Origin of the sequence: Streptomyces nymphaeiformis (assembly GCF_014203895.1) — a bacterium.
In the GTDB taxonomy this organism is placed as follows: Bacteria; Actinomycetota; Actinomycetes; order Streptomycetales; family Streptomycetaceae; genus Streptomyces; species Streptomyces nymphaeiformis.
Genome location: NZ_JACHJY010000004.1, coordinates 389,758 through 502,822, shown reverse-complemented (window position 1 = coordinate 502,822; position 113,065 = coordinate 389,758). Strand labels below are relative to the sequence as shown.

General features: G+C 71.0%; 104 protein-coding genes and 3 tRNA genes (1 of these 107 cut by a window edge). 61 read left to right on the top strand and 46 right to left on the bottom strand.

Going from position 1 to position 113,065, the window contains the following annotated elements; translation table 11 throughout:
• From GGE06_RS16450 to GGE06_RS16440, 3 genes are all read left to right on the top strand, one after another.
• Window positions 1-382 carry the final stretch of a cystathionine gamma-lyase gene (locus tag GGE06_RS16450; protein ID WP_116159954.1) on the top strand. It extends 758 nt beyond the left edge of the window, so 382 of the gene's 1,140 nt are visible here — the last part of the coding sequence; its start codon lies off the left edge, out of view; it ends in the stop codon at window positions 380-382.
• Between the two features lie 217 nt (window positions 383-599).
• Complete coding sequence (locus GGE06_RS16445) at window positions 600-1,496, top strand: LysR family transcriptional regulator (protein WP_116159955.1); 897 nt, start codon at window positions 600-602, stop codon at window positions 1,494-1,496.
• A gap of 35 nt (window positions 1,497-1,531) precedes the next feature.
• A complete protein-coding gene (locus tag GGE06_RS16440; protein ID WP_116159956.1) occupies window positions 1,532-2,011 on the top strand; it encodes an NUDIX domain-containing protein in 480 nt (159 codons plus the stop codon).
• On the opposite strand, the gene GGE06_RS16435 is transcribed toward GGE06_RS16440, so the two are convergent.
• Together GGE06_RS16435 and GGE06_RS16430 are read right to left on the bottom strand one after the other, a co-directional pair.
• Window positions 2,008-3,195: a globin domain-containing protein gene (locus GGE06_RS16435; RefSeq protein WP_184931239.1), complete on the bottom strand. Its 1,188-nt coding sequence runs from the start codon at window positions 3,193-3,195 to the stop codon at window positions 2,008-2,010. The two genes, GGE06_RS16440 and GGE06_RS16435, sit on opposite strands and share 4 nt — an antisense overlap.
• 108 nt (window positions 3,196-3,303) lie before the next feature.
• Window positions 3,304-3,966, bottom strand: coding sequence for an HAD family hydrolase (locus tag GGE06_RS16430; protein ID WP_184931135.1), 663 nt, complete (start codon window positions 3,964-3,966; stop codon window positions 3,304-3,306).
• A 47-nt stretch (window positions 3,967-4,013) separates the two neighbouring features.
• Between GGE06_RS16430 and GGE06_RS16425 the strand changes: the two genes are divergently transcribed.
• The 3 genes from GGE06_RS16425 (at window position 4,014) to GGE06_RS16415 (ending at window position 5,924) form a co-directional block, all read left to right on the top strand.
• Window positions 4,014-4,877, top strand: coding sequence for a GNAT family N-acetyltransferase (locus GGE06_RS16425; RefSeq protein WP_116159958.1), 864 nt, complete (start codon window positions 4,014-4,016; stop codon window positions 4,875-4,877).
• 88 nt (window positions 4,878-4,965) lie between these two features.
• Window positions 4,966-5,424: a MarR family winged helix-turn-helix transcriptional regulator gene (locus GGE06_RS16420; RefSeq protein WP_116159959.1), complete on the top strand. Its 459-nt coding sequence runs from the start codon at window positions 4,966-4,968 to the stop codon at window positions 5,422-5,424.
• 47 nt (window positions 5,425-5,471) lie between these two features.
• Entirely contained in the window at window positions 5,472-5,924 is a 453-nt protein-coding gene (locus GGE06_RS16415) for a GNAT family N-acetyltransferase (RefSeq protein ID WP_116159960.1), read from the top strand.
• Between the two features lie 61 nt (window positions 5,925-5,985).
• Here GGE06_RS16415 and GGE06_RS16410 read toward each other — a convergent pair whose 3' ends face one another.
• From GGE06_RS16410 to dnaB, 4 genes are all read right to left on the bottom strand, one after another.
• On the bottom strand, window positions 5,986-7,368 hold the full coding sequence (locus tag GGE06_RS16410) for a serine hydrolase domain-containing protein (RefSeq protein ID WP_116159961.1): 1,383 nt from the start codon (window positions 7,366-7,368) through the stop codon (window positions 5,986-5,988).
• 59 nt (window positions 7,369-7,427) lie between these two features.
• Window positions 7,428-8,264 carry an alpha/beta fold hydrolase gene (locus GGE06_RS16405; protein ID WP_116159962.1) on the bottom strand — a complete coding sequence of 279 codons (837 nt, stop codon included), beginning with the start codon at window positions 8,262-8,264 and terminating at the stop codon, window positions 7,428-7,430.
• Window positions 8,261-8,854 carry a TetR/AcrR family transcriptional regulator gene (locus GGE06_RS16400; protein WP_184931134.1) on the bottom strand — a complete coding sequence of 198 codons (594 nt, stop codon included), beginning with the start codon at window positions 8,852-8,854 and terminating at the stop codon, window positions 8,261-8,263. Before GGE06_RS16400 ends, GGE06_RS16405 begins: the two co-directional genes overlap by 4 nt.
• Before the next feature lie 64 nt (window positions 8,855-8,918).
• Entirely contained in the window at window positions 8,919-10,400 is a 1,482-nt protein-coding gene (gene dnaB, locus GGE06_RS16395) for a replicative DNA helicase (RefSeq protein WP_116159964.1), read from the bottom strand.
• A gap of 425 nt (window positions 10,401-10,825) precedes the next feature.
• Between dnaB and GGE06_RS16390 the strand changes: the two genes are divergently transcribed.
• A complete protein-coding gene (locus tag GGE06_RS16390) occupies window positions 10,826-12,175 on the top strand; it encodes an MATE family efflux transporter (protein ID WP_184931133.1) in 1,350 nt (449 codons plus the stop codon).
• A 106-nt stretch (window positions 12,176-12,281) separates the two neighbouring features.
• Here the strand turns inward: GGE06_RS16390 and rplI are convergent, their stop codons facing one another.
• The 4 genes from rplI to rpsF form a co-directional block, all read right to left on the bottom strand.
• Complete coding sequence (rplI, locus tag GGE06_RS16385) at window positions 12,282-12,728, bottom strand: 50S ribosomal protein L9 (RefSeq protein ID WP_053640001.1); 447 nt, start codon at window positions 12,726-12,728, stop codon at window positions 12,282-12,284.
• 18 nt (window positions 12,729-12,746) lie between these two features.
• Window positions 12,747-12,983 carry a 30S ribosomal protein S18 gene (gene rpsR / locus GGE06_RS16380; RefSeq protein ID WP_005315025.1) on the bottom strand — a complete coding sequence of 79 codons (237 nt, stop codon included), beginning with the start codon at window positions 12,981-12,983 and terminating at the stop codon, window positions 12,747-12,749.
• A gap of 58 nt (window positions 12,984-13,041) precedes the next feature.
• Window positions 13,042-13,632: a single-stranded DNA-binding protein gene (locus tag GGE06_RS16375; protein WP_184931132.1), complete on the bottom strand. Its 591-nt coding sequence runs from the start codon at window positions 13,630-13,632 to the stop codon at window positions 13,042-13,044.
• A 75-nt stretch (window positions 13,633-13,707) separates the two neighbouring features.
• Complete coding sequence (gene rpsF, locus GGE06_RS16370; RefSeq protein ID WP_007383258.1) at window positions 13,708-13,998, bottom strand: 30S ribosomal protein S6; 291 nt, start codon at window positions 13,996-13,998, stop codon at window positions 13,708-13,710.
• A 283-nt stretch (window positions 13,999-14,281) separates the two neighbouring features.
• On the opposite strand from rpsF, the gene GGE06_RS16365 reads away from it, so the two are divergent.
• The 3 genes from GGE06_RS16365 (at window position 14,282) to GGE06_RS16355 (ending at window position 16,957) form a co-directional block, all read left to right on the top strand.
• Entirely contained in the window at window positions 14,282-14,596 is a 315-nt protein-coding gene (locus GGE06_RS16365; protein ID WP_116159967.1) for a hypothetical protein, read from the top strand.
• Between the two features lie 118 nt (window positions 14,597-14,714).
• Entirely contained in the window at window positions 14,715-15,833 is a 1,119-nt protein-coding gene (locus GGE06_RS16360; RefSeq protein ID WP_086823884.1) for a lipid II:glycine glycyltransferase FemX, read from the top strand.
• Window positions 15,834-15,925: 92 nt separating this feature from the next.
• The gene (locus GGE06_RS16355) at window positions 15,926-16,957 is read left to right on the top strand and encodes an alanine racemase (protein WP_184931131.1); all 1,032 of its coding nucleotides are present in this window, start codon (window positions 15,926-15,928) and stop codon (window positions 16,955-16,957) included.
• A 60-nt stretch (window positions 16,958-17,017) separates the two neighbouring features.
• Here the strand turns inward: GGE06_RS16355 and GGE06_RS16350 are convergent, their stop codons facing one another.
• A complete protein-coding gene (locus GGE06_RS16350) occupies window positions 17,018-18,523 on the bottom strand; it encodes a glycosyltransferase family 87 protein (RefSeq protein WP_116159969.1) in 1,506 nt (501 codons plus the stop codon).
• 126 nt (window positions 18,524-18,649) lie between these two features.
• A complete protein-coding gene (locus GGE06_RS16345; RefSeq protein ID WP_184931130.1) occupies window positions 18,650-21,403 on the bottom strand; it encodes a transglycosylase domain-containing protein in 2,754 nt (917 codons plus the stop codon).
• Between the two features lie 374 nt (window positions 21,404-21,777).
• Here GGE06_RS16345 and GGE06_RS16340 point away from each other — a divergent pair, with 374 nt between their 5' ends.
• The 3 genes from GGE06_RS16340 to GGE06_RS16330 all read left to right on the top strand — a co-directional run bounded on the left by GGE06_RS16340 (window position 21,778) and on the right by GGE06_RS16330 (window position 24,924).
• Window positions 21,778-22,458 carry a PadR family transcriptional regulator gene (locus GGE06_RS16340; protein WP_184931129.1) on the top strand — a complete coding sequence of 227 codons (681 nt, stop codon included), beginning with the start codon at window positions 21,778-21,780 and terminating at the stop codon, window positions 22,456-22,458.
• A gap of 48 nt (window positions 22,459-22,506) precedes the next feature.
• Entirely contained in the window at window positions 22,507-23,589 is a 1,083-nt protein-coding gene (locus GGE06_RS16335) for an inositol-3-phosphate synthase (RefSeq protein ID WP_116159972.1), read from the top strand.
• A 75-nt stretch (window positions 23,590-23,664) separates the two neighbouring features.
• A complete protein-coding gene (locus GGE06_RS16330; RefSeq protein WP_184931128.1) occupies window positions 23,665-24,924 on the top strand; it encodes an MFS transporter in 1,260 nt (419 codons plus the stop codon).
• Window positions 24,925-25,011: 87 nt separating this feature from the next.
• Here the strand turns inward: GGE06_RS16330 and GGE06_RS16325 are convergent, their stop codons facing one another.
• Window positions 25,012-26,454: a CCA tRNA nucleotidyltransferase gene (locus tag GGE06_RS16325; protein WP_116159974.1), complete on the bottom strand. Its 1,443-nt coding sequence runs from the start codon at window positions 26,452-26,454 to the stop codon at window positions 25,012-25,014.
• A gap of 198 nt (window positions 26,455-26,652) precedes the next feature.
• Here GGE06_RS16325 and GGE06_RS16320 point away from each other — a divergent pair, with 198 nt between their 5' ends.
• The 7 genes from GGE06_RS16320 (at window position 26,653) to trxA (ending at window position 36,423) form a co-directional block, all read left to right on the top strand.
• Window positions 26,653-29,013 carry a DUF6049 family protein gene (locus GGE06_RS16320; protein ID WP_184931127.1) on the top strand — a complete coding sequence of 787 codons (2,361 nt, stop codon included), beginning with the start codon at window positions 26,653-26,655 and terminating at the stop codon, window positions 29,011-29,013.
• Between the two features lie 43 nt (window positions 29,014-29,056).
• Window positions 29,057-31,300 carry a murein biosynthesis integral membrane protein MurJ gene (gene murJ / locus GGE06_RS16315; RefSeq protein WP_184931126.1) on the top strand — a complete coding sequence of 748 codons (2,244 nt, stop codon included), beginning with the start codon at window positions 29,057-29,059 and terminating at the stop codon, window positions 31,298-31,300.
• Window positions 31,301-31,418: 118 nt separating this feature from the next.
• Window positions 31,419-33,143: a protein kinase family protein gene (locus GGE06_RS16310; RefSeq protein ID WP_116159977.1), complete on the top strand. Its 1,725-nt coding sequence runs from the start codon at window positions 31,419-31,421 to the stop codon at window positions 33,141-33,143.
• Window positions 33,144-33,251: 108 nt separating this feature from the next.
• Entirely contained in the window at window positions 33,252-33,962 is a 711-nt protein-coding gene (gene sigM / locus GGE06_RS16305) for an RNA polymerase sigma factor SigM (protein ID WP_116159978.1), read from the top strand.
• A complete protein-coding gene (locus GGE06_RS16300; protein WP_184931125.1) occupies window positions 33,959-34,933 on the top strand; it encodes an RsmA family anti-sigma factor in 975 nt (324 codons plus the stop codon). Before sigM ends, GGE06_RS16300 begins: the two co-directional genes overlap by 4 nt.
• Window positions 34,934-35,070: 137 nt before the next feature.
• Window positions 35,071-36,036 carry a thioredoxin-disulfide reductase gene (gene trxB, locus GGE06_RS16295; RefSeq protein WP_116159980.1) on the top strand — a complete coding sequence of 322 codons (966 nt, stop codon included), beginning with the start codon at window positions 35,071-35,073 and terminating at the stop codon, window positions 36,034-36,036.
• 45 nt (window positions 36,037-36,081) lie between these two features.
• Window positions 36,082-36,423, top strand: coding sequence for a thioredoxin (gene trxA, locus GGE06_RS16290; protein WP_116159981.1), 342 nt, complete (start codon window positions 36,082-36,084; stop codon window positions 36,421-36,423).
• A 114-nt stretch (window positions 36,424-36,537) separates the two neighbouring features.
• Here the strand turns inward: trxA and GGE06_RS16285 are convergent, their stop codons facing one another.
• The 9 genes from GGE06_RS16285 to rpmH form a co-directional block, all read right to left on the bottom strand.
• On the bottom strand, window positions 36,538-37,155 hold the full coding sequence (locus GGE06_RS16285; RefSeq protein ID WP_116159982.1) for a GNAT family N-acetyltransferase: 618 nt from the start codon (window positions 37,153-37,155) through the stop codon (window positions 36,538-36,540).
• 155 nt (window positions 37,156-37,310) lie between these two features.
• On the bottom strand, window positions 37,311-38,339 hold the full coding sequence (locus GGE06_RS16280; RefSeq protein ID WP_116159983.1) for a ParB/RepB/Spo0J family partition protein: 1,029 nt from the start codon (window positions 38,337-38,339) through the stop codon (window positions 37,311-37,313).
• Window positions 38,336-39,412: a ParA family protein gene (locus tag GGE06_RS16275; protein ID WP_184931124.1), complete on the bottom strand. Its 1,077-nt coding sequence runs from the start codon at window positions 39,410-39,412 to the stop codon at window positions 38,336-38,338. The genes GGE06_RS16280 and GGE06_RS16275 overlap by 4 nt, the downstream gene beginning before the upstream one ends.
• A gap of 236 nt (window positions 39,413-39,648) precedes the next feature.
• Window positions 39,649-40,398, bottom strand: a complete 750-nt coding sequence (gene rsmG, locus GGE06_RS16270; protein ID WP_116159985.1) for a 16S rRNA (guanine(527)-N(7))-methyltransferase RsmG — start codon at window positions 40,396-40,398, stop codon at window positions 39,649-39,651.
• Window positions 40,399-40,492: 94 nt separating this feature from the next.
• Complete coding sequence (locus GGE06_RS16265) at window positions 40,493-41,005, bottom strand: Jag family protein (RefSeq protein WP_030685783.1); 513 nt, start codon at window positions 41,003-41,005, stop codon at window positions 40,493-40,495.
• 29 nt (window positions 41,006-41,034) lie between these two features.
• Window positions 41,035-42,357 carry a membrane protein insertase YidC gene (yidC, locus tag GGE06_RS16260; RefSeq protein ID WP_116159986.1) on the bottom strand — a complete coding sequence of 441 codons (1,323 nt, stop codon included), beginning with the start codon at window positions 42,355-42,357 and terminating at the stop codon, window positions 41,035-41,037.
• A gap of 3 nt (window positions 42,358-42,360) precedes the next feature.
• The gene (gene yidD / locus GGE06_RS16255) at window positions 42,361-42,687 is read right to left on the bottom strand and encodes a membrane protein insertion efficiency factor YidD (RefSeq protein WP_116159987.1); all 327 of its coding nucleotides are present in this window, start codon (window positions 42,685-42,687) and stop codon (window positions 42,361-42,363) included.
• The gene (gene rnpA / locus GGE06_RS16250) at window positions 42,684-43,055 is read right to left on the bottom strand and encodes a ribonuclease P protein component (RefSeq protein WP_116159988.1); all 372 of its coding nucleotides are present in this window, start codon (window positions 43,053-43,055) and stop codon (window positions 42,684-42,686) included. The genes yidD and rnpA overlap by 4 nt, the downstream gene beginning before the upstream one ends.
• A 21-nt stretch (window positions 43,056-43,076) precedes the next feature.
• Window positions 43,077-43,214, bottom strand: coding sequence for a 50S ribosomal protein L34 (gene rpmH, locus GGE06_RS16245; protein ID WP_015659252.1), 138 nt, complete (start codon window positions 43,212-43,214; stop codon window positions 43,077-43,079).
• 398 nt (window positions 43,215-43,612) lie between these two features.
• On the opposite strand from rpmH, the gene dnaA reads away from it, so the two are divergent.
• The 11 genes from dnaA (at window position 43,613) to GGE06_RS16190 (ending at window position 57,825) form a co-directional block, all read left to right on the top strand.
• A complete protein-coding gene (gene dnaA, locus GGE06_RS16240) occupies window positions 43,613-45,409 on the top strand; it encodes a chromosomal replication initiator protein DnaA (RefSeq protein ID WP_116159989.1) in 1,797 nt (598 codons plus the stop codon).
• A gap of 828 nt (window positions 45,410-46,237) precedes the next feature.
• Complete coding sequence (gene dnaN / locus GGE06_RS16235) at window positions 46,238-47,368, top strand: DNA polymerase III subunit beta (protein WP_041130169.1); 1,131 nt, start codon at window positions 46,238-46,240, stop codon at window positions 47,366-47,368.
• Window positions 47,369-47,478: 110 nt separating this feature from the next.
• A complete protein-coding gene (gene gnd / locus GGE06_RS16230) occupies window positions 47,479-48,357 on the top strand; it encodes a phosphogluconate dehydrogenase (NAD(+)-dependent, decarboxylating) (RefSeq protein ID WP_116159990.1) in 879 nt (292 codons plus the stop codon).
• Between the two features lie 59 nt (window positions 48,358-48,416).
• Complete coding sequence (gene recF, locus GGE06_RS16225; RefSeq protein WP_184931123.1) at window positions 48,417-49,538, top strand: DNA replication/repair protein RecF; 1,122 nt, start codon at window positions 48,417-48,419, stop codon at window positions 49,536-49,538.
• Window positions 49,535-50,089 (top strand): DciA family protein, encoded by a 555-nt coding sequence (locus GGE06_RS16220; protein WP_116159992.1) that lies wholly within the window; start codon window positions 49,535-49,537, stop codon window positions 50,087-50,089. The genes recF and GGE06_RS16220 overlap by 4 nt, the downstream gene beginning before the upstream one ends.
• 416 nt (window positions 50,090-50,505) lie before the next feature.
• Window positions 50,506-52,533 carry a DNA topoisomerase (ATP-hydrolyzing) subunit B gene (gene gyrB, locus GGE06_RS16215; protein WP_116159993.1) on the top strand — a complete coding sequence of 676 codons (2,028 nt, stop codon included), beginning with the start codon at window positions 50,506-50,508 and terminating at the stop codon, window positions 52,531-52,533.
• A gap of 41 nt (window positions 52,534-52,574) precedes the next feature.
• Window positions 52,575-55,175 (top strand): DNA gyrase subunit A, encoded by a 2,601-nt coding sequence (gyrA, locus tag GGE06_RS16210; protein WP_184931122.1) that lies wholly within the window; start codon window positions 52,575-52,577, stop codon window positions 55,173-55,175.
• A 106-nt stretch (window positions 55,176-55,281) separates the two neighbouring features.
• Window positions 55,282-55,857, top strand: a complete 576-nt coding sequence (locus GGE06_RS16205; RefSeq protein WP_184931121.1) for a DUF3566 domain-containing protein — start codon at window positions 55,282-55,284, stop codon at window positions 55,855-55,857.
• A gap of 102 nt (window positions 55,858-55,959) precedes the next feature.
• Window positions 55,960-56,033: transfer RNA gene (locus GGE06_RS16200), tRNA-Ile, on the top strand.
• A gap of 159 nt (window positions 56,034-56,192) precedes the next feature.
• Window positions 56,193-56,327 carry a DLW-39 family protein gene (locus tag GGE06_RS42030; protein ID WP_003958712.1) on the top strand — a complete coding sequence of 45 codons (135 nt, stop codon included), beginning with the start codon at window positions 56,193-56,195 and terminating at the stop codon, window positions 56,325-56,327.
• Window positions 56,328-56,466: 139 nt separating this feature from the next.
• Entirely contained in the window at window positions 56,467-57,825 is a 1,359-nt protein-coding gene (locus GGE06_RS16190; RefSeq protein WP_312883156.1) for a hypothetical protein, read from the top strand.
• Window positions 57,826-57,829: 4 nt separating this feature from the next.
• Here the strand turns inward: GGE06_RS16190 and GGE06_RS16185 are convergent, their stop codons facing one another.
• Together GGE06_RS16185 and GGE06_RS16180 are read right to left on the bottom strand one after the other, a co-directional pair.
• On the bottom strand, window positions 57,830-59,104 hold the full coding sequence (locus GGE06_RS16185) for a serine/threonine-protein kinase (protein ID WP_184931120.1): 1,275 nt from the start codon (window positions 59,102-59,104) through the stop codon (window positions 57,830-57,832).
• A gap of 64 nt (window positions 59,105-59,168) precedes the next feature.
• Entirely contained in the window at window positions 59,169-59,717 is a 549-nt protein-coding gene (locus GGE06_RS16180; protein WP_116159997.1) for a helix-turn-helix domain-containing protein, read from the bottom strand.
• Window positions 59,718-59,847: 130 nt separating this feature from the next.
• On the opposite strand from GGE06_RS16180, the gene GGE06_RS16175 reads away from it, so the two are divergent.
• From GGE06_RS16175 to GGE06_RS16165, 3 genes are all read left to right on the top strand, one after another.
• Window positions 59,848-59,920: transfer RNA gene (locus GGE06_RS16175), tRNA-Ala, on the top strand.
• Window positions 59,921-60,441: 521 nt separating this feature from the next.
• Window positions 60,442-61,557, top strand: coding sequence for an acyltransferase family protein (locus GGE06_RS16170; protein ID WP_147321083.1), 1,116 nt, complete (start codon window positions 60,442-60,444; stop codon window positions 61,555-61,557).
• A 156-nt stretch (window positions 61,558-61,713) separates the two neighbouring features.
• Complete coding sequence (locus tag GGE06_RS16165) at window positions 61,714-62,091, top strand: DUF6344 domain-containing protein (protein ID WP_116159999.1); 378 nt, start codon at window positions 61,714-61,716, stop codon at window positions 62,089-62,091.
• Window positions 62,092-62,375: 284 nt separating this feature from the next.
• Here GGE06_RS16165 and GGE06_RS16160 read toward each other — a convergent pair whose 3' ends face one another.
• Window positions 62,376-63,065 carry a DUF5324 family protein gene (locus tag GGE06_RS16160; protein WP_116160000.1) on the bottom strand — a complete coding sequence of 230 codons (690 nt, stop codon included), beginning with the start codon at window positions 63,063-63,065 and terminating at the stop codon, window positions 62,376-62,378.
• 172 nt (window positions 63,066-63,237) lie between these two features.
• On the opposite strand from GGE06_RS16160, the gene GGE06_RS16155 reads away from it, so the two are divergent.
• Both GGE06_RS16155 and GGE06_RS16150 read left to right on the top strand, forming a co-directional pair.
• Entirely contained in the window at window positions 63,238-63,765 is a 528-nt protein-coding gene (locus GGE06_RS16155; RefSeq protein WP_116160001.1) for a peptidylprolyl isomerase, read from the top strand.
• Between the two features lie 22 nt (window positions 63,766-63,787).
• Window positions 63,788-64,651, top strand: a complete 864-nt coding sequence (locus tag GGE06_RS16150) for a rhomboid family intramembrane serine protease (RefSeq protein WP_116160002.1) — start codon at window positions 63,788-63,790, stop codon at window positions 64,649-64,651.
• A 370-nt stretch (window positions 64,652-65,021) separates the two neighbouring features.
• On the opposite strand, the gene crgA is transcribed toward GGE06_RS16150, so the two are convergent.
• Entirely contained in the window at window positions 65,022-65,276 is a 255-nt protein-coding gene (gene crgA / locus GGE06_RS16145) for a cell division protein CrgA (protein WP_056565215.1), read from the bottom strand.
• A gap of 140 nt (window positions 65,277-65,416) precedes the next feature.
• On the opposite strand from crgA, the gene GGE06_RS16140 reads away from it, so the two are divergent.
• The 6 genes from GGE06_RS16140 (at window position 65,417) to GGE06_RS16115 (ending at window position 69,835) form a co-directional block, all read left to right on the top strand.
• The gene (locus GGE06_RS16140; protein ID WP_116160003.1) at window positions 65,417-66,184 is read left to right on the top strand and encodes a DUF881 domain-containing protein; all 768 of its coding nucleotides are present in this window, start codon (window positions 65,417-65,419) and stop codon (window positions 66,182-66,184) included.
• Between the two features lie 15 nt (window positions 66,185-66,199).
• The gene (locus GGE06_RS16135; protein ID WP_184931119.1) at window positions 66,200-66,865 is read left to right on the top strand and encodes a class E sortase; all 666 of its coding nucleotides are present in this window, start codon (window positions 66,200-66,202) and stop codon (window positions 66,863-66,865) included.
• A 64-nt stretch (window positions 66,866-66,929) separates the two neighbouring features.
• Window positions 66,930-67,091, top strand: a complete 162-nt coding sequence (locus GGE06_RS16130) for a hypothetical protein (RefSeq protein WP_030206689.1) — start codon at window positions 66,930-66,932, stop codon at window positions 67,089-67,091.
• A complete protein-coding gene (locus tag GGE06_RS16125; protein ID WP_116160005.1) occupies window positions 67,088-67,726 on the top strand; it encodes an aminodeoxychorismate/anthranilate synthase component II in 639 nt (212 codons plus the stop codon). The genes GGE06_RS16130 and GGE06_RS16125 overlap by 4 nt, the downstream gene beginning before the upstream one ends.
• A gap of 77 nt (window positions 67,727-67,803) precedes the next feature.
• Window positions 67,804-69,108, top strand: a complete 1,305-nt coding sequence (locus tag GGE06_RS43735) for a class E sortase (RefSeq protein ID WP_376773550.1) — start codon at window positions 67,804-67,806, stop codon at window positions 69,106-69,108.
• 37 nt (window positions 69,109-69,145) lie between these two features.
• A complete protein-coding gene (locus tag GGE06_RS16115) occupies window positions 69,146-69,835 on the top strand; it encodes a class E sortase (RefSeq protein WP_116160007.1) in 690 nt (229 codons plus the stop codon).
• A 69-nt stretch (window positions 69,836-69,904) separates the two neighbouring features.
• Here the strand turns inward: GGE06_RS16115 and pknB are convergent, their stop codons facing one another.
• The 6 genes from pknB to GGE06_RS16085 all read right to left on the bottom strand — a co-directional run bounded on the left by pknB (window position 69,905) and on the right by GGE06_RS16085 (window position 78,060).
• Window positions 69,905-71,923, bottom strand: coding sequence for a Stk1 family PASTA domain-containing Ser/Thr kinase (gene pknB, locus GGE06_RS16110; RefSeq protein WP_116160008.1), 2,019 nt, complete (start codon window positions 71,921-71,923; stop codon window positions 69,905-69,907).
• Window positions 71,924-72,079: 156 nt separating this feature from the next.
• On the bottom strand, window positions 72,080-73,546 hold the full coding sequence (locus tag GGE06_RS16105; RefSeq protein WP_116160009.1) for a peptidoglycan D,D-transpeptidase FtsI family protein: 1,467 nt from the start codon (window positions 73,544-73,546) through the stop codon (window positions 72,080-72,082).
• A complete protein-coding gene (locus GGE06_RS16100; RefSeq protein ID WP_116160010.1) occupies window positions 73,543-74,985 on the bottom strand; it encodes an FtsW/RodA/SpoVE family cell cycle protein in 1,443 nt (480 codons plus the stop codon). The genes GGE06_RS16105 and GGE06_RS16100 overlap by 4 nt, the downstream gene beginning before the upstream one ends.
• Window positions 74,986-75,011: 26 nt before the next feature.
• Entirely contained in the window at window positions 75,012-76,502 is a 1,491-nt protein-coding gene (locus GGE06_RS16095; protein WP_116160011.1) for a Stp1/IreP family PP2C-type Ser/Thr phosphatase, read from the bottom strand.
• Window positions 76,503-76,673: 171 nt separating this feature from the next.
• On the bottom strand, window positions 76,674-77,192 hold the full coding sequence (locus GGE06_RS16090; protein WP_116160012.1) for an FHA domain-containing protein FhaB/FipA: 519 nt from the start codon (window positions 77,190-77,192) through the stop codon (window positions 76,674-76,676).
• Window positions 77,193-77,202: 10 nt separating this feature from the next.
• Window positions 77,203-78,060 carry an FHA domain-containing protein gene (locus GGE06_RS16085; RefSeq protein ID WP_116160013.1) on the bottom strand — a complete coding sequence of 286 codons (858 nt, stop codon included), beginning with the start codon at window positions 78,058-78,060 and terminating at the stop codon, window positions 77,203-77,205.
• A gap of 458 nt (window positions 78,061-78,518) precedes the next feature.
• Between GGE06_RS16085 and GGE06_RS16080 the strand changes: the two genes are divergently transcribed.
• The 3 genes from GGE06_RS16080 to GGE06_RS16070 all read left to right on the top strand — a co-directional run bounded on the left by GGE06_RS16080 (window position 78,519) and on the right by GGE06_RS16070 (window position 81,248).
• A tRNA-Leu gene (locus GGE06_RS16080) sits at window positions 78,519-78,605 on the top strand.
• A gap of 168 nt (window positions 78,606-78,773) precedes the next feature.
• Complete coding sequence (locus tag GGE06_RS16075; RefSeq protein ID WP_376773558.1) at window positions 78,774-80,552, top strand: sensor histidine kinase; 1,779 nt, start codon at window positions 78,774-78,776, stop codon at window positions 80,550-80,552.
• Between the two features lie 36 nt (window positions 80,553-80,588).
• Entirely contained in the window at window positions 80,589-81,248 is a 660-nt protein-coding gene (locus GGE06_RS16070; protein WP_116160014.1) for a response regulator transcription factor, read from the top strand.
• Window positions 81,249-81,310: 62 nt separating this feature from the next.
• Here the strand turns inward: GGE06_RS16070 and GGE06_RS16065 are convergent, their stop codons facing one another.
• Entirely contained in the window at window positions 81,311-81,781 is a 471-nt protein-coding gene (locus tag GGE06_RS16065; RefSeq protein ID WP_184931118.1) for a MarR family winged helix-turn-helix transcriptional regulator, read from the bottom strand.
• 103 nt (window positions 81,782-81,884) lie between these two features.
• Here GGE06_RS16065 and GGE06_RS16060 point away from each other — a divergent pair, with 103 nt between their 5' ends.
• The 4 genes from GGE06_RS16060 to GGE06_RS16045 all read left to right on the top strand — a co-directional run bounded on the left by GGE06_RS16060 (window position 81,885) and on the right by GGE06_RS16045 (window position 86,184).
• Window positions 81,885-82,961 carry an ABC-2 transporter permease gene (locus GGE06_RS16060; protein WP_376773549.1) on the top strand — a complete coding sequence of 359 codons (1,077 nt, stop codon included), beginning with the start codon at window positions 81,885-81,887 and terminating at the stop codon, window positions 82,959-82,961.
• 142 nt (window positions 82,962-83,103) lie between these two features.
• On the top strand, window positions 83,104-84,564 hold the full coding sequence (locus GGE06_RS16055; RefSeq protein ID WP_116160017.1) for a DUF2252 domain-containing protein: 1,461 nt from the start codon (window positions 83,104-83,106) through the stop codon (window positions 84,562-84,564).
• 410 nt (window positions 84,565-84,974) lie between these two features.
• The gene (locus GGE06_RS16050) at window positions 84,975-85,784 is read left to right on the top strand and encodes a hypothetical protein (protein WP_184931237.1); all 810 of its coding nucleotides are present in this window, start codon (window positions 84,975-84,977) and stop codon (window positions 85,782-85,784) included.
• 55 nt (window positions 85,785-85,839) lie between these two features.
• On the top strand, window positions 85,840-86,184 hold the full coding sequence (locus GGE06_RS16045) for a rhodanese-like domain-containing protein (RefSeq protein ID WP_116160018.1): 345 nt from the start codon (window positions 85,840-85,842) through the stop codon (window positions 86,182-86,184).
• A gap of 23 nt (window positions 86,185-86,207) precedes the next feature.
• On the opposite strand, the gene GGE06_RS16040 is transcribed toward GGE06_RS16045, so the two are convergent.
• The 6 genes from GGE06_RS16040 to paaA all read right to left on the bottom strand — a co-directional run bounded on the left by GGE06_RS16040 (window position 86,208) and on the right by paaA (window position 91,057).
• The gene (locus GGE06_RS16040) at window positions 86,208-87,341 is read right to left on the bottom strand and encodes an acyl-CoA dehydrogenase family protein (protein WP_184931116.1); all 1,134 of its coding nucleotides are present in this window, start codon (window positions 87,339-87,341) and stop codon (window positions 86,208-86,210) included.
• Between the two features lie 110 nt (window positions 87,342-87,451).
• Window positions 87,452-88,540 carry a 2Fe-2S iron-sulfur cluster-binding protein gene (locus GGE06_RS16035; protein WP_184931115.1) on the bottom strand — a complete coding sequence of 363 codons (1,089 nt, stop codon included), beginning with the start codon at window positions 88,538-88,540 and terminating at the stop codon, window positions 87,452-87,454.
• Complete coding sequence (gene paaD, locus GGE06_RS16030) at window positions 88,541-89,038, bottom strand: 1,2-phenylacetyl-CoA epoxidase subunit PaaD (RefSeq protein WP_184931114.1); 498 nt, start codon at window positions 89,036-89,038, stop codon at window positions 88,541-88,543.
• Window positions 89,032-89,760, bottom strand: a complete 729-nt coding sequence (paaC, locus tag GGE06_RS16025; RefSeq protein WP_184931113.1) for a 1,2-phenylacetyl-CoA epoxidase subunit PaaC — start codon at window positions 89,758-89,760, stop codon at window positions 89,032-89,034. The genes paaD and paaC overlap by 7 nt, the downstream gene beginning before the upstream one ends.
• Window positions 89,757-90,044: a 1,2-phenylacetyl-CoA epoxidase subunit PaaB gene (gene paaB / locus GGE06_RS16020; RefSeq protein ID WP_116160023.1), complete on the bottom strand. Its 288-nt coding sequence runs from the start codon at window positions 90,042-90,044 to the stop codon at window positions 89,757-89,759. Before paaB ends, paaC begins: the two co-directional genes overlap by 4 nt.
• On the bottom strand, window positions 90,041-91,057 hold the full coding sequence (gene paaA / locus GGE06_RS16015) for a 1,2-phenylacetyl-CoA epoxidase subunit PaaA (RefSeq protein ID WP_116160024.1): 1,017 nt from the start codon (window positions 91,055-91,057) through the stop codon (window positions 90,041-90,043). Before paaA ends, paaB begins: the two co-directional genes overlap by 4 nt.
• A 382-nt stretch (window positions 91,058-91,439) precedes the next feature.
• Between paaA and GGE06_RS16010 the strand changes: the two genes are divergently transcribed.
• Genes GGE06_RS16010 through GGE06_RS16000 form a run of 3 tightly spaced genes read left to right on the top strand, consistent with a single transcriptional unit; the run spans window position 91,440 to window position 94,032 of the window.
• Window positions 91,440-92,111, top strand: coding sequence for a DUF5819 family protein (locus GGE06_RS16010; RefSeq protein ID WP_312883154.1), 672 nt, complete (start codon window positions 91,440-91,442; stop codon window positions 92,109-92,111).
• Complete coding sequence (locus GGE06_RS16005; RefSeq protein ID WP_184931112.1) at window positions 92,108-93,373, top strand: HTTM domain-containing protein; 1,266 nt, start codon at window positions 92,108-92,110, stop codon at window positions 93,371-93,373. The genes GGE06_RS16010 and GGE06_RS16005 overlap by 4 nt, the downstream gene beginning before the upstream one ends.
• A complete protein-coding gene (locus GGE06_RS16000) occupies window positions 93,370-94,032 on the top strand; it encodes a TrmH family RNA methyltransferase (RefSeq protein WP_116160026.1) in 663 nt (220 codons plus the stop codon). The genes GGE06_RS16005 and GGE06_RS16000 overlap by 4 nt, the downstream gene beginning before the upstream one ends.
• A 40-nt stretch (window positions 94,033-94,072) precedes the next feature.
• Here the strand turns inward: GGE06_RS16000 and paaN are convergent, their stop codons facing one another.
• Window positions 94,073-95,770, bottom strand: coding sequence for a phenylacetic acid degradation protein PaaN (gene paaN, locus GGE06_RS15995; protein ID WP_116160027.1), 1,698 nt, complete (start codon window positions 95,768-95,770; stop codon window positions 94,073-94,075).
• A gap of 124 nt (window positions 95,771-95,894) precedes the next feature.
• On the opposite strand from paaN, the gene GGE06_RS15990 reads away from it, so the two are divergent.
• Both GGE06_RS15990 and GGE06_RS15985 read left to right on the top strand, forming a co-directional pair.
• A complete protein-coding gene (locus GGE06_RS15990) occupies window positions 95,895-97,481 on the top strand; it encodes a 3-hydroxyacyl-CoA dehydrogenase (protein ID WP_116160028.1) in 1,587 nt (528 codons plus the stop codon).
• Window positions 97,478-98,068 carry a TetR/AcrR family transcriptional regulator gene (locus GGE06_RS15985; protein ID WP_116160029.1) on the top strand — a complete coding sequence of 197 codons (591 nt, stop codon included), beginning with the start codon at window positions 97,478-97,480 and terminating at the stop codon, window positions 98,066-98,068. The genes GGE06_RS15990 and GGE06_RS15985 overlap by 4 nt, the downstream gene beginning before the upstream one ends.
• 240 nt (window positions 98,069-98,308) lie before the next feature.
• On the opposite strand, the gene GGE06_RS15980 is transcribed toward GGE06_RS15985, so the two are convergent.
• Complete coding sequence (locus tag GGE06_RS15980) at window positions 98,309-98,848, bottom strand: Lrp/AsnC family transcriptional regulator (protein WP_116160030.1); 540 nt, start codon at window positions 98,846-98,848, stop codon at window positions 98,309-98,311.
• 177 nt (window positions 98,849-99,025) lie between these two features.
• Here GGE06_RS15980 and pdhA point away from each other — a divergent pair, with 177 nt between their 5' ends.
• The 7 genes from pdhA to GGE06_RS15945 all read left to right on the top strand — a co-directional run bounded on the left by pdhA (window position 99,026) and on the right by GGE06_RS15945 (window position 107,054).
• Entirely contained in the window at window positions 99,026-100,186 is a 1,161-nt protein-coding gene (gene pdhA / locus GGE06_RS15975; protein ID WP_116160031.1) for a pyruvate dehydrogenase (acetyl-transferring) E1 component subunit alpha, read from the top strand.
• Complete coding sequence (locus GGE06_RS15970; protein ID WP_116160032.1) at window positions 100,186-101,232, top strand: alpha-ketoacid dehydrogenase subunit beta; 1,047 nt, start codon at window positions 100,186-100,188, stop codon at window positions 101,230-101,232. The genes pdhA and GGE06_RS15970 overlap by 1 nt, the downstream gene beginning before the upstream one ends.
• Complete coding sequence (locus GGE06_RS15965; protein ID WP_184931111.1) at window positions 101,232-102,632, top strand: dihydrolipoamide acetyltransferase family protein; 1,401 nt, start codon at window positions 101,232-101,234, stop codon at window positions 102,630-102,632. Before GGE06_RS15970 ends, GGE06_RS15965 begins: the two co-directional genes overlap by 1 nt.
• Before the next feature lie 134 nt (window positions 102,633-102,766).
• Window positions 102,767-103,651 (top strand): NTP transferase domain-containing protein, encoded by an 885-nt coding sequence (locus GGE06_RS15960; protein WP_116160034.1) that lies wholly within the window; start codon window positions 102,767-102,769, stop codon window positions 103,649-103,651.
• A gap of 11 nt (window positions 103,652-103,662) precedes the next feature.
• Window positions 103,663-104,946 (top strand): molybdopterin molybdotransferase MoeA, encoded by a 1,284-nt coding sequence (locus GGE06_RS15955; protein WP_184931110.1) that lies wholly within the window; start codon window positions 103,663-103,665, stop codon window positions 104,944-104,946.
• The gene (locus tag GGE06_RS15950; protein ID WP_184931109.1) at window positions 104,943-106,028 is read left to right on the top strand and encodes a potassium channel family protein; all 1,086 of its coding nucleotides are present in this window, start codon (window positions 104,943-104,945) and stop codon (window positions 106,026-106,028) included. The genes GGE06_RS15955 and GGE06_RS15950 overlap by 4 nt, the downstream gene beginning before the upstream one ends.
• A 39-nt stretch (window positions 106,029-106,067) precedes the next feature.
• Window positions 106,068-107,054, top strand: a complete 987-nt coding sequence (locus tag GGE06_RS15945; protein WP_184931108.1) for an NAD(P)H-quinone oxidoreductase — start codon at window positions 106,068-106,070, stop codon at window positions 107,052-107,054.
• 119 nt (window positions 107,055-107,173) lie between these two features.
• Here the strand turns inward: GGE06_RS15945 and GGE06_RS15940 are convergent, their stop codons facing one another.
• From GGE06_RS15940 to GGE06_RS43420, 5 genes are all read right to left on the bottom strand, one after another.
• Window positions 107,174-107,719 carry a bacterial proteasome activator family protein gene (locus tag GGE06_RS15940; protein WP_116160038.1) on the bottom strand — a complete coding sequence of 182 codons (546 nt, stop codon included), beginning with the start codon at window positions 107,717-107,719 and terminating at the stop codon, window positions 107,174-107,176.
• Between the two features lie 97 nt (window positions 107,720-107,816).
• Window positions 107,817-110,684, bottom strand: coding sequence for an FtsX-like permease family protein (locus GGE06_RS15935; RefSeq protein ID WP_184931107.1), 2,868 nt, complete (start codon window positions 110,682-110,684; stop codon window positions 107,817-107,819).
• On the bottom strand, window positions 110,681-111,415 hold the full coding sequence (locus tag GGE06_RS15930; protein WP_116160040.1) for an ABC transporter ATP-binding protein: 735 nt from the start codon (window positions 111,413-111,415) through the stop codon (window positions 110,681-110,683). Before GGE06_RS15930 ends, GGE06_RS15935 begins: the two co-directional genes overlap by 4 nt.
• Window positions 111,416-111,493: 78 nt before the next feature.
• Window positions 111,494-112,147: a PadR family transcriptional regulator gene (locus GGE06_RS15925; protein ID WP_116160041.1), complete on the bottom strand. Its 654-nt coding sequence runs from the start codon at window positions 112,145-112,147 to the stop codon at window positions 111,494-111,496.
• Between the two features lie 85 nt (window positions 112,148-112,232).
• Complete coding sequence (locus GGE06_RS43420) at window positions 112,233-113,060, bottom strand: hypothetical protein (protein ID WP_184931247.1); 828 nt, start codon at window positions 113,058-113,060, stop codon at window positions 112,233-112,235.
• Between the last annotated feature and the right edge of the window lie 5 nt (window positions 113,061-113,065).

The window sequence follows — 113,065 nt, the reverse complement described above, 5'->3', positions numbered from 1 at the left end:
GCGGATCGACCGGCAGTGCTCCACCGCCCTCGCCCTCGCGCGGACGCTCGCCGAGCGCGCGGACGTCACCGGACTGCGCTACCCCGGACTGCCCGACGACCCCTCGCACGAGGTGGCCGCCCGGCAGATGCGGCGCTTCGGCCCGGTGGTCTCCTTCGAACTGGCGGACCGGAAGCGGGCCGAGCGGTTCCTGGAGGAGCTGCGGCTCGTCGACGACGCCACCAGTTTCGGCGGCGTGCGCTCCACGGCGGAGCGGCGCGGGCGCTGGGGCGGGGACGCGGTCGCGGAGGGCTTCATCCGCTTCTCCGTCGGAGCCGAGGACCCGGAGGACCTGATCGCCGACGTGCTGCGCGCCCTCGACGAGGCCGGGGGCGCGGGCTGATCACACGGACGAGGGCGCTCCGAACCTCCCCCCTCGTGGCTCGGAACGCCCTCGGTTCCACGCGCGGAGACCGCCTGAACAAGGCTAGTTGACTGTGCGTCAGTGTCCAATCACGGTAGCGACAGCGGCCTATCGACTTATTTATAGTTGGACGGTCCTGAGGCGCAGTCAGCCGACCGCCTGAGTCGAACGGCCGCACGGCCGGGAGGGGGCGGACATGGATCTGGCCCTGCTGCGCACGTTCGTCACGGTGCACCGGGCCGGCTCCTTCACCCGCGCCGCCGCGCTCCTCGGCCTCTCCCAGCCCGCCGTCACCAGCCAGATCCGCACCCTGGAACGACAGCTGGGGCGGCCGCTGTTCCTCAGACAGGCGCGCGGAGTCACCCCGACCACCATCGGCGACGAACTCGCCCACCGCGCGGCGCCCCATCTGGACGCCCTCGTGGAGATCGCCGAGACCGGCCTCGACGAGCGGAGCGGGGTCCGGACCCTCCATCTCGCCGGTCCCCCGGAGTTCACCGCGCTCCGCGCGCTGCCCGCCCTCACCCCCCTGGTCGGCCAGGGACTCGCCGTCCGGGCCTCCTTCCTCGGCAACACGGAGGAGGTCCTCGACGGGCTCGCCGCCGGCCACCACGATCTGGCCATCACGACCGCCCGCCCGCGCGGCGGCCTGCTCGTCTCCACACCGCTCTGCGACGAGGAGCACGTCCTGGTCGCGGCCCCGCGCTGGGCCGCCCGGCTCTCCCCCGACGTGCTCCTGAGCAAGGGCGCGGTGCTCCTGGAGCAGCTGCCGGTGGTCGAGGTCCACGAGTCGCTGCCCTTCGTCTCCCGCTACTGGGCGAGCGTCTTCGAGACCAAACCGGCGGCGGCCGCCACCGTCATCGCCCCCGACCTGCGGGCCGTGCGGGACTCCGCCGCCGCCGGCGCCGGGCTCGCCGTCCTGCCGCGCTACCTGTGCGAGGACGCCCTGCGGCAGGGGCGCCTCGTGACGCTGCTCGACCCCCCGGTCCCCCCGCTCCGGACCTACTTCCTGGTCGCCCGTACCGGGACGCTCGGTCTGTCGCCCCTCGCCCGGGCCCATGGGGAGCTGCTGCGCGCGGCCGGGGACTGGTGAGTTTCAGGACACCTCGGACGGGCCATTTTCTTCCCATGACCGAACGGCCCGTGATCAAGCGCACCGCACGCGCCATCCTGCTCGACGGGGACGACCTGATCCTCATCAAGCGGACCAAGCCCGGGATGGATCCCTACTGGCTCACGCCCGGCGGCGGCGTGGAGCCCACCGACGCCACCGTCGTCGAGGCCCTGCACCGCGAGGTGCTCGAAGAACTCGGCGCCAAGATCACCGATGTGGTGCCCTGCTTCGTCGACACCGTCGAGCACATCGTCGACGGCGGGGTCTCCGGGGTGAAGGTCCAGCACTTCTTCGTGTGCCGGCTCGGCTCCATGGACCCCTCCCTGCGGCACGGCCCCGAGATCGAGGAACCCGTCGGCGAGTACGAGATCGTCCGGGTGCCCTTCAGCCGGGTCGGCATCGCCGCCGTGCACCTCGTCCCGCTGTCCCTGCGCCACTACCTCGACGGCAACATCGAGGGCGTCCGCGCGATGCACGCCCCCGACCTGGGCTAGCCCGCCGCGGGGGTGAGCTCCGCGAGGAAGTCGTGGCGGATGCGGTCCGAGGGCACCCCCGCTCCGCGCAGGGCGTCGACCCCCTGGCGGACCATGTCGAGCGGGCCCGAGAGATAGGCGTCCCGCTCGTTCCACGGGCCGTAGCGGCAGACGGCGTCCGGGAGCCTCCCCTGTTCCTCGGTGACGGGGTGGACGGAGAGCCACGGGAAGGTCTTCTGGAGCCGCAGCATCGTGTCGATGTCGTAGAGGTCGTGACCGCTGCGCGCCCCGTAGAAGACGTCGACCGGGCGCCGGTCCCCGTGCTCGGCGACGTCCTCGACCAGCGCCTTGATCGGCGCTATCCCGGTGCCTCCGCCCATGCAGAGCAGGCCGGTGTCCGTGGAGTGGTCGACCGTCATGGAGCCGGCCGGCGGGCCGAGCCGCAGCACGTCCCCGGGGCGGGCCCGGTGGACCAGCGCGTTGGACACCCAGCCGGCCGGGACCGCCTTGACGTGCAGCGAGAGCAGTCCGTCCGGCCGGGGTGCCGAGGCGAAGGAGTAGTGGCGCCAGATCCGGGGCCACCACGGGGTCTCGAGGGTCGTGTACTGCCCGGCGAGGAACGGGTACGGCTGGTCGGGCCGGAGCGTGACGACGGCGATGTCCGGGGTGCGCAGATCGTGCGAGACCACCTCGGCCTGCCACCAGGCGGGCTCCGTCCGCTCGTTCTCCGCGGCCGCGTCGATCATGATCTGGGAGATCGTCGTGTACGTGCGGACCCAGGCCGCCTCGGTCTCCTCGTCCCAGCTCTTCTCCGCGTACCGCACGAGGGCGCCGATGAGGGCCTCGCCGACGGCCGGATAGTGGGCCGCCTGGGTCCCGTACTTCCGGTGCCCCCTGCCGAGGTTCTCCAGGTACGCGGTGAGGACCGGGGTGTCGTCCAGGTGCTCGGCCGCCGTGAGGAGGGCCTTCAGGAGCCGGTCCCGCTGGGTGTCCATGGCCGCGGGGAACATCTCGCGAAGCCCGGGGTGCCGGGTGAAGAGCAGCGCGTAGAAGTACGAGGTCACTCGGTCGGCGACCGGTGCGATCTCCACCAGGGTGCGTCGGACGAGCACCGCGTCGGCGGAAGGTCCCTGGGATATGGGGGGTTCCTTCCCGCCCGCCGCCGGGGAGTCCCGCTCGTCCGTCGTGGTGGTCGGAGCATCCATCATGTGCCTCGCCTCGTGCTGGCCGGCTTCCGTGACCGCAGCATGACGCTTCCGACCGACGCTTCGGACCGAAAGTGGCGTTCTCGGGCCATAGGCCCGGGTTTCTGGCTAGGCTGCGCTGTTTCGGACCAGCGCGTAGGCCTCGCGCAGGTCCCCTCCGGAGTAGCTGTGGCGGGAGAGCCCGGCGAGATGGTGGTCCGCGTTCACGGCCACGGTCTCCGGCACGATCGCGAAGAGCTCCGCATCGGACATCGAGTCCCCGTACGCGACACAGTCGACCGGGTCCACCCCGTACCCCGCGCAGAGCTCCCTCGCGATCCGCACCTTCGCGTGCGCGTCGAGGATGCCCGGCCGGTGGATCGGCTCGGTGAAGGGGACCGCCGGCCAGAGCGAGCCGTGCGTGGAGTCGACGCCCCAGTGGAGAAGCCGCTCGACGAAGAAGTCGGGCGAGAGGGAGATGACCGCGCAGCGGTCTCCCCGGGCCCGGATGTCCGCCCAGACCTCACGGATGCCCGCCAGCCAGGGCGCCCCTTCGAAGGCCGCCGCGACCTGCTCCGGGGTGAGCGCGGACCACAGCGCATGGGCCTGGACGGCGAACTCGTCGGGCGTGAGTCCCTGCAGGAACCCCTCCTCCAGGGCAGCGATCTCGTCCACCAGGTCCAGCTGCCGGGAGATCTCCACCGCGGCGGCCGACCCCCTGATCAGGGTGCCGTCGAGGTCGAAGAGGTGCAGGCGTCGTGTTCGGGGGCTTCGGGGTTTCACGTGAAACACCGTAAAGCGGTGGACGGAAGATCACCGTGTCGTTCAGCCTGAAAGGCATGCCGACTTCCCCCTCCCCCCTCGCACAGCTCCCGATCCGACGGCTCACCTCGGCGGACCTCCTCTCCTGCGCCGACCTCTCCGAGAACCGGGGATGGCCCCGCGAGGAGCACAAGTGGGGCCTGCTGCTCACTGCCGGCACCGGCTACGGCATCGACGACCCCGACGGCCCCGGCCTCGCCGCCGGCTGCGTGGTCACCCCGTACGGCCCGGACCTCGCCGCGATCGGCATGGTGCTCGTCGCCGAGCGGTACGCACGCCAGGGCGTGGGACGCCGGCTCATGCAGCACGTCCTGGCGGAGGCCGGGGACGCCCCGCTCACCCTGTACGCCACGGCGAACGGGCAGCCCCTCTACGAGCAGCTCGGCTTCACCGAGACGAGCCGCGCCGCGATGGTGCGCGGGCGCTTCACCTTCACGGCGCCCGCCCCGGACGTTCCGGTCCGTCCGGCGACGGCCGAGGACCTCCCGGCGGTCCTGCGCCTGGACCACGAGGTCTTCGGCCTCGACCGCACCGCCCTCATCGCCAGGCTCCCCGCGTTCGCGGACCACCTCAGGGTCGCGGAAGAGGACGGCGAGATCACCGGCTTCGCGGCCGCCTGGCCCAACATGGACACCCATGTCATCGGCCCCCTGATCGCCCGGGACCCCGGCACGGCGAAGGCGCTGATCGCCTCCCTGGCCGCCGCCACCGACCGGCCGCTGCGCACCGACATCGATGTGCGGCACGGCTCCCTGCTGAGCTGGGTGAAGGAGAACGGCATCGACACGATCACCACCACGTCGCTGATGATCCGCTCCCTTCCCGACCTCCCCGGCGACTGGCGCCGCCGCTTCGCTCCCCTGACGGTCGCCGCAGGATAGGTTTACTTGCAGACGCGCATTATTGCGTCGATTCGTCTACCCTGGATCGAGAGCCACATCGGCGCCGAGGAGACACCGAGGAGAGCACATGACCGCGACGGACCCCGCACTCACCGCGCTCGCCCAGCGCTGGTGCGCCCTCTCCCTGCTGCACGGCAGGATCGAGTCCCACATCGAGCGCGCCCTGGAGTCCGGTCATGGTCTGAGCGTGCGGGAGTACTCGCTGCTCGACGTCCTCAGCCGCCAGCACAGCGGCCCCGGCGGCCACCTCCAGATGAAGCAGGTCGCCGACGCCGTCGTGCTCAGCCAGAGCGCCACCACCCGGCTGGTCACCCGCCTCGAGGACCGTGGCCTGCTCACCCGGTACCTCTGCACCACCGACCGGCGCGGCATCTACACCGACGTCACCGAGGCAGGCCAGAAGCTCCTCGAAGAGGCCCGCCCCACCAACGACAGCGCACTGCGCGAGGCCCTCGACGAAGCCGCGAAGAACCCGGAGCTGGCCCCCCTGGTCCAGGTCATGGAGGGCGTGGGCGCGCCCGTATGAGCCATGACGCCGGGGCGGGGGACCGTCCCGGCGCTACGCTGCGGGGCATGAGCGATCTTGAGATACGGCCCGCCACCGCGGACGACCTCCCGGCCATCGTCGCGATGCTCGCCGACGACCCCCTCGGCGCACAGCGCGAGTCCCCCGACGACCTCGCCCCGTACCTGACCGCCTTCGAGCGACTCGCGAACGACCCGCACCAGCACGTCGTCGTGGCCGTCCGCGAGGACAAGGTCGTCGGCACCCTCCAGCTGACGGTCATCCCGGGACTCTCCCGCCGGGGCACCACCCGCTCGATCATCGAGGGCGTCCGCGTCCACGCCGACGAGCGCGGCAGCGGCCTCGGGACGCAGCTCATCGAATGGGCCGTCGCCGAGTCCGGACGCCAGGGCTGCCGACTCGTCCAGCTGACCTCCGACGTCACCCGCACCGATGCCCACCGCTTCTACGAGCGCCTGGGCTTCGAGGCCTCCCACGTGGGCTTCAAGAAGACCCTCTGAGGCCGCGTTTCACGTGAAACCGCACGGTTGCACGGTTTCACGTGAAACAGCACCGCACGGCTCAGAGACCGCGCCAGCCGGCCTCGTCCACACCGCCCGGAACCGCGTCGCCCGGTGCGTACGGCTCCCGGGTGAAGACGAACGAGCCGAGGTCGAGATGGCTCACGCTGCCGTCGGCACGCTTCACCGCCCTGAGCGTCTCCCCCGCGTAGTAGCCGTTCAGCCCGACCCAGCCGCCCTCGGGCAGCGCCCGGAAGCGGGCCCGTCGGCCGGCGCCCCGCAGCGGTTCCAGCACCACGCTCCGCTCGGGACCGAGCCGGAGCCCGTAGGCATACGTCCCCCAGTACCAGGGCCCCGTGAGGGACAGCAGCTCCTCGTCGACCTCGGCCTCGGGAAGGGGCCGCCACGGCTCCGGGAGCCTCGGCTCCGCCTCCGCCACGATCCGTACGAGATCGGCGGCCACGAGCGACGTCAGCGGGCCCGAGGTGGCGTTGGAGAGGGCGATCCCCGCGAGGCCGTCCTCCACGCTCACCCAGAGGCAGGCGACGAAGCCCGGAAGGGAGCCGGTGTGGCCGATCAGGGTGCGGCCGTCCTTGCGCAGCAACTGGAGACCGAGCCCGTAGCCCCCCTCCCAGTCGCCTTCCCCGGCGGGGGAGGCCGGGGCGCGCATCTCCTCCACGGACGCCGTGGCCAGCACCCGCTCGTCCCCCGCCGAGAGGAAGGCGGCGAACCGGGCGAGGTCGGCGGCCGTCGACCAGAGTTGACCGGCCGGTGCCATCAGACCGAGGTCCTGGGACGGCTCGGGCATCATGACGTCGGCCCAGGGATGCACCGCCCAGCCGCCCGCGTGCGGGGCGACGGGATCGAGCGTCGTCCGGCTCATCCCCAACGGCTCCAGGATCTCTCGCCGCAGCGCCTCCTCCCAGGACATCCCCCGGACCGCCTCGACCAGTGAACCGAGCAGCGTGTAGCCGGGGTTGGAGTAGTGGTGCCGACGCCCCGGCGACTGAAGGAAGGGCTGCTCCCCCAGGACGTCCGAGAGCTCCGGCCGCAGCTCGGCGGAGGACCGCTCCCACCACGCGCCGGGCGTCTCGGCCGCGAGACCTCCGGTGTGGCCCAGGAGTTGAGCGATCGTCACCTCACCGGCGCCGGTTCCCTTCAGGTGCCTCTCCAGCGGGTCGTCGAGCCCGAGCAGGCCCTCGTCCCGGAGCCGCATCACCAGGACGGCGGTGAACACCTTGGTGAGGGAGCCGATCCTGAACTGGGTGTCGGCGTCCGGCGCGTGGCCGTCCACACAGCTGCGCGAGCCGCTCCAGACCAACGCGCCGTCACGGACCACCGCCCCGACGAAGGACGGCGTCCGCCCTTCGGTCTGGGCGACCGCGACGCGGTGCAGCAGAGCCCGCTCGGTACCGGGAAGCAAGGCTTCGAAAGATGTCGTCATGGAACCCATCCAACGCCATGCCGGCCGCGGAACCTCCCCGCTGCGGGGCGCCTGGGGCTTCAGACGCGGAGGGCCTTCCGCAGGTGCTCCCCGAACTCGGCCGGGTGCGTGGTCAGTCCGGTGTGCCCGCCGGGGAAGTGCCGGAGTTCCGTGCCGAGACGTTCGGCCAGGAAAGCGGCCGGACGGTAGGGCAGCTCGCCGCGCGAGTCCTCGCCGCAGGCGAGCACGAGCCGGTCGGACAGCGCCTCGAGCCGCCGGAGGTCCGGCGCGTAGGACATGAAGCCGGGCACGATCCGCCCGACGAAGTACGGCAGGTTCGCCATCGTCTGCTCGGCCCGCGCCGCCGCCTGGGGCGGAAGCTTGATCTCGGCCTTGGGCTCCGGGGCGTCGCCGTCCTTCTTCAGCCCCTCGGCGAACACGGTCATCGCCGGCATGAGCCCCTGCGTGCGGAAGGTCTCCTTCACGCGCGCGATGAGCGCGCGATGTTCGGCAGCGTCCGGAAGGACCTCCACCAGCGGCGGCTCGTGCGCCACGACCCGGGCGACCCGTTCGGGACGGGCGGTGAGCAGGTGGACCGCGACGATCGCGCCCGAGCTGGCGCCGAACACCCGGGCGGGCTCACCCGGCGACAGCAGTTCCAGCATCCGGAACGCGTCGTCGGCGTGCTCGGCCACGCGCTGCTCGGCCTCGGGGTCGTCCAGCGTGCTCCGGGACATGCCGCGCGGGTCGTAGGTCGCGACGGTGTACGCGGAGGCCAGGTCGTCGGCGATGTCGTCGAAGGAGGCCGCGCCGCCCGTCCCGCCGGGGATCAGCAGCAGGAGCGGGCCTTCGCCGCGCACTTCGTAGTGCAGGGTCGCACCGTTCACGCGCAGGCTGCCGGTGGTCCGGGCGGTCATGAGGAAGCTCCTTCTCGTGACGGGGGCCAGTGCTCCAGGAGGGCGTGCAGGGCGTCGAGGGCGCGGGTCCAGGACTGTTGCGGCGAACGCTCGTGCCCGAATCCGCCTGCCGCCTCCAGCGCGACGAATCCGTGGAAGGTGCTGCGCAGCAGCCGGACGGCGTCGGTCAGGTCCGGTTCGGTCAGTCCGTAGCCGCGCAGCATCCCGTAGGTCAGCTCGACCGCGCGCCGTGGTCCGGGCGCCTTGGCGGCGAGCTCGGGATCGATCTGGATCGGGGTCTGCGTCGCCGTGTAGCGGCCCGGATGCCGGTGGGCGTACTCCCGCCAGGCGTCGGCGAAGGCGACCAACGCGTCCTTGCCCGCTCGCCCGGCGGTCGCCTCGGCGATGAGGACGGTCTTCTCGTCCGCCGCGAGCAGCGCGATCCGACCGCGCAGATCCTCCAGGTTGCGGACGTGCGAGTAGAGGCTCGCGTCCTTCACGCCCAGCCGGCGCGCCACCTGCGACATGGTCACCCGGTCGAGCCCGACCTCGTCCGCCAGCTCGGCGCCCGCGATCGTCACCCGCTCCGCCGTCAGCCCGGCCCGCGCCATGCACCCTCCCCAGATCCTAGAGTCCCTAGTTTTAGCCTAGGGGCCCTAGGAAGACAAGGAGGTATCAGGTCTGCGCCATGTCCACGAAGCGTGAGTAGTGGCCCTGGAAGGCCACGGTGATCGTGGCCGTCGGGCCGTTACGGTGCTTGCCCACGATGATGTCCGCCTCGCCCGCGCGCGGGGACTCCTTCTCGTAGGCGTCCTCACGGTGCAGCAGGATGACCATGTCGGCGTCCTGCTCGATCGAGCCGGACTCACGGAGGTCGGAGACCATCGGCTTCTTGTCGGTGCGCTGCTCGGGACCACGGTTCAGCTGGGACAGCGCGATCACCGGCAGTTCCAGCTCCTTGGCGAGGAGCTTCAGGTTTCGCGACATGTCGGAGACCTCTTGCTGACGGCTCTCCTGCCGCTTGGAACCGCCCGACTGCATGAGCTGCAGGTAGTCGATGATGACGAGCTTGAGGCCGTTGCGCTGCTTGAGCCGGCGGCACTTCGCGCGGATCTCCATCATCGACAGGTTCGGGGAGTCGTCGATGTACAGCGGGGCCTGCGAGACGTCCGGCATCCGGCGGGCGAGACGCGTCCAGTCCTCGTCGGTCATCGTGCCGGAGCGCATGTGGTGGAGCGCCACCCGGGCCTCGGCCGAGAGGAGGCGCATCGCGATCTCGTTGCGGCCCATTTCGAGGGAGAAGATGACGCTGGGCAGGTTGTGCTTGATGGATGCCGCCCGGGCGAAGTCCAGGGCGAGCGTCGACTTACCCATGGCGGGACGGGCCGCGATGATGATCATCTGGCCGGGGTGCAGGCCGTTGGTGAGCGAGTCGAGGTCGGTGAAGCCGGTGGGCACACCGGTCATCTCGCCGCTGCGGGAGCCGATCGCCTCGATCTCGTCGAGCGCCCCCTCCATGATGTCGCCGAGCGGCAGGTAGTCCTCAGTGGTGCGCTGCTCGGTGACCGCGTAGATCTCGGCCTGGGCCGAGTTCACGATCTCGTCGACGTCCCCGTCGGCCGCGTAGCCCATCTGCGTGATCTTGGTGCCCGCCTCCACGAGCCGGCGCAGGACCGCGCGCTCGTGGACGATCTCCGCGTAGTACGAGGCGTTGGCCGCGGTCGGGACCGACTGGACCAGGGTGTGGAGGTAGGAGGCGCCGCCGACGCGGGTGATCTCGCCGCGCTTGGTGAGCTCGGCGCCGACGGTGATCGGGTCGGCCGGCTCGCCCTTGGCGTAGAGGTCGAGGATCGCCGCGTACACGGTCTCGTGGGCGGGCTTGTAGAAGTCGTTGCCCTTGATGATCTCCACGACGTCCGCGATGGCGTCCTTGGAGAGCAGCATGCCGCCGAGGACGGACTGCTCGGCGTCGAGGTCCTGCGGGGGGACGCGCTCGAAGCCGGAGAGGCCGCCGTCCCAGGGACCCTCGGAGCCCCGCTCGTGCTGGTCGTCGCGGCCGCGGCCCCGGCCGCGGCCTTCGCCTCGGGTACGGGTGGGCAGCCGGTCGCTCGGTCCGCTGTCGGCCCAGGGGTCGTCCATGGGCTCGGGAACGCTCACCAAGCCACCTCCTCCCGTCCGCTCCGCGGACCTCGCCGTGCCACTACTTTCCTACGCCACGGCCTTGATCAACGAGTGGCTTCGCGACCGCTGCTGGCGCGTCGGGCGCCGGACCACGGTAGGCCCGCGGGAGGCGTCAGCCAATCTGGTTATCCACAGGCCTTGTGGATGAAGGCCCAGATGCTGTGGAGAACTCCCCGGATCCTGTGCACGGAGCGGGGGACAGCCATGTGGACAAACTCATAACACCCCCCTCCCCACCCCACTGACCTGCACGTTTCCCATCCACGGGCTGTGGGGGAGAAAAAGTTCTGCCCCCGGACCAAGATCAGAACAAACGGCCCACACCCGAAGTCCCGCACCAGCGGAAAGTAAGGACCACTAACACATTGCATCTCTTACCTGTGGAAGATTAGATTGAGCCCATGACTGAGCCCACGACTCAGGCCCCCGTGACCTCCAAGGCCGTCCGTCGACAACACGACCGCGAGATCGTCTCCCTCGCCCTGCCGGCCTTCGGCGCCCTCGTCGCGGAGCCGCTGTTCCTCATGGTCGACAGCGCCATCGTCGGCCACCTCGGCACACCTCAGCTCGCGGGCCTCGCGATCGCCGCGGCACTGCTCTCCACCGCCGTCAGCGTCTTCGTCTTCCTCGCCTACGCCACCACGGCCGCCGTCGCCCGGCGCATGGGCGCGGGCGACCTCCCGGCCGCCATCCGGCAGGGCATGGACGGCATCTGGCTCGCGCTCCTCCTCGGCGCCGTCGTCGTCGTGCTGACCCTGCCCACGGCACCCTGGGTCGTCGACCTCTTCGGGGGCTCGGACACCGCCTCCCCGTACGCCGTCACCTACCTCAGGATCTCCAGCCTCGGGATCCCCGCCATGCTGGTGGTCCTGGCCGCCACCGGCGTCCTGCGCGGCCTCCAGGACACCCGTACACCGCTCTACGTGGCCATCGCCGGCTTCGCGGCCAACGGCGCGCTCAACGCCGGCCTGGTCTACGGCGCCGGTCTGGGCATCGCCGGCTCCGCCTGGGGCACGGTCATCGCCCAGTACGGCATGGCCGTCTCCTACCTCGTCGTGGTCGTACGCGGCGCCCGGCGGCACGGCGCCTCCCTCCGCCCCGACCCGGCCGGCATACGTGCCTCCGCCCAGGCCGGCGTCCCCCTCCTGGTCCGTACGCTCTCGCTGCGCGCCGTCCTGATGATCGCCACGGCCGTCGCCGCCCACCTCGGGGACGCCGAGGTCGCCGCCCACCAGATCATCCTGTCCCTGTGGAGCCTGATGGCCTTCGCGCTCGACGCGATCGCCATCGCCGGCCAGGCCATCATCGGCCGCTACCTCGGGGCGGACGACGCCGACGGGGCACGACAGGTCTGCCGCCGCATGGTCCAGTGGGGCGTCGTCTCCGGGGTGGTGCTCGGCGCGCTGCTCATCGCCGCCCGGCCCCTGTTCATCCCGCTCTTCACCAGCGACGCCTCCGTGCAGGACACCCTGCTGCCGGCCCTGCTCGTGGTGGCGGTCTCCCAGCCGATCTCCGGCGTGGTCTTCGTCCTCGACGGGGTCCTGATGGGCGCGGGGGACGGCCCCTATCTGGCCTGGGCGATGCTGCTCACGCTCGTCGTCTTCGCCCCGGTGGCGCTCCTGGTCCCGACGCTGGGCGGCGGGCTGACGGCGCTCTGGTGGGCGATGACCCTGATGATGACGGTCCGGATGGGAACCCTCTGGTTCCGCATGCGCTCCGGCCGCTGGATCGTCACGGGCGCCACGCGCTGAGATACCGCCCGTTTCACGTGAAACAGCGGGAAGGAACAGCGGAAGGGCCGCACCCCGAGGGGTACGGCCCTTCCTCACTGCTGAGCGCAGACTGCCAAGGGCAGCGTTACGCGGCGACGACCTCGACGCCGAGCTTCGCGGCAACCTCGGGGTGCAGACGCACGGAGACCTGGTGCGAGCCCAGGGTCTTGATCGGCGAACCGAGCTCGACGCGACGCTTGTCGACGTCGGGGCCACCCGCGGTCTTGATCGCCGAGGCGATGTCGGCCGGGGTCACGGAGCCGAAGAGACGGCCGGCGTCGCCGGAGCGGACGGCCAGACGGACCTTCGTGCCCTCGAGCTGAGCCTTGATCTCGTTGGCCTGCTCGATGGTCGCGATCTCGTGGATCTTGCGGGCGCGGCGGATCTGCGCCACGTCCTTCTCGCCACCCTTGGTCCAGCGGATCGCGAAACCGCGCGGGACCAGGTAGTTGCGAGCGTAGCCGTCCTTGACGTCGACGACGTCGCCAGCGGCACCGAGGCCGGACACCTCGTGGGTCAGGATGATCTTCATTAGTCGGTCACCCTTTCCTTATCGCGCGGTGGACGTGTAGGGCAGCAGCGCCATCTCACGGCTGTTCTTGACGGCCGTGGCGACGTCACGCTGGTGCTGCGTGCAGTTGCCGGTCACGCGGCGGGCACGGATCTTGCCGCGGTCGGAAATGAACTTCCGCAGCATGTTCGTGTCCTTGTAGTCCACGTACGCGGTCTTGTCCTTGCAGAAAGCGCAGACCTTCTTCTTAGGCTTGCGCACAGGCGGCTTCGCCATGGTGTTTCTCCTGTGTGATCAAGAAGTGTGGGTACGAGCTGCTTCGAGGGCGCGTGCCCTAGAAGGGGGGCTCGTCCGAGTAGCCGCCGCCGCTGGAGTTTCCACCCCAGCCGCCACCGCCGCCGCCCTGCTGGCCGCCGCCGGAGGGGCCGCCGGTCGCCCACGGGTCGTCGGCGGGAGCACCGCCGCCACCCTGCTGGCCACCGCCGCCGGAGTTTCCACCCCAGCCGCCACCGCCGCCGCCCTGCTGGCCGCCGCCGCCGTATCCACCCTGGCCGCCGCGACCGGTGGTCTTGGTGACCTTGGCCGTGGCGTTCTTGAGGCTGGGGCCGACTTCCTCGACGTCCAGCTCGTAGACCGTGCGCTTGACGCCCTCACGGTCCTCGTAGGACCGCTGCTTCAGCCGGCCCTGCACGACGACGCGCATGCCTCGCTGGAGCGATTCCGCGACGTTCTCCGCCGCCTGACGCCAGACCGAGCAGGTCAGGAACAGGCTCTCGCCGTCCTTCCACTCATTGGTCTGACGGTCGAAGGTGCGGGGGGTGGACGCGATACGGAACTTCGCGACCGCCGCACCGGACGGGGTGAAGCGCAGCTCGGGGTCGTCGACAAGATTGCCGACGACCGTGATGACGGTCTCGCCTGCCATGGGGGAACCTCTCGGCGGGTTTGCTTCTGGCTGCTTTGCTGCTACTCGAACCCGATGACCTCTGAGCTAGAAAGCTCAGTGGGTCTCGGGACGGAGGACCTTGGTCCGGAGGACCGACTCGTTCAGGTTGAGCTGGCGGTCGAGCTCCTTGACGACCGCAGGCTCGGCCTGCAGGTCGATGACCGAGTAGATGCCCTCGGGCTTCTTCTTGATCTCGTACGAGAGACGACGACGGCCCCAGGTGTCGACCTTCTCGACCTTTCCGTTGCCCTCACGGACGACGGAGAGGAAGTTCTCGATCAGGGGGGCGACAGCGCGCTCCTCCAGATCGGGGTCGAGGATGACCATCACCTCGTAGTGACGCATGTGGAACCCACCTCCTTTGGACTCAGCGGCCACGGTCGTTCCGTGGCAGGAGGGTCGTGATGCGTGAACGACGGTATCCACCGCCACTGACAGTCCCCTCGCGAGCGAGGAGCGCTGTCGGGGATCCCGGAGGGACCTGGGCAGACACCGGCGCAGCTGTACAGAGTACCCGCACATCGGCTTGCGGTTGAAATTCTCCGGGAAGGGGACGCAATCTGTACACAACGGATGTCGGCGGCGCTACGATGCGCCGCCTTCCCGCAGCCACGCCAGGAGGTGCCTCATGGCACAGGCAATGCGACCCGACCCCGGCCACTCCCTGTTCGCGACCGACGGCAAACCCCACCCGCTCCAGGACACCCTGATGGCTGTCACGCTGGTGATGGGGATCATCTCGTTCACCACCGCGCAGTTCTACAACCTGCACCTGCTGAGTTCCTGGACGGGCCTGATCGGCATCCTGACCGGCGCGTACGGGCAGTTCATCTCGGTGACGACCCGCGAGCGCTTCCTGCTGATCCTCGGGCTCGGCGCCTCGGCGTTCGGCTTCTACCTCGGGATGGCCCACGGCGGCCTCTTCGGCGGCGTCATCAGCTGAGCCCGGCGGCACGTCGGGCACACACACCCATTCGGGGCGCTCCAAGGTCACAGTAGGCTTCGGCGCGAGAGCCGGAGCCCCTGACCGATGGGGACACACCTGCCGAGGAGCGCCCCGCATGAGCCTGACCCTGAGGACCATCAGCCGTGAGCAGCATCTGGCATTCATCCAGAGCCAGCCCGCGGCGAGCCACTGCCAGGTCCCGGCGTGGGCTGACGTGAAGACCGAGTGGCGTTCGGAGAACCTCGGCTGGTTCGACAAGTCCGGCGAGCTCGTCGGCGCCGGTCTGGTGCTCTACCGCCAGCTCCCGAAGATCAAGCGCTACCTGGCCTACCTGCCCGAGGGCCCGGTCATCAACTGGTACGCGCCCAACCTCGACGACTGGCTGCAGCCGATGCTGGCGCACCTCAAGCACCAGGGCGCCTTCTCGGTGAAGATGGGCCCGCCGGTGGTCATCCGCCGCTGGGACTCGACCGCCATCAAGGCCGGCATCCAGGACCCGGACGTCAAGCGCCTCAAGGACGTCGAGGCCACCCACATCGAGCCGCGCGCCTTCGAAGTCGCGGACCGGCTGCGGAAGATGGGCTGGCAGCAGGGCGAGGACGGCGGCGCCGGCTTCGGCGACGTGCAGCCCCGCTACGTCTTCCAGGTCCCGCTCGCGAACCGCTCGCTCGACGACGTCCTCAAGGGCTTCAACCAGCTGTGGCGCCGCAACATCAAGAAGGCCGAGAAGGCCGGCGTCGAGGTCGTCCAGGGCGGCTACGAGGACCTGGCCGAATGGCAGCGGCTGTACGAGATCACGGCCGTCCGCGACCACTTCCGGCCGCGCCCGCTCTCGTACTTCCAGCGCATGTGGACCGTCCTCAACAACGAGGACCCCAACCGCATGCGGCTCTACTTCGCCCGCCACAACGGGGTGAACCTCTCCGCCGCGACCATGCTCGTCGTCGGCGGGCACGTCTGGTACTCCTACGGCGCCTCCGACAACATCGGCCGCGAGGTCCGGCCCTCGAACGCGATGCAGTGGCGGATGCTGCGCGACGCGTACGCCATGGGCGCGACCGTCTACGACCTCCGGGGCATCTCCGACTCGCTCGACGAGACCGACCACCTCTTCGGCCTCATCCAGTTCAAGGTGGGCACGGGCGGCGAGGCCGTCGAGTACGTCGGCGAGTGGGACTTCCCGCTGAACAAGCTGCTGCACAAGGCGCTCGACATCTACATGTCGCGCCGCTGACCCTTCCGTAGGCTTCGTCGTCCTATCCGTAGGCTTCGTAGTCGTACACACCTTTGATCCACCTCTGCCACCAGAAAGGTTCCGGGCCGGCCATGGCGCTCTCCCTCTACGTCGACACCGCTCGCTGGCGGGCGCACCAGAAGACCGTCATCGACCAGTTCCCCGGTCTCATTCCGGTGTGCAAGGGCAACGGCTACGGCTTCGGACACGAGCGGCTCGCCGACGAGGCGGCCCGGTTCGGCGCCGACATGCTCGCCGTGGGCACCACGTACGAAGCCGCGAAGATCAAGGACTGGTTCGGTGGCGACCTGCTGGTCCTCACCCCCTTCCGCCGGGGCGAGGAACCTGTTCCGCTGCCCGACCGGGTGATCCGTTCCGTGTCGTCCGTGGACGGCGTCCACGCCCTGGTGGGCGCCCGGGTCGTGATCGAGTGCATGAGCTCGATGAAGCGGCACGGCGTGCGCGAGGAGGAGCTCCAGCAGCTCCACGCCGCCATCGAGGACGTCCGCCTGGAGGGCTTCGCCCTGCACCTGCCGCTCGACCGTCCGGACGGCACGGACGCGGTCGAGGAGGTCATCGCCTGGATGGACCGGCTGCGGGCCGCCCGGCTGCCGCTGCACACCATGTTCGTGAGCCACCTGCGGGCCGAGGAGCAGGCCCGGCTCCAGCAGCAGTTCCCGCAGACCCGCTTCCGCGCCCGGATCGGCACCCGGCTGTGGCTGGGCGACCACGAGGCCACGGAGTACCGGGGCGCCGTCCTCGACGTGACCCGGGTCGCCAAGGGCGACCGGTTCGGCTACCGCCAGCAGAAGGCCGCGTCGGACGGCTGGCTGGTCGTCGTCGCCGGCGGCACCTCCCACGGCGTGGGCCTCGAGGCCCCGAAGGCGATGCACGGCGTCATGCCGCGCGCCAAGGGCGTCGCCCGTGCGGGCCTCGCCACCGTCAACCGGAACCTCTCGCCCTTCGTCTGGGCCGGGAAGCAGCGCTGGTTCGCCGAGCCGCCGCACATGCAGGTGTCGATCCTGTTCGTGCCGGCCGACGCCCAGGAGCCCCGGGTCGGCGACGAGCTCGTGGCGCATCTGCGCCACACCACGACGCAGTTCGACCGCCTCGTCGAGCGCTGAGCCGACCGGCCTCAGCGAATCGCCCCCGTGAGCTGTGCTCACGGGGGCGATTCGCTGTGCCTACTCGGGTGCTCCCCAGGGGTCGTCGGCGGTGCCCCAGCGCACCCGCTGCCCCTCCTCCACGGCCGGGGCGGCGTGCCGGGCCGGACGGGCCGCCCTGCCCGCCACGACGACGTCCTCCGCGCCGTCCAGGACGCCGCCCGAGGGGTCGTCCGCGCCGTCCTGCCGGACCGGGTCCTTCTCGGGCGCCAGGATGTCGCGTACGACCATCGCGCACAGGTACAGCGTGCCGAGCAGGTGCAGGACGATCGCGAACTGGTAGCCGTCGACCGGGAGGCCCTGCTTGTTGCTGCTGGTCGTGTAGGCGAGGTACATCCAGATGCCGACGAAGTACATGACCTCGCAGGCCTGCCAGACCAGGAAGTCGCGCCAGCGCGGCCGGGCGAGCGCGGCCAGCGGGACCAGCCACAGGACGTACTGCGGCGAGTAGACCTTGTTCGTCAGCACGAACGCGGCGACGACCAGGAAGGCCAGCTGGACGAAACGCGGCCTGCGCGGCGCGGTGAACGCCAGGTACGCGAGCCCCGCGACCGCCACCGCCATCAGCAGCAGCGCGTACAGGTTGGCCCGGCCCGGCGTGATCGCGTCACCCGTCCGCTGGGTCACGAGCAGCCAGATCGAACCGAAGTCGACGTTCCGGTCCCGGCTGAAGAGGTAGAACTGCTTCCACCCCTCCGGCGCGAGCAGCATCACGGGCAGGTTCACGACCAGCCAGGAGCACACGAAGCCGAGCACCGCGGTCCCGTACGCCCGCCACTTCCCGGCCCGCCAACAGAGCAGCAGCAACGGGCAGAGGAGCAGTATCGGGTAGAACTTGGCCGCGGTGGCCAGGCCGAGCAGGATCCCGAAGGCCAGCGGCCGGCTCCGCGACCACATCAGGACGGCGGCGGCCGTCAGCGCGACGGCCAGTATGTCCCAGTTGATCGTGGCGGTGAGCGCGACCGAGGGCGCGAGGGCGACCAGCAGACCGTCCCAGGGGCGCGTGCGGTGCGTCCGGGCCACACAGACCGCCAGGACGGCCGCGCACACCATCAGCAGACCCGCGTTGACCAGCCAGTACGCCTGCTCCTGCTGGTTCAGCTCGCCCCCGCCGGGCGTCAGCCAGGCCGCGACCTCCATGAAGAGCCCGGTCAGGACGGGGTACTCGAGGAACGGTATGTCGCCGCCCAGCCGGTCGAAGTACGGGATCAGGCCCTCCGCGAAGCCCCGCCCGGCGAACAGGTGCGGGATGTCCGAGTAGCAGGCGTGGGTGTACTGGGAGGTCGTGCCCCGGAACCAGGCCCAGTTGTAGCAGGGCAGCTTCTGCACCATGCCGAGGGCGAACATGCCGATGGCCACGAGCGCGATCACCCGCACCGGCGTCAGCTGCCCGGTGGAGGCCGCCGCCCGGCGCCCGTAGGGGCCGCCGATCAGCTCGCTGCCCGCTGCGGCCACCTTGTCCCGGTGGGTGGGGATGACCGTCTGCGAGCGGTCCCGCGGCGCGCTCGACTTCTGGAGGCTCGGCATGGGGGACATCCTGCCGTACGGATCCGGGAAAACGGCGAGGGCCGCCGCGGCCGTTCCGTACGGAAGGTACGGAGCGGACGCGGCGGCCCTCAGGACGTGCCCGGTTCTCCCTCAGGAGGGAGCGGATCAGGGGAAGGTCCCGCCCGGTTTGCCGTTCCCTCCTCCGCCGCCACTGGAGCTGTCCGTCGGCGAGTCGGTCGGCGTCGGCTCGGTGGTGGGCGGTGTGGTCGTGGGCTGCCCGGTGTTGCCACCCGTGCCGCCCGTGTTGTTGCAGTTCCAGTCCCAGATGTCACAGGTCGTCTTGCCGGGCTTCGGCGTCCTCGTCGGCTTCCCGGGGGGAGTCGTCGTCGGGGTCGCCGGGGGAGTCGTCGTCGGGGTCGCCGACTCGGTGGGCGTCTCGGTGGCCGTCGGGGTCGGCGTCGGGCTCGGAGCACCGCCGCCGTAGACGGGCTTGGCGCCTTCCAGCTTCTCCGGCTTGGGGAAGTCCACGACCGGCATGTCCTTCACGGCATCCGTCATGTACTCCCTCCAGATCTGCGAGGGGAACGACGAACCGTGGATCGTCGGCTGGTCACCCGTGCCGTACATCTTCTCGAACTTGCGACCCTGCTTCGTCTCGTCGTCGTCGAAGCGGTACATGTCGATCGCGGTCGCCAGCTGCTTCGTGTAGCCGACGAACCAGGCCGACATGTTGTCGTCGGTCGTACCGGTCTTGCCGGCCACCGCGCGGCCCGGGATGCGCGCCTTGCGACCGGTACCCCGGTCGTCGTCCACGACGGACCGCAGCACGTCGGTGACGTTGTTGGCGATGGCCGGGCTGAAGGCCGTCTTGGGCTTGGCCTCGTGCTTGTTGATGACGACGCCGCTGCGCTTGACCGTCTCGACGGAGTACGGGTCGTTCTGCTCGCCCTCGTTGGCGAAGGTGGCGTACGCGCCGGCCATGCGAATGGCGCTCGGGCTGGAGACACCGAGGGAGAAGGAGGGGAACTCACCCTTGACCAGGGACTCCTCACGGAGGCCGGCCCTCTCGGCCGCGTCACGGACCTTGTCGATGCCGACGTCCATGCCGAGCTGCACGTACGGGGAGTTGGCCGACTTCATCATGGCGTAGCGCAGCGAGATGGGGCCGTAGCTGGCGTCCTCATCGTTGCTCTGCTTCCACTCGTTGCCCTTGTCGTCGAGCCAGATGTCCCCGTTGTACTTACGGATCGTCAGGTCGTCCTTGCCGTTGTAGAGGCTCTTGTCCGGGTCGACGATCGTGCGCTCGGAGGCATCCTGGACCGGCCCACTGTTCTTGTCCCGGACGCCGTCCTTCATCGCGGCCGCGAGCACGAAGGGCTTGAACGTCGAACCGACCTGGGCACCGGTGCTGTCCGCGTTGCTCCGGAAGTGCTTGGTGGCGTCGACGCCACCGTAGAGAGCGACGATCTTCCCGGTCGCCGTGTCGACCGAAGCGCCGCCGAACTGAACGTGCGTGTCCGTCTTCGGGCGCTTCTTCGGGTCGATGTTGTCCTTGATCTTCTTGCTGATCACGGCCGCCATCTTGTCCACCTTCTCCTTCTCGAAGGTGGTGTAGATCTCGTAGCCGCCGCGCTGCAGCTGCTGTTCGGTGATCCCGAACTGGTTCTGCATGTTCACGTTGGCGGTGGAGACCAGGTAGCCGATCTGACCGCTCAGGTTGGCGCTCTTCCGGGGCGGCTGGACCTTGGGGAAGGTGGTGTACTTCGCCCGCTCCTCGGCCGAGATGTGCCCGTCCTTCTGCATCTCGTCGAGGATCCACTTCCACCGCTCGGTGGCACGCTTGGTGTTCGCTTCGCGCGTGGCCCTGGGGTCGATCTCGGGGTAGCCGGCGGGGTCGTAGTACGTCGCACCCTTCAGCACCGCGGCGAGCAGCGCCGACTCGCTGGCGTTGAGCTTGCCGACGTCCTTGTTGAAGTAGGCGCGGGCCGCCGCCTGGATGCCGTACGCACCACGCCCGTAGTACGAGGTGTTCAGGTAGCCGGCCATGATCTGGTCCTTGCCGACGTCGTTGCCCACCTTCATGGAGATGAAGAGTTCCTTCACCTTCCGGGTGATGGTCTGCGACTGGTCGTCAAGGCGGTTGTTCTTCACGTACTGCTGGGTGATCGTCGAACCACCCTGGGTCTCGCCACCCTTGGCCATGTTCCACACGGCGCGGGCGATGCCCATGGGGTCGACGCCGGAGTCTTCCCAGAAGGTCTTGTTCTCCGCCGAGATCACGGCGTTCTGCATCGACTTCGGGATCTCGGCGAACGGGACGATCTGACGGTTGGTGCCACTGCCCGTCGCGACCATGCGGGAGCCGTCGGCCCAGTAGTAGATGTTGTTCTGCGACTTCGCGGTGTCGGCCTCCTTGGGGATCTCCACCCGCGAGTACGCGATCGTCGCAGCACCCATCAGGCTCGCGACGAAGAACAGGAACGTGCCCGTCACGAGCTTCCACGACGGCATCCAGCGACGCCAGCCGTACTTGTTGTGGCGCGGGTAGTCGATCAGCCGCTTCTTGCCCGGCTGGCGACCGCCGGAGCCCCGCCCGGGGCCGCTGCCGCGACCACCGCCGCCACCGCCGCCACCGCGCCGTCCCCCACCGGGACCGCCGGGGCCGCCGGGGCCGGAATCGGCACCCCGGCGGCGGCTGCCGCGCTGGGCGGCCCGCCGTGCCTCGGCGCGCCCTCCGTAGGGACGCTGCTCCTCTCCATAGGAGGAGGGAGGTCCGTACGAGGCCGAAGGGGCCTCCGTACCGACGTCATGGGCCGGGGCCGACCTGCGGCCCATCGGCTGCTGGGCAGCGCGCCGTGCCGCCGCGCGACCGCCCGTCGGCGGCTGCTGCGGCGGCATTTTGCGACGATGCTCGCTCATCGAACGACTACTCCTCGGGCAGGCGCGTACGCCTGGAAGCGGCAGTTGAGTTCCGGTCCCCCCGAAATGCGCACGCGGGAACCCCATCGGAGATCCCCCCGTAGCGCAGCCGGTCACCCGCAGCACTGACGCCCCAGGGCATCGCTCGGTTCCCGGTGGTCTGCATGCCGCACAGACTACGCACGGCCAAATCCCCCCTAGAGCCGGAGTTCACCCCAAATCAGGCAAGTCGATCGCTGTGAATTGACGATGTGACGCCGGTCACGGTGGGTCCACTTGTCGAGACAGGGAGGCCGTTCTATCGTGCTGATGTATCGAGTCGATACATCAGTGCGGCATAAGGGCCCCGAAGGCGGCGGAGGAGGAGGCGACGGATGAGCAGACGCTCCGGCATCCTCGAGTTCGCCGTTCTCGGCCTGCTGCGCGAGGCCCCCATGCACGGGTACGAGCTGCGGAAGCGCCTCAACACCTCGCTGGGCGTCTTCCGGGCCTTCAGCTACGGAACGCTGTATCCCTGCCTCAAGACGCTGGTCGCCAACGGCTGGTTGATCGAGGAGCCGGGCAGCGCCCCCGAGGAGGCCCTCGCCGCTTCACTCGCAGGACGCCGGGCCAAGATCGTCTACCGGTTGACCCCGGCAGGTAAGGAGCACTTCGAGGAGCTCCTCTCCCACACCGGCCCCGACGCCTGGGAGGACGAGCACTTCGCGGCGCGCTTCGCCTTCTTCGGTCAGACCGAGCGCGAGGTGCGGATGCGCGTGCTCGAGGGCCGCCGCAGTCGGCTGGAGGAGCGCCTGGAGAAGATGCGCGCCTCCCTGGTCCGGACCCGAGAGCGCCTGGACGACTACACGCTTGAGCTGCAGCGCCACGGTATGGAGTCCGTGGAGCGCGAAGTGCGCTGGCTGAACGAGCTCATCGAGAGCGAGCGGGCAGGGCGGGATCAGCGATCCGGCCCCGACGCCCCCGCTCAGCACGACAACGATTCTGGAGAGACGGGCGGCCTGCCCCGGCACGGGGGCAGTACCCGGCCGGATCCGTCCGACGACACCGCCAAGTGAAACCCTGCGCACAGCAGGGCTTCCACGATCACACAGGGAGCAACCGGAATGGGTTCGGTTCGCGTAGCCATCGTCGGCGTGGGCAACTGCGCCGCCTCGCTGGTGCAGGGCGTCGAGTACTACAAGGACGCCGACCCGGCGGCCAAGGTCCCCGGCCTGATGCACGTCCAGTTCGGCGAGTACCACGTCGGTGACGTCGAGTTCGTCGCCGCCTTCGACGTCGACGCGAAGAAGGTCGGCCTCGACCTCTCCGACGCCATCGGCGCCAGCGAGAACAACACCATCAAGATCTGCGACGTCCCGAACAAGGGCGTCACGGTCCAGCGCGGTCACACGCTCGACGGTCTCGGCAAGTACTACCGCCTGACCATCGAGGAGTCCGCCGAGGAGCCCGTCGACGTCGTCCAGATCCTCAAGGACCGCCAGGTCGACGTCCTCGTCTGCTACCTGCCCGTCGGTTCCGAGGACGCGGCGAAGTTCTACGCCCAGTGCGCCATCGACGCCAAGGTCGCCTTCGTCAACGCCCTCCCGGTCTTCATCGCCGGCACCAAGGAGTGGGCTGACAAGTTCACCGAGGCCGGTGTCCCGATCGTCGGCGACGACATCAAGTCGCAGGTCGGCGCGACCATCACGCACCGCGTGATGGCGAAGCTGTTCGAGGACCGCGGTGTCCGTCTTGAGCGCACCATGCAGCTCAACGTCGGCGGCAACATGGACTTCAAGAACATGCTGGAGCGCGACCGCCTGGAGTCCAAGAAGATCTCCAAGACCCAGGCCGTCACCTCGCAGATCCCGGACCGCGAGCTGGGCGAGAAGAACGTCCACATCGGCCCCTCGGACTACGTGGCCTGGCTGGACGACCGCAAGTGGGCGTACGTCCGCCTCGAGGGCCGTGCCTTCGGCGACGTCCCGCTGAACCTGGAGTACAAGCTCGAGGTCTGGGACTCCCCGAACTCGGCGGGTGTCATCATCGACGCCCTGCGCGCCGCGAAGATCGCCAAGGACCGCGGCATCGGCGGCCCGATCCTCTCCGCGTCCTCCTACTTCATGAAGTCCCCGCCGGTGCAGTACTTCGACGACGAGGCCCTGGCCAACGTCGAGAAGTTCATCAAGGGTGAGGTCGAGCGCTAAAGCTCGTCACGCTTGTCGATCGAGGGTCCCCGAGGCACTGCCCGGGGGCCCTCTTCGTATGTGAGTCTTGCTGCCATGTCCGTCGTACGTGATCTGCGCGTACTCCTGCGCCTGCGGAACTTCCGCCGCCTGCTCGCCGTCCGGCTGCTCTCCCAGTGCGCCGACGGCGTCTACCAGGTGGCCCTGGCCACGTACGTCGTCTTCTCCCCCGAGAAACAGACCTCGCCCGGCGCGATCGCCTCCGCCATGGCGGTGCTCCTGCTCCCGTACTCACTCGTCGGGCCCTTCGCCGGAGTACTCCTCGACCGCTGGCAGCGCCGCCAGGTCTTCCTGTACGGGAACCTCCTGCGCGCCCTCCTCGCCTGCGGGACCGCCGCGCTCGTCCTCGCCTCCGTACCGGACTGGCTCTTCTACGCCTCCGCCCTCTCCGTCACCGCTGTCAACCGCTTCGTCCTGGCAGGGCTGTCGGCCTCCCTGCCGCGCGTCGTCGACGAGGAGCGGCTCGTCATCGCCAACTCCCTCTCACCCACCGCCGGCACCCTCGCCGCGACCGTCGGCGGCGGTCTCGCGTTCGGTGTCCGACTCCTCGCCGACAACTCCGACGCGGCCGTCGTGGCCTTCGGCGCCGTCCTCTATCTCTGCGCCGCCCTCGCCTCGCTGCGGATGTCCCGGGAACTCCTCGGCCCCGATGCCGACATCGCACCGCAGCCCCTCGCCTCGGCCCTGAAGTCGACGGCCCAGGGCCTCGTCGCGGGACTGCGGCACCTCGGCGAGCGGCGCCCCGCCGCCCGGGCGCTCACCGTGGTGGCCCTCATGCGCTTCTGCTACGGCGCCCTGCTCGTCACCGTGCTCATGCTCGCCCGGTACGCGTGGAGCTCCACGGACTCCGAGGGCCTCGGTCTGCTCGGGATCGCCGTCGCCGCGTCGGGCGCCGGTTTCTTCGCCGCCGCCGTCGTCTCCCCCTGGGCGATCGGGCGGTTCGGACCCTTCGGCTGGATGGCCCTGTGCGCGACCGCGGCGGCCGTCCTCGTGCCGGCACTCTGCCTGCCCTTCACCCCGCCCCCCTTCCTCGTCGCGGCATTCGCCCTCGGGCTCATCACCCAGGGGGCCAAGATCGCGACGGACACGGTGGTCCAGACGACCGTGGACGACTCCTACCGGGGCAGGGTCTTCTCGCTCTACGACGTGCTGTTCAACGTCGCCTTCGTGGGTGCGGCGGGGGTGGCGGCCCTGATGCTGCCGCCCGACGGCCGGTCGCCCCTTCTGGTCGTGCTGGTGGCCCTGATCTACGCGGCGCTCGCCGTGGCCCTGCGCCGGGAACGCCGGACGGGGTGATGTTTCACGTGAAACACCACCCCGTCCGCGAGTCGGTCGGGACCGTGTTTCACGTGAAACATCGGCCCTTCCGGGCGCCGTCCCGGCTCAGTCGCGCGCTGCCCACCACTCCTTGAGCGCGGCGACGGCCTGGTCGTGCTCCATCGGGCCGTTCTCCAGCCGCAGCTCGAGCAGGAACTTGTACGCCTGCCCGATGGCCGGCCCGGGCCCGATGCCCAGGATCTCCTGGATCTGGTTGCCGTCGAGGTCGGGACGGATCGAGTCCAGCTCCTCCTGCTCCTGGAGCTGGGCGATCCGCGCCTCGAGACCGTCGTAGGTCCGGGAGAGCGCTGCCGCCTTGCGCTTGTTACGCGTGGTGCAGTCCGAGCGGGTCAGCTTGTGCAGGCGCGAGAGCAGCGGCCCTCCGTCGCGGACGTAACGACGCACCGCCGAGTCGGTCCACTCGCCGCTTCCGTAGCCGTGGAAGCGCAGGTGCAGCTCCACGAGACGCGAGACGTCCTTGATCATCTCGTTGGAGTACTTCAGCGCGGTCATGCGCTTCTTGGTCATCTTCGCGCCGACCACCTCGTGGTGGTGGAAGGAGACCCGGCCGTCCTTCTCGAAGCGGCGGGTGCGCGGCTTGCCGATGTCGTGGAGCAGGGCCGCCAGCCGCAGCACCAGATCGGGCCCGTCCTCCTCCAGGTCGATCGCCTGCTCGAGGACGGTCAGGGAGTGCTCGTAGACGTCCTTGTGCCGGTGGTGCTCGTCGCTCTCCAGACGCAGGGCCGGAAGCTCGGGCAGCACGTGCTCGGCGAGACCCGTGTCCACGAGGAGCCCGAGGCCCTTGCGGGGGTTCGCCGAGAGCAGCAGCTTGTTGAACTCCTCGCGGACGCGCTCGGCGGAGACGATCTCGATCCGGCCCGACATCTCCTTCATGGCCGTCACGACCTCGGGGGCGACCTCGAAGTCCAGCTGTGCGGCGAACCGCGCGGCCCGCATCATGCGCAGGGGGTCGTCGGAGAAGGACTCCTCCGGCGTACCCGGCGTGCGCAGGACCCGGGCGGACAGGTCCTCAAGGCCGCCGTACGGGTCGATGAACTCCTTCTCGGGGAGGGCCACGGCCATGGCGTTGACGGTGAAGTCACGCCGGACGAGGTCCTCGTCGATGGAGTCGCCGTAGGAGACCTCGGGCTTCCGGGAGGTCCGGTCGTACGCCTCGGAGCGGTACGTGGTGACCTCGATCTGGTAGCCGTCCTTCTGAGAGCCGACGGTGCCGAAGGCGATGCCGACCTCCCACACCGCGTCGGCCCACGGGCGGACGATCTTCAGTACGTCCTCGGGGCGGGCGTCGGTGGTGAAGTCCAGGTCGTTGCCGAGCCGGCCGAGCAACGCGTCCCGCACCGAGCCGCCGACCAGCGCGAGGCTGAACCCGGCCTCCTGGAAACGGCGGGCGAGGTCGTCGGCGACAGGGGACACACGCAGCAGTTCGCTGACCGCGCGGCGTTGCACCTGGCTCAGTGCAGTCGGGGTGTCTTCGTTGGCGTTCGGCACAACAGAAAAGGGTACGTGCCCCGGCTCACCACGGCGTCCTCGATTTCCGCCCGGACGCCCGGCGGGCAGCGGTCGAAGATCGCCTGGAGCAGTCCCCGGCACTTGCCCCCGGCGTGCCTCGTTACCATGCCTGGACACAGCAACCGGGAACCACCGATACCACTGGCACCACAGACAACGACGAGGACGGGCGAACGCGTGGCCGAGGCGGCAGACATCCAGGGAACCAGTCCCTCACCTGCCCGCCGATGGCTGCGGCGCACGATCACCGTCGCCTTCGGGGCGCCGCTCCTCGCAGGCCTGCTCCACGGCCCGGTCGCCGCCGCTCCCGCGACCGCCGAGGACGCCGGCGGCTCCAGGACGGTCGATGTGTCACTCGACACGCTGGCCCCGAGCACTCCCGTCGAGGGCGACACCGTCACGATCACCGGCACGGTGACCAACCGCGGCAAGAAGACCGTCACCGACGCGACCGTGAACCTGCGCGTCGGACCGAGGATGACGAGCCGCAGCGAGATCGACCAGGTCACGGGGCGCACCGGCTTCCGGAACGACAGCGACCCCGCTCCCCTCGACGGCGCCCCCACCGTCAAGATCCCCCGGCTCGGCGCCGGCCTCAGCAGCGACTTCTCGCTGTCCGTCCCCGTCTCCGAGCTCGGCCTCGACGAGGAGGGCGTCTACCAGCTGGGCGTCTCCCTCACCGGGCAGACCTCCGACCGGCAGTACGACCGGGTGCTCGGCATCGAGCGGACCTTCCTGCCGTACCAGCCCGAGGCCGCCGAGAAGAAGACCCAGCTCGCCTACCTCTGGCCGCTGATCTCCTCGGCGCACGTCTCCGCGCAGACGGCCACGGACGACCAGCAGACCCCGGTCTTCCAGGACGACGACCTCGCGGACGAGCTGCGTCCGGGCGGGCGCCTGGACCAGCTGGTCTCGCTGGGCAAGGACCTTCCGGTCACCTGGGTGGTCGACCCGGACCTGCTGGCCTCCGTCGACGCCATGGCGAACGGCTACCGCGTCAAGGACGGCGACCGGGACGTCCCCGGCAGGAACCAGGCTCTCGCCGAGCGGTGGCTGGACTCGCTGGAGAAGGCGGTCCAGGGGCACAAGGTCGTCGCCCTGCCCTTCGCCGACCCCGACCTGGCCTCGCTCGCCCACCGGGGCAAGGACGTCCCCGGCTCCCTCGGACACCTCCAGTCGGCGACCTCCCTGGCCGGCATGACGGTCGAGACCGTCCTCCACGTGCAGGCGTCCACCGACTTCGCCTGGCCCGTCGACGGAGCCGTGGACCCCGCCATCGCGGCGGTCGCCACCTCGGCCGGCGCCGACAAGGTGATCGCCCGCAGCGACAGCGTCCGCGACGACCTCCCGTACACCGCCACGGCCGCCCGCCCCCTCGGCAACGGCAGCACCACGGCCGTGGTGAGCGACGCGCTCCTGTCCACCGCCTTCGAAGGGGACATGGTCCGCGCGGAGAACTCCACGCTCGCGGTCCAGGAGTTCCTGGCCCAGTCCCTCGCGGTCACCCTGGAGCAGCCGGAGGACCAGCGGAGCATCGTGGTCGCCCCGCAGCGGATGCCGACCGCGGCCCAGGCCCAGGCCATGGCGACCGCCCTGGAGGGCCTCTCCGGGCGGCGCTGGACCCAGCCGAGCGACCTCCTCGCGGCCGCCGCCGCCAAGCCGGACCCGGACGCCTCCACCACGGTGCCGAGCAGCTCCCGCTACCCGAAGAAGCTGCGCGACCGCGAGCTTCCGGTCCAGGCCTTCCGCGACATGAAGACCACCCGGGACGAGCTGGACGACTTCAAGGTCATCCTGACCCAGCCGGAACGCGTCGTGACGCCGTTCGGCAACGCGATCGACCGCGAGATGTCGACCTCCTGGCGCGGTGAGGCCCGGGCCGCCGCGATCTACCGGAACGGCGTTCTGGACTACCTCCAGACCCTCACCAAGGGCGTCCAGCTCGTCGACAAGTCGGACCTCACGCTCTCCGGCCGCAGCGCGACGATCCCCGTGACCGTCCAGAACAAGCTGCTCCAGGACGTGGACCATCTGGTGCTGCGCCTCACCTCCGCCAACAAGAACCGGCTCGAGCTGGACGGCGACGGGTATCAGGAGCTCCCGGTGAAGGTCGGCGGCGGACACAGCCAGTCGGTGAAGTTCACCGCCTCGGCGAACGTCAACGGCCAGGTGCCGATGACGGCCCAGCTCTACACCCAGGACGGCACCCCGTACGGGCAGCCGATGAACTTCACCGTGAAGGTCTCCGAGATCACTCCCACGGTGATGCTCGTGATCGCCGGCGGTGTGCTCCTGCTCGTCCTCGCCGGTGTGCGCATGTACAGCCAGCGCAAGCGGGTGGCCGCCCGGAACGCCGAGGCCGAGGCGGCCGAGGCGGCGGAGAACGCCGAGGACGAGGCCGCTTCCGAGCCCGGCCCGGACGGGTCCGGCGAGCAGGAGGCACACGGGGACGAACCCGGGCAGCCGAGTGACCCGACACCGGACACCGGGCCCGAAAGCAACGACCCGTCGGGCCCGGGTGAGAAAGTGGACCGTTGAGCGATGTCGTGGCCGGTCGGCCGGGGACGATGAGGTGGGGCAGATGAACGCGCCGTACGACGGTGACCGCGGCCAGGGCGCGGGCGGCCCGGCGCCGTCCGGTGGGACGCCCGTGACGCCTCCCGGTGCCGGCCACCCGCCGGTGCCGCCCCCGCACCAGGGCGCCTCTGCCCCGCAGGGACAGGACCCCTACGCGCAGGGGCAGGACCCCTACGCGCAGAACCCGTATGCCCAGGACCCGTACGTCCAGGACGCCTACGCCCACGACCCGTACCAGGCGCAGGACATGGCCGCGCAGGACCCGGTGACCGAGGCGCTGTACGACCGCGCCGCGCACCCGCCGCCCCCGCCCGGCACCTACCAGGACCCGCACGCGCTCTACCAGCAGCCCGCCGCGCCGCAGCACGCCCCCGACCCCCGGGTGTGGGCACAGACCCCGGCGCCCGAGCCGGACGGCCCCTCGCGCCACCTGCCGTACGGCGACGACGCGCGCACGGTCCAGTTCACCGGGGTCGACGACCTGGTGACCCGGGCCGGCGAGGAGACGCCCGAGCCGGACGCGTTCGCGCACCTCTACCGGGACCAGCAGGCGCCCGGCCAGGTGCCCCAGCCCGCCCCGGAGCCGGACCCGCTGCCCGCGCCCGCCCCGAAGAAGTCCGGCCGTGCCTCCGGGCTGCTCAAGTCGAGCGCGGTGATGGCGGCCGGCACCCTGGTGTCCCGGCTGACCGGCTTCGTCCGCAGCCTGGTGATCACCGGCGCGCTGGGCGCGGCCCTGCTCGGTGACACCTTCACGATCGCCTACACCCTGCCGACGATGATCTACATCCTCACCGTCGGCGGCGGCCTCAACTCGGTGTTCGTCCCCCAGCTCGTCCGCTCGATGAAGAACGACGAGGACGGCGGCGAGGCCTACGCCAACCGCCTGCTCACCCTCGTCATGGTGGCGCTCGGCCTCATCGTGGCCCTGGCCGTCTTCGCGGCGCCGCTGCTGATCCGGCTGATGTCGAACACCATCGCCGACGACGCCGCGGCCAACAGCGTGGCCGTGACCTTCGCCCGCTACTGCCTGCCCACGATCTTCTTCATGGGCGTGCACGTGGTGATGGGCCAGATCCTCAACGCCCGCGGCAAGTTCGGCGCGATGATGTGGACCCCGGTCCTCAACAACATCGTCATGATCGTCACCTTCGGCCTGTTCATCTGGGTCTACGGCACCTCCGCCGAGTCCCACATGGGCGTGCAGACCATCCCGGACGAGGGCATCCGCCTGCTCGGCATCGGCACCCTGCTCGGCCTCGTGGTCCAGGCGCTCGCGATGATCCCGTACCTGCGCGAGACGGGCTTCCGCTTCCGTCCCCGCTTCGACTGGAAGGGCCACGGGCTCGGCAAGACGGTCAAGCTGGCCAAGTGGACCGTGCTCTTCGTCCTCGCCAACCAGGCGGGCGTCCTGGTCGTCACCCAGCTCGCCACCGCCGCCGGTGAGGAGTCCGGGAAGAACGGTGCCGGCTTCCTCGCCTACTCCAACGCCCAGCTGATCTGGGGCATGCCGCAGGCCATCATCACGGTCTCCGTCATGGCCGCGCTGCTGCCGCGGATCTCCCGCGCCGCCCACGACGACGACCCCGGCGCCGTCCGGGACGACATCTCGCAGGGCCTGCGGAACTCGGCCGTCGCGATCGTCCCGGTCGCCTTCGCCTTCCTGGCGCTCGGCGTCCCGATGTGCACCCTGCTCTACGCCTCCAGCGGCATCGAGGCCGCCCAGGGCATGGGCTTCATCCTGATGGCCTTCGGCCTCGGCCTGATCCCGTACTCCGTCCAGTACGTCGTGCTCCGCGGCTTCTACGCCTACGAGGACACCCGGACGCCGTTCTACAACACGGTGATCGTCGCCGCCGTCAACGCGGCCGCCTCGGCGATCTGTTACGTCGTCCTGCCCGCCCAGTGGGCGGTCGTCGGCATGGCCGCCTCGTACGGCCTCGCCTACGCCGTCGGCGTCGGCATCGCCTGGCGCCGGCTCAGCAAGCGTCTGGGCGGCGACCTGGACGGCACCCATGTGCTGCGGACCTACGCGCGGCTCTGCATGGCCTCCGTGCCCGCCGCGATCGTCGCCGGCGTCGTCGGTTTCGGCCTGTTGAAGCTGCTCGGCGAGGGCGCCCTCGGCTCGCTCGTCGCCCTCCTGGTCGGCGGGGCGGCGCTCCTCGGCGTCTTCTTCGTCGCGGCGAAGCGCATGCGGATCGCGGAGCTGAACACCCTGGTCGGTATGGTCCGCGGACGCCTGGGACGCTGAACCGGGCGGTGCCGCACAACCATCGGCGGGGGCCGTGTGTCGTGCATAGCGCCGGACTGTGGGCACAATTGGCTTGGCTGTTGGATGTGGCGCAACGGATGGGGAGGCAGGAACGACGGTGGCGGAACGTAGCACGGCTGCCGTCGACGTGGCCGACAACAGCGGTGACGACCCGCTGACCGCCAAGGCGGACACGGCCGCGACCGACGGGGTGGCGGAAGAGCAGAAGACGGCGGAGAAGACCGCCCAGGCCACGGAGAACAAGGCGGTCGAACGACAGAGCGGCGAACAGCCCTCCATCTCGGCACCCGAACTGCACAGCGGCCACAAGCTGGCCAGACGCTACCGGCTGGAGGAGTGCGTCACCCGTCTGGACGGGTTCAGCAGCTGGCGTGCCGTCGACGAGAAGCTGCGCCGCGCGGTCGGGGTCCACCTGCTGCCGGCCGACCACCCCAGAGCCCGGTCGGTCCTTGCAGCGGCCCGCTCCTCGGCCCTCCTCGGCGACCCCCGGTTCGTCCAGGTCCTCGACGCCGTCGAGGAGAACGACCTCGTGTACGTCGTGCACGAGTGGCTGCCGGACTCCACCGAGCTGACCGCGCTGCTCGCGGCCGGCCCCCTGGAGCCCCACGACGCCTACCAGCTCGTCAGTCAGGTCTCCCAGGCCATGGCCGCGGCGCACCGCGAGGGCCTCGCCCACCTCCGGCTCACGCCGAGCGCCGTGCTGCGCAGCTCCACGGGCCAGTACCGGATCCGCGGCCTGGCCGTGAACGCCGCCCTGCGCGGCATCACCGCCGAGCGTCCGCAGCGCACCGACACCGAGGCCATCGGCGCCCTGCTGTACGCCGCGCTCACCCAGCGCTGGCCGTACGACAGCGACGCCTACGGGCTGTCCGGGCTTCCCAAGGGCGTCGGACTGCTGCCACCGGACCAGGTCCGCGCCGGCGTCCACCGGGGCCTCTCCGAGATCGCCATGCGCGCGCTCGCCAACGACGGGGCCACCGCCTCGCGTCAGGAGCCGCCCTGCACCACTCCGGACGAGCTGGCCAAGGCCGTGGCGGCGATGCCCCGCGTCAAGCCGCCGGAGCCGGAGTTCACCGCCCCGCCCGAGTACCAGCACACGACGTACCAGCAGGGCACCTACGGACGCCCCCAGCCGCGTCCCCAGGTCACCCAGCCGGTCGTCGTCCCGCCGGCCCCGCTGGAGAGCCGCACGGGCAAGGCGCTGAAGTGGGCCGTCTCGGCCCTGCTGATCGCCGCCCTGGGCCTCGGCAGCTGGCAGATCGCGGACCGGCTGCTCGCGCCCGACGGCAAGAACCCCGAGACGCCGGTCACCTCGCCGACCGTCGACGAGAAGCCCGCACCGCCGAAGCCGCTGACCATCGCAGGGGCCGAGGAGTACGCGCCGGACGGCAGGGCGCAGGACGCGAGCGAGGTCGCCAACACGTACGACAGCGACGCCTCCACGTACTGGCGCACCAGGACCTTCCAGGAGGGTCCCGTCCTCGCTCCGTACAAGAAGGGCGTCGGCATCGTCTACGACCTGGGCAGCGAGCAGAACGTGACCGCGGCCTCCATAGCGCTCCGCTACGGCGGCCCGCAGACCGCGATCACCCTGTACGCGACGGACTCGCTGAGCCCCTCGGGCTCCGTCGACTCGATGAAGCGGATCGCCGCCGTCGAGACCTCGGACTCGACGGCGAAGCCGGAGACGAAGACACCGGTCAAGACGCGCTACGTGCTCCTCTGGCTGACGGCCGCGCCGTACGCGAGCGGTGACCAGTACTTCGGGCCCGGCTACAAGCAGGCCATCACGAACGTGTCCTTCCAGGGGACCGCGGAGTAGACACCACCTCGCCCCACCGATGAGCGCCGAGCCCAGCTCGGCGCTCATTTACTTCCGGGCACGGAGCGGATTGAATGCCTGCACGGCTGCCGAGCGAGGAGGGGAATCGTGGCGCCTCCGGCTGACGACCCCCGGACGGCGACGGACGAGGAACTCCTCGCCCGCCATGTCGCAGGGGACCCCGACGCCTTCGGTGAGCTCGTGCGGCGGCACCGCGACCGGCTGTGGGCGGTGGCCCTGCGGACGCTGGGGGACCGCGAGGAGGCCGCTGACGCCGTCCAGGACGCCCTGATCTCCGCCTTCCGGGCGGCAGGCACCTTCCGCGGCCAGTCGGCCGTCACGACCTGGCTCCACCGCATCACCGTGAACGCCTGTCTCGACCGTGCCCGCAAGACCGCCTCCCGCAGGACCGCCCCCGTCGACGACACCGACCGCTTCGAGCAGCTCCTCGACCCCCATGAGTCGGCCGAGGCCCCCGTGGAGCGCCAGGACCTCCACCGCCAGCTGCTCGCCGCACTCGCCTCGATCCCCGAGGACCAGCGCGCCGCCCTCGTCCTGGTCGACATGCAGGGATACCCGGTCGCCGAGGCGGCCCGTATCCTCGGCGTCCCCACCGGGACCGTGAAGAGCCGCTGCGCGCGCGGGCGGGCACGCCTCCTTCCGATGGTCACTCATCTGCGCGCCGACACCGTGGGTAACGAGGCCACCGAAGGGGGAAGGAACCGGACGCCGGGGACATCCGTCCCACCGGTGCCGGGGACGACGGATACCGGACCGACAGATCCAGCTGCTGTGAAGGGCGGAGGTGGGCGCACGTGACTTCCACGGCCGGCAGGGCCGACACCACACAGCACCCGGACGTCTCGGAGATCTCCGATCTGACCGAGGGGCTGCTCCCGCCGTCCCGTTCGGCGGCCGTACGACGGCATGTGGACGGCTGTGCCCTCTGCGCGGACGTGCGGTCCTCCCTGGAGGAGATCCGGGGCCTCCTCGGGACCCTGCCCGGGCCGCCCCGCATGCCCGCCGAGATCGCCGGGCGGATCGACGCCGCCCTGGCCGCCGAAGCCCTCCTCCACGCCACCTCCCCGGAGAACCCGAAGAACCCGAAGAGTCCGGAGAGCCTGGAGAGCGACTCCCCCGTTTCACGTGAAACACGGCGCTCCTCTGCCGAGAGCATCCCCTCCGGCTCGGCCTCCCCGGTCACGGACCGCCCCGCCGGGCGCCCCCGGGCCGGCACCGGTCCCGGACGCCCCGGAAAGCCCCGTCGCCGCCGGATCGCGCTGCTCTCCACGATCGGCGCCGCCTTCGGAGCCGTGGTCCTCGGAACGAGCCTGTATCTCAGCCAGACGGGCAACGTGACCGCCGGCAGCGCGGACCAGGGAGCCAAGAAGGCCGACGCCGTCGCCGGCGCCGCCCTCAGCCCCTTCTCCGGTGCGCCCGTCGAGGACCGCGTCCACGCCCTCCTCACCGAGACCCCCGCGCCCAAGACGCCCCAGGGAGTCGGGCCCGAGTCCATGTCGGCCCAGACCGGTGGTGAGACGCCCCAGCGCAGCATGGAGGGCGCCGTTCCCGGCTGTGTCCTGGCCGGCACGGGCCGCAGCGACGGGGTGCTCGGCTACGAGCGCGGCGAGTACCAGGGAAAGACCGCCTATCTGCTCGTCCTGACGGATCCGGCGGACACCACCAGGGTCCAGGCCTACGTGCTCGACGCCTCCTGCGCCGAGAAGCCCACGGAGAGCGGAAGCCCGGCCGCCGATCTTCTGCTCAGCCGGACGTACCCTCGCTCCTGACCTCGCTTCCTGTCCGAGCACGGTGCCGCGCGGCGGTCTCGGGAATGCACGCCCCTTAGGATCCGTTGGGTGGGGTGAGAGCGACCGACAACCGCCCCCGTAGGCAGTGGCAGTCTGCAGAGACGAGGAAGAAACCCGTGAGCGACGTCCGTAACGTGATCATCATCGGCTCCGGTCCCGCGGGTTACACCGCCGCGCTCTACACGGCCCGAGCGTCGCTGAAGCCCCTGGTCTTCGAAGGTGCCGTCACCGCCGGTGGCGCCCTCATGAACACCACCGAGGTCGAGAACTTCCCCGGTTTCCGTGACGGCATCATGGGCCCGGACCTGATGGACAACATGCGGGCCCAGGCCGAGCGCTTCGGCGCCGAGCTGGTCCCCGACGACGTCATCGCCGTCGACCTGACCGGTGACATCAAGACCGTCACCGACACCGCCGGCACCGTGCACCGCGCGAAGGCCGTGATCGTCACCACCGGCTCCCAGCACCGCAAGCTCGGCCTCCCCAACGAGGACGTGCTCTCCGGCCGCGGTGTCTCCTGGTGCGCCACCTGCGACGGGTTCTTCTTCAAGGACCAGGACATCGCCGTCGTCGGCGGCGGCGACACCGCGATCGAGGAGGCCACCTTCCTCTCGCGCTTCGCCAAGTCCGTCACGATCGTCCACCGCCGGGACACCCTGCGTGCCTCCAAGGCCATGCAGGAGCGCGCCTTCGCCGACCCGAAGATCTCCTTCGCCTGGGACAGCGAGGTCGCCGAGATCCACGGCGACCAGAAGCTCACCGGTCTGACCCTGCGCGACACGAAGACCGGCGAGACCCGCGAGCTCCCCGTCACCGGCCTCTTCATCGCCGTCGGCCACGACCCGCGGACCGAGCTCTTCAAGGGCCAGCTGGACCTGGACGAGGAGGGCTACCTCAAGGTCGCCGCCCCGTCGACGCGCACGAACCTCACGGGTGTCTTCGGCGCCGGTGACGTCGTCGACCACACCTACCGCCAGGCCATCACGGCCGCGGGCACCGGCTGCTCCGCCGCTCTCGACGCCGAGCGCTTCCTGGCCGCCCTCGCCGACAGCGAGAAGCTGGCCGAGACCCCCGCGGTCTGACCCCGTCTCTCCCCACCCCACACCCCGCGAGATAAGGAGGCCGCCGTGGCCGGCGACCTGAAGAACGTGACCGACGCAGACTTCGACGAGGTCGTGCTCAAGAGCGACAAGCCCGTCCTGGTGGACTTCTGGGCTGCCTGGTGCGGCCCGTGCCGTCAGATCGCCCCGTCGCTGGAGGCCATCGCCAAGGAGCAGGACGATGTCCAGATCGTGAAGCTCAACATCGACGAGAACCCGGCCACGGCTGCCAAGTACGGCGTCATGTCGATCCCGACGCTCAACGTCTACCAGGGCGGCGAGGTCGTGAAGACCATCGTCGGCGCCAAGCCGAAGGCCGCCATCCTGCGCGACCTGGACCCCTTCATCGGCGACGCGTCCAAGGCCTGACACCCGCCGCTTGTTTCACGTGAAACGGCCCGCCCCCGAGAGGGGGCGGGCCGTTCTCGTTCTCCGAGGCATCCGAGACATCCGAGACATCCGAGGCGTCCGAGGCGTCCGAGGCTAGAGGGGCCGCAGGGCCGGCTCCTTCTGCACGGCGCCGAGCAGACGGTCCAGAGCCATCTCGACGTCCTCCTTCCAGGAGAGCGTCGTCCTGAGCTCCAGCCTCAGCCGGGGGAAGGCATGGTGCGGGCGCACGGTCTTGAAGCCCACCGCGAGGAGATGCTCGGCCGGCAGCACACACGCCGGCTCCTTCCACCGGGCGTCCCCGAACGCCTCGATCGCCTTGAAGCCCCGCCGCATCACGTCCTTGGCCACGGTCTGCACCATCACCCGCCCCAGGCCCTGCCCCTGATAGCCCGGCATGATCCACGCCGTCATCAACTGGACGGCGTCCGCCGCCACGGGACTCGTCGGGAAGGCCGTCGAACGCGGCACATAGGCCGGGGGAGCGTAGAGGACGTAACCGACCGGCACCTCGTCGACATAGACCACCCGGCCGCAGGAACCCCACTCCAGGAGGACGCCCGAGATCCAGGCCTCCTTCTCCAGCTCCGGGCGACCCGCCTTCACCGCCGCCTCACCGCTGACCGGGTCGAGCTCCCAGAACACACAGGAGCGACACCGCTTGGGCAGATCCGGAAGGTTGTCCAACGTGAGCGGTACGAGCCGACGCCCCACGGCAGCTCCTCGTTTCCCTTGCCATCGAGCACGGATACGCCTCTCGGAATCGTATCGATCGGGCGATCGGGGCGATACCGCGCACAGGCAAAGGGCGGGCCGCGTTCCGGTGAAGACCGGAGCACGGCCCGCCCTGGGCGGCCTCGACGAGAAGGTCAGCCCTCGGCGTTCCTGCGGTCCATGACCCGCCCCTCGCCGGGGGCCAGGGTCGTGAGGATCCGCTCCAGATCGTCCATCGAGGCGAACTCGACGACGATCTTGCCCTTCTTCTGCCCCAGGTCGACCTTCACCCGCGTCTCGAAGCGGTCCGAGAGCCGGGAAGCGAGGTCCGTGAGCGCGGGCGAGACCCGGGCACCGGCACGCGGGCCCTTCGGCTTGGCCGCCGACGCGGGCTCCTCGGAGCCCATGAGGCTCACGATCTCCTCGACGCTGCGCACCGAGAGGCCTTCGGAGACGATCCGGTACGCGAGCTTGTCCTGGGCGTCCGAGTCCTCCACACCGAGCAGGGCCCGCGCATGGCCGGCGGAGAGCACCCCGGCGGCGACGCGGCGCTGCACCGGAAGGGAGAGCTTCAGCAGACGCAGCGTGTTGGAGATCTGCGGACGGGACCGCCCGATCCGCTCCGCGAGCTGGTCGTGCGTGCAGCCGAAGTCCTTCAGCAGCTGCTCGTAGGCGTGGGCCTCCTCGATCGCGTTCAGCTGGGCCCGGTGGAGGTTCTCCAGGAGCGCGTCCAGGAGCATCTTCTCGTCGTCGGTGTCCCGGACGATCGCCGGAATCCGCTCCAGGCCGGCCGTCGTCGAAGCCCTCAGACGACGCTCACCCATGACGAGCTCGTAGCGGTCGGCCTCGATCTTGCGGACGACCACGGGCTGCAGCAGACCGACCTCCTTGATGGAGGTGACGAGCTCCGCCAGCGCGTCCTCGTCGAAGACCTCACGGGGCTGGTGCCGGTTGGGAACGATCGCGTCGATCGACAGCTCGGTGAAGTAGGCCCCGGCCGGAGGCTCCGGCAGCGCCACCGGCGCGGGCTCGTTCCACGTCGGGCTCGACTCCGGGGCCTGCGGGCTCTGCGGCAGCGTCGCCAGCTTCGCGGCGGCCACCCCGCGCTCCACCGGCCGTTCCTGGGGAGCAGCGGGGATCAGCGCACCCAGTCCGCGCCCCAACCCCCTACGTCGCTCACTCACTGGATCCCCTCCGACATGCTGCGCTGGTTGTTCTGGTGCCCGACATGGGCGTGCTGCGGGTCGTAGTGCACGGCGGCCCCCCGCAGGGCGATCTCACGGGCCGCTTCGAGATACGACAGGGCGCCGCTGGAGCCCGGGTCGTAGGTGAGGACCGTCTGCCCGTAGCTCGGTGCCTCCGAGATGCGGACGGACCGCGGAATGCTGGTCCGGAGCACCTCCTCGGCGAAGTGGCTGCGCACCTCGTCGGCGACCTGGGAGGCGAGCCTCGTCCTGCCGTCGTACATGGTGAGCAGAATCGTCGAGACGTGGAGCCCCGGGTTGAGGTGCCCTCGCACCAGCTCGACGTTCCGCAGAAGCTGGCCGAGCCCCTCCAGTGCGTAGTACTCGCACTGGATCGGGATCAGGACCTCCGCGCCTGCCACCATGGCGTTGACCGTGAGGAGGCCGAGCGAGGGCGGGCAGTCGATCAGGATGTAGTCCAGCGGCTGCTCATAGGCCTGGATCGCCCGCTGCAGGCGGCTCTCACGCGCCACCAGGGACACCAGCTCGATCTCCGCACCGGCGAGATCGATGGTGGCGGGGGCGCAGAAGAGGCCCTCGACGTCCATGACCGGCTGCACCACATCGGAGAGCGGCTTGCTGTCCACCAGGACGTCGTAGATCGAGGGGACCTCGGCGTGGTGGTCGATGCCGAGTGCCGTGGAGGCGTTGCCCTGCGGGTCCAGGTCGATGACCAGGACACGAGCGCCGTGCAGCGCCAGGGAGGCGGCAAGGTTGACCGTCGTGGTCGTCTTGCCCACGCCGCCCTTCTGGTTGGCGACCACCATGACGCGCGTCTGGGCCGGGCGGGGAAGTCCCTCACCGGCACGACCCAGCGCCTCTACTGCCAGCTGGGCAGCACGACCGATGGGGGTGTCGTCCATGGGGGGCGGTGTTTCACGTGAAACATCCTCCCCCACCGATTCGGTTCGGGGACCGGGGACCGGATCGGTCATCGGTCCCGCGATGTTGGCGTCGGACCGCAAGGATTCACTCTCCTCGGCTTCAGGCTCGCGATGAGGAGAGCCTGCCATGCTTTCGGGGTCGTGAACCAGCGAGGTAGGTGGTTCTGTGGGTGAATCCACCTCTGTGGACAACTCCGTAACCCTCACGGGTGGCTTCACACGGGGGCTACGGTCCCGGGGTGCGGCAGCCGCGCGACCACGGCTGATGATCCCCTGCAGCAGAGAGCGATGTTTCACGTGAAACACGATGCCCCTGCCGCCCGGCCGGGACCGTTCGACACTCCGAAATGGTACGTATGCGACGCTCAGCGGCGCCGACGGGTCTTGCTCGTCCGGGCGGCCTTGGCCCGCTTGGCCGCGAACCGCACACCACCGGGGCTCTCGCCGCACTCCACCCGCACGACCGTGGTCAGCGGATCGACGATCCCCTCGCCCACGTGCAGCACCGAGGCCTCCACCACACCGAGCCGGGAGAGCGCGGCGCGAGCGCCGTCGATCTCCTCCTGCGCGGTGTCGCCCTTGAGCGCCAGCATCTCTCCGTACGGACGCAGCAGGGGAACGCCCCAGCCGGCCAGCCGGTCGAGCGGGGCCACCGCGCGGGCGGTCACCACGTGCACCGGCGTGATCTTGCCGAGCATCTCCTCCGCGCGCCCGCGGACCACGGTGACGTGGTCGAGGCCGAGCAGCTCGACGACCTCCTGGAGGAAGTTCGTCCGGCGCAGGAGCGGCTCCAGGAGCGTGATCTTCAGGTCGGGCCGGACCAGGGCCAGGGGGATGCCGGGCAGACCGGCGCCCGAGCCCACGTCGCAGACGGTCACACCCTCGGGGACGACCTCCGAAAGGACGGCGCAGTTCAGCAGGTGACGTTCCCAGAGGCGCGGGACCTCGCGCGGGCCGATCAGGCCGCGCTTCACGCCCGCGTCCGCGAGCAGCTCCGCGTACCGCACGGCCTCCGGGAAGTACTCGCCGAAGACCGTCCGCGCCTGCTCCGGCGCCTCGGGGAGCTCAGCTGCCTCCGTTGCCTCCGTCACGGGAACCGTCCTTCCGTACCGCACGCCTCGCGTGCGAGCGCACTGTGGTGGCTGACTATCAAGGCTGACAAAGATCGGCCCCGCCTGCGAACAGACGGGGCCGACACTACGTGAGGGGTCAGGCCGGGAGCACGACGACGAAGCGCTGCGGCTCCTCGCCCTCGGACTCGCTGCGCAGACCGGCGGCGGCGATCGCGTCGTGCACGACCTTGCGCTCGAACGGCGTCATCGGGTCCAGCTTGACCGGCTGGCCGGTGGACTTCACCTCGGCCGCGGCCTTGGCGCCCAGCTCGGCGAGCTCGGCGCGCTTCTTGGCCCGGAAGCCGGCGATGTCGAGCATCAGGCGGCTGCGGTCACCGGTCTCGCGGTGCACGGCGAGACGGGTCAGCTCCTGGAGGGCCTCCAGGACCTCGCCGTCGCGGCCCACGAGCTTCTGCAGGTCGCGGCTGCTGGAGTCGCTGATGATCGAGACCGCGGCCCGGTCCGCCTCGACGTCCATGTCGATGTCGCCGTCGAGGTCGGCGATGTCGAGCAGGCCCTCGAGGTAGTCGGCCGCGATCTCACCCTCCTGCTCCAGGCGGGTCAGGGTGTCGCCACCCTCGGCGGCGGCGGAGGTGGTGCCTTCCGTCACGGATGGACTCCTTCTTGCTTCGTGGAGGCTTACTTCTTGGAGGACGGGTGCTTGGGCCGCTGCTGGCCCTTGCGCTGACCCTGGCCGGACTTGCCCTGGCGGGAGCCACCGGAGTTGGCACGGCTGCCGCGCTGGGGCTTGTCGCCCTGCGCCTCGCCCTTGGCCTCGGTCGTGGCCGAACCCTGGGGCTTCTTCTCGAGCGAAGGCGCGGGGGTCGCCTCGTCGGCGGCCGGCTCGGAGCCTTCCTCGGAGTCCTTCGCCACGGGCTGCTGGGCTCCGGAGGACTGGCGCTGGGCCTTGGTCTGGCGCTTGGGCTGCTGGCGCCTGGCGGCGGCACCGCCCTCGGCCTCGGCCACGATCGTGTCGCTCTTGATCACGGTGCCGTCCGCCTGGGCGGCGAAGCCGGCCTTGGACAGGCCCACGAAGAAGCGGCGCTCGTTCTCGTTGCGGTCGCTGCCCTTGGCGACGATGACCTTGACGATGTTCTTCCGGCGGCGGCCCTTGACCTCACCGCTGTGCGTGACGCTCTTCAGCAGGCGCTGGAGGTAGGCGTCCTGGGCCTTGGATCCCGGGGTCGGGTTCTGGTTGATCACGTACATCTGCTGGCCCATGGTCCACACGTTGGTGGTCAGCCAGTAGACGAGGACACCGACGGGGAAGTTGATGCCCATGCCCGCGAAGATCAGCGGGAAGATGTACATCAGCATCTTCTGCTGCTGCATGTACGGGGTCTTCACCGAGAGGTCGACGTTCTTCATCATCAGCTGGCGCTGGGTGAAGAACTGCGAGGCCGACATCATCACGATCATGATCGCGGTGACGATGCGGACGTCGGTCAGCGAGGCACCGAGGGAGGCGACCTTCTCGGCGCTGTCCGTGAACTTCGCGGCCAGCGGCGCACCGAAGATGTGGGCCTGACGGGCGCTGGCGAGCAGGTCCTCGTTGATGACGCCGATCGTCTGGCCGTTGGCGATGCTGGAGAGCACGCGGTACAGGGCGAAGAAGAACGGCGACTGCGCCAGGATGGGAAGGCACGAGGAGAGCGGGTTGGTGCCCGTCTCCTTGTACAGCTTCATCATCTCTTCGGACTGACGCTGCTTGTCGCTCTTGTAGCGCTCCTGGATCGCCTTCATCTTCGGCTGGAGCGCCTGCATGTTCCGCGTCGACTTGATCTGCTTCACGAAAAGCGGGATCAGACAGATACGGATCAGCACCACCAGGGACACGATGGACAGTCCCCAGGCCCAGCCCGTGTCGGGGCCGAAGATCGCCCCGTACATCGAATGGAACTGGACGATCACCCAGGAGACGGGTGTGGTGATGAAGCTGAACAGACTGGCAATCGTGTCCACTAATCAGGCTCCTTGAGCATTGGGCGAGGTCTCGGCGGCCGGGCTCGTCTCGGCGGGGGCCCCGCCCTTGTCGCCGCGCAGCGCGGTCCGCAGCATCTCGTGCCAGCGGGGGCGCTTGCGCGGGGGGACGTGATCCACGCCGCCGGGCGACCACGGGTTGCACCGCAGGATCCGCCAGGCGGTCAGGGCCGTGCCCTTGATCGCGCCATGCCGGTCGATGGCCGTGAATCCGTAGTGGGAACACGACGGGTAGTACCGGCAGACGGGGCCCAGAAGAGGGCTGATCGTCCACTGGTACAGCTTGATGAGAGCCAGCAGCGGGTACTTCATCGCGCGCCCCCTCCCAGCAGCCGCTGGAGAGCGGCGTCCAGGTCTCGGGCCAGCTGTGCGTGATCGGCGTCGCCGGCTCCGGGCAACGCCCGTACGACCACCAGGCTACCGGGGGGCAGCGCGGCAATGCGGTCGCGGACGAGATGGCGCAGGCGTCGCTTCACCTGGTTGCGTACCACCGCACCGCCCACGGCCTTGCTCACGACGAAACCCGCACGCGTCGGGGGAGCGCTCTCCCCAGGCGCGTGCGGGTCCGTTGCACCGCTGCGTAGGTGGACGACGAGGAGCGGGCGACCGGCCCGGCGACCTCGGCGTACCGCGGTTGCGAAGTCCTCGCGCCGCCTCAGCCGATTCTCGGTAGGCAGCACGTCATGACCTGTTTAAGTGGATCAGGCGGACAGGCTCGCGCGACCCTTGGCACGGCGGTTCGCCAGGATGGCGCGGCCGGCACGGGTGCGCATGCGCAGGCGGAAGCCGTGGGTCTTCGCGCGACGACGGTTGTTCGGCTGGAAGGTGCGCTTGCTCACTCGGGGGCTCCAGAAATGATTCGTAGATGGCGGGACATCGCCTGGCTGTCACCGTGCGCCCACGAGTAGCTCGCAATACGCCCGAGTGCACCGCTAAACGACCACTTAGCGTGATCTTTGCCCATCGGAGGCAGGCGGCAGCAGCCATCGACAACTCGACCTGGTTACGGTACGCGCGGCTACGCCATCCGGTCAAACCGACCTGTCGCCACCCCCCATTGTGCACAGGCTGTGGACAACAACTTGAACCACGTCATCCGCCCCGACTACCGTGGGCGGCCTCCGCAATCTTTTTCCGTTCTGTCCTCACCTGTCCCGGGCGGACCCGTCCTCACGGACTTCGACCCACTGTCCCCGAGAACCACACCATTCGTGGGACCTGCGAGAAAGCGTGCCCTGTGGCTGACGTACCTGCCGATCTTGCCGCAGTGTGGCCACGCGTCCTCGAGCAGCTACTCGCCGAGGGCCAGCAGGGCATCGAGCCCAAGGACAAGCAGTGGATCGAGCGCTGCCAGCCGCTCGCCCTGGTCGCCGACACCGCTCTCCTCGCCGTGCCCAACGAGTGGGGGAAGCGGGTCCTGGAGGGCCGGCTCGCTCCGCTGATCAGCGAGACCCTGAGCCGTGAGTGCGGCCGGCCGATCCGGATCGCGATCACCGTCGACGACTCCGTCGGCGAGCCGACTCCGCCGGCACCCCCGGCGCAGCAGCCGCAGCAGCCCCGCTACGACGAGCGCGCGCAGCCCGAGCCGTACGAGAAGTACGACGGCTACGGCCACCGGCCGATGCCCGACGACGGGCTGCCCACCGCGCGCCCCGCCTATCCGGACTACCAGCAGCAGCGGCCCGAGCCCGGTGCCTGGCCGCGCACCCAGGAGGACCTCTCCTGGCAGCAGCCGCGGCTCGGCGGCTACCAGGAGCGCGCCCCGTACACCGGTCCGAGCGGCCCGGCGGGTCCCGAGCAGTCCCGGCCGACGCGTTACGACGAGCCCGCCCGCGGCTACGAGCAGCAGCGGCCCGAGCGCGCCGAGCTGCCCGACCCGCAGAACCACGGCCCCCGTCCCGGTCCCCGCCCCGGCGGTCCGGTCCCCGGTCCGGTCGGCGTACCGGGCGGCGGTCCCGGTTCCTCTTCCTCCGGGCAGGGCGCGGGCGCCCCGGGCGAGCAGCACGCGCGGCTGAATCCCAAGTACCTCTTCGACACCTTCGTCATCGGTTCCTCGAACCGGTTCGCGCACGCGGCCGCCGTCGCGGTCGCCGAGGCGCCGGCGAAGGCGTACAACCCGCTCTTCATCTACGGGGAGTCGGGCCTCGGCAAGACCCACCTGCTGCACGCGATCGGGCACTACGCGCGGAGCCTCTACCCGGGCACGCGCGTGCGGTACGTGAGCTCCGAGGAGTTCACCAACGAGTTCATCAACTCGATCCGCGACGGCAAGGGCGACGCGTTCCGCAAGCGCTACCGCGACGTGGACATCCTGCTGGTCGACGACATCCAGTTCCTGGCGAGCAAGGAGTCGACGCAGGAGGAGTTCTTCCACACCTTCAACACGCTCCACAACGCCAACAAGCAGATCGTGCTGTCCTCGGACCGGCCGCCCAAGCAGCTGGTGACCCTGGAGGACCGGCTCCGCAACCGCTTCGAGTGGGGCCTCACCACCGATGTGCAGCCGCCGGAGCTGGAGACGCGCATCGCGATCCTCCGCAAGAAGGCGGTGCAGGAGCAGCTCAACGCCCCGCCGGAGGTACTGGAGTTCATCGCCTCCCGGATCTCGCGGAACATCCGCGAGCTGGAGGGCGCGCTGATCCGGGTGACGGCCTTCGCGAGCCTCAACCGGCAGCCGGTGGACCTCGGACTGACCGAGATCGTCCTCAAGGACCTGATCCCCGGGGGCGAGGACAGCTCGCCGGAGATCACCGCTCCCGCCATCATGGCGGCCACGGCCGACTACTTCGGTCTGACGGTGGAGGACCTCTGCGGATCCTCGCGCAGCCGCGTCCTGGTGACGGCCCGGCAGATCGCCATGTACCTGTGCCGTGAGCTCACGGACCTGTCGCTGCCGAAGATCGGCGCGCAGTTCGGCGGCCGCGACCACACGACGGTGATGCACGCGGACCGGAAGATCCGTGCCCTGATGGCGGAGCGGCGCTCCATCTACAACCAGGTCACCGAGCTCACCAACCGCATCAAGAACGGCTGACACAGGCCTCCAGGCCCCCTCCACGGCCTCTCGAAGGGCGCCCCGGGACACCTCCCGGGGCGCCCTTCGGCGTTCCCCGCCGTCCTCGGCCGTCCCCGGCCGCCCCTGCCCTGTTCGATTACCTCGTTCCGGTGGCAGGTTCTCCACAGATTGGGGGATGATCTCCCGTCCACAGGGTGGGGACTGCCGAGTTATCCGGATTGTGTCCACAGGCAGGCCTGATGACAGATCATCACCCCAGGTCAGACCCTTGTGGAATTGTTGGCAAACGTCATCCACAGCCTGTGGATGAATCTTTCGTCCACAGGGGGCCCGGAAGGTTGTCCACTGGCTGCCCACAGGGAGAGATCGGTTGCCCACAGCTTCTCCACACCGCTGTCCACTGTTCGGCAACGAAACACCCCCTCTCACCAGCCCGAGTGAAAGCCGTCACACCAAGGGAGACGTTTGGGCTGTGGGGAACCTGGGGAAAGCTGGGGACAGCGCTGGGGAGAACTCCCCATGGCCTGTGTACCGGCTGTGCAGAACTTTCGGGTGTCCACAGAACCCCTCGGTTGTCCACGGGTTCCACCCACAGGACCAGTGGACAAAAAACTGGACCTGACCTGCGAAAACGACGTTATCCACGGTTTCCACAGGCCCTACTACTACTCCCACATAGAGTTAGCCCGGAATTCGCTTCGAAGTGGGACCTGTGCACAACTCGGCGCCGGAGCCTCGACGCGCTCTCGTCTCGACTTGACCCCGAGCAGCACCGAGTGTCGGTGGCGTACGTCAGACTGGTTCCCGCAGTCGACGAAGAGCCAGCAACAGCAGGAGGCGGTTCCGGTGAAGATCCGGGTGGAGCGCGATGTACTCGCGGAGGCGGTGGCCTGGGTGGCCCGCAGCCTCCCGGCCCGTCCGCCGGCGCCCGTACTCGCGGGCCTTCTCCTGAAGGCCGAGGACGGCGCCCTGAGCTTCTCGAGCTTCGACTACGAGGTCTCGGCGCGGGTCTCGGTCGAGGCCGAGGTGGAGGAGGACGGCACCGTCCTCGTCTCCGGCCGCCTGCTCGCCGACATCTGCCGCGCCCTCCCCAACCGTCCGGTGGAGATCTCCACAGACGGTGTACGGGCGACCGTGGTCTGCGGCTCCTCCCGCTTCACCCTCCACACCCTGCCTGTGGAGGAGTACCCGGCGCTGCCGGAGATGCCCACCGCGACCGGCACCGTCCCCGGTGAGGTCTTCGCCTCCGCCGCCGCGCAGGTGGCCATCGCCGCCGGCCGTGACGACACGCTGCCCGTCCTCACCGGTGTGCGCATCGAGATCGAGGGCGACACGGTCACCCTGGCCTCCACCGACCGCTACCGCTTCGCGGTCCGCGAGTTCCTGTGGAAGCCGGAGTCCCCGGACGCCTCCGCGGTCGCCCTGGTGCCCGCGAAGACCCTCCTGGACACCGCCAAGGCGCTCACCAGCGGCGACACGGTGACCCTGGCGCTCTCGGGCTCCGGCAAGGGCGAGGGCCTCATCGGCTTCGAGGGCGCGGGCCGCCGCACCACCACCCGCCTCCTGGAGGGCGACCTCCCGAAGTACCGGACGCTCTTCCCCACCGAGTTCAACTCGGTCGCGGTGATCGAGACCGCCCCCTTCGTGGAGGCCGTGAAGCGTGTGGCCCTGGTGGCCGAGCGCAACACCCCGGTCCGGCTCAGCTTCGAGCAGGGCGTGCTGATCCTGGAGGCCGGCTCCAGCGACGATGCACAGGCTGTGGAGCGTGTGGACGCGCAGCTGGACGGCGACGACATCTCGATCGCCTTCAACCCGACCTTCCTGCTCGACGGCCTGAGCGCCATCGACTCCCCGGTCGCCCAGCTCTCCTTCACGACCTCCACGAAGCCGGCGCTGCTGAGCGGCAAGCCCGCGCTCGACGCCGAGGCGGACGAGGCCTACAAGTACCTGATCATGCCGGTGCGACTGAGCGGTTGATCCCGTTTTACGGGGGCGTCGCCTGAGCGGCTGACCCCACAGGTGTGCACCCGGGTCCGGGCGTAGGCTCGGACCCGGGTAAACCGCACACGACGCTTAAGGAATCTCTGATGGAGCTCGGTCTCGTCGGTCTCGGCAAGATGGGCGGCAACATGCGTGAGCGCATCCGCCGCGCAGGCCACACCGTCATCGGATACGACCGCAACCCGGACCTCGCCGATGTCCACAGCCTCGAAGAGCTTGTGGGCAAGCTCAAGGGTCCGCGCGTCGTGTGGGTCATGGTCCCGGCCGGTGCCGCGACCCAGTCCACCATCGACGAGCTGGCGCAGCTGCTCTCCCCCGGCGACATCGTCGTGGACGGCGGGAACTCGCGCTGGACGGACGACGAGAAGCACGCCGAGGAGCTCGCCGCCAAGGGCATCGGCTTCGTCGACTGCGGCGTCTCCGGCGGCGTGTGGGGCCTGGAGAACGGCTACGCGCTGATGTACGGCGGCTCCGCCGAGGACGTGGCGAAGGTCCAGCCGATCTTCGACGCCCTCAAGCCCGAGGGCGAGTTCGGCTCGGTCCACGCGGGCAAGGTCGGCGCCGGCCACTTCGCGAAGATGGTCCACAACGGCATCGAGTACGCGATGATGCAGGCCTACGCCGAGGGCTGGGAGCTCCTGGAGAAGGTCGACTCCGTCACCGACGTGCGCGAGGTCTTCCGCTCCTGGCAGGAGGGCACGGTCATCCGTTCCTGGCTGCTGGACCTCGCGGTGAACGCGCTGGACGAGGACGAGCACCTGGACAAGCTGCGGGGCTACGCGTCGGACTCCGGCGAGGGCCGGTGGACGGTCGAGGCCGCCATCGACAACGCCGTCCCGCTGCCGGCGATCACCGCCTCGCTGTTCGCGCGGTTCGCCTCCCGTCAGGACGACTCCCCGCAGATGAAGATGATCGCCGCGCTGCGCAACCAGTTCGGTGGCCACGCGGTCGAGACGAAGAAGTAATCCACAGGCTGTGCACCCCGCGGTGCACAGCCGCCGGGGGAAGAAGGTCGGCGCCCACCATGCACGTCACGCATCTCTCGCTGGCCGACTTCCGCTCGTACGCCCGGGTCGAGGTCCCGCTCGACCCGGGCGTCACCGCTTTCGTGGGAGCGAACGGCCAGGGCAAGACCAATCTGGTCGAGGCCATCGGCTATCTCGCGACCCTCGGCAGCCACCGCGTCGCCTCCGACGCCCCGCTCGTCCGGATGGGGGCGGAACGCGCGGTCATCCGCGCCGCCGTCACCCAGGGCGAGCGCTCCCAGCTGATCGAGCTGGAACTCAACCCGGGCCGCGCCAACCGCGCCCGTATCAACAGGTCCTCGCAGGTCAGGCCACGTGATGTGCTCGGCATCGTACGGACCGTGCTGTTCGCCCCCGAGGACCTCGCCCTGATCAAGGGCGACCCCGGTGAGCGCCGGCGCTTCCTCGACGAGCTGATCACGGCGCGCACGCCGCGCATGGCGGGCGTGCGCTCCGACTACGAGCGCGTGCTGAAGCAGCGCAACACCCTCCTGAAGTCGGCGGCGATGGCCCGGCGGCACGGCGGCCGCGGCATGGACCTCTCCACCCTGGACGTGTGGGACCAGCACCTGGCCCGGGCCGGCGCCGAGCTGCTCGCCCAGCGGATCGACCTCATCGCCGTACTGCAGCCGCTCGCCGACAAGGCGTACGAGCAGCTCGCGCCCGGCGGCGGACCGATCCTCCTGGAGTACCGCCCCTCCGCGCCGGGCTCCGGGCACACCCGCGAGGAGCTGTACGAGCAGCTGCTCGCCGCCCTCGCCGAGGTCCGCAAGCAGGAGATCGAGCGGGGCGTCACGCTCGTCGGACCCCACCGGGACGAGCTGCTCCTCAAGCTCGGCGACCTCCCCGCGAAGGGGTACGCGAGCCACGGCGAGTCCTGGTCGTACGCGCTGGCGCTGCGGCTCGCCTCGTACGACCTGCTGCGGTCCGAGGGCAACGAGCCGGTCCTCGTCCTCGACGACGTCTTCGCCGAGCTGGACGCGCGGCGGCGCGAGCGGCTCGCGGAGCTGGTGGCCCCGGGCGAGCAGGTGCTCGTCACGGCCGCTGTGGACGACGACGTGCCGGGCGTGCTGGCGGGCACGCGGTACGCGGTGTCCGGCGGGACGGTGGAACGGGTATGAGCGAGCAGAGTTCCCCACAGCCTGTGGACAGGCCCGCGCCGCCCGAGCCCTCGGGTGTGGATCTCGCCCGGGTCGCGCTGCGCGCGGCGAAGGAGCAGGCGAAGGCGCGGGGTGCGGCGGCCGCGCAGAAGAAGCAGGCCCGGCGCGGCGGCGGGCTGCGCTCCGGCGCGCGCGCCGACGGACGCGACCCGATGGCGCTCGGCGCCGCGATCAACCGGCTGATCACCGAGCGGGGCTGGGAGACCCCGGCGGCGGTCGGCGGGGTCATGGGCCGCTGGCCGCAGATCGTCGGCGAGGACCTCGCGAAGCACTGCGTACCGGTGAAGTTCGACGACGAGCCGGACGCGCGGGTGCTGACGGTGCAGTGCGACTCCACCGCGTGGGCCACGCAGCTGCGGTTGCTGGCGCCGAGGCTGGTGGCGCGGCTGAACGAGGACCTGGGGCACGGGACGGTGCGGGTCATCAAGGTCCTTGGGCCTGGTGCGCCTCGGCGCGGGTACGGGCCCCTGAGGGCGCCGGGGTCCGTCGGGCCCGGGGACACGTACGGCTAGAGCGCCGGGCGGATCGGTGCGGGGCCGTCGCCGGGGTCCTCGGGGCGCGGGCCCGGGCAGAGGGCGCCGTCGCGCGTGAGCGTGGTGCCCACCCGTCGAGCCCACTCGTTGTGCCCACCCGTTCCGCAGGGCGGAACGCATGCTCACGACGCGGCGGCGGACGTGCCCACGGCCGGATCGGAGCGTGTGCCCACTGGCCGTCACCGGTCGAAGCGCTAGGTGGCCGTCTACGGGCTCTGGAGCCCCTATCCGGATATGGGGAGTCGTCTCGCTCCCGCTCAGGGCGGCACATGCGCATTCAGGTACCGGCAAACCCCCATGAGTGTCGGCGCTACCGGTAGACTGGGAGACAATCCCGCCACCCTGCGGAACATGTCGAACGACGCAGCCGCTCCCGTATGCCCGGAGAACGGCCTGTGCTGTGCCAGAAAGGGCGCTTCGTGGCCGATTCCGGCAACCCCAACGAGAACAAGCAGTACACCGCCAGCAACATCCAGGTCCTCGAAGGTCTGGATGCCGTGCGCAAGCGCCCTGGCATGTACATCGGCTCGACCGGCGAGCGCGGACTGCACCACATGGTGCAGGAGGTCGTCGACAACTCGGTCGACGAGGCCCTGGCCGGCTATGCCGACACCATCGACGTGACGATCCTGCCCGACGGCGGGCTGCGCTGCGTCGACAACGGACGTGGCATCCCGGTCGGCATCGTGGAGTCCGAGGGCAAGCCGGCCGTCGAGGTCGTGCTGACCGTGCTCCACGCGGGCGGCAAGTTCGGCGGCGGCGGCTACGCCGTGTCCGGCGGTCTGCACGGTGTCGGCGTGTCGGTCGTGAACGCCCTGTCCACCAGGGTCTCCGTCGAGATCAAGACGGACGGCCACCGCTGGACGCAGGACTACAAGATGGGCGTCCCGACGGCCCCGCTCGTCCAGCACGAGGCGACCGAGGAGACCGGCACGACGGTGACCTTCTGGGCCGACCCGGACATCTTCGAGACCACCGAGTACTCCTTCGAGACGCTCGCGCGCCGCTTCCAGGAGATGGCCTTCCTCAACAAGGGCCTCACCCTGACGCTCACGGACGAGCGCGAGTCGGCGAAGGCCACGGTCGGCGCGGACGACCCCGAGGCGGAGGCCGCCGAGGCCGCCGCGCGCACGGTGAAGTACCACTACGAGGGCGGCATCGTCGACTTCGTGACGTACCTCAACTCGCGCAAGGGCGAGCTGATCCACCCCACCGTGATCGACCTGGAGGCGGAGGACAAGGACAAGAACCTGTCCCTCGAGGTCGCGATGCAGTGGAACAGCGGCTACAGCGAGGGCGTGTACTCCTTCGCCAACATCATCCACACCCACGAGGGCGGCACGCACGAGGAGGGCTTCCGCGCCGCGCTGACCTCGCTGATCAACAAGTACGCGCGCGACAAGAAGCTGCTCCGCGAGAAGGACGACAACCTCACGGGCGACGACATCCGCGAGGGTCTGACGGCGATCATCTCGGTCAAGCTGAGCGAGCCGCAGTTCGAGGGCCAGACCAAGACCAAGCTGGGCAACACGGAGGTCAAGACCTTCGTCCAGAAGGCGGTCTACGAGCACCTCAACGACTGGCTGGACCGCAACCCGAACGAGGCCGCGGACATCGTCCGCAAGTCGATCCAGGCCGCCACCGCGCGCGTGGCCGCGCGCAAGGCGCGCGACCTGACCCGCCGCAAGGGCCTCCTGGAGTCGGCCTCGCTGCCGGGCAAGCTCTCCGACTGCCAGTCGAACGACCCGTCCAAGTGCGAGATCTTCATCGTCGAGGGTGACTCCGCCGGCGGCTCGGCCAAGTCCGGCCGCAACCCGATGTACCAGGCCATCCTGCCGATCCGCGGCAAGATCCTGAACGTCGAGAAGGCCCGCGTCGACAAGATCCTGCAGAACACCGAGGTCCAGGCGCTGATCTCCGCCTTCGGCACCGGTGTGCACGAGGACTTCGACATCGAGAAGCTCCGCTACCACAAGATCATCCTGATGGCGGACGCCGACGTCGACGGTCAGCACATCAACACCCTGCTGCTGACCTTCCTCTTCCGCTTCATGCGGCCGCTGGTCGAGGCCGGGCACGTCTACCTCTCCCGCCCGCCGCTCTACAAGATCAAGTGGGGCCGGGACGACTTCGAGTACGCGTACTCGGACCGCGAGCGGGACGCGCTCGTCGAGCTGGGCAAGCAGAACGGCAAGCGGATCAGGGAAGACTCGATCCAGCGCTTCAAGGGTCTCGGCGAGATGAACGCCGAGGAGCTGCGCGTCACCACCATGGACGTCGAGCACCGCGTGCTCGGCCAGGTCACCCTGGACGACGCCGCCCAGGCCGACGACCTGTTCTCGGTGCTCATGGGCGAGGACGTCGAGGCACGGCGCTCGTTCATCCAGCGCAACGCCAAGGACGTTCGCTTCCTCGACATCTGAGTCGGTCTCAGCTGACCGTACGAAAGGACTGACGACCAGCAATGGCCGACGAAAACACCCCTGGCACCACCGAAGAGCAGGAACCCGTGCTGCGGATCGAGCCCGTCGGGCTCGAGACCGAGATGCAGCGCTCGTACCTCGACTACGCGATGTCCGTCATCGTGTCCCGCGCGCTGCCCGACGTACGGGACGGCCTCAAGCCCGTGCACCGGCGCGTGCTGTACGCGATGTACGACGGCGGCTACCGGCCCGAGAAGGGCTTCTACAAGTGCGCCCGCGTCGTCGGTGACGTCATGGGTACGTACCACCCGCACGGCGACTCCTCGATCTACGACGCGCTCGTCCGCCTCGCCCAGCCCTGGTCGATGCGCATGCCGCTCGTCGACTCCAACGGCAACTTCGGCTCCCCGGGCAACGACCCGGCCGCCGCCATGCGCTACACCGAGTGCAAGATGGCGCCGCTGTCGATGGAGATGCTCCGCGACATCGACGAGGAGACCGTCGACTTCACGGACAACTACGACGGCCGCAACCAGGAGCCGACGGTCCTCCCGGCCCGGTTCCCGAACCTGCTGGTCAACGGCTCCGCCGGCATCGCCGTCGGTATGGCCACCAACATCCCGCCGCACAACCTGCGCGAGGTCGCGGCCGGCGCCCAGTGGGCGCTGGAGCACCCCGACGCCAGCCACGAGGAGCTCCTCGACGCGCTGATCGAGCGGATCAAGGGCCCCGACTTCCCCACCGGCGCGCTCGTCGTCGGCCGCAAGGGCATCGAGGAGGCGTACCGCACCGGCCGTGGCTCGATCACGATGCGCGCGGTCGTCGAGGTCGAGGAGATCCAGAACCGCCAGTGCCTGGTGGTCACGGAGCTGCCCTACCAGACCAACCCGGACAACCTCGCGCAGAAGATCGCCGACCTGGTCAAGGACGGCAAGATCGGCGGCATCGCCGACGTCCGCGACGAGACCTCGTCCCGCACCGGCCAGCGCCTCGTCATCGTGCTCAAGCGCGACGCCGTCGCCAAGGTCGTCCTCAACAACCTGTACAAGCACACCGACCTGCAGACGAACTTCGGCGCGAACATGCTGGCGCTCGTCGACGGCGTGCCGCGCACCCTCTCGCTCGACGCGTTCATCCGCCACTGGGTGACGCACCAGATCGAGGTCATCGTCCGCCGGACCCGCTTCCGGCTGCGCAAGGCCGAGGAGCGCGCCCACATCCTGCGCGGCCTCCTCAAGGCCCTCGACGCGATCGACGAGGTCATCGCCCTCATCCGCCGCAGCGAGACGGTCGAGGTCGCCCGTACGGGCCTGATGGACCTGCTCACGATCGACGAGATCCAGGCCAACGCGATCCTGGAGATGCAGCTCCGCCGGCTCGCCGCCCTGGAGCGCCAGAAGATCATCGCCGAGCACGACGAGCTCCAGGCGAAGATCAACGAGTACAACGCGATCCTGGCCTCCCCGGAGCGCCAGCGGGCGATCGTCAGCGAGGAACTGGCCGCGCTCGTCGAGAAGTTCGGCGACGACCGCCGCTCCAAGCTCGTGCCCTTCGACGGTGACATGTCCATCGAGGACCTGATCGCCGAGGAGGACATCGTCGTCACGATCACGCGCGGCGGCTACGTGAAGCGGACGAAGACCGAGGACTACCGCTCGCAGAAGCGCGGCGGCAAGGGCGTGCGCGGCACGAAGCTGAAGCAGGACGACATCGTCGACCACTTCTTCGTGTCCACCACCCACCACTGGCTGCTCTTCTTCACGAACAAGGGCCGGGTCTACCGGGCCAAGGCGTACGAGCTGCCGGACGCCGGCCGGGACGCGCGCGGCCAGCACGTGGCCAACCTGCTGGCCTTCCAGCCGGACGAGCAGATCGCCCAGATCCTGGCGATCCGCGACTACGAGGCCGCGCCGTACCTGGTGCTCGCCACCAAGGCCGGCCTGGTGAAGAAGACCGCGCTGAAGGACTACGACTCGCCGCGTTCGGGCGGTGTCATCGCGATCAACCTCCGGGAGACCGCGGACGGCGGCGACGACGAGCTGATCGGCGCCGAGCTGGTCTCGTCCGAGGACGATCTGCTCCTGGTCAGCAAGAAGGCGCAGTCGATCCGCTTCACCGCGACGGACGACGCGCTGCGTCCGATGGGACGCGCCACCTCGGGCGTCAAGGGGATGAGTTTCCGCGAGGACGACGAGCTGCTCTCGATGAATGTCGTCCGGCCCGGTACTTTCGTCTTCACCGCGACCGACGGCGGGTACGCGAAGCGCACCCCCGTCGACGAGTACCGCGTCCAGGGCCGTGGCGGCCTCGGCATCAAGGCCGCCAAGATCGTGGAGGACCGCGGCTCGCTCGTGGGCGCGCTGGTGGTCGAGGAGACCGACGAGATCCTCGCCATCACGCTGTCCGGCGGTGTGATTCGTACGCGAGTCAATGAGGTCAGGGAGACCGGCCGTGACACCATGGGCGTCCAGCTGATCAACCTGGGCAAGCGCGATGCCGTCGTCGGCATCGCACGGAACGCCGAGGCCGGCAGCGAGGACGAGGACATCGAGGACGCCGAGGGCGTCGTCGGGTCGGCAGAGTCGATCGAGGCCGAGGCGGCCGAGGGCACGGAGCCCACGGCCGGGGAGCACGAGGAGTAAGAGCGTGAGTGGAGCCACGGGCGCCGGATCGGCGGCTGCCGGAGTTCCTGCCGGTGCTGGAGCGAACGGCGCCCGTGGCCCCGCCACGGACTCCCAGGGGGTTGCGGTGACGGACACTCGGGGGCAGCAGCCCTCGTACGAGACGTACAACGGGCCACTGCCCGGCGAGCGCCCCCAGGGGCAGCCGGGAGGGCCCTACCACCCGCCACAGGCGTACGGCACGCCTGCGGGCGGTACGCCTGTGGGCGGTACGCGGGGCGGGCAGACCGGCGCCGTGCGCCGGCCGCGTACCGGGGCGAGTACGACGCCCAGGACGCGCAAGGCGCGGCTGCGGGTGGCCAAGGCCGACCCGTGGTCGGTCATGAAGGTGAGCTTCCTGCTCTCCATCGCGCTGGGCGTCTGCACGGTCGTGGCCGCGGCGGTGCTGTGGATGGTCATGGACGCCATGGGCGTCTTCTCGACGGTCGGCGGCACGATCAGCGAGGCCACGGGCTCGAACGAGTCCAACGGCTTCGACCTGCAGTCGTTCCTGTCGCTGCCGCGGGTCCTGCTGTTCACCTCGGTGATCGCCGTGATCGACGTGGTCCTGATGACCGCCCTCGCGACGCTGGGCGCCTTCATCTACAACCTGTCGGCCGGTTTCGTGGGCGGTGTCGAGCTCACGCTGGCGGAGGACGAGTAGTCCGCGTGGGGCCGGCCCCGGCTATCGATTTTGGGACTGGCCCCCACGTGCGCTAATGTTCAGGAGTCAGCGCGGCGGACACGAAAAACCGCAAAGCGCGGCGGGGCTATAGCTCAGTTGGTTAGAGCGCATCCCTGATAAGGATGAGGCCACAGGTTCAAATCCTGTTAGCCCCACAGATCGGATCGACCCGGATGGTACTCCATCCGGGTCGATCTGTTTGTGTGAGGTTTGAAGCAGGGGTGCGAAGCCCGTACAGGTCACCGATCGGTATCGGTCGATGTGTAGAGTGGGCGTCAGAAGTCTCCTACGTCAACGAAAGACGAGGTCGCGCGGTGAAGAAGCTTCTCCTGGTCGCACTGGCCGCCATCGGCGGGCTCCTCGTGTACCGCCAGATCCAGGCGGATCGCGCCGAGCAGGATCTGTGGACGGAGGCGACCGACTCCGTGCCCGCAGGTTCCGGTGTCTGAGAGACACACACTCTGTGGGTGAAGCCCCGGCCGCGTGAGCGGACCGGGGCTTTGCTGTACCCCACCCCACGCGAGTTCACTAGCGCAAAATTTCTGATTGCTCAAGCAAAGTTATCGTGCGGACGAACGGGAGAGACGCGTGGGCACGCAGGCCGGGAGGCGGACCGGGATCGGCCGGAGGACGGGAGCCCTGGTCGCGGCGGCCGCGGCGGTGGGCGCGGTGACGGCCCTGCCCGCCCAGGCCGTGGCGGCCCGGGACAGGGCCGGCGAGGCCATGGGGACCGCTACCCGGGCCGGTGGGGCCCTGAGGGCCGGGGGGACCTCCGTACCGCCGTACGCCTTCGACGGCTCGGCCCAGCGGATCCAGGGCGCCGCCTCCAGCCTCGACGCGAAGCCCCTGAAGACCGGCCAGACCTACCGGGACACCCTCAAGAGGAACGGCAAGGTCTACTACCGCGTCGACCTCGACACGAAGCGGAACACCTACGTCTCCGTCGTCGCCGTCCCCAAGCCCGGCGGCAAGGTCGAGTACGGCGACGGCTTCAAGGTCAGCATCCAGGACAACTCCGGAACCGACTGCGGCTACCAGGAGGCGAACTTCGGCTCCGGGCAGTACGCCAGGCCGCTCGTCGCCTACGCCCGCCGGACCGTCGACCCGGACACCTCCAGCTGCCAGAAGCAGGGCGCGTACTACGTCCTCGTCGAGCGCGAGTCGGCGGCGGCCTCCACCCCGGACGACTGGGAGCTCGAGCTCCGGTACGTGACCGAGCCCCTCCTCAAGCAGGCCGGCCCCACCGCGCTCCCCGAGGCCTGGGCGTCCGCCACGCCCGCTCCGCCGGCCGGAGGCCAGCAGAAGCGGCAGGGCGGCGACGGCTTCCACGGGGCCGTCTCGCTGCGGGAGGGCGAGTGGCGGGCCGACATCCGGCCCGGCCAGACGCTCTTCTACCGGGTGCCCGTGGACTGGGGGCAGCAGCTCTTCGCCAGCGCCGAACTCGGCAGCGGCACCGAGGGCGACCTCGTGAGCAACGCGCTCACCCTCTCGCTCGACAACCCGGCCCTCGGCTTCGTCGACATGAACACGGTCAGTTACGACGGGAAGCCCGCGACGCTGGCGCTCGACCCGCTGCGACCGGTGGCCCACGAGAACCGCACCTCGTACCAGGAGGCCACCAGCGGCATGCGCTTCGCCGGCTGGTACTACCTCACGGCGACGCTGAGCCCGGACATCGCCGCCGAGTACGGCGACAAGCCGGTGCCGCTGACGCTCCGGGTGAACGTCGAGGGCAGCCCGAAGACGGCTCCCGCGTACGACGCGGACCCCGGCGTCTTCTCCGTGACGGCGGACGACCGGGAGGCCGCGGCGAACGGCGCCACCGGGGCGGACGCCACGACGAACGGCACCATGCAGGTCGTCGCGGCGGCCGGGATCGGCACCGGGACCGTCCTGCTCCTCGGGCTCGGGGCCTGGACCCTCCTTGCCCGGCGGCGGGCTGCCTGAGCCCTCAGATCTGCGTCAGCGCCCAGAAACCGACCGCGAACGACACCAGCGCGAGCAGCAGCACCGGGACCGCCACCTTCGGGGGCGGTCCCGGCCGTCGTACGGGGGCGGGCGCCGCGGGTGCGGTCTGCGTGACCGGGGGAGGCAGGTGGAAGCTGCCCGTCCCGGAGGGCCGGGGCAGCGGCGGCGGCGAGGAGACCTGGGCGGTGGGCTGGTAGCCCTGGTAGCCCTGGTAGGGCTGGTGCTGCGGCTGTGGGGGCTGCGGAGGCTGCTGATACGGCTCTGCCTGCTGTACGGGCGGTGCCTGCTGGGCGACCTGCTGTACGGGCGGTGCCTGCTGTACGGGCTGCTCCTGGGCCGGTACGGGTACGGGTACGGGAGCGGGCGCGGGTGCGGGTGCCGTGGGGCCTTCCGGGCCGAAGCCTGCCGGGAGGGGACCCAGTTGGTCGACGATCTCGACCGGCACCTCGCCCGGGCCCGGCTCGGGAAGCAGCTCGACGGCGGCGCTCAGCGCCTTCCGTACCCCCGAGGCCGTCCGGAACCGCGCCTGCGGATCGGGCTGGAGCAGACCCGCGAGAACCTGCCACAAGGGCTCAGGAATGCCCTCCGGGGCGCCCGGAGTGCCGTACACGCGGAAATGCTCGACCAGGGCCTGGGAGTCCGGCCTGCTGCCCTTGAGCAGGTACAGCGCGACCAGGCCGACGGCGAAGAGGTCGGCGGTGAAGTCCGGCTCGGCGCCGAGCAGCTGCTCGGGCGCGAAGTAACCGGGTGTCCCCACCACGTAGTTGGTCTCCGTGAGGCGGGGTTCGCCCTTGCGCATGGAGATGCCGAAGTCGGAGAGCCGCAGATGCGGCCGCCCGGCGCCGGTGACCTCCATGAGGATGTTCGCGGGCTTGATGTCCCGGTGCACGACCCCCTCGGCGTGCACCGTGGCCAGGCCCGAGAGCAGCTGGTCGAGCAGGGTGCAGACGAAGCGGGGCGGCAGCGGGCCGTGGTTCCCGATGACATGGGCCAGCGAGCCGCCGGCCACCAGGTCCATCGTGAAGAGGACCTTGTCGTCGTCGGCGGCCCAGCTGGCCGGGGCGAGGACGTGCGGATGGTCGATCCGCAGCGCCTGCTCGCGGACGAAGCGGAGCAGCGTGTGCGCGTCGCTCTGCAGGAGCACCTTGGCCGCCACGTAGCGGCGGCGCCGGTGGTCCCAGGCACGCCACACGGCGCCCGCCCCGCCGCGTCCGATCGGGTCGACCAACTCGTACCGACCAGCGAAGACCTCACCCATCGCGCTGCGCCCGCTCCCCGTCCGCGTCGTCTCGCCACGGTGCCGGCCGGCCGCCGGCCCCGTGTCAGTTCTGGTGCGACTCGTAGTGCGCGACCGCGTCGGCGGTGCGCCCGGCGCCGTACACCCGGAGGAACTCTGCCAGTTCCGGGTGGGCGGGGGCGAGCGAGTCGGCGGCGTCGATGATGTCGCCGGCGGCGGCCACGGAGCGCAGCAGCGACTGGATCTCGCGGACGACGCGGCGCACGGTCGGCGCGCCGGAACCGGTGGTGGTGGGGCTCGTGCCGGTGAGGACGGAGCCGCCCTGCGACTTCTTGATCTCGTCCATGCGGTCGGTGGCCTCGGCGGCGCTGACGCTGCCGTCGGCGACCTGTCCCGCGAGCTCCTGGAGGGCCTGGACGCGCTGGACGACGGCCGGGTTGCCGATCTTGGCCCGCTGGCCGCTCATCAGCTGGGACAGCATGGGCGCGGAGAGCCCGAGCACGGCCGCGAGCCTGGCCTGATTGAGCCCGAGATCGTCGATCAGGCGACGGAAGAGCGCCCCCAGCGGCTCTCCGTACCAACTGCGCTGAAGCTCTCTGGCTCTTGCCGTGGCTTCCTGCTGCGCTGCGTCCATTGCTTACTCCCCATCCCTTAGGTTCGCCACTGCGAACCTCGGTCAGCATCTTACGGAGAGTGGTCGCCGACCGGGAGTCCCAATCCTTTTGCCGGACATGGGGGGTGACCCGGTACGCTGTCCTCGTTCCGGGGCCTTAGCTCAGTTGGTAGAGCGCTGTCTTTGCATGGCAGATGTCAGGGGTTCGACTCCCCTAGGCTCCACTCTTCAGCACCCCCTTGACCTGTGGAAACGCGGTCAGGGGGGTGTTTTTTGCGCCGTTGGCGCGACCCGCGGCCGGCCGGCGTGCGCGGGGTTCGGCGGGGGTGCCGTCGCCCTTGTGGGTCACTCTTGCGGATCGCCCTTGCGGATCCCCCCCCGAGGATCTCCTCGGAGTGATGGGGAGGAGGCCGCCGTCATCGCCGCTCCGGCCGTCGAGCCTCGTGACGAGATGGTTCGACTCCTCGAACAGGCGGGTCGCGGGAGGGGTGTGCTGCCTTCCCTCCCCCGGGTCCGACGAGATGCGGGATTTGCGCAAAGGTCCTGTGAGGTGACAGGGAGCCTTGGGCCGCAACCCATGGAAGCCCCTGCGATTTCCGTTCGCAACACATGAGTCCGAGTGACATGTGACATAAACCGGAAGTCGTGGGGGGTGCTGTGGGCAACCTGTGCCCACCTCGCTGGTCTCACGCTGGGGGAGCCGGATGGGCTCTCCGGACGCAGTCTTGTGTGGGGGGATCTCCGAGTGCTGAACCAGCTGCAGCCCGTGCGGCTCAGGACCCGTTTAAAGCGGCTCGAGGCGCGTGACGTGCCGGGCCCGGGGACGAAGCGCCCGGCGCGGCTCCACGCGCTCGACGGGACCAGACTGGTGGCGGCGCTCATGGTGGTCGCGTACCACTACACGGCGCGCGGCGGCGGCTGGCCGACGCCGGTGAGGGAGATGTTCCCCGGAACCTTCCGCCTGTCGGCGTACGGCTATCTCGGCGTCCAGCTCTTCTTCCTCATCAGCGGCTTCGTCATCTGCATGAGCGCGTGGAACCGGCCCGTGAAGGCCTTCTTCGTCTCGCGGGTGGTCCGGCTCTACCCGGCGTACTGGTTCGCGGTCATCGCGACCACCATCACCGTCGCGGTCGTCCCCGGCGGCCGCCGCCACCTTCCGTGGAACGACGTCCTGACCAACATGACGATGCTTCAGCAGGCCTTCTGGGTCCCGCACGTCGACGCCGTCTACTGGACGCTCTTCACGGAGCTCCGCTTCTACCTGCTGTTCGTCCTGGTCGCCTGGTGGGGCCTGACGTACAAGAGGGTCCTGCTCTTCTGCTGCGTCTGGGGCGCCGCCACGCTCGTCGTCGCCAAGGCGCCGCCCGGACCGCTGCGGATGCTGCTGATCCCCGAGTACAGCTGGTTCTTCATCGCCGGAATGGCGTTCTACCTGATGTACCGGTTCCGGCCGAACCTGATGCTCTTCGGCATCGTCGGCATCTGCTTCTGCGCCTCCCTCGCACCCACCATCGACGAGTTCAAGCACCTCACGCCCTTCCTCGGCCGGCGTGCCGCGTGGCCCGTGATCGTGGTGCTCGCGGCTTTCTTCGGGATGATGGCGCTCATCGCCACGGGCAGGCTCTCCCGCGTCCAGTGGCGGTGGCTGCCGGTCCTGGGCGCGCTGACCTACCCGCTGTACCTGCTCCACCAGGTGATCGGCTGGGAGCTCATCGGCTACTTCGCGCCGCGCGAGCTCGTCTCCCCGTGGGGGCTCGTCGGTGTGCTGGTCCTCGGGATGCTGGTGCTGTCGTACCTGGTGAACAAGCTCGTCGAGAAGCCGCTGGGCGACTACCTCAAGCGGGGGCTCGCCCAGCTCTGACCCCGGGTTGATCCGGACGGGTGGTGTTGATCGGAAGAACTGCGCGGAGGCGGCGGTGCTCCGTGAGAAACGGGCGCGCAGCCACATCATGAGGAAAGTACGTAAAGCGCGCAAACCGAAATGAACCATCCGGGAACGTCACGAAAGTGAGGGGCCATGGCCACCGCCAAGGTCAAGCAGTTCTGGACCGCCTTCATCTCCGTCCTCTTCGCCCTCCTCGCCTCCGTCGGCCTGGCGAGCACGGCCGCCGCGGCCGGGCAGCCCGCCGTCACGCAGCCCGAGGAGCCGGCCGCGCCCGCCGCCGTCCCCGCCGCCGCCCCGACCGGGCAGCGCGCCCTGCCCTCCGTACCGGCACAGCGGGCGCACCGGTGGCCGCTGGCCGGGGACCGCTCCCTGCCGCCCACCATCAAGCAGCGCATCGCCGCCGAGGCCCACGGCTCCTCGCCCTCCGCGCGGCAGCGGTCCTCGTCGACCGCCGCGGCCGGGACCGACCCGGCCGCGCTGACCGAGCTGGCGCTCGCCGCGGCGGCGTAGGGCGCGGGGAGCGCACTCCCCACGCCCTCACGCGCAGGCCCCTGCAGAACCCCGGTAGGAACCGGAAGAACCCAGGTAGGGCCCGGCGGAATCTCGTAGGACCCAGCAGGACCCAGGTAGGGCCCGGCAGAATCTCGTAGGACCCAGCAGGACCCCGGTAGGACCCGGCGGAATCTCGTAGGACCCAGCAGAACCCCGGTAGGACCCGGCGGAACCCCGTACGGCTCCGGTAGGGCCCCGGGCAGAACCCTTGCAGGACCCCGGCAGGGCCCCGTGGTGATCGGTCAGCGGCGTTCGTCGCGTTCGGTGGCCGCGGCATCCGACTCGGTCTCTTCCTCCGCATCGGGGGAGGCCCCACTGCCGTCCACGGACGACAGCGAGGAGCCCTCGTCCCCCGTCTCGGTGGGCGCGGGAGGTTCGACCAGCCAGTCGGGATTGGCCTGCCTGTCCCACCACTTCCAGGCGGCGAAGGCGCCGCCGACCAGAAGGCCGAGGACGACCAGTCCCTTGGCCAGGCGTCCGGCCCTGGCCCGACGCTCGTGCTTCTTCACGATCTTCTTGATGTCCTCCGGTGTCACCTGACCGCGCAGCGCGGCCCAGGCGGCGGTGGAACGCGCCCCGGCCTCGTCGAGGACCGGACCGGTCGCGGCGACCGCGCTCTCGACGCGCGGAACGGTGTAGTCGGCCGCCTGACGGGCGGCCTGGCGGGTCTTGACCGCCGCACGGTGTGCGGCCGCGTCGACCCGCGGCGGTACGTGCGGTGCGACATAGCAGTCGTACTGCGCGCGAGCCTGCGTACGGGCCGCGGACGCGGCCTTCGAGACCTTCGGCGCGAGCACCGCTCGCGCCTCGTGTGCGTAGTGCGCGGCCTGGTCCTTGGCCGTGCCGGCGTACGGCGCCACCACTTCCGCGGCGTGCAGGACGCTCTCCTTCGCCGAATCTGTCGCGGCGCGCACGCTGTCCATGCGGGTCACGGGAATCCTCCTCCTCGGTGGCGATGTCGGTTTTTCACCTTTCCATCCTTTTCGGCATCATGCCCGCCGGAGCGGCCTCCGGCATGCGGGGCTGGCATCCGGGGCATGCGAGGATCGGACACGCCAGAGACAGACGTGACATGACGCGACACGACGTGGACGGAAGGCGACCGTGGCCGAGCAGCTGTACGCGATCCTCAAGACGAGCCTGGGCGACATCGAGGTGCGGCTGATGCCGTTCCACGCCCCGAAGACGGTCCGGAACTTCGTCGAACTCGCCTCCGGCGAGCGCGAGTGGACGCACCCCGCCACCGGCACGGTCTCCTCGGACCCGCTCTACGACGGCACGTCCTTCCACCGGGTCATCAAGGGCTTCATGATCCAGGGCGGCGACCCGCTGGGGAACGGCACGGGCGGCCCGGGCTACGAGTTCGCCGACGAGTTCCACCCGGAGCTCTTCTTCGACCGCCCCTACCTGCTGGCCATGGCCAACGCCGGCCCGGGCACCAACGGCTCGCAGTTCTTCGTCACCGTCGGCCCCGCGACCTGGCTGAACCGCAAGCACACCATCTTCGGCGAGGTCGTGGACAAGGAGAGCCGGAAGGTCGTGGACGCGATCGCGGCCACCCCGACCGACCCGCACACCGAGCGTCCGCTCCAGGACGTGATCGTCGAGTCCGTGGTGATCGAGAAGCGCTGAGGCGGAAGGGACGGGACCTCCCATGGACACGCAGCCCGGACTGCTGCGCTGCTACCGCCACCCGGAGGCCGAGACCGGCATCCGCTGCGTCCGCTGCGAGCGGCCCATCTGCACGCAGTGCATGATCTCCGCGTCCGTCGGCTTCCAGTGCCCCGAGTGCGTGCGGGGCGGCTCGGGGACGGGTCACGCCGCCGACGCCAACCAGCCCCGGACGCTCGCCGGCGGCCGGGTGGCGGCGGACGGACGGCTCGTCACCAAGATCTTCATGGCGATCAACCTGGCACTGTTCATCGCCGTCCAGGTGGTGGGCGACCGGCTCATCGACGACCTCGCGCTGATCGGCGGCGCCTACCTCCCCAGCGGTGAGCTGGTCGGGGTCGCGGACGGCGAGTGGTACCGCCTGCTGACCTCCGCCTTCCTCCACCAGGAGATCCCGCACCTCCTCTTCAACATGCTGGGCCTGTGGATGATCGGCGGGATCGTCGAACCCGAGCTGGGGCGGATCCGGTACACGGCCCTGTGCCTGCTCTCCGGGCTCTCCGGCTCCGCGCTCGCCTATCTGCTCTCCCCGCAGAACCAGTTCTCGCTCGGCGCCTCCGGCATCGTCTACGGCCTGCTCGGCGCCTGGATCGTGCTGGCCCGGCGCAGGCGGCAGGACATGCGGCCGGCGCTGCTGTTCGTGGCGCTGAACCTGCTCATCACGTTCACCCGTCCGGGGATCTCCTGGCAGGCGCACGTCGGCGGTCTGGTGGCCGGAGTCCTGCTGACGTACGTGATGGTGCACGCGCCCCGCGCCCGGCGGGACCTCGTGCAGTACGGGGCGTGCGCGGTGGTGCTGCTGATCGACCTGGGGATCGTTCTCGCCCGTTCGGCTGCGCTCACCTGAGCACACAGGCCTGTGGAAGAGCTTCTCTGTGAGCTTTCCCCAGAGTTATCCACAGTGCGTGGCGAACCCTCTCCGCTCTGTGGGGAAAGACGACGCCCCCCGCCTCTGACCTGGAGTTTCTCCAGGGAGGCGAGGGGCGTCGCGCGTTTCGGCGAAGGTGATTCCAGTCATACCGGCGTCAACCTCGCGCCGAGTTATCCACAGATCTTCGTAAGTTATCCAGTGCTGTGCACAACGCTGTGGATAAGCTCGGGGGAGAACTTGACGAGCGGCCGTCGCGACCGCTACATCACCCGCGCTCGGGCTGCTTCAGCCGCGCTCGGCCGGCATCAGCCGTGCTCGGGCCGCTTCAGCCGCTCGGTGGAAGCGACTACTTCCACTGCGTGGAGACGCCGAAGCCGGCCGCGATGAAGCCGAAGCCCACCACGATGTTCCAGTTCCGGATCGACTCGACCGGCATGGAGCCGTCGGTGACGTAGAAGACCACGATCCACACCAGACCGATGGCGAACAGGGCCAGCATCACGGGCGCCACCCAGCTGCGGTTGGTCAGCTTGATGTTGGTGGCCTGCTTGGCGGGCGGAGGCGTGAAGTCGGCCTTCTTGCGGATCCGTGACTTCGGCACGAGGGACTCTCCTGTCGATGCGCTGCGTGACCGCGCAGGGAACTGTGGCTGGCGCCGGGATGTGACGAAGGAGGACGACTGCGTCCCCCAGGCGTCCGTTAGCGTAGTGGTTCCACGGCACCGAAGGGGATCAGGGTACGTTGAGCAATTCCGCCGACACTCCCGAAGGGCCGGGCCGCACCACGAGGTGGCGCCCCGTCCGGGTGCTCACCCTTGCCGTTTTCGCCCTCGCCGGACTGATCTTCGTCACGAGCTTCAACACCGCCAAGGGCACCAACCTGCGCACGGACGCCTCGCTCCTGCGGCTCTCCGACCTCATCGAGGAACGCAGCCACAAGAACGCCGGCCTCGACGAGTCCACCGCCGCCCTCCGCACCCGCGTCGACTCCCTCGCCGCCCGCGACGACGGCTCCACGCGCGCGCAGGACGAGAAACTCGACGCCCTCGAAGCCAAGGCCGGCACCACCGAGGTCTCCGGAGCCGGCCTCACCGTCACCCTCGACGACGCCCCGCCGAACGCCCAGGCCGCCCCCGGCTACCCCGAACCGCAGGCCAACGACCTGGTCATCCACCAGCAGGACCTCCAGGCCGTCGTCAACGCCCTGTGGAACGGCGGCGCCGAAGGCATCCGCGTCATGGACCAGCGGCTCATCTCCACCAGCGCCGTCCGCTGCGTCGGCAACACCCTGATCCTCCAGGGCCGTGTCTACTCGCCGCCCTACAAGATCACCGCCGTCGGTGACCGGGGAAAGCTGAACAAGGCGCTCGCCGACTCCCCCGCGCTCCAGAACTACCAGCTGTACGTCAAGGCGTACGGACTCGGCTGGAAAGTCGACGAGCACAAGGCGGTGACTCTTCCCGGGTACTCGGGCACAGTGGACCTCCACTACGCGAAGCCGGTGAGCTGACGGCGGGAGGGCCGCTTGCGTCTCGTCGTCAGGACCCTCAGCGAACTGTGCATCACCGCCGGCGCCCTCGTCGTCCTCTTCGTCGCGTACCTCCTCTACTGGACCGGCGTCCAGGCCGACAGCGCGAGCGCCGCCCAGATCGACACCCTCCAGCGCGAGTGGGCCGACACCCCCGTCGCCGCCGCACCCGCGCGCGTACCGGCGCCGTACGTCACCGGCAAGGGCATCGCCGTCATGTACGTCCCCCGGCTCGGCCGCGACTGGAAATGGCCCGTCCTCGAAGGCACCGGACCCGACGTCCTGAAACAGGGCCTCGGGCACTACGCCCGCACCGCCCCGCTCGGCGGCACCGGGAACTTCGCCGTCGCCGGCCACCGCAGGACCCACGGCGACCCCTTCAAGGACTTCCCGCGCCTGCGCCCCGGCGACGCGGTCGTCCTCACCGACGGCACGACCTGGTTCACGTACCGGATCGACCGCGGCCCGTACCGGACCGTCCCCGCCGACACCGCCGTCGTCGACCCCGTCCCCAGGAAGTCCGGCTTCGACGGGCCCGGCCGCTACCTCACCCTCACCACCTGCGACCCCGAGTGGGGCAGCAGCCACCGGCTGATCGTCTGGGCGCACCTCGACGCCACCCGGCCGGTGACCGACGGCCGTCCACAGGCTTTGGACAGCTGACCCCCCACGGCCCCCTCGCCCCGTACTCTGGTCCCCGTAACGAACGGAAGGGGCGGTCGACGTCATGTACGGCTGGATCTGGCGGCATCTGCCGGGCAACGCGTGGGTACGGGCGCTGATCTCGATCGTGCTGGTCCTCGCGATCGTCTACGTCCTCTTCCAGTACGTGTTCCCCTGGGCGGAGCCTCTGCTTCCGTTCAACGATGTGACGGTGGACGGCCAGTGAGCGCGCGAATTCTCGTCGTCGACAACTACGACAGCTTCGTCTTCAACCTCGTTCAGTACCTCTACCAGCTCGGTGCCGAGTGCGAAGTCCTCCGCAACGACGAGGTGGAGCTCTCGCACGCGCAGGACGGCTTCGACGGCGTGCTCCTGTCGCCCGGGCCCGGCGCGCCCGAGCAGGCCGGGGTCTGCATCGACATGGTCCGCCACTGCGCCGACACCGGCGTGCCCGTCTTCGGCGTCTGCCTCGGCATGCAGTCGATGGCCGTCGCGTACGGCGGCGTCGTCGACCGCGCGCCCGAGCTGCTGCACGGCAAGACCTCCCTCGTCACGCACGGGGGCCAGGGCGTCTTCGCCGGACTGCCCTCGCCGTTCACCGCCACCCGCTACCACTCGCTGGCCGCCGAGCCCGCCGCGCTGCCGGCCGAGCTCGAGGTCACCGCGCGGACCGAGGACGGCATCATCATGGGGCTGCGCCACCGTGAACTCCCGGTCGAGGGCGTGCAGTTCCACCCCGAGTCGGTCCTCACCGAGCACGGGCACCTGATGCTGGCCAACTGGCTGGAGCAGTGCGGCGACAAGGGGGCGGTCGGTCGGTCGGCGGGGCTCGCTCCGGTGGTGGGCAAGGCCGTCGCGTGACGACGGGCTCGCCGTGGTTCCGCCCGGCGAACGGACCGGACCCGGAGCCGATACCGGGGGACGGATACGAGCCTTACGTGGGGGATGAGCGGTACGTCGCCGGCGAGCACTACGTCCCCGCCGAGCCGCAGGGCGTCGCCGAGCCGCACGCGCCCGCCGAGCGGTACGTCCCCGCAGAGCCTTACGTTCACGCCGAGCCGCACCCGGGCGCCGAGGCGTACGCGCCGCCTGCCGAGCCGTACGCGCGCGCCGAGCATTACGTCCCCGCAGAGCCGCAGCCGCCTGCCGAGCGGTACGTCCCCGCCGAGCCGAGACCGGCCGCCGAGCGGTATGCCCATGCCGAGCCGCGACCGGCCGCCGAGTCGTACGTGCCCGCCGACTCCTACGCGCCCGCCGCGGATTACGCGTACGAGGAGCCGGCGGCGGCCCACGGCGGTGTCGCCCAGGACAACCCCTACGAGCCCTCGTACGGGCCGACAGAGCCGGATGACCCCCATCCGGACCCGGTGGACGGGACGATGCCCCTGCGGGCCGTGGAGGACCCCTCCGAGCCGCCGTCCCCGGGGCCCGGGCGGGCCGAGCGCCGCCGCGCCGCCAAGGGCGGCCGCGGCAGGAGCCGGAGTGCGGCCCCCGCCCCCGCTCCCGCTTCCGACGGACGTCCCCTCTCCCGCGTCGAGGCCCGCCGGGCCGCCCGCGCCGCCAAGGAGAGCGTCGGCGTCGTCGCCAGCCGGGTCGTCGGAGAACTCTTCATCACCTTCGGCGTCGTCATGCTCCTCTTCGTCACCTACCAGCTGTGGTGGACGAACGTCCGGGCCGGCCAGGAGACCGACAAGGCCAAGGCGCAGATCGAGGACACCTGGGCCAAGGGCGGCGACAAGAACGCGCCCGGCGCCTTCGAGCCCGGCAAGGGCTTCGCCATCATGTACATCCCCAAGCTGGACGTCGTCGTCCCCATCGCCGAGGGCACCAGCAAGACCGACGTCCTCGACAAGGGCATGGTCGGCCACTACGGCGAGGGCAGGCTCAAGACCGCCATGCCGGCGGACAAGCAGGGCAACTTCGCGGTGGCCGGCCACCGCAACACGCACGGCGAGCCGTTCCGGTACATCAACCAGCTGAAGCCCGGCGACCCGATCGTCGTCGAGACGCAGAGCGCGTACTACACGTACGAGATGTCCAGCATCCTGCCGCAGACCTCCCCCTCCAACGTCTCGGTGATCGAACCCGTACCGAAGCAGTCCGGCTTCAAGGGCCCCGGCCGGTACATCACGCTGACCACCTGCACGCCGGAGTTCACGAGCACGTACCGCATGATCGTGTGGGGCAAGCTGGTCGACGAACGCCCGCGCAGCAAGGGAAAGCCGGAAGCGCTCGTAGGCTGAGACCCCACACCTCCGGACGGGACGACGGGACGACCTAGTGGCACGCGCGCGCAACCGGATCGCCGGGATCATCAGCCTCTTCGGCGAACTCCTCATCACGGCGGGCCTGGTGCTCGGCCTCTTCGTCGTCTACTCCCTGTGGTGGACCAACGTCCTCGCCGACCGCGCCGCCGACAAGGACGGCGCACAGGTCCGCGACCGCTGGGCGACCGACGGGGCCGCCGGCGCCCCCGGCGCGCTGGACACCAAGGACGGCATCGGCTTCCTCCACGTACCCGCCATGGACAACGGCGAGGTCCTGGTGAAGCGGGGCACCGGCACCGACGTCCTCAACCACGGCGTCGCCGGCTACTACACCGACCCGGTCAAGTCCGCGCTGCCGCAGGACAAGCAGGGCAACTTCACGCTCGCCGCGCACCGGGACGGGCACGGCGCCAAGTTCCACAACATCCACAAGTTGAAGACCGGGGACGCGATCGTCTTCGAGACCAAGGACACCTGGTACGTCTACAAGGTCTACAAGACCCTGCCCGAGACCACGAAGTACAACGTGGACGTCCTCCAGCCGGTCCCGAAGGAATCCGGCAAGACCAAGCCCGGCCGCTACATCACGCTGACCACCTGCACCCCCATGTACACCTCGGACTACCGCTACATCGTCTGGGGCGAGCTGGAGCGCACCGAGAAGGTCGACCACGACCGGACCCCTCCGGCGGAACTGCGCTGACGTCGGACAGCGGGAGAGCCCCGGCATCCAGTACGGATTCCGGGGCTCTCGCCTTGGTCCTGGCGGGCGTCAGCCGAAGAAGCCGCCGCCCCCACCACCGGGGTTGCCGTTGTTGTCCCCGCCGCCGCCCAGCGTCATGACGGTGATCGGCTGGGTCTTGTCGATCATCGAACCCTCCGGCGGGTTCGTGCTGAGGACCATGGCGTCCTCCTTGTCGGAGCCCTGCTGGACGACCGTGAAGCCCATGCCCTGGAGCAGGTCCCGGACGTCCTTGAACTTCTTGCCGGTCAGGCCCGTGGGGATCTGGGCCTGGGTCTGCTGCGGGCCCTTGGAGACCTTCAGCACGATCTGGACGTCCTTCGGCTGGTTCGACGGGCCCTGGGGGGTCTGGTCGATGACCGTGCCCGCGGGCTCGTTCGAGTCGACCTCCTCCTTGGACACGTTCGTGAAGCCGATCGAGCTCAGCTGCTGGGAGGCCTGCTCCCAGGTACGACCCTTGAAGCTGGGGAGCTCCGACAGCTCCTTCTTCGCGACCGTGATCGTGATCTCGGAGTTCTTCTCCGCCTTGGTGCCGCCGTCCGGGTTCTGCTTCAGAACCGTGCCGGGGTCCTCCGCGGACTCCTCCTGCTCGACCTTGACCTTGAAGCCGCTGTCCTTGAGGCGCTGCTCGGCCCGGTCCTGGGACTGCTCGACGACGTCCGGGACCTCGACGAGCGGGGCGCCCTCGGAGACGTACACCTGGATCGTGCCGTCGACGTCCATCTTCGCGGTCTCGCTCGCGGCCGGCTCCTGGCGGCAGATGGTGTCCTTGGGCTGGTCGCAGCGCTCGGTGCCGGCCTGCTGGACCTTCACCTGGACGTTGCCGGCGCGTTCCTGCGCGCCCTGCATCGTCTGGCCGACCAGCTGCGGGACCGTGACCTTCTGCGGCCCGTCGTTCTTGTCCATGAGCGCGACGCCGATGAAGACCGCGCCGACGAGCACCAGGACGCCCGCGAGGGCCAGCAGGATCGTCGAGGTGTTCGACTTCTTCTGGCCACCGCCGCGACGGCGGTCCGGGCGGTCGTCATAGCCGTAGCCGCCGTCGTCCGGGTTCACCGGCGGCAGCATCGACGTCTGTCCGGCCGGGTCGGCCTGGCGCAGCGCGGTGGTCGGCTGGTCCTCCGGCGGATAGCCGCCGTAGCCCCCGCCGTACGCGGGCGCGCCCGCCATGCCCATCCCGATGCCCATCGCGACGGCGGCCGCGACCGGCTGACCGTCGAGGCAGGCCTCGATGTCCGCACGCATCTCGTCGGCGGACTGGTAGCGGTAGTCGGGGTCCTTGACCAGCGCCTTCAGGACGATGGCGTCCATCTCGGGCGTGATCTCGGGGTCGAAGTTGCTCGGCGGCTGCGGCTCCTCGCGGACGTGCTGGTACGCGACCGCGACCGGGGAGTCGCCGATGAACGGGGGACGGACGGTGAGCAGCTCGTAGAGCAGGCAGCCCGTGGAGTACAGGTCGGAGCGGGCGTCGACCTGCTCGCCCTTGGCCTGCTCGGGGGAGAGGTACTGGGCCGTGCCGATCACCGCGGCGGTCTGCGTCATGGTCATGCCCGCGTCGCCCATGGCGCGCGCGATGCCGAAGTCCATGACCTTGACCTGGCCGGTGCGCGTCAGCATGACGTTCGCCGGCTTGATGTCACGGTGCACGATGCCGGCGCGGTGCGAGTACTCCAGCGCCTGGAGGATGCCGACCGTCATCTCGAGGGTGCGCTCGGGCAGCAGCTTGCGCCCGGAGTGCAGCAGCTCACGCAGGGTCGACCCGTCGACGTACTCCATCACGATGTACGGGATGGAGACCTGGTCGACGTAGTCCTCGCCGGTGTCGTACACCGCGACGATCGCCGGGTGGTTCAGCGAGGCGGCGGACTGTGCCTCACGGCGGAACCGGGCCTGGAAGGACGGATCACGGGCCAGGTCGGCCCGCAGCGTCTTCACGGCGACGGTGCGGCCGAGCCGGGTGTCCTGGGCGAGGTACACCTCGGCCATGCCACCACGGCCGAGCACCGGGCCCAGCTCGTACCGGCCGCCGAGGCGACGCGGCTCTTCCATAGCTAATCCAGCCCTCTCCGTCTGTCCCGACCGCACCCATGGGTGGTCCGGCGGTGTGTGCTGTTCGCGCATACGCTACCGGCCCCGGGGAGGCGATCCGCCCGGGGCCGGTAGCTGATACCTGACCGGTACCTGGCTCGTACGGGGTCCGGGGGGTCAGCCCCGGGTCTTGATGACCGCCTTCATCACGGCCTTGGCGATCGGGGCGGCGAGGCCGCCACCGGTGATGTCCTCACGGTCGGTGCCCGCCGAGTCCTCGACGACCACGGCGACCGCGACGGGGGAGCCCTCGGAGGTCTTCGCGTACGAGATGAACCAGGCGTACGGGCGCTTGGCGTTCTTCTCGCCGTGCTGGGCCGTACCCGTCTTGCCGCCGACCTTCACGCCGTCCATGTGCAGGTCGGCGTTGCCGCCGGTGCCGTTGGCGACGACGCTCTCCATCATCTGCTGGAGCAGCTGGGCGTTGGCCGGTGAGACCGGCTGGCTCATCTCCTCCGGCTCGTTCTGCTTGATGATGTCGAGGTTCGGGGCGCGCAGCTGGTCGATCATGTACGGCTTCATCAGTTTGCCGTCGTTGGCGATCGCCGCTGTGACCATCGCCATCTGCAGCGGGGTCGTCGCGGTGTTGAACTGGCCGATCGACGAGAGCGCGTTGCCGCCGCGGTCCGAGTTCTTGTCGAAGACGGAGGCCGAGGAGCGGACCGGGGTGAACTGCTCGTTGTTGAAGCCGAACTTCTCCGCCATCTCGACCATCTTGTCGCGGCCGACGTCGTCGCCGAGCTTCGCGAAGACCGAGTTGCAGGAGATGTCGAGGGCGTGCTTGATGCTGGCGTTGGCGCAGCCCTTGGCGTGGTTGATCATCGGCTGGGTGGAGAGCGGGATCTTCCAGCCCTCGGGGGTGTCGGTCGGCGCGTTGATGTCGGTGATCTTGCCGTTCTCGAGCGCGGCGGCGGCGGTGACGACCTTGAAGACGGAGCCGGGGGGGTAGATCTCGCGGAGCGCCCGGTTCTGCTTCGGCTTGTTCTTGTCGTTCTCCAGCGCGACCCAGGCCTTCTCGTCCTTGCCGGAATAGCCGGCGAAGGACGAGGGGTCGTACGAGGGCGTGGACGCCATCGCCAGGATCTTGCCGGTCTTCGGCTCGATGGCGACGACGGCGCCGGTCTTGCTGCCGAGCCCCTGGTAGGCGGCCTTCTGGGCGGCGCCGCTGAGGGTGGTGACGACGTCGCCGCCCTTCTTCTTCTCGCCGGTGAACATGGCGAGGGTGCGGTCGAAGAAGAGCCGGTCGTCGTTGCCCGTGAGGATGCCGTCCTCGATCTTCTCGATCTGGTTGGCGTCGTAGGCCTGCGAGGCGTACCCGGTGACCGGGGCCCACATGGGGCCGTCGACGTAGGTCCGCTTGTACTTGTAGAACTTGTCGCCCGAGTCGACGGAGCCCGTGACGGGCTTGCCGTCGACGATGATGTTGCCGCGCTCGTTCGAGTACCGCGCGATCTGGACGCGCCGGTTCTTGGGGTTCGAGTTCAGCTCCTCGGCGCGGACGCCCTGGAGCCAGTTGTCCCGCAGGAGCAGGGCGAGGATGAGCAGGCCGCAGAAGATCGCGACCCGGCGCAGCGGCTTGTTCACGGACGGACCACCTGGGTCATCTCGGCATCGGGGTTCGGGGCGGGGGCGGGCGCGGGACGGCGCGCGGTGTCGCTGATCCGGATCAGGATGCCGATCAGGGCCCAGTTGGCGATGACGGAGGATCCGCCGTACGCGAGGAACGGCATCGTCATACCGGTGAGCGGGATGAGACCCATCACACCGCCGGCGACGACGAAGACCTGCAGTGCGAAGGCGCCGGAGAGCCCCATCGCCAGCAGCTTGCCGAACGGGTCGCGGGCCGCGAGCGCGGTGCGGACACCGCGCTCGATGATCAGGCCGTAGAAGAGCAGGAAGACCATCACGCCGGTCAGACCGAGCTCCTCGCCGACCGTGGCGAAGATGAAGTCGGAGTTCGCGGCGAACTGGACCAGGTCTGAATTGCCCTGGCCGAGACCGGTGCCGAGGATGCCGCCGGAACCGAAGGACATCAGCACCTGCGTCATCTGGTCGCAGGCGTACGCCATGTTGGAGCCGGCAGGCGCCGTCTTCAGGCACTCGAAGGGGTCGAGCCAGGCCTGGACGCGCGACTGCACGTGACTTGCCGTCGAACCGACGACCACGGCACCCGCGGAAGACATCAGCAGACCCATGACGACCCAGCTGGTCCGCTCCGTCGCCACGTACAGCATGATCACGAACATGCCGAAGAACAGGAGCGAGGTACCGAGGTCGTTCTCGAAGACCAGGATGAGGAGGCTGATCGCCCAGATCGTCAGGATCGGGCCGAGGTCACGGCCACGCGGCAGGTAGAGCCCCATGAAGCGGCGGCTGGCCAGGGCCAGCGCGTCCCGCTTCACCATCAGGTAGCCGGAGAAGAAGATCGCCAGCACCAGCTTGGCGAACTCACCGGGCTGGATCGAGAAGCCGCCGACGCGGATCCAGATCTTGGCGCCGAAGACGTCCGCGCCGAGCCCGGGCACCAGCGGCAGCAGCAGCAGGATGAGCGCCACCACCATCGAGATGTATGTGTACCGCTGCAGCACCCGGTGATCCTTGAGCAGCAGCAGCACGCCCACGAACATGGCGATGCCGATCGCCGAGTACATCATCTGGTTCGGCGCGGACTCGCTGAACGCGCCGTACGTGCGCTTCGCCAGCGCGATCAGCCGAGGCGACTGGTCCAGACGCCAGATCAGCACCAGCCCCATGCCGTTCAGCAGGGTCGCCAGCGGGAGCAGCAGTGGGTCCGCGTACGGGGCCCACTTGCGCACCACCAGGTGCGCGACGCCCGCGAGCAGGGCCAGGCCGAGGCCGTACCCGGCCATTCCGGCCGGGACCTTGCCGTCGATGGCCAGGCCCACGTTGAGGTACGCGAACACCGGGATGACGACGGCGAACGCGAGCAGCGCCAGCTCGGTGTTGCGGCGGCTCGGCGCCTCGATCGCGCCGATGGTGGTCGTGTTGGTGACAACGCTCATGGTGGTGAAAGGCCCCCTACGGGTGCTTACTGCTTGCCGCAGTTCGAGGCCAGCTTCTGCTCCTCCGCGGTGAGGGTGGGACCCGGGGACGGAGCGGCTGTGGTGGGCTTGGAGTCAGGGGTGGCGGTGCCGCCCGGCTTCTGGGCCGGCGGCTTGCTCGCCTGGTCGGCGGCCTTCTCCGCGGCGGCGTGCCGCTGCTCGGCCTTCTTGCAGGCCGAGGCCTGCACGGCCAGCTCGGAGATCTTCGTCTCGGCCTTGCCGAGGCTGCCGCCCGCGATCGTGTCCTCGACCTGCTTCCGCTGGTAGGCGGGGAGGTACTTGAGTTCGATCTCGGGGTGGTCCTTCTCGACCTTCGAGAGCGACACCCACGCCAGGTCCTGGCTGATGCCCTGGTACAGCGCCACGTGCTGGTCCTTGGCACCCACGTAGTACTGCGTCTGCGTCCAGCGCCAGCCCCCGTAGAGGCCGCCGCCGGCGATCCCGAGGACGAGGACGAGGAAGAAGGAGCGCTTCAGCCACTTGCGGCCGGTGCGCGGCTTGACGAAGTCCTCGTCCGTGTACGAGTCGAACGAGCCCTGCGGGGGCATGCCGCCGTACCCGTGGTCGTCGCCGCTGCCGGGCGGGCCGAAGCCCCCCGCGGGCGGCTGCTGGTGCGGCGCGGTGCGGCCGAGGCCCGAGGCGCGGCCGGCCGGGGTCTGCATCGCCCCGCCGTCGTTCAGCTGCGCCTGGTTCTCGGCGACGGCGCCGACGATGACCGGGGTGTCGCTGAGGTGACCGGCGAGGGTGTCGCCGCCGTCGACGTCGAGGACGTCGGCGACGATCACCGTGATGTTGTCGGGGCCGCCGCCGCGCAGCGCGAGCTGGATCAGCTCCTGCACGGTCTCCTGCGGGCCCTGGTAGCTGGCGAGGGTGTCCTCGAGGGTCTGGTGCGAGACCACGCCGGACAGGCCGTCGGAGCAGATCAGATAGCGGTCGCCGGCCCGGACCTCACGGATGGAGAGGTCGGGTTCGACGTGGTCGCCGCTGCCCAGCGCGCGCATGAGGAGCGAGCGCTGCGGGTGGGTGGTGGCCTCTTCCTCGGTGATCCGGCCCTCGTCGACGAGACGCTGGACCCACGTGTGGTCCTGGGTGATCTGGGTGAGGAAGCCGTCGCGGAGCAGGTAGGCGCGGGAGTCGCCGACGTGCACGAGCCCGAGCCGCTGGCCGGTCCACAGCAGGGCGGTGAGCGTGGTGCCCATGCCCTCCAGCTGCGGGTCCTCCTCGACCATCATCCGCAGCTGGTCGTTGGCGCGCTGCACCGCCGTACCGAGCGAGGTGAGGATGTCCGAGCCGGGGACGTCGTCGTCGAGCGTGACGAGCGTGGAGATCACCTCGGAGGAGGCGACCTCGCCGGCGGCCTGGCCGCCCATGCCGTCGGCGATGGCGAGCAGCCGGGGCCCGGCGTAACCCGAGTCCTCGTTGCCCTCGCGGATCATGCCCTTGTGCGAGCCCGCGGCGAATCGAAGGGACAGAGTCATGCCCACCTGCCCTGTCGACGCTGCATCGGGGTACAGCCGGTCTCGACCCACACTGCCCACCCTCCGGTCGCTCCGGTCACGCCGGTCGATCCATTCGCTCCGGTCGGGAGCGCGGCACGTCCTGTGGCGGGGACCGTCCCGGCTCGCTCGCTCCGCTCGCTCATTTTCGTACTACTTCCGCAGCTCGATGACGGTCTTGCCGATGCGGATCGGCGCGCCCAGCGGAATCGGTGTGGCGGTGGTGAGGCGGGACCGGTCGAGGTACGTGCCGTTCGTGGACCCGAGGTCCTCGACGATCCACTGGCCGTCCCGGTCCGGGTAGATCCGGGCGTGGCGGCTGGACGCGTAGTCGTCGTCGAGCACGATCGTCGAGTCGTGCGCCCGGCCCAGCGTGATCGTCTGGCCCTGGAGGGCGACGGTCGTGCCGGTGAGGGTGCCCTCGGAGACGACCAGCTTGGTCGGCGCACCACGGCGCTGGCGACCGCCCGCGCTCTGCTGGCCGCGCTGCTGCGGAGGCGCGGCGGCCTGCCGCGCGCTCTGCTGGGGTCGCGCCTCCTGGCGCCGCGAACCGCGCTGGGTGACCCGCGTACCGAACAGGTCGCTGCGGATGACCTGGACGGCCACGATGACGAACAGCCACAGAACGGCCAGGAAACCCAACCGCATGACCGTCAGGGTCAGCTCTGACATTGCCCCCGCTTCACCCTTCGGCTTGCCGGTAAACGATGGTGGTGCTGCCCACGACGATCCGCGAGCCGTCGCGGAGCGTAGCGCGGGTGGTGTGCTGCCCGTCCACCACGATGCCGTTGGTGGATCCCAGATCCTGGATCGTCGAGGGCGTTCCGGTCCGGATCTCGCAGTGCCGGCGGGAGACGCCGGGATCGTCGATCCTCACGTCCGCGTCGGTGCTGCGGCCGAGGACCAGGGTCGAGCGGGAGATCTGGTGGCGGGTGCCGTTGATCTCGATCCAGCGGCGCACCGCGGAGCCCGCACCGGCGTGGGTGCCGGGGCCGGGCATGGATCCGGGGCCGCCCGCCGGGCGTCCGGCGGGAGCCGTCGGCCGGTGGCCGGGCGGGCCGGGAGGCGGAGAGGCGGGCATGGGCGGGGCGCCGGCCGGGGGGTACCCGTAACCGCCGCGGCCCTGACCCGGGCCCTGCTGCTGGTGCTGCTGCGGCTGTGACGTACTCGACGCCAGAGTGCGGCTGCGGACGCGGTACAGGCCGGTGTCGAGATCCTCGGCCTTCTCCAGGTGGACCTTGATCGGGCCCATGAAGGTGTACCGCTGCTGCTTCGCGTAGTCCCTGACCAGGCCGGCGAGCTCGTCGCCGAGCTGGCCCGAGTAGGGGCTGAGACGCTCGTAGTCCGGCGTGCTCAGCTCCACGATGAAGTCGTTGGGGACGACCGTCCGCTCACGGTTCCAGATCGTCGCGTTGTTGTCGCACTCGCGCTGGAGCGCGCCGGCGATCTCGACGGGCTGGACCTCGGACTTGAAGACCTTGGCGAAGGTGCCGTTGACCAGACCTTCGAGCCGCTGCTCGAAACGCTTCAGGACTCCCATGGGGCACCTCCTCCGTCGTTGTCGCCCTGGTACTGCTTACTGATCGTATCCACGCGTCGGGAAATCGGCTGGTTCCCCTTCTCTGCCCTGTGGACGAGTGTCACCTCTCACAGGCTTCCCCCACGGATCGTAGAGGCGGCCTGTGGACAGTGTCCCGCACCCGGCTGCGGGAGCGGAGGCTCGGGCCGGGGTTCCGGGACGGTCCGTCCGCTTCCTCCCCCCTTCTTCCTCCCTCTCCTCTCCCTTCCCGGCCTCCCCACTCCTCGCCGCCCACGGTCAGGGCGGGCTCGCGGTCCACACCCGGCCCGTGGGCGGCGAGGAGTGGCTCTCCCCCTCTCCTTGTTCTCCGGGAGCGGGGGCGAAACAACGGATGTGAATCCACGGTCTGCGACGTGCTAATCTTCAGATGTCGCCAGGCGCTCCCACTGAAAAGTGAGAGGGCAGGGAGACCACCCAATGCGCGGGTGGCGGAATAGGCAGACGCGCTGGATTCAGGTTCCAGTGCCCGCAAGGGCGTGGGGGTTCAACTCCCCCCTCGCGCACCAGACGGAAGCCCCGTAGGTCATCGACCTATGGGGCTTCCGCGTATGTCGGCACGAATGTGAGCCTTCCCACGTCGGTGCACGGGACGCGCGACTTTTGTCTTCGGAGTGCGAGACGAAAGAGAGGCGTCCGCGGTGGTGGGCGCTGCCTAGGGTTCGAGCGTGGACGCTATGTCGAAGTCGGGGAGCCGGACCGCGCGCGAGCTCGGAGCCAGGGCCGCCGCCGGGTGGAACTGGTTCGTGATGCCCGGTCGGTGGTCGCGGCAGAGGATCACCGGTGAGGTGGCCCTCGCCGTGGTCCTCGCGCTGCTCGCCGCGGGCACCGAGGAACTCCTCGGCGGCGAGGGGTGGCAGCTGGCCGCAGTCGCCGTGGGCGCGGCCGTGCTCTCGCTGGCACGGCGCAGACTCCCCGCGGGCGTACTCGTCCTGACCGCCGGCCTCGCACCCTTCCTGCCCGGCCTCGGGCCCCTGCTCATCGTGCTCGGCTGGTCGTCCGGGCGGTACGTCGCCAGCGCGGGGCGGGCACTGGCCGCGTTCGTCGCCGCCTTCGTCCTGAACGTCGGCGGGACGCTCCTGGAGACCTGGGACCGGCAGCGGCTGCTCACCGTCGCCTTCATGGCGACCCTCTACTACCTGGGCACCACACTGGCCCCCGGACTCGCCCACCGCTACTGGACCCAGCGGCGGACCCTGCTGCACGCGCTCCAGGAGCGCAACGCGCAACTGCTGCGCGAGCGGAACTGGGTGGTCTGGCAGGCCAGGCTGCGCGAGCGGCAGCGGATCGCCCAGGACATGCACGACAGCCTCGGGCACCAGCTGGCACTGATCGCCGTCCACACGGGCGCCCTCGAAGTGGACCGCGAGCTGGGCGAGCGGCAGCGCGAGGTGGTCGGCGTCCTGCGGACCGCCTCGGTGACCGCCATGCAGGAGCTGCGGGAGGTCGTCGGGATACTCCGGGACGGGGTCGCGGCACAGGACGGTACGGCGGCGCCCGCGCCCGCCGGGGACGAGACGGGGCGGGCCGCGCGCGGGACCGCCGGCATCGAGGGGCTCGTGGCGGCGGCCCGGGCGGCGGGCACCTCGGTCGGGCTGCGGCGGCTCGGGCAGGAGAGACCACTGGCGCCGGCCGCCGACCACGCCGCGTACAGGATCGTGCAGGAGGCCCTGACCAACGCCTACAAGTACGCGCCCGGAACGCCGATCGGAGTCGAGCTGCGCTACGAGCCGGACACCTTCGTCGTGGAGGTCGTCAACGGCAAGCCGGTGGACGGACCGGTGAAGGACGTGGTGAGCGGCGGCCAGGGGCTGGCCGGGCTCGTCGAGCGGGCCCGCCTGGTGGGCGGCATGTGCCATGCCGGCCCGGCCGACGACGGCGGGTTCCGGGTGGCCGGAATGCTGCCGTACGGGGCGGCGCCGGTCGCCGAGGCCGCGCCTTTGGTCGATGCGGCCGACGACTTCCGGCAGCAGACCACGAAGCCGCTGCTGGGCGATGGTCGTCCGGTCGCGGTCGGACCGGCCGACTGGACGTTCACGGAGCGGGAGTTGGCCATGGCGGTGCGTGGGGGCAGGAGCGGGAGCACGGGCGGGGGGATCGCGATCGGCTGCGGAATCGCGTTCGGGGCGATCGTCCTGCTGGTGGTGGCGGGAGGCTTCGCCTTCTCCTTCCTCCTGAGCTCGATGGGCGACGGAATGATCGACCGCGCCCAGTACGAGGCGGTGAAGGTCGGGATGACCGAGAAGGAGGTCCGGGACCGGCTGCCCTCGGGCGACACCATAGCCACGACAGGGCTGGACGACGGGGGACCCGCACGGCCCGCGGGAGCCGACTGCCTGGTGCTGATGTCCTCGGACATGGGCGACACCGACTACGACGAGGATCCCGTTTTCCGGTTCTGCTTCAAGGACGGCAAGCTGATCGAGAAGAAGTCGTACACGGTCGGGCAGCGTTAGCGCTGAGCGGCCCGTACCGGGCGTGGGGGAGAAGCAGTGGCAGGGCAGCCCATCAGGGTCGTGATCGCCGACGACGAGCCTCTGATCAGGGCCGGGATCCGGATGATCCTCATCTCCGACCCGGAGATCGAGGTCGTCGCGGAGGCCGCCAACGGGCGGGAGGCGGTCGAGGCCGCCCGGGCGCACGCCGCGGACGTGGTGCTCCTCGACATCCAGATGCCGGTGCTCGACGGCCTCTCCGCCCTGCCGGAGCTGCGCCGCGCCGCGCCCGCGGCCCGGGTGATCGTCCTGACGACCTTCGGGGAGCGGGAGAACGTGCTGCGGACCCTGGAGCACGGCGGCGCCGGGTTCCTGCTCAAGGACACGGCGCCCGCCGAGCTGATCCGGGCGGTGCGGGCGGCCGCGGCGGGAGACGCGTATCTGTCGCCGGCCGCGACCCGGCACGTGGTGGAGCGGCTGGCCATGGGCCGCGAGGGGGCGCGCGCCGAGGAGGCGCGGGCACGGGTGGCGGCGCTCAGCGAGAAGGAGCGGGACGTCCTGGCACTGCTCGGCGAAGGACTCTCCAACGCGGACGCCGGGAAGCGGCTGCACATGAGCGAGGGCACGGTGAAGACGTACGTGAGCCGGATCCTGTCCAAGCTGGCCTGCGAGAACCGCGTGCAGGCGGCGCTGCTCGCACGGGACGCGGGGCTGTAGACGCGGGGGCTGTGGACGCGGTGCGGTAGGGGCAGCCCGGTCCGGTCCGCGCGAGCCCGGGGTCAGTCCGCGGGGGTGTGGGGGAAGGGGCTCGTGGCCGCGGCGTTGTTGTAGCGCAGCAGGTACGCGGCGAAGCGGGCGAGGTCCTCGGCCGACCAGTCCTCCAGGCGCTCCTCGAAGGCGGCCATGCGGCTCGTCTGGGCCGCGGTGAGGACCCTGGTACCGGCCTCGGTGGGGTGCAGCACCTGCACCCGGTGGTCGTCGGGGGCTGGACGCCGCTCGACGAAGCCGAGCTTCTCCAGTCCGGCGACCTGACGGCTCACCGTCGACTTGTCCAGGAGGTAGTGGGCCGCGAGATCGGCGGCCCGGCAGCCGCGCTGCTCCTCGATGTGGGCGAGGAGCGTGTACGAGACGAGCGGGAGCTCGGGGTGGACCCGGGCCGCCGCGGCACGGGCACGGCGCGCGAAGGCCGTCAGCTCGCGCTGGATGACGTCCACCGACGCCTCGCGGGGTGGCTCTGTGCCGCCGGTCATCGTGGGCTCCCTGCTGTCGTTCGGGTGCGGGGTGCACCGTCTCGGCTTTCAGTTGTATAGTACAACGGTTATTTAGTTGTAAAAGCCAACCATGGAGGTCTCGGTGTCCGCAGGACCGAACACCAGCGGTGCGTTGCGACATGTCCTCGGACATCTGCTCACCCCCCTGTTGATGTGCGTCGGCATGGGGCTCGCCTACCTCGGTGCCTTCCACGCGCCCGAACCCCACGACCTGCGCGTCGACATCGTCGGCTCCGGCCCCACCACGCAGGTCCTCGCGCAGACGCTCCACGACAAGGGCGCCGGCGCCCTCGACGTCCGTACCGTCCCCGACCGGGACACCGCCGTCTCCGCACTGCGCGAACAGCGCAGCTTCGGCGCCTACATCCCCGGCGAGAAGCCCGAACTGCTCGTCGCCTCGGCCTCCTCCGACACCAGCGCCATGGCCGCCGAGAAGGTGTTCACCAAGGTCGCCGCCGGACAGGACGCGCCGCTCGAGGTCACCGACATCGCCCCCACCGCCTCCGGCGACCCCACCGGCCAGGGCGTCTTCTTCCTGCTCGTCGCCCTCAGCATCGGCGCGTACGCCTCGGTCGCCGTCATCGGCGGAGCCGGAGCCGTCCTGCCCATGCGGATCAGGGCCCTCCTCGCCGCCGGCATGTCGCTCGTCGTCAGCCTCGTCGGCACCCTCTTCGCCGGGCCGGTCTTCCACCTCGTCGACCAGGGCCTCGGCGGCGTGTGGGCGATGTCCTGGCTGTACGCGGCGGGCATCCTCGCCGTCGGCGTCGGCCTGCACACCTTCCTGCGCCGCTGGACCACGCTCGGCGTGATGGTCCTCTTCGTCATGCTCAACTTCACGAGCTCCGGCGGCATCTACCGGCCCGAGCTCCAGCCCGGCTTCTTCGGCGCGCTGCACGCCTTCTGGAACGGCGCGGGCTTCGTCGAGGGCGTACGCGGCCACGTCTACTTCGACGGCCACGGGCTCGGCGGGAACGTCCTCGTCCTCGCCCTCTGGCTCCTCACCGGTGTCGCGCTCCTCGTTCTCGCCGGGCTGACGGAGACGCGGCGGAGGAAGGCGAGCACCGACACCGACACCGACGCAGGTGACCAGGTCAGGGCCGAGGCCGAGGACGCGAAGGAGGAGCTGGAGGAGGAGCTGGAAGAGGCTGTCGCGGTCTGACGGCCAGGCCTGAGGGCGAGGTCCGGAGACGGTTGTCCACAGGTTCGGGCGCGGGTTGTCCACAGGGGGAGACGGTCGATCGGGAACGGCGGTACGGTCGGGGCCGGATGATGTTGGACATCGCATCGGGGGAGGGCGTCCCATGGACGAGATCCGGGCCGTCGTGCCAGGACAGCGGGGTACGGACGGAGCACAGGACGAGGCTCGCGTCCCGCACGTGGCGGGGTTCGCACGCCGCGTCGCGCCCGGCACCGGGGTCTCCCCCAAGGACCGCGGCAAGCAGCTCCGCGAGCGGGTGCCCCGCTCCTCGCACGACCGGCCGGCCCTCGCCGTGGACCGCCCCGACGCCGTGCGCGCCGTCGAGGAGTCGAACCGGGGCCGGGTCCCCGAGCTCGCGCCGATACGGGTCGGCAGGATGGCGGCGAGCCCCTTCGCGTTCCTGCGCGGCTCCGCCGGGCTGATGGCCCAGGACCTCGTCGGGACACCCGTCACCGGGATAGCCGCCCAGATATGCGGCGACGCGCACGCCGCCAACTTCGGCCTCTACGGCGACGCGCGCGGCCGGCTCGTCATGGACCTCAACGACTTCGACGAGACCGTCGTCGGCCCCTGGGAATGGGACCTCAAGCGGCTCGCCACCTCCCTCGTCCTCGCCGGGCGCGAGGTGGGAGCGAGCGAGGACGTGTGCCGGGCCGCCGCGTTCGACACCGTCGGCGCGTACCGGCGCACCATGCGCCTGCTCGCCCGGCTGCCCGCACTCGACGCCTGGAACGCGATCGCCGACGAGGAACTCGTCTCCCACACCGACGCCCGCGACCTCCTCGGCACCCTGGAGCGGGTCTCCGCCAAGGCCCGCAACAACACCAGCGCCCGCTTCGCGTCCCGGTCGACCGAGGCCGTGGCGGACGCCGACGGAGGCGGCCGCAGGTTCGTGGACGCTCCCCCGGTGCTGCGCAGGGTCCCGGACGCCGAGGCGGCCGCGGTCGCCCACTCCCTCGGCGCGTACCTGGACACCGTGTCCGAGGACAGACTGCCGCTCCTCGCCCGGTACGCCGTCCACGACGTGGCCTTCCGGGTGGTCGGCACCGGGAGCGTCGGCACCCGCTCCTATGTGGTGCTGCTGCTCGACCACCGGGGCGAGCCGCTGGTGCTCCAGGTGAAGGAGGCCCGGCCGTCGGCCCTGCTGCCGCACCTTCCGGCCGCCGGGTTCACCGTGCCGGACACCGGCCACGAGGGCCGGCGCGTGGTGCTCGGACAGAAGCGCATGCAGGTCGTGAGCGACATCCTGCTGGGGTGGACCACGGTCGAGGGGCGCCCGTTCCAGGTGCGCCAGTTCCGCAACCGCAAGGGCAGCGTGGATCCCGCCGCCCTCACCGAGGACCAGCTCGACGACTACGGGCGGATGACCGGCGCCCTGCTCGCCCGCGCGCACGCCCACAGCGCCGACCCGCGCCTGATATCCGGCTACTGCGGCAAGAACGAGGAGCTCGACGAGGCCGTCGCCTCCTTCGCCGTGACGTACGCGGACCGCACCACGGCGGACCACGCCGACCTGCTCTCGGCGGTCCGGACGGGGCGCGTGGCGGCGGAGCTGGGCGTCTGACGCCTCACGCCTCACGTAGGGCGTAGGGCGTCGCCCGATGTCCGTCGGGGCAGGGGCGCGGGGTGGGGGAACGGAGGGGGTGGGGAGGGAGGGGGGAGGCCCCCCCGGAGGACCGTAGGCTGGACGGGACGAGGCGGAACGAGGACTTGGCGGGCGTGGACGTGAGCGTGGACCAGGGTGTGAACGAGGGACCCGGGGACGACCGGCCCGAGGCCGAGCAGCCCGTGGACGAGCGGTCTGGGTCCGGGGACCCGCAGGTCGGGCCCGAGCAGAGCGCGGACCAGCGGTCCGGGAACCCTCAGAGCGCGGACCAGCCGTCCGGGGACCCTCAGGACGCGGGCCGGCAGTCCGGGGAGCAGCAGTCCGGGGCCGAGCCCGGTGCGGACCAGCAGTCTGCGGACCAGCAGCCTGTGGACTCGCAGGGTGCCGATGGGCAGGCCGGGGACGAGCGGCCTGAGGCTCGGTTGGAGCGGGCTGTGCGGGTGGCCGAGCAGGCGTTGATCGAGTTCGAGATCGCCGTCGAGACCTTCCGCGTCGAGGTGGAGAACTTCTCGCGGCTGCACCACCAGAAGCTCGGGCCGATGTACGCGCGCCTCGACGAGCTCGACGCGCGGATCGCCGAGGCGCGGGCGGCGCGTACCGGGGATCCTGAGGATCTGCGGCGGGCGCAGGAGGCGCGGGCGGCCGTGCTGCCGATGCCCGGTGTGGACGAGCTGTTCAACGACTGGATCGACACCGACGGCCTCTCCCCCGAGGCCGCCGCGATGCTCACCGACCGGCCCGTGCAGCCGCCGAAGCGGGTCCGGCCCGGTGAGGAGGCCCGCAGGCTCTACCGCGAGCTGGCCCGTAAGGCCCACCCCGACCTGGCGCGCGAGGAGGACGAGCGGAAGCGGCGCGAGGAGTTCATCACGCGCGTGAACGCCGCCTACGCCCGGGGCGACGAGGCGCTGCTGCGCGAGCTGTCCGCGGAGTGGGAGGCCGGACCGGCGCCGGCCGAGGAGCGGCTCAGCGAGAGCGAGGAGCTGTACGCGCGCCTGGAGTGGCTGGCCGAGCGCAAGGACATGCTGTCGGCGGTGGCGCGCGAGCTGGAGGAGAGCGCGATCGGCGCGATGCTGCGGATGGCGCCGGACGACCCGGACCAGCTCCTGGAGGAGATCGCCGAGCAGCTGCTCGCGCAGGTCTCCGAGCGGGAGAGCGAGCTCGCGGGTCTGGTGCAGTAGGTTTTCCGTGCGCCCGGGTCCTTCGGGCGGCTGACGACGAGAGAAGGCTTGTCCCATGAATTTCTCCCCGCTGCCCTCGGTGGACGCGGCTTCCGTGCCGGCGGATGCCCTGGTGCTGGACGTCAGGGAGGACGACGAGTGGGCGGCCGGTCACGTCGAGGGTGCGCTGCACGTGCCGATGAGCGACTTCGTGGCCCGCTTCGGTGAGGTGACGGAGGCCGTGGCCGAGCGCGGTCGCGCCTATGTGATGTGCCGGGTGGGCGGCCGTTCGGCGCAGGTCACCCAGTACCTGGTGCAGCAGGGCTTCGACGCGGTGAACGTCGACGGCGGGATGCAGGCCTGGGACGGTGCCGGGCGCCCGATGGTGACGGAGAGCGGGAGCCCGGCCTTCGTTCTCTGAGGGTTTCTGAGCCGTCCGGGGCCTCAGCCGAGGGGGTGGGCGGCCAGCAGGTCGCCGAGGGCCTCCTCGTGGGCCGCGGCGGGGCCGAGGGACAGTTCGAGGTGCTTGGCCCAGGCGTGGTAGCGGTGCAGCGGGTAGTCGGTGTCGGCGCCGAAGCCGCCGTGCAGGTGCTGCGCCGTCTGCACCACGCGGCGGACCCCTTCGGAGGCCCAGATCTTCGCGACGGCGACGTCCCCCGCGGCGGGGAGCGGTCCGCCGGCTTCGCCGCCGAGGCGCCAGGCGGCCTGCCAGAGGGTGGCCTCCATGGCGCGCAGGTCGATGTAGCGGTCTGCGGCCTGGACGGCGACGGCCTGGAAGGTGGCCACGGGGTGGCCGAACTGTTCGCGTTTTCCGGTGTACTGGCTCGTCATGGCGAGGACGGCCTCGCCGAGGCCGAGGGCGAGCGCGCAGGTCCCGGTGGTGAGGATGTCGCGCAACCGTTCCCAGGCGCCGTCGGCGTCGATGACGTCCGTCTCGTCGAGGCGCACCTCGTCCAGGTGGAGTTCGGCGAGGAGTTCGCCGTTGGTGGAGTACTGGGCGGTCAGGCCGAGGCCGTCGTGGGTGCGGGGCAGCAGGGCGAGGACGGTGCGGCCCTCGGCGGTGTGCGCGGGTACGGCGATGAGGTCGGCGCCGTGGGCCCAGGGGACGGCGGTCTGGACGCCGTCGAGGATCCAGCCGGCCTGGTCGCGGCGTGCGGTGACGGCGCGGTCGGCGGGTTCGTGGCCGGTGCGTCCGTGGGAGGCGGCGGTGAGGACGAGTTCGCCGCGGGCGATGCGGGGGAGGAGTCCGGCGGTCGTACGGGGGTGGGCGTACCGCTCGACGGTCAGGGCGACGGCGCTGGTCTCCAGGAGCGGGACGCGGGCGAGGACGCGGGCGGATTCGCGCAGGACGAGGCAGAGGGCGACGGGGTCGAGGCCGGCGCCGCCGTGCTCGGGGGCCAGGGTGAGGCCGAGGAGGTCGGCGGCGGCGAGGCGTGACCAGAGGGGCCGGTCGAGGTCCTCGGCCACGGCGCCCGGGGTGAGGGCGGGGCTGGGGACCGCGTCGGGCGTGACGTCCTTGAAGACCGCCTTGGCGGCTTCGACGGCCGCCTGCTGCTCTTCGGTGAAGGTGAAGTCCACGGTGCTGCCTTCCCGTTGCCCGGAGCCTGTTCTTCTGACGGGTCGTCAAGATAGAACAGGTTCTAGGGGAAGGGAATGGTGGCGCCGCACCTCGTCGGCGCCACCGTTCGTCAGCGGTCGAAGTCCAACTCCACGTCCGGGGTGGCCGGGTGGGACTGGCAGGCCAGGACGTATCCGGCCTCCGTCTCCTCCGGCTCCAGGGCGAAGTTGCGGTCCATCCGCACCTCTCCGCCGACCACGAAGGCGCGGCAGGTGCCGCACACCCCGCCCTTGCAGGCGTACGGGGCGTCGGCGCGGGCGCGGAGCACGGTTTCGAGCAGCGTCTCGCCGCGCTCGACGGGCCAGCTGCCGGACCGGCCGTGCAGGGTGGCCGTCAGGGTGGCGTGCGCCGGGGCGTCGGCCGCGGGGGCCGGGGCGGGCGCGGAGCCGTCGTCGACGTGGAAGATCTCCTGGTGGATCCTGCCCCGGTCGACGCCCAGGCCGCGCAGGGCCTGCTCGGCGCCCTGGACGAGTCCGAAGGGGCCGCAGAGGAACCAGCCGTCGATCGTGTCGACCGGCAGCAGCGCGGTCAGCAGTCCGGTGAGCCGCTCGCGGTCGAGGCGACCGGAGGGCAGACCCGCCTGCTGCTCCTCCCGGGAGAGGACCGTGACCAGCTGGAAGCGGTCGGGGTAGCGGTCCTTGAGGTCGGCGACCTCGTCGAGGAACATCGTGGACGCGGCGGTGCGGTCGCTGCGGATCAGGCAGAACCGGGCCTCCGGCTCGCGGGCGAGCAGGGTGGCCGCCATCGACAGGACCGGGGTGATGCCGCTGCCGCCGACGACGGCGGCGAAGTGGCCGGGCCGGGGGGTGAGCGAGAAGCGGCCCATCGGCTCCATGACCTCGACGAGGTCGCCGACGGCCAGCTCCTTGAGGGCGTACGTCGAGAACGAGCCGCCGTCGACGAGCCGGATGCCGACGCGCAGGACGGGGGCCTCGCCGGCCGGGGCGGCGGGGGCGCAGATCGAGTAGGTGCGCCGGATCTCCTCGCCCTGCTCGCCGGTGCGGCGCAGGGCGAGGTGCTGGCCGGGGAGGTGCCGGTAGGACTCGTGGAGCTCGGGCGGGACCGCGAAGGTGACGGCCACGGAGTCGTCGGTGAGGCGGTCGACCTCGCTCACCTGGAGCTGATGGAACCCGGCCCGTGCGGCGGCTGAGGACTCCATCTACAACTCCTTGAAGTGGTCGAACGGTTCGCGGCAGGCGGTGCAGCGGCGCAGGGCCTTGCACGCGGTGGAGGAGAAGCGGCTCAGCAGCTCGGTGTCGGTGGATCCGCAGTGCGGGCAGCGGATCGCCAGGGTGAGCGGCACGGGGCCGCCGGCGGGTCCCTGGGGGCGCGGCGGGGCGATGCCGAACTCGGTGAGCTTGCGCCGTCCTTCCTCGCTGATGTCGTCGGTGGACCAGGCGGGGGCGAGGACGGTGACGACGGTGACGTCCGGCACGCCGTGCCGGTGGAGGGCCTGCTCGATGTCGGAGGCCATGGCCTCGATGGCGGGGCAGCCCGTGTAGGTGGGGGTGAGGGAGACCTCGACCCGGCCGGGGCCGAGGACGTGCACGCCCCGCATGACGCCGAGTTCCTCGAGGGTGAGGACGGGCAGCTCCGGATCGGGGACGGAGCCGGCGATGCGGCTCAGTTCCTCCTCCAGGGCCGTCATGGTCACCATGTCGCCCCCGGGTGGCTGCGGTGCAGGTGCTGCATCTCGGCGAGCATCCGTCCGAAGGACTCGGTGTGGAGGCCCTGGCGGCCGGCGCCGGCGCTCCAGGCGCCGGTGCGCGGTCCGGAGGGCACGGTGAGGGTGGCCCGGCCGAGGACCGCGGTGACGGAGTCCAGCCAGGCGGTCTCCAGGCCCGGGAGGTCGAGGTCGAGGCCGTCGACGGGCTGGAACAGTTCGCCGGTGTACCGCCAGAGGGCGTCGCAGGCCCGCTGCATCCGCTGGTGGCTCTCGGCGGTGCCGTCGCCGAGGCGCAGGGTCCAGTGCTCGGCGTGGTCCTGGTGGTAGGCGACCTCCTTGACGGCCTTGGCCGCGAGGCCGGCGAAGGGGCCGTCGCCGGAGGCCAGCTGCCCGTACAGGAGCCGCTGGTAGGTGGAGAAGTAGAGCTGCCGGGCGATGGTGTGGGCGAAGTCGCCGTTGGGCTGCTCGACGAGCTGGCTGTTGCGGAAGGCGCGCTCCTCGCGGAGGTAGGCCAGTTCGTCCTCGTCGCCGACGAGGGAGAGCAGGACCCGGGCCTGGCCGAGGAGGTCGAGGGCGATGTTGGCCAGGGCGACCTCCTCCTCCAGGACGGGGGCGGAGCCGGCCCACTCCCCCAGGCGGTGGGAGAGCACGAGGGCGTCGTCGCCGAGGGCGAGCGCCGCGGCGGCGGCGCGGGTGTCGGTGGTGCCGGTCACAGGTGCTTCACCCCCTCGGGGATCTCGTAGAAGGTCGGGTGGCGGTAGGGCTTGTCCGCGGCCGGCTCGAAGAAGGGGTCCTTCTCGTCGGGCGAGGAGGCGGTGATGGCGGTGGAGGGGACGACCCAGATCGACACGCCTTCGGACCTGCGGGTGTACAGGTCGCGGGCGTTGCGCAGGGCCATCTCCGCGTCGGGTGCGTGGAGACTGCCCGCGTGGGTGTGGGACAGTCCGCGGCGGGAGCGCACGAACACCTCCCACAGCGGCCAGCTGTCGCTCGTCATGCCTGTGCCTCCCCGTGCTTTCCGGTGTGCTTCTCCGCGTAGGCCGCCGCCGCTTCTCTGACCCAGGCGCCGTCCTCGTGGGCCTGGCGTCGCTTGCTCAGCCGCTGGTCGTTGCAGGGGCCGTTGCCCTTGAGGACGTCCCAGAACTCGGCCCAGTCGATCGGGCCGAAGTCGTAGTGCCCGCGCTCCTCGTTCCACCGGATGTCGGGGTCGGGGAGGGTGAGGCCGAGGGCCTCTGCCTGCGGGACGGCGATGTCGACGAAGCGCTGGCGCAGTTCGTCGTTGGAGTGGCGCTTGATCTTCCAGGCCATCGCCTGCGCGGTGTGGGTCGATTCGTCGTCCGGCGGGCCGAACATCATCAGGGACGGCCACCACCAGCGGTCCACCGCGTCCTGCGCCATGGCGTGCTGGGCCTCGGTGCCGTTCGACAGGGCGAGCAGGGCCTCGTACCCCTGGCGCTGGTGGAAGGACTCCTCCTTGCAGACCCGGACCATCGCGCGGGCGTACGGGCCGTAGGAGCAGCGGCAGAGGGGGACCTGGTTGGTGATGGCCGCGCCGTCCACGAGCCAGCCGATCGCACCGACGTCGGCCCAGGTCAGCGTGGGGTAGTTGAAGATCGAGGAGTACTTCTGGCGGCCGGAGTGGAGCTTGTCGAGGAGCTCGTCGCGGCTGGTGCCGAGTGTCTCCGCCGCGCTGTACAGGTACAGGCCGTGGCCGGCCTCGTCCTGCACCTTGGCCATGAGGATCGCCTTGCGCCGCAGCGAGGGCGCGCGGGTGATCCAGTTCGCCTCGGGCTGCATGCCGATGATCTCGGAGTGGGCGTGCTGCGCGATCTGCCGGACGAGCGAGGCGCGGTAGGCCTCGGGCATCCAGTCGCGCGGCTCGATCCGCTCGTCGGCGGCGACGGCGGCGTCGAACACGGCCTCGTAAGCGGCCTGCTCGGCCGCCGCGGCCGTGTCCGACACGCCGGGCGCGCCCGTGGTCCCTGCCGTCCCTGCCGTCACTGCGGTCATCAGACCCCCTACCGACCGATCGTTCGGTTGAATGACTTCAATGGTGGGTCGGCGGCCCGTATGGTGTCAACCCTGTGGATAACCGAGGTGGGTCGATCGGGATCGGGGCGGGATGGACGCGTACGTCGAAAAGGACGCGGTCGAGGTGAGCGAGGAGGGGCTCAGACCCCCCGGGGAACCTCCGGTCACAGCTGCCGAGTCCTCGCCGGTCACAGCCGCCGAGGACTCACCGGTCGCCCCTGTCGCAGACCCGTCGGGCGCCCCTGCCGCGGCCCCGTCGGGCGCCGCTGCCGAAGACCAGGCCAGCACCCCCGCAGAAGACCTGCCGGGCGCTCCGTCCGAGGCCCCGCCGTCCGCGGACAAGGTGGCAGGCGTCGGGATCATGGGTCTCTCGCTGCCCTACCAGGTCGTCGTCGCCGTGGCGCTCGCCGTCGTCGCCGTGTTCACCTGCGTGCACCTGGCGATGGTGTTCCTGCACGTGGCGCCGTCCAACACGCTGACCAAGCGGCACGGCGAGGCCGTCAGCGACTGGATCTACCCCGAGTTCGAGCAGAACTGGAAGCTCTTCGCGCCCAATCCGCTCCAGACGAACCTCTCCGTCGAGGTCCGCGCCGAGCTCACCCCCGGCGCCGACGGCGGCCGCCGCACCACCGCCTGGATCGACCTCACCGCGCAGGACATCGAGGCCATCCGCCACAACCCGATGCCCAGCCACTCCCAGCAGAACCAGCTCCGCAGGGCCGTGGACTTCCTGCTGAACACGCACACCGACGACAACCGCCCCAACGGAATGCGCGGCACCCTCTCGGAGCAGTACATGCGCCGGCTCGCGATGCTCAGGCTCGACGCCCTCGAAGGCCCCGCCGGAGGGTCCCTCGGCCCCGAGGTACGGCGCATCCAGCTCCGCACCGTCTCCCGGCTCGTCCCCGCCGCCCGGTGGAGCACCGAGAAGAACCGGACCACCCCCTCCTACCGCGACTTCCCGTGGTGGACGATCACCCAGGCCGACCGGTCCGCCGGCAGCGACACGAGCCGCACGGAGGCGGGCCGATGAGCATGTCCCCCGCCACGCCCGCGCGTGCCCGCGAACCCTTCGACCGTCGGCTCGCCCGCGGCGTGCAGGCCGTCACGGGCCGCACCCTCGCCCCGTACCAGAGCGCGATCGTACGGATCGGCTTCTCGCTGACCTGGCTGCTCTTCCTGCTGCGCGAGCTGCCGTACCGCCACCAGCTGTACGGGCCCGACGGGCCCTGGTCCTGGGAGCTGGCGCAGCGGCTGATCGCCGACAACCGGGCCTTCACGGTGCTCATGTGGTCGGACGGCCGGCTCTGGTTCGAGATCGTCTACGGGCTCGCCGTGCTGTCCGCCGCACTGCTCCTGGTGGGCTGGCGCACCCGGGCCGTGTCCGTGGTCTTCATGGTCGGCGTGCTCTCGCTGCTGAACCGTTCCGTCTTCGTCGGCGACGGCGGCGACAACGTCCTGCACCTCGCCGCGATCTACCTCGTCTTCACCCGCTGCGGCCGGGTCTGGTCCCTCGACGCCCGGCGCGCCGCCCGCGAGGAGCGCGCGGCCCGCGCCGGGGAGCCGCCGCGCCGCGATGTCGTCGGACCGCTGCTGTGGGTCGTGCTCGGCGGCTTCCTCCTCGCCGCCACCTGGTTCGGCGACGTCTCCGGCGAGTGGTGGGTGCCGGTGCTGCTGTGGGTGCTGTGGCTCGGGAACGGGCTGTGGTGGCTGGTCTGCCGGCTCGCGCCCGGAGAGCCGCGCACCCTGCTCGACGCCCTCGCCAACCTCGCGCACAACGCCGTCCTCGTCGTGATCATGGCCGAGGTCTGTCTGATCTACTCCACGGCCGGCTGGTACAAGATCCAGGGCTCGCGCTGGCAGGACGGGACCGCGCTGTTCTACCCGCTCCACCTGGACTACTTCTCGCCCTGGCCGTTCCTCTCCGACCTGCTCGGCTCCAGCGGGGTCATGGTGATGCTGCTGAGCTACGGCACGGTGATCGTCCAGGTCGCCTTCCCCTTCACGCTCTTCAACCGCAAGGTCAAGAACGTCCTGCTCGTCGTGATGATGGCCGAGCACGCCGGGATCGCGGTGCTCCTCGGGCTTCCGGTCTTCTCGCTGGCGATGATCTCCGCCGACGCCGTGTTCCTGCCGACGGCGTTCCTGGTGTGGCTGGGTGCCCGGGTGGTCCGGGGCAGGGACCGGCTGCTGAAGCGGACCCCCACCGAGAGCTCCGACGAGAGCCCCGCCGAGACGCTGCCCGAGCAGCGCCGTACGGGTGAGGAGCACGGTCCCCGTACCCTCGTCGGGTGAGCACCACGGAAGAACAGCCCGAGCCGGTCCAGTACGACGAGGGGTTCGGCCCCGAGATCGGCGTCGGGCCGCACCCGGAGCCGTGGCCGCGGGACGAGCGGTACGACCCCGAGCTGCTCGCCGACGGCGACCGGCGCAATGTCGTCGACCGCTACCGGTACTGGACGCGCGAGGCGGTCGTCGCCGACCTGGACACGCGGCGGCACGACTTCCACGTGGCGGTGGAGAACTGGGGCCACGACTTCAACATCGGCTCGGTCGTACGGACCGCCAACGCCTTCCTGGCGAAGGAGGTCCACATCGTGGGCCGGCGCCGCTGGAACCGGCGCGGCGCCATGGTCACCGACCGTTACCAGCACGTCCGGCACCACCCGGACACCGAGTCGCTGACCTCGTGGGCGGCGGCCGAGGGCATCCCGGTCATCGGGATCGACAACCTGCCGGGCTCCGTCCCGCTGGAGCGGACCGTGCTGCCCCGCCGCTGTGTGCTGCTCTTCGGGCAGGAGGGCCCGGGGCTCACCGAGGAGGCCCGCGCCCACGTGGAGATGGTCTGCTCGATCGCGCAGTTCGGCTCGACCCGCTCGATCAACGCGGGCGCGGCCGCCGCGATCGCCATGCACGCCTGGGTGCAGCGGTACGCGGAGATCGAGGCGCCGTAGGAGTCGTGGAGGCCCCGGAGGGCCTCCACGAGACCGTGGGTCAGGCCTGGCGGCGGACCTCCACCACCCGGAAGCGGTTGGAGACGAACGCGCCGTCGCACAGCGCGGCGTTCGCCGCCGGGTTGCCGCCGGAGCCGTGGAAGTCGGAGAACGCGGCCGTCTGGTTCACGTACACCCCGCCCGTGAGGTTCAGCGAGAGCTGGGCCGACTCCTCCAGGCAGACCTCCTCCACCGCGCGCTCGGTGTCCGCCGAGGTCGTGTAGGCGCCGACCGTCATGGCGCCCTTCTCGCGGACCGTGCGGCGCAGCAGCTCCAGGGCGTCGGCGGTGGAGTCCACCGAGACCGCGAAGGAGACCGGGCCGAAGCACTCCGAGAAGTACGCGGCCTGGGCGTCCGGCTTGGAGCCGTCCAGCTTCACGATGACCGGCGTCCGGACCACGGCGTCCGGGTACTCCGGGTTGACCACCTCGCGGGAGGCGAGCGCGACCTCGCCGAGGCCGGCGGCGGCCTCCAGGCGCGCCTTCACGTCCGGGTTGACCAGGGCGCCGAGCAGACCGTTGGCCCGGGCGTCGTCGCCGAGCAGGCCGCCGACCGCCGCCGCGAGGTCGGCGACGACCTCGTCGTACGACTTCGGGCCCTGGTCGGTGGTGATGCCGTCGCGGGGGATCAGCAGGTTCTGCGGGGTGGTGCACATCTGGCCGCTGTACAGCGACAGCGAGAAGGCCAGGTTGGCCAGCATGCCCTTGTAGTCGTCCGTGGAGTCGACCACGACCGTGTTGACGCCGGCCTTCTCGGTGTAGACCTGGGCCTGCCGGGCGTTGTCCTCCAGCCAGTCGCCGAAGGCGGTGGAGCCGGTGTAGTCGATGATCCGGATCTCGGGGCGCACGGCCAGGGTCTTGGCGATGCCCTCGCCGGGGCGCTCGACGGCCAGCGCGACCAGGTTCGGGTCGAAGCCGGCCTCGGCGAGGACCTCGCGCGCGACCTTCACCGTGAGCGCGAGCGGCAGGACGGCGCGCGGGTGCGGCTTGACCAGGACCGGGTTGCCGGTGGCGAGGGAGGCGAACAGGCCCGGGTAGCCGTTCCACGTGGGGAAGGTGTTGCAGCCGATGACCAGGGCGATGCCGCGGCCGACCGGGGTGAACTCCTTGCTGAGCTCCAGGGGGTCGCGCTTGCCCTGCGGCTTGGACCAGCCGGCCCGCCCGGCGGGCGTGCGGGTCTGCTCCTCGTACGCGTACGCCACGGCCTCCAGGCCGCGGTCCTGGGCGTGCGGGCCGCCGGCCTGGAACGCCATCATGAACGCCTGGCCGCTGGTGTGCATGACGGCGTGGGCGAACTCGTGGGTCCGGGCGGAGATCCGGGCGAGGATCTCCAGGCAGACCAGGGCGCGGGTCTCGGCGCCGGCGTCCCGCCAGGCGCCCATGCCGGCGCGCATCGCGGGGAGCAGCACGTCGAGGTCGGCGTGCGGGTACTCGATGCCGAGCGACGGGCCGTACGGCGAGGTCTCGCCGCCGGTCCAGCCGTCCGTGCCGGGCTGGTCGAGGTCGAAGCGGGTGTTCAACGCGGACTGGTGGGCGGCGAGGCCCGCCGCGGCGTCGAGCGAGCCGTCCGTGCCGTACGCCTTCGGGTGCTCGGGGTACGGCGACCAGTAGGCGCGCGTGCGGATCGTGGAGAGCGCCTGGTCGAGTGTGGACCGGTGCTTCTCGGCCAGACGGTCGGTGGTCAGCTGAGCGGTGGCCATCGATGGACCAACTCCTCGTCGAGCTGGGCAGGGAGACGCGTACGGAGTTAGAGTAACCGAACGATCGGTCGGGACAAGGGGGTCCGCCGATCCTGTGGAAAACCCATCGGGGAGGATCACTCCTATGAGTGCCGACGTGACCGCCAGGGGGAGCGACGACGTGACCACCAGTGAGACCGCCACCGAGGGGCAGGACCACACCGCCGCCATCGGGCCGGACCGCACCGTCGCCGTCGTCGGCACCGGGACCATGGGCCAGGGCATCGCCCAGGTCGCCCTGGTCGCCGGCCACCCCGTGCGCCTCTACGACAGCGCCCCCGGCCGGGCCGCCGAGGCGGTCGCCGCCCTCACCGCCCGCCTGGACCGGCTGGTGGAGAAGGGCCGCCTCGACGCCGCCGCCCGCGAGGCCGCCGTCGGCCGGCTGCACGCGGCCGAGGACCCCGCCGAGCTCGCCGACGCCTCCCTCGTGATCGAGGCGATCGTCGAGGACCTCTCGGTCAAGCAGCGGCTCTTCGCCGACCTGGAGAAGATCGTCGGCGACGACACCGTCCTCGCCACGAACACCTCCTCCCTCTCCGTCACCGCCATCGCCGGAGGACTGCGGCTGCCCGGCCGCTTCGTCGGACTGCACTTCTTCAACCCGGCGCCGCTGCTCCCCCTCGTCGAGGTCGTCAGCGGCTTCGCCACCGACCAGGACGTCGCCACGCGCGCGTACGCCACGGTCAAGGGCTGGGGCAAGACGCCGGTGCGCTGCGCGGACACCCCCGGCTTCATCGTGAACCGGGTCGCCCGCCCCTTCTACGCCGAGGCGCTCCGGGTGTACGAGGAGGGCGCGGCCGACCCCGCCACCATCGACGCCGCCCTGCGCGAGTGCGGCGGCTTCCGCATGGGCCCGTTCGAGCTGACCGACCTCATCGGCCAGGACGTGAACGAGGCCGTCACCCGGTCCGTCTGGGACTCCTTCTTCCAGGACCCGAAGTTCACCCCCTCGCTCGCGCAGCGCCGGCTCGTCGAGTCGGGGCGGCTCGGCCGCAAGTCGGGACACGGCTGGTTCTCGTACGCGGAGGGCGCGGAGCGGCCGGAGCCGCACACGGCGGCGCCCGCGAACGCGCCCGAGTGGATCACCGTCTGGGGTGACCTCGGGCCGGCGGAGCCGCTGGTGGGGCTCTTCGAGGCGGCCGGAATCACGGTCCTGCACAAAAAGGGCGGCGGTCACATCGAGCTGCCGAGTGGCGCCGAGCTCAGCCTCGCGGACGGCGAGACCTCCTTCGAGTACGCCGAGGAGGCCATCGTCTACTTCGACCTCGCGTACGACTACGCGGCCGCGAGCCGGATCGTGCTCTCGACCCGCGAGGACCTCGACCCCGCCGCCCTCGCCGAGGCGGTGGGGCTCTTCCAGGCACTCGGCAAGAAGGTCTCCGTGATCGGCGACGTGCCCGGCATGATCGTCGCGCGGACGGTCGCGATGCTGGCCGACGTCGCGGCCGACGCGGTCGACCGGGGGGTCGCGACCGCCGAGGACGTGGACACGGCGATGCGGCTCGGGGTCAACTATCCGGCCGGACCGATGGAGTGGGCCGGGCGGGTCGGCTACCGGCACACGTGCGGTCTGCTCCGCGAGCTGCACGCACGGTACGCGAACGGCCGGTACGCGCCGGGGCTCGGCCTCGTGCGCCGGGCGGCCGCCGAGGACGCGGAGGACTCCCGATGACCACGGCGAAGCGCGACACGTACACCCCCGAGACGCTGCTCTCGGTGGCGGTGCGGGTCTTCAACGAGCGTGGCTACGACGGCACGTCCATGGAGCACCTCTCCAAGGCGGCCGGGATCTCGAAGTCCTCGATCTACCACCACGTCTCCGGCAAGGAGGAGCTGCTGCGGCGCGCGGTCAGCCGGGCGCTCGACGGGCTCTTCGGGATCCTCGACGAGCCGGGCGCCGGCCGCGGCAAGGCCGTCGAGCAGGTCGAGTACGTCACGCGCCGCACCGTCGAGGTGCTGATCGCGGAGCTGCCGTACGTGACGCTGCTGCTGCGGGTGCGCGGGAACACCGCCACCGAGCGGTGGGCGATGGAGCGGCGCCGCGAGTTCGACCACAAGGTGGCCGATCTGCTGAAGGCCGCCGCCGCCGAGGGCGACCTGCGGGCCGACGTGGACATCCGGCTCGCGACCCGGCTCCTCTTCGGCATGATCAACTCGCTGGTGGAGTGGTACCGGCCGCACCCGGACGCGGCGGAGCGCGAGCAGCTCGCCGAGACCGTCGTCCACCTGGCCTTCGACGGGCTGCGCACGGCCCGCTGAGGCGTCGTACGGGCCTGCGAGCCGTCGTGCGGGCCGGCTGAGGCGTCGTGCGGGGCCTGCGGAGCCGTCGTGCGGGCCGGTGAGCCGTCGTGCGGGCCCGTGAGCCGTCGTACGGGGCCTGCGGAGCGTCGCGCGGGCCCGTGGAGCCGGTGAGCCGTCGTAGGGGCCTGCGAGCCATCGCGCGGCCCGTTTCCCCCGGACGGGCCTACGGGGCTGCCCTGCCGTCCCCTCGTGCCCGGGTCAGCGGCCCGGGTCGCGGTGGTCCGGGTCCAGGTCCGTCTCCTCGAAGACCAGCAGCGTCCGGGTGGAGAGCACCTCGGGGATCGACTGGAGCTTGGTGAGCACCAGCTCGCGCAGGGTTCGGTTGTCCGGGGTGTGGACGAGCAGCAGGACGTCGAAATCGCCGCTGACCAGGGCGATGTGCGCGGCTCCCGGCAGGGCCTGGAGCTGTTCGCGCACGGTCCGCCAGGAGTTCTGGACGATCTTGAGCGTGATGTAGGCGGAGGCGCCGTGCCCCGCCCGTTCGTGGTTCACGCGCGCGCTGAAGCCGCGGATCACCCCGTCGTCGATGAGCCGGTTGATGCGCGCGTACGCGTTGGCCCGGGAGACGTGCACCCGCTCGGCCACGGAGCGGATCGAAGCGCGGCCGTCCGTCTGCAGGATCCGCAGGATGTCGCGGTCGATGGCGTCCAGCGGGCGCGCGGGAACACCGGGGAGCCCCGCCGCCGGTCCCGGGGCGACGACCTGCTCCCAGTCCTCGGCCATTTGTTCATCCGCCATGTGCCCCCGCCTCTCTCCGGTGGACGACCTGCCCTTATCCCAGGCTGTGGAGAACCGTTTGTCCACAGGCTGGAGGTGCCTGTAGCCAAAATGCCTCCACGACCGAACAATCGGTAGGTGAGGCGCGCCACACTCGCGCCACCCGCCTTCGGGTCTTATGCCCGCTCCCACGAGGAGGTGGACTCGTTGCAACAGCGCAGTTCGACAGTCCAAGAGCCGCCCGGTGCCGTTCCCGCCTACCGGCCGACCCCGCCGCCGGCGTGGCAGCCGCGCACCGATCCCGCCCCGCTGCTGCCGGAGGCCGAGCCGCTGCGCGTGCTCGGCACGGACGCCGTGGCCGACGCCGACCCCGCGCTGCTGCTCCGGCTCTACGCGGAGCTGGTCCGCGGCCGCCGGTACAACACGCAGGCCACCGCCCTCACCAAGCAGGGCCGCCTCGCCGTGTACCCGTCCACCACCGGCCAGGAGGCGTGCGAGATCGCCGCCGCCCTCGCCCTGGAGGAGCGGGACTGGCTCTTCCCCTCGTACCGCGACACCCTCGCGGCCGTGGCCCGGGGCCTCGACCCCGTCCAGGCACTGACCCTGCTGCGCGGCGACTGGCACACCGGGTACGACCCGCACGAGCACCGCATCGCGCCGCTCTGCACGCCCCTCGCCACCCAGCTCCCGCACGCCGTGGGCCTCGCCCACGCCGCCCGCCTCAAGGGCGACGACGTCGTCGCCCTCGCCATGGTCGGCGACGGCGGCACCAGCGAGGGCGACTTCCACGAGGCGCTGAACTTCGCCGCCGTCTGGCAGGCCCCCGTGGTCTTCCTCGTCCAGAACAACGGCTTCGCGATCTCCGTGCCGCTCGCCAAGCAGACCGCCGCCCCCTCCCTCGCCCACAAGGCCGTCGGGTACGGGATGCCGGGCCGGCTCGTCGACGGCAACGACGCGGTCGCCGTCCACCAGGTGCTCACCGAGGCCGTGGCCCGCGCGCGACGCGGCGGCGGACCCACCCTCGTCGAGGCGATCACCTACCGGATGGACGCCCACACCAACGCCGACGACGCGACCCGCTACCGCACGGCCGGCGAGGTCGAGGCCTGGCGGGCACACGACCCGATCCTCCTCATGGAACGGGAACTGACGGAGCGTGGCCTGCTCGACGAGGACGGCAGGAACGCGGCGGCCGAGGCCGCCGAGACGATGGCGGCGGAGCTGCGCGAACGGATGAACGCCGACCCGGTGCTCGACCCGATGGAGCTCTTCTCCCACGTCTACGCGGAGCAGACGACGCAGCTGCGCGAACAGGCGGCGCAGCTGCGCGCCGAGCTCGAAGCCGAGGGTGAGGCGTGATGACGACCGCGACGACCGGCCCCGCGGCCGCCAAGGCCGGCGGGAACGCCGCGAAGCCGAAGCCCGCCACGATGGCGCAGGCGCTCCAGCGCGCCATGCGCGACGCGATGGCCGAGGACCCGACCGTCCACGTGATGGGCGAGGACGTCGGCACCCTCGGCGGTGTCTTCCGGGTCACCGACGGGCTCGCCAAGGAGTTCGGCGAGGACCGGTGCACGGACACCCCGCTGGCCGAGGCGGGCATCCTCGGCGCGGCCGTCGGCATGGCCATGTACGGCCTGCGGCCGGTCGTGGAGATGCAGTTCGACGCGTTCGCCTACCCGGCGTTCGAGCAGCTGCTCTCCCACGTGGCGAAGATGCGCAACCGCACCCGCGGCGCCGTGCCGATGCCGATCGTCATCCGCGTCCCGTACGGCGGCGGGATCGGCGGCGTCGAGCACCACAGCGACTCCTCCGAGGCCTACTACACGGCCACGCCGGGCCTGCACGTCGTCACCCCGGCCACCGTCGAGGACGCCTACGGGCTGCTGCGCGCGGCCATCGCCTCCGACGACCCGGTGGTCTTCCTGGAGCCCAAGCGGCTCTACTGGTCCAAGTCCGACTGGTCCCCCGAGGCGCCCGCGCCCGTCGAGCCGATCGGCAAGGCCGTCGTGCGCCGCCGGGGCACCGGGGCCACCCTGATCACCTACGGTCCCTCGGTGCCGGTCTGCCTGGAGGCGGCCGAGGCCGCGCAGGCCGAGGGCTGGGACCTGGAGGTCGTCGACGTGCGCTCGCTCGTGCCGTTCGACGACGAGACCGTCTGCGCCTCCGTGCGGCGCACCGGCCGCGCGGTCGTCGTCCACGAGTCGACCGGCTTCGGCGGCCCCGGCGCGGAGATCGCCGCGCGCGTGACCGAGCGCTGCTTCCACCACCTGGAGGCGCCGGTGCTGCGGGTCGCGGGCTTCGACATCCCGTACCCGCCGCCGATGCTGGAGCGGCACCACCTGCCGGGCGTGGACCGCGTCCTGGACGCGGTGGCGCGACTGCAGTGGGAGGCGGGGAACTGATGGCACAGGTCCTGGAGTTCAAGCTGCCCGACCTCGGTGAGGGGCTCACCGAGGCCGAGATCGTGCGCTGGCTGGTCGCCGTCGGCGACGTCGTCGCCATCGACCAGCCGGTCGTCGAGGTCGAGACGGCCAAGGCCATGGTCGAGGTGCCCTGCCCGTACGGCGGTGTCGTCACCGCCCGGTACGGCGAGGAGGGCACCGAACTGCCCGTCGGCGCCCCGCTCCTGACGGTCGCCGTCGGCGGCACGGGCGCGCCGGAGGAGCTCGCGGAGGCCGCTCCGGGAGTGGGCCGCGCCGACGTCGATGCGGCCGTCTCCTCGGAGTACTCGGGCAATGTGCTCGTCGGCTACGGCACGGCCGGGCCCGCCGCCCGGCGCCGCCGGGTGCGGCACGCGAACCCGGCGGCCGCTGCCCAGGCGCCGGCTGCCGCCCCGGCTCCGGTCGCCGCTCCTGCCCCCGTGGCCGCTCCGGCTCCGGTCGCCGTTCCTGCTCCGGTCGGCGCTCCGGCGGCCGCCGGTCCCGTGCCCGTCATCTCGCCGCTCGTGCGGAAGCTGGCCCGTGACCGGGGCCTCGACCTGCGGGAGGTGCGCGGATCCGGGCCCGAGGGGCTGATCCTGCGGGCCGACGTGGAGCTGGCCCTCGCGGCCCTGGAGCAGCCGGTCGCCGCCCCGGCGCCCACTCCCGCCCCCGCCGCGGTCTCCGTCGCCGCCGCCGGTGAGCGTGTCCCGCTGCGCGGGGTCCGTGGCGCGGTCGCGGACAAGCTGTCCCGCAGCCGTACGGAGATCCCCGACGCGACCTGCTGGGTCGACGCCGACGCGACCGAGCTGATGGCGGCACGGGCCGCGATGAACGCGGCCGGCGGGCCGAAGATCTCGCTGCTCGCGCTCCTCGCGCGCATCTGCGTCCATGCCCTGGCCCGGTTCCCCGAGCTCAACTCCACGGTGGACACCGCAGCCCGGGAGATCGTCCGGCTGCCGTCCGTGCACCTCGGCTTCGCCGCCCAGACCCCGCGCGGACTCGTCGTCCCCGTGGTCAAGGACGCGGGGACCAGGACGGCCGAGTCGTTGACGGAGGAGTTCGCCCGGCTGACGGAGGCGGCCCGGCAGGGTGCGATCACCCCGGCCGATCTGACCGGCGGCACGTTCACCCTGAACAACTACGGGGTGTTCGGGGTCGACGGCTCCACGCCGATCATCAACCACCCCGAGGCCGCCATGCTCGGTGTCGGCCGGATCATCCCCAAGCCCTGGGTCCACCAGGGCGAACTGGCCGTCCGTCAGGTGGTGCAGCTGTCGCTCACCTTCGACCACCGCGTCTGCGACGGCGGCACGGCGGGCGGCTTCCTGCGGTACGTGGCGGACTGCGTCGAGCAGCCTGCCGTCCTGCTCCGCACGGTCTGACGCACAACGGCCGCACCGGACGCCCGCACCGGACCCCCACCCGGTACGGCCGTCCGCCGGTACCGCCGACGGGCCCGTCTCAGCAAGGGAGACGGGCCCGTCGGCCGTGGCCCCCTGCGGCCCATACTGCTGGGGTGACCACCGCATACGACGCCGTCGTGCTCGCCGGGGGCGCCGCCCGGCGCCTCGGCGGATCCGACAAGCCCGGGGTACGGATCGGGGGCCGAACCCTCCTCGACCGGGTGCTCGCGGCCTGTCCCGACGCAGCCCGGACCGTGGTCGTCGCCGCACCCCGCCCGACCGCCCGCCCCGTCCGCTGGACCAGGGAGGACCCGCCCGGCGGCGGGCCGCTGGCCGCGCTCGGCGCCGGCGTACGGGAGACCGGCGCCGACGTCCTCCTCGTCCTCTCCGCCGACCTGCCCTTCCTGGACGGGGCCACCGTCCGACGCCTCCTCGACGCGCTCGACGCGGACCCCGGGGCCGAGGCCGCGCTCCTCACCGACGCCGAGGGCCGGGACCAGCCGCTCGTCGCCGCCTACCGCCGCACCCCGCTCCTGCGTGAACTGGCTCTCATCGCCGACCGCCGGGGCACCCTCGCCGGCGGTCCGCTGCGTCTCCTCACCGGGGGACTGAGCCTCACCCGGGTCGCCGCGGCCCCCCTCGCCTCCTTCGACTGCGACACCTGGGAGGACATCGCCACGGCCCGGGCGCGCATCAGGGAGCATGGGACCGTGCTTGATGAATGGATCACCGCAGTCAAAGACGAACTGGGCATCGAACTGGACGTCGACACCGGCGTGCTGCTCGACCTCGCCCGTGACGCCGCCCACGGCGTGGCCCGCCCCGCCGCACCCCTGACCACCTTCCTGGTCGGTTACGCGGCGGCCCGCGCGGGCGAGGGCGGACCCGAGGCCGTCGCCGAGGCCGCCCGCAAGGCCGCGGCGCTCGCTCAGCGCTGGGCCGCCGAAGAGGACGGCGAGCAGCCCTCCGAGCAGCCCTCCGAACGAGCCACCGAGTAGGACGAGTCCGGATGAAGTCGAAGGAGCCCGCCCCCGTGGCCCCCGCCACCGGCCACCGGGCCGAGCAGCCGCACCGGGCCACCGCCTGGCCCGAGGCCCGGGCCGCCGCCGCCCGCGCCGGGACCGCCGCGGGGGCCGGGCGCGAGCCGCGGCGCCTCCCGCTCGGGCAGGCGCTCGGCCATGTCCTCGCCGAGCCGCTCCGTGCCCTCACCGACCTGCCCTCCTTCGACACCTCCGCCATGGACGGCTGGGCCGTCGCGGGCCAGGGCCCCTGGACCGTCCGCGCGGACACCTCCGTCCTCGCCGGTCACGCGCCCACCGCCGCGCTGACCGACGGCGAGGCCATACGGATCGCCACCGGCGCCCCCGTACCGCCCGGAACCACCGCCGTCATCCGTACCGAGCACTCCCGTACCGAGGGGCCGCTGCTGCACGCCCTGCGGGACGTCGTCTCCCGGCAGGACATCCGGCCCCGGGGCCAGGAGTGCCGGTCCGGCGACGAACTGCTCCCCGCGGGCACCGCCGTGACCCCGGTCGTCCTGGGCCTCGCCGCGGCCGCCGGGTACGACGAGCTCCCGGTGCCGCCGCGCCCCCGGGTGGAGGTCCTCGTCCTCGGCGACGAGCTGCTCACGGCAGGTCTCCCCCACGCGGGGCTCATCCGTGACGCCCTCGGCCCGATGCTCGGCCCCTGGCTGGAGGCGCTCGGCGCCGAGGTGCTCGGCACCCGGCGGATCGGCGACGACGCCGAGGAGCTGTACGCGGCCGTCACGGGCTCCGCCGCCGACGTGGTCGTCACGACCGGAGGCACCGCCGCCGGGCCCGTCGACCACCTCCACCGGGTGCTCGACAAGGCCGGCGCCACGCTCCTGGTCGACGGGGTGAAGGTCCGCCCCGGCCACCCGATGCTCCTCGCGTCCCTGGGCGGAGGTCGTCACCTCGTCGGCCTGCCCGGCAACCCGCTGGCCGCCGTCTCCGGCCTCCTCACGCTCGCCGAGCCGCTCCTCGCCGCCCTGGCCGGCACCTCACCCACCGGAGGCCGGGGCCCTGCCCCCGTCCTCGACGAGGTGCACGGGCACCCCCACGACACCCGGCTCGTCCCCGTCGTCCGCAGGGGCGACCACCTCGTCGCGCTGCACTACAACGGGCCGGCCATGCTCCGGGGCATCGCCGTCGCGGACGGCATGGCCGTCGTCCCGCCCGGCGGCGCCCGGTCCGGCCAGGAGCTGGACGTCCTCGACCTTCCCTGGCCGCCGACGTCGGGCGCCGTACCGGCCCAAGGAGCGTGTTTCACGTGAAACTTCCCAGCCGTGACGTGATGGCGCGCAACGCGGACGAGCGGGTCCTGGGCCCTCAGGTCCGGCTGCCCCGCAGGGTCGTCGAGCGGCCGCTGCGACAGGTCGGCAAGCGGCTGCTCATGGCGCTCGGCGTGCTGGTCGTGACGGTGTTCATCGTCTACGTCGACCGCGACGGCTACCACGACAACGCAGACGAGACGCTCGACTTCCTCGACGCCGCCTACTACGCGACCGTGACGCTCTCCACCACCGGATACGGCGACATCGTCCCGTACAGCGACTCGGCGCGGCTCGCCAACATCCTGCTGGTCACGCCGCTGCGCGTGCTGTTCCTGATCATCCTGGTCGGCACCACTCTCGAGGTCCTCACCGAGCGGACCCGGGAGGAGTTCCGGCTGAACCGCTGGAGGTCCACCTTGCGCGACCACACCGTCATCGTCGGGTTCGGGACGAAGGGGCGGTCCGCGATCCAGACGCTCTGCGCGACCGGGCTCCGCAAGGACCAGATCGTCATCGTCGACCCCTCCACCAAGGTCATCGAGACGGCGAACGCGGACGGGTTCGTCGGTGTCATCGGCGACGCGACCCGCAGCGACGTGCTGCTCCGCGCCGAGGTGCAGCGGGCCCGGCAGATCGTCATCGCCACCCAGCGCGACGACACGGCGGTCCTGGTCACCCTCACGGCACGCCAGCTCAACAAGGGCGCGAAGATCGTCGCCGCGGTCCGCGAGGAGGAGAACGCGCCGCTGCTGCGCCAGTCCGGCGCGGACGCGGTCATCACCAGCGCCAGCGCCGCCGGGCGCCTGCTGGGCCTCTCCGTGCTGAGCCCCAGCGCCGGCACCGTCATGGAGGACCTCATCCAGCAGGGCTCGGGCCTCGACCTGGTGGAGCGGCCGGTGACCAAGAGCGAGGTCGGCAAGAGCGTGCGGGAGACCGGTGACCTGGTGGTCAGCGTGCTCCGCGGCCACCGGCTGCTCGGTTACGACGACCCCGCGGCCAGCCCGCTCCAGCTCATGGACCGGGTGATCACCATCGTGCGCGCCGCGCCGGTGACCCCGCTGTCCACGCCGCCGGACGACTGAGCCGGAGGACCGACCCGCCGGACGAGTAGCCTCGCCGCCATGTATGCGATCACGATTCCGGAACCCGGCGGCCCCGAGGCGCTCGTCTGGGCCGAGGTGCCCGATCCCGTACCCGGCGAGGGCGAGGTCCTCGTCGAGGTGGTGGCCAGCGCGGTCAACCGCGCCGATCTGCTCCAGCGCCAGGGCTTCTACGACCCGCCGCCGGGCAGCTCCCCGTACCCCGGCCTGGAGTGCGCGGGCCGGATCGTCGCGCTCGGCCCGGGAGTCTCGGGCTGGGCCGTCGGCGACGAGGTGTGCGCGCTGCTCGCCGGCGGCGGCTACGCGGAGAAGGTCGCGGTCCCGGCCGGCCAGCTCCTGCCGGTGCCCGAGGGCGTCGACCTGACCACGGCCGCCGCGCTCCCCGAGGTCGCGTGCACCGTCTGGTCCAACATCTTCATGATCGCCCACCTGCGGCCCGGCGAGACGCTGCTCGTGCACGGCGGCGCGAGCGGCATCGGCACGATGGCGATCCAGCTGGCGAAGGCGGTCGGCGCGCGGGTCGCGGTCACCGCCGGAGGCCCCGAGAAGCTGGCGCGCTGCGCCGAGCTCGGCGCGGACGTCCTCATCGACTACCGCGAGCAGGACTTCGTCGAGGAGCTGGCGAAGGCGACGGACGGGGCGGGCGCGGACGTCATCCTGGACATCGTGGGCGCGAAGTACCTGGAGCGGAACGTGAAGGCGCTGGCCGTGAACGGCCGGCTGGTCGTCATCGGCCTCCAGGGCGGGGTGAAGGGCGAGCTGAACCTCGGGGCGCTGCTCGCGAAGCGCGCCGCCGTCATGGCGACGACGCTGCGGTCCCGGCCGGCCGGGGAGAAGGCGGCGATCGTCGCGGCCGTACGGGAGCACGTCTGGCCGCTGATCGGCGCGGGCACGGTCCGCCCGGTCGTCGACCGCACCGTCCCGATGCCGGAGGCCGCCGAGGGCCACAGGGCCCTCGAGGACGGCCGCCACGTCGGCAAGGTGCTGCTGCTCACCCCGGGCGCCTGACGGCCACCGAGCGGCCGCCGGCACCGGGGCTCGGCAGCACCGTCGCCCGGCGCCCGTAACGCGGAGAAGGGCCCCGCACACCAGGTGTGCGGGGCCCTTCTCCGTACGACCTGCGCTACCTACAGGTACGGGCCCGAGCGGACCGCGTGGCCGTGGCCGTGGTCGTCGTCATCGTCGTGCGACGCGCCCGGAGGCAGTGCGCGGCGCATCTGCTCCAGCTGGGCGCGGGCCGCCATCTGCTGGGCGAACAGCGCCGTCTGGATGCCGTGGAACAGGCCCTCCAGCCAGCCCACCAGCTGCGCCTGCGCGATGCGCAGCTCCGCCTCGGAGGGGATCGCCTCGTCCGTGAACGGCAGGGAGAGCCGCTCCAGCTCCTCGACCAGTTCGGGCGCGAGCCCGTCCTCCAGCTCCTTCACGGAGCTGGCGTGGATGTCCTTGAGCCTGACCCGGCTCGCCTCGTCCAGAGGGGCCGCCCGTACTTCCTCCAGGAGCTGCTTGATCATGCTGCCGATCCGCATGACCTTCGCAGGCTGCTCGACCATTTCCGTCACCGGGACCTCGCGGGGTTCGTCGTCGCCCTGAGTGCCGCCGAGCGCCGTCCCGTCCTGTCCCACGATGAGGACCTGGGGGCTCTCCTGCGACCTGTCATTCCTCGGCATCTCCATGCCGCCATTCTCTCGTACACACGCGTCATCACAGGGTGTGCCCCTGTACGAGGGTGATCCACCCTCGTACAGGGGCACAGGACGGGAACGAAGACCGTCAGGTCGCCGCGCGCCGGGCCAGTGCGCCGCGTGAGCGGGTCACCAGGGCGGCGAGGAGGGCGGCACCGAGCGGGACGGCGACCAGCAGCCCGGCCAGCGTCTCCCAGGGGATGACGATCGGCACGTCGGGCGGGGTCAGGTCGCCGCTCCAGCCCTCGGCGAGGTTCTGCTCGTAGTAGCGGAGCTCGTCGCGCTCCTCGGTCAGCCGGAGTCCGACGGCGGGCAGCAGTCCGGCGGCCGAGCCGAGGATCACGCCCATCGCGGCGACGACTCCGCACTGGAATCCGCTGAGCGTGCGGCGGACCCGGGGCGGGGCGCCGACGGCGGCGAGCGTCTTCAGGTCGGCCTCGGCGTCGGCCTGGGCGAGTCCGGTGGCGATGCCGGCGGCGCCGATGGTGACCAGGCCCGCGAAGACGGCCAGCGCGAGCAGGACGATGCCGTACTCGTTGACGAACCCTTCCTCCAGGTGGAGTTCGACGTTGCCGCCGAGCTTGGCGAGGTCGCTGTCGAGCTTCTGGCGCTGCTCGGAGTCCGGGAGCCGCTCGGTGCTGACGTACAGGCCGAGCGGTGCCGTGGAGAGGCCGGCGGCCTTGGCGGTGGCCGGGGTCATGAGGGCCTGGAGGCCGTAGGACTTCTTTTCGCCGGGCACCAGGTACGCGGGCAGGGTGCTGACCTTGCCGGGGGCGGGACGGCCCTCCTGGGAGGCCTTGTCCGCGGCGGCGATGTCGGTGATCTGCTTGATCCCGATGGTGCCCTTCCCATCGACCAGGGTGCGGTTGAAGGCGACGATCCTGCCGTCGGCGAGGGCCTTCTCGGTCGCGGGGTCGTCGACGCCGAGGACCTTCAGCAGACTGGCGTCACCGATGAGCAGGCCGCCGTCGGAGACGTACATCCCGCTGCTCGCGGACTCCTTGCACCGCCAGTCCTCGGTGACCAGCTTCCGCCGCTGCTCGGGCGTGTACTTCTCGGCGGGGTCGCCGCCGCCCGGGACGCTCGCGTACAGCGGGCACTCGTTCGCCGGCGGGACGACGACCTCGTAGCGGCCGCAGCCGGCGCCCTCGCCGCCCCAGGGCGCGCAGCCGGGCTTGCCGACCGAGATGCGCGCGACGTCGGCGCGGACGTCGACGGGGAAGTTGCGCTGGACGGCATCGCGGACGGCGGGGGCGTCCCGGCCGCCCTCCTCCTGGACGAAGGCGGCGGCGACGCCGTACGGCAGCGTGGCCTCGTAGCCCGCCCTGTTCTGGGCCTCGCGGCTGGCCATGTACGTGGAGACGGCGACCGTGCCCGCGACGGCGGCGAGGACGGCGGCGACGGCGGGTGCCGTACGGCCCCGGTTGCGGACGGCGTCCCGCAGTGCGAGGCGCGGGGAGAGCGGCAGCCAGCGGCCGGTCCGCCCGAACAGGCCCACCAGGGCGGGGGTCATGGCGACGACGCCGAGCTCGGCGAGGGCGGAGCCCGCGGCCACGAGGACGACCTGCTGGGAGACCATCGAGCCGAAGAGGGCGACCGCGCCGCCGATGAGGAGGGCCACCAGTCCGATCACGGGCAGCACGCGGCTGCTGCGGCGGACTCCGCGCCGGCCGGTGAGCGAGGCGAGGACGGTCTGCCGGGAGGCGGTGAAGGCGGGGACGACCGCGGCGAGCAGACCGGTCAGGACCGCGAGCAGGGCGATGCCGAGCAGTTCGAGCGGCCGGATGTCGAAGGCCCCGAACCGCTGGCCCATGGCGTCCTCGAGGACCGGCTCGAGGACGAGCGTCAGGACCAGCGCGAGGACGATGCCGGTGACGGCGGCCGCGACGCCGATGACGAGGCCGCCGCTGAGCACGATCGCGCGGATGTGGCTGCGGGCACCGCCGTTGGCCCCGACCAGGCCGAGCTGGCGGCGCGAGCGACGGGCGCCGACCGCGAAGGCGGGACCGGCGAGCAGACAGATCTCCAGCATCGCCAGGCCGACGACGGTGGCGAGGGAGGCCAGGTCTGCGGCGGAGGCCTCCGAACTGGTCTCGTAACCGCGGAAGCCCTCCTTCTGGTTGAGCGGGACCTCGGACTCGGCCGGCGGATCGAGCAGCACGGCGCGCGAGACGACGGCGACGCCCCTGGTGTTGATCTCCTTCACGGTGTTCCACGTGAAACCACCGGACTTGCGCACCAGGTACGAGACGGAGAGGTCGGGCGCGGGCAGACCGGCCTTCTCGACCGCCTTCGCGTACGGGGCGAGGAAGGCGCCGGGCAGCGCGTTGACCTGGTCCGTGGTCAGGGAGTCGGGAAGTTCGTAGGAGCCGACGATCCGGTACGGGCGATCGAAATTGCGGGCGGAAAGGGTCGCGCCGATCGACAGGCCGCTGCTCTCCAGGAAGTGCGAGGTCGCCATGACCTCGTCGTTCTTCTCCGGGAAACGCCCCTCCAGGAGCGTCATGATGCCGCGGGCGATCGGATCGGACGCCTTGAGCTCACGCACCTCGGCACCGAGCAGGCCGTGGGCCGTCGTCAGCTTGGCCGAACCGGAGCCGTCCGTCAGGACGGTGGAGCCCGCCGGGATGGCCTTCGTGACGTCCGTGGAGCCGCTCGGCCAGGGCTCGTCCTCGTAGTCCTTGACCGTCGTGTGCATCTCGCCGGCCGGGTCCTGGAAGATCGGGACACCGTTGACCTGGGCGTCGCTGAAGCGCGCGTCGGCCGCGCCGATCGTCCGCTCCAGCTTCTCGGCGGGGGAGAGCTGGGAGCTCCGGTAGGTCAGATCGAGGGCGCTGACGCCCAGGATGGGCAGCGCGATCATCGCGAGGACGAGAGCGCTGCGGCCCTTGGAACGCCAGGCGTCGCGGCGGGCGATGCGGATCGCGGCCCGCCAGGAGTGGAACCAGGTCTTCACGCCTCAGCCACCTGGCCCGAGAGGAGGGAGTCGGCGTCGCTGCGCACGGTCTGGTCGACGATCGCGCCGTCCCGCAGGAACACGACCCGGTCGGCCCAGGCGGCGAACCGCGGTTCGTGGGTGACGAGGACACCGGCGGCGCCCGCGTCGCAGCGGGAGCGGAGCAGGGCGAGGACGGACTCGCCGGTCTCGGAGTCGAGGGCGCCGGTCGGCTCGTCGGCGAGGACGAGACGGCGGTCGCCGACGAGGGCGCGGGCGATGGCCACGCGCTGCTGCTGGCCACCGGACATCTCGTCGGGGAAGCGGTCGGCGAGGTGTCCGAGCCCCATCTCCTCCAGGGCGGCGGTGGCCTCGACGCGCGCCTTGCGGGCGGAGGTCCCGTCCAGCTCGCGGGGCAGGGCGACGTTCTCGGCGGCGGTCAGGGCCGGGATGAGGTTGTAGTCCTGGAAGACGTACCCGACGCTGCGGCGGCGCAGGGCCGCGAGCTCCTTGACGCTCGCCGCGGTGATGTCGGTGTCCTCGACGATGACCCGGCCCGAGCTGGGGGTGTCCAGGCCGCCGGCGATGGTGAGCAGCGTGGACTTGCCGGATCCCGACGGGCCCATGACGGCGACGAGTTCGCCGGGGTACACCGCGAGGTCGATTCCGCGCAGGGCGTGCACCTCGGTGGCGCCCGCGCCGTGGACGCGGGTCAGGTTCTGCAGTTGCAGCACGGGCTGCTGTGTGGACATGGAGGGATCCCCCCGTTGGCCGTAGGCGGCGGTCGGGCCGCGTACGGGAGCGTGCGGTGGAAGGGTGGTGCGTGAGCGCTACGAGGCCGAAGTGCGCGGAGCGGTCGGGACGTTCGGGGCGGCGGAGACGGTAGGGGCGCTGGAGGAGCTCGGACCGGACGAAGCCTCCGTCCCGGCCGTCGCGGCCGTCGCCGACAGCCGGATCAGCCGGGATTCGCAGTGGTCCAGCCAGCGGGCCTCCGCCTCGGTCTGGAAGATCAGCTGCTCCAGGACGAGCAGCCAGGCCACGTCGTCCCGCTCCCGGGCCCCGCCGCCCTCGACGGCGAGCAGGGCCTGGGCCTTGAGCCGGGTGTAGTCCTGCATCGCCTTCACGGTGTGCCGGCGCTGGGACTGGATGACGTTCCGGATGTCGACGCCGGGTGCGCCCACGGCCATGGCGAGTTTGATGGCCAGCTCGTCGCGGGCGGGGCTGGTGCGGTCCACCGGCTTCTCGAACCAGGTCCTGAGCTCGGCGCGGCCGCTGTCGGTGATCGTGTAGAGCGTGTGCCCGGCCGTGTCCTCGCCGCCCTGGGCGACCATGCCGTCGCGTTCCAGACGGTTGAGGGTCGTGTAGACCTGGCCGACGTTGAGCGGCCAGGTGGAGCCGGTGCGGGACTCGAACTCCGTACGGAGCTGGGAGCCGTAGCGAGGGCCGCGTTCGAGAAGGGCGAGGAGCCCGTGGCGGATCGACATACTCAGTATGTATACCGGGTATGCAGCGGCGGACAACCGTCCTGAGGGGGACCGGCGGGGTCCGACTCAAGGGGGACCCGATGGGTCAGCGGCGGCGCATCCGGAGCCCGAGGAAGCCGATGCCGAGCCCCATCAGGGCCAGCCCCACGCCCAGGGTGAGGACGGGAATCCGCTGGTCGCCGAGGGTGGACGAGGCCTCGGCCGAGAGGCCGGGCGCGGCGGCGGGCAGGCTGGCGGGCGCGGCCTCGGGAGGCAGCGGGTCCCCCTCGCGTACCGATTCGTCAGCCTCTTCGGAGGCCTGGTGCTCGCGCGGGGTTGTAGCGGTTTCGGTACGAGAGGGGCTGGGCGACGGCGTCGTGGTGGCCGGTGCGGTGGTCGACGGGGTGGCGGACTCGGGGCGTCCGGGGTGGGGCCGCCCCTCACCGGCGGGCCGCCCCGCGAGGGAGGCGGAGGCGCTGGGGGTGGGGGCGTCGGAGGGCTCGGCGCTCGGCGCGGCCGTGGAGGACGGCGTCCCGGTGCCGGTGGGCGCGGGCGCCGGGGAGACGGGCGCGGTGCCGCCGGTGCCGCTCGGAGGCGCCGACGGCGGGACCGGCGAAGAGCTCGACGGGGAGGGGGAGGCCGGCGGCTCGCTCGGCGAGGGCGGGGTGGAGGACGGGGTCGCCGCCGGCGTCGGGACGGCCGGTGCCTCCCCCGTCCCGCGCCGGAAGGACGAGGCGCCGGGGGCCTCCGCCGTCCCGCGCCGGAACGACGAGGCGCCGGGGGCCTCCCCCGTCCCGCGCTGGTGGAACGAGGTGCCGGGGGCCTCCGCCGCGTACGTGAAGGGCGTGGAGTACAGGGCGCAGGCGCCGGTGAACACGCAGGTGAGCGCGGTGCGGAGAGCCCGCGCGCGTGCCGTGCGGAGTGCTGGAGTCACCGGGT

Coding starts and splice junctions, on each gene's coding strand:
- GGE06_RS16275 (WP_184931124.1), bottom strand. CDS start 39,412: ATGGCAGGCTCTCCTCATCGCGAGCCTGAAGCCGAGGAGAGTGAATCC.
- gnd (WP_116159990.1), top strand. CDS start 47,479: ATGGAGCTCGGTCTCGTCGGTCTCGGCAAGATGGGCGGCAACATGCGT.
- GGE06_RS16185 (WP_184931120.1), bottom strand. CDS start 59,104: ATGGGTGAGGTCTTCGCTGGTCGGTACGAGTTGGTCGACCCGATCGGA.
- paaN (WP_116160027.1), bottom strand. CDS start 95,770: ATGGCCACCGCTCAGCTGACCACCGACCGTCTGGCCGAGAAGCACCGG.
- GGE06_RS16085 (WP_116160013.1), bottom strand. CDS start 78,060: ATGGGAGTCCTGAAGCGTTTCGAGCAGCGGCTCGAAGGTCTGGTCAAC.
- GGE06_RS16410 (WP_116159961.1), bottom strand. CDS start 7,368: ATGACGACATCTTTCGAAGCCTTGCTTCCCGGTACCGAGCGGGCTCTG.
- GGE06_RS16335 (WP_116159972.1), top strand. CDS start 22,507: ATGGGTTCGGTTCGCGTAGCCATCGTCGGCGTGGGCAACTGCGCCGCC.
- rplI (WP_053640001.1), bottom strand. CDS start 12,728: ATGAAGATCATCCTGACCCACGAGGTGTCCGGCCTCGGTGCCGCTGGC.
- GGE06_RS16405 (WP_116159962.1), bottom strand. CDS start 8,264: ATGACCGCCCGGACCACCGGCAGCCTGCGCGTGAACGGTGCGACCCTG.
- GGE06_RS16150 (WP_116160002.1), top strand. CDS start 63,788: ATGGACACGCAGCCCGGACTGCTGCGCTGCTACCGCCACCCGGAGGCC.
- GGE06_RS16340 (WP_184931129.1), top strand. CDS start 21,778: ATGAGCAGACGCTCCGGCATCCTCGAGTTCGCCGTTCTCGGCCTGCTG.
- GGE06_RS16365 (WP_116159967.1), top strand. CDS start 14,282: ATGGCACAGGCAATGCGACCCGACCCCGGCCACTCCCTGTTCGCGACC.
- GGE06_RS16420 (WP_116159959.1), top strand. CDS start 4,966: ATGACCGCGACGGACCCCGCACTCACCGCGCTCGCCCAGCGCTGGTGC.
- GGE06_RS16345 (WP_184931130.1), bottom strand. CDS start 21,403: ATGAGCGAGCATCGTCGCAAAATGCCGCCGCAGCAGCCGCCGACGGGC.
- GGE06_RS16440 (WP_116159956.1), top strand. CDS start 1,532: ATGACCGAACGGCCCGTGATCAAGCGCACCGCACGCGCCATCCTGCTC.
- GGE06_RS15945 (WP_184931108.1), top strand. CDS start 106,068: ATGTATGCGATCACGATTCCGGAACCCGGCGGCCCCGAGGCGCTCGTC.
- GGE06_RS16350 (WP_116159969.1), bottom strand. CDS start 18,523: ATGCCGAGCCTCCAGAAGTCGAGCGCGCCGCGGGACCGCTCGCAGACG.
- murJ (WP_184931126.1), top strand. CDS start 29,057: ATGAACGCGCCGTACGACGGTGACCGCGGCCAGGGCGCGGGCGGCCCG.
- GGE06_RS16360 (WP_086823884.1), top strand. CDS start 14,715: ATGAGCCTGACCCTGAGGACCATCAGCCGTGAGCAGCATCTGGCATTC.
- GGE06_RS15990 (WP_116160028.1), top strand. CDS start 95,895: ATGAGTGCCGACGTGACCGCCAGGGGGAGCGACGACGTGACCACCAGT.
- GGE06_RS15980 (WP_116160030.1), bottom strand. CDS start 98,848: ATGGCGGATGAACAAATGGCCGAGGACTGGGAGCAGGTCGTCGCCCCG.
- GGE06_RS16375 (WP_184931132.1), bottom strand. CDS start 13,632: ATGGCAGGCGAGACCGTCATCACGGTCGTCGGCAATCTTGTCGACGAC.
- GGE06_RS16095 (WP_116160011.1), bottom strand. CDS start 76,502: ATGACTCTGTCCCTTCGATTCGCCGCGGGCTCGCACAAGGGCATGATC.
- GGE06_RS16055 (WP_116160017.1), top strand. CDS start 83,104: ATGGACGAGATCCGGGCCGTCGTGCCAGGACAGCGGGGTACGGACGGA.
- GGE06_RS16065 (WP_184931118.1), bottom strand. CDS start 81,781: ATGACCGGCGGCACAGAGCCACCCCGCGAGGCGTCGGTGGACGTCATC.
- recF (WP_184931123.1), top strand. CDS start 48,417: ATGCACGTCACGCATCTCTCGCTGGCCGACTTCCGCTCGTACGCCCGG.
- GGE06_RS15925 (WP_116160041.1), bottom strand. CDS start 112,147: ATGTCGATCCGCCACGGGCTCCTCGCCCTTCTCGAACGCGGCCCTCGC.
- GGE06_RS16075 (WP_376773558.1), top strand. CDS start 78,774: ATGTCGAAGTCGGGGAGCCGGACCGCGCGCGAGCTCGGAGCCAGGGCC.
- GGE06_RS16010 (WP_312883154.1), top strand. CDS start 91,440: ATGGGTCTCTCGCTGCCCTACCAGGTCGTCGTCGCCGTGGCGCTCGCC.
- GGE06_RS16100 (WP_116160010.1), bottom strand. CDS start 74,985: ATGAGCGTTGTCACCAACACGACCACCATCGGCGCGATCGAGGCGCCG.
- GGE06_RS15965 (WP_184931111.1), top strand. CDS start 101,232: ATGGCACAGGTCCTGGAGTTCAAGCTGCCCGACCTCGGTGAGGGGCTC.
- GGE06_RS16330 (WP_184931128.1), top strand. CDS start 23,665: ATGTCCGTCGTACGTGATCTGCGCGTACTCCTGCGCCTGCGGAACTTC.
- GGE06_RS16445 (WP_116159955.1), top strand. CDS start 600: ATGGATCTGGCCCTGCTGCGCACGTTCGTCACGGTGCACCGGGCCGGC.
- GGE06_RS16415 (WP_116159960.1), top strand. CDS start 5,472: ATGAGCGATCTTGAGATACGGCCCGCCACCGCGGACGACCTCCCGGCC.
- GGE06_RS16400 (WP_184931134.1), bottom strand. CDS start 8,854: ATGGCGCGGGCCGGGCTGACGGCGGAGCGGGTGACGATCGCGGGCGCC.
- GGE06_RS16045 (WP_116160018.1), top strand. CDS start 85,840: ATGAATTTCTCCCCGCTGCCCTCGGTGGACGCGGCTTCCGTGCCGGCG.
- gyrA (WP_184931122.1), top strand. CDS start 52,575: ATGGCCGACGAAAACACCCCTGGCACCACCGAAGAGCAGGAACCCGTG.
- pknB (WP_116160008.1), bottom strand. CDS start 71,923: ATGGAAGAGCCGCGTCGCCTCGGCGGCCGGTACGAGCTGGGCCCGGTG.
- GGE06_RS16180 (WP_116159997.1), bottom strand. CDS start 59,717: ATGGACGCAGCGCAGCAGGAAGCCACGGCAAGAGCCAGAGAGCTTCAG.
- GGE06_RS16390 (WP_184931133.1), top strand. CDS start 10,826: ATGACTGAGCCCACGACTCAGGCCCCCGTGACCTCCAAGGCCGTCCGT.
- paaB (WP_116160023.1), bottom strand. CDS start 90,044: ATGACGAGCGACAGCTGGCCGCTGTGGGAGGTGTTCGTGCGCTCCCGC.
- GGE06_RS16005 (WP_184931112.1), top strand. CDS start 92,108: ATGAGCATGTCCCCCGCCACGCCCGCGCGTGCCCGCGAACCCTTCGAC.
- GGE06_RS16355 (WP_184931131.1), top strand. CDS start 15,926: ATGGCGCTCTCCCTCTACGTCGACACCGCTCGCTGGCGGGCGCACCAG.
- paaD (WP_184931114.1), bottom strand. CDS start 89,038: ATGGTGACCATGACGGCCCTGGAGGAGGAACTGAGCCGCATCGCCGGC.
- yidD (WP_116159987.1), bottom strand. CDS start 42,687: ATGAAGTACCCGCTGCTGGCTCTCATCAAGCTGTACCAGTGGACGATC.
- rpsR (WP_005315025.1), bottom strand. CDS start 12,983: ATGGCGAAGCCGCCTGTGCGCAAGCCTAAGAAGAAGGTCTGCGCTTTC.
- paaA (WP_116160024.1), bottom strand. CDS start 91,057: ATGACCGCAGTGACGGCAGGGACGGCAGGGACCACGGGCGCGCCCGGC.
- GGE06_RS16435 (WP_184931239.1), bottom strand. CDS start 3,195: ATGGATGCTCCGACCACCACGACGGACGAGCGGGACTCCCCGGCGGCG.
- GGE06_RS16220 (WP_116159992.1), top strand. CDS start 49,535: ATGAGCGAGCAGAGTTCCCCACAGCCTGTGGACAGGCCCGCGCCGCCC.
- GGE06_RS16130 (WP_030206689.1), top strand. CDS start 66,930: ATGTACGGCTGGATCTGGCGGCATCTGCCGGGCAACGCGTGGGTACGG.
- rpsF (WP_007383258.1), bottom strand. CDS start 13,998: ATGCGTCACTACGAGGTGATGGTCATCCTCGACCCCGATCTGGAGGAG.
- GGE06_RS15955 (WP_184931110.1), top strand. CDS start 103,663: ATGAAGTCGAAGGAGCCCGCCCCCGTGGCCCCCGCCACCGGCCACCGG.
- GGE06_RS16425 (WP_116159958.1), top strand. CDS start 4,014: ATGCCGACTTCCCCCTCCCCCCTCGCACAGCTCCCGATCCGACGGCTC.
- GGE06_RS15930 (WP_116160040.1), bottom strand. CDS start 111,415: ATGTCCACACAGCAGCCCGTGCTGCAACTGCAGAACCTGACCCGCGTC.
- GGE06_RS15940 (WP_116160038.1), bottom strand. CDS start 107,719: ATGGAGATGCCGAGGAATGACAGGTCGCAGGAGAGCCCCCAGGTCCTC.
- GGE06_RS15970 (WP_116160032.1), top strand. CDS start 100,186: ATGACGACCGCGACGACCGGCCCCGCGGCCGCCAAGGCCGGCGGGAAC.
- GGE06_RS16090 (WP_116160012.1), bottom strand. CDS start 77,192: ATGTCAGAGCTGACCCTGACGGTCATGCGGTTGGGTTTCCTGGCCGTT.
- GGE06_RS16165 (WP_116159999.1), top strand. CDS start 61,714: ATGGCCACCGCCAAGGTCAAGCAGTTCTGGACCGCCTTCATCTCCGTC.
- GGE06_RS15985 (WP_116160029.1), top strand. CDS start 97,478: ATGACCACGGCGAAGCGCGACACGTACACCCCCGAGACGCTGCTCTCG.
- GGE06_RS16035 (WP_184931115.1), bottom strand. CDS start 88,540: ATGGAGTCCTCAGCCGCCGCACGGGCCGGGTTCCATCAGCTCCAGGTG.